This window comes from Kordia sp. E (assembly GCF_056033805.1).
In genome coordinates, this window is record NZ_JBRASR010000002.1 from 2075727 (window position 1) to 2191069 (window position 115343).

General features: G+C 32.8%; 104 protein-coding genes (1 of these 104 only partly in view). 44 read left to right on the top strand and 60 right to left on the bottom strand.

The window, feature by feature from the left end:
• The first annotated feature begins 56 nt into the window (after positions 1-56).
• The 4 genes from ACUUYC_RS12390 to ACUUYC_RS12405 all read left to right on the top strand — a co-directional run bounded on the left by ACUUYC_RS12390 (position 57) and on the right by ACUUYC_RS12405 (position 4302).
• The gene (locus tag ACUUYC_RS12390) at positions 57-1559 is read left to right on the top strand and encodes a ferritin-like domain-containing protein (protein ID WP_474266188.1); all 1503 of its coding nucleotides are present in this window, start codon (positions 57-59) and stop codon (positions 1557-1559) included.
• A 16-nt stretch (positions 1560-1575) separates the two neighbouring features.
• Positions 1576-2346 (top strand): hypothetical protein, encoded by a 771-nt coding sequence (locus tag ACUUYC_RS12395; RefSeq protein WP_474266189.1) that lies wholly within the window; start codon positions 1576-1578, stop codon positions 2344-2346.
• 187 nt (positions 2347-2533) lie between these two features.
• A complete protein-coding gene (gene bufB, locus ACUUYC_RS12400) occupies positions 2534-3466 on the top strand; it encodes an MNIO family bufferin maturase (RefSeq protein ID WP_474266190.1) in 933 nt (310 codons plus the stop codon).
• On the top strand, positions 3466-4302 hold the full coding sequence (locus ACUUYC_RS12405) for an HvfC/BufC family peptide modification chaperone (protein ID WP_474266191.1): 837 nt from the start codon (positions 3466-3468) through the stop codon (positions 4300-4302). The genes bufB and ACUUYC_RS12405 overlap by 1 nt, the downstream gene beginning before the upstream one ends.
• Before the next feature lie 97 nt (positions 4303-4399).
• Here ACUUYC_RS12405 and ACUUYC_RS12410 read toward each other — a convergent pair whose 3' ends face one another.
• Both ACUUYC_RS12410 and ACUUYC_RS12415 read right to left on the bottom strand, forming a co-directional pair.
• Positions 4400-4933, bottom strand: a complete 534-nt coding sequence (locus tag ACUUYC_RS12410) for a hypothetical protein (protein ID WP_474266192.1) — start codon at positions 4931-4933, stop codon at positions 4400-4402.
• Positions 4930-5844, bottom strand: a complete 915-nt coding sequence (locus tag ACUUYC_RS12415; RefSeq protein ID WP_474266193.1) for a hypothetical protein — start codon at positions 5842-5844, stop codon at positions 4930-4932. Before ACUUYC_RS12415 ends, ACUUYC_RS12410 begins: the two co-directional genes overlap by 4 nt.
• A 134-nt stretch (positions 5845-5978) precedes the next feature.
• Here ACUUYC_RS12415 and ACUUYC_RS12420 point away from each other — a divergent pair, with 134 nt between their 5' ends.
• The 5 genes from ACUUYC_RS12420 (at position 5979) to ACUUYC_RS12440 (ending at position 11153) form a co-directional block, all read left to right on the top strand.
• Entirely contained in the window at positions 5979-6896 is a 918-nt protein-coding gene (locus tag ACUUYC_RS12420) for a DUF4349 domain-containing protein (protein ID WP_474266194.1), read from the top strand.
• A 112-nt stretch (positions 6897-7008) separates the two neighbouring features.
• Positions 7009-7674, top strand: a complete 666-nt coding sequence (gene pncA, locus ACUUYC_RS12425) for a bifunctional nicotinamidase/pyrazinamidase (RefSeq protein WP_474266195.1) — start codon at positions 7009-7011, stop codon at positions 7672-7674.
• A gap of 162 nt (positions 7675-7836) precedes the next feature.
• Entirely contained in the window at positions 7837-8436 is a 600-nt protein-coding gene (locus tag ACUUYC_RS12430; protein WP_474266196.1) for a SprT-like domain-containing protein, read from the top strand.
• Positions 8437-8585: 149 nt separating this feature from the next.
• Positions 8586-9662 (top strand): mannose-1-phosphate guanylyltransferase, encoded by a 1077-nt coding sequence (locus ACUUYC_RS12435; RefSeq protein ID WP_474266197.1) that lies wholly within the window; start codon positions 8586-8588, stop codon positions 9660-9662.
• Between the two features lie 3 nt (positions 9663-9665).
• A complete protein-coding gene (locus ACUUYC_RS12440) occupies positions 9666-11153 on the top strand; it encodes a DUF389 domain-containing protein (RefSeq protein ID WP_474266198.1) in 1488 nt (495 codons plus the stop codon).
• A 101-nt stretch (positions 11154-11254) separates the two neighbouring features.
• On the opposite strand, the gene ACUUYC_RS12445 is transcribed toward ACUUYC_RS12440, so the two are convergent.
• On the bottom strand, positions 11255-11737 hold the full coding sequence (locus tag ACUUYC_RS12445) for a hypothetical protein (RefSeq protein WP_474266199.1): 483 nt from the start codon (positions 11735-11737) through the stop codon (positions 11255-11257).
• 156 nt (positions 11738-11893) lie between these two features.
• Here ACUUYC_RS12445 and ACUUYC_RS12450 point away from each other — a divergent pair, with 156 nt between their 5' ends.
• Positions 11894-12262, top strand: coding sequence for a hypothetical protein (locus tag ACUUYC_RS12450; protein WP_474266200.1), 369 nt, complete (start codon positions 11894-11896; stop codon positions 12260-12262).
• Between the two features lie 83 nt (positions 12263-12345).
• Here ACUUYC_RS12450 and ACUUYC_RS12455 read toward each other — a convergent pair whose 3' ends face one another.
• Positions 12346-13116 (bottom strand): ABC transporter ATP-binding protein, encoded by a 771-nt coding sequence (locus ACUUYC_RS12455; RefSeq protein WP_474266201.1) that lies wholly within the window; start codon positions 13114-13116, stop codon positions 12346-12348.
• Positions 13117-13854, bottom strand: coding sequence for an MlaE family ABC transporter permease (locus ACUUYC_RS12460; RefSeq protein WP_474266202.1), 738 nt, complete (start codon positions 13852-13854; stop codon positions 13117-13119). It abuts the gene before it with no gap.
• A 146-nt stretch (positions 13855-14000) separates the two neighbouring features.
• On the opposite strand from ACUUYC_RS12460, the gene pafA reads away from it, so the two are divergent.
• Positions 14001-15680, top strand: coding sequence for an alkaline phosphatase PafA (gene pafA / locus ACUUYC_RS12465; RefSeq protein ID WP_474266203.1), 1680 nt, complete (start codon positions 14001-14003; stop codon positions 15678-15680).
• Here pafA and ACUUYC_RS12470 read toward each other — a convergent pair.
• The 3 genes from ACUUYC_RS12470 to ACUUYC_RS12480 form a co-directional block, all read right to left on the bottom strand.
• Positions 15677-16426: a LytR/AlgR family response regulator transcription factor gene (locus ACUUYC_RS12470; RefSeq protein WP_474266204.1), complete on the bottom strand. Its 750-nt coding sequence runs from the start codon at positions 16424-16426 to the stop codon at positions 15677-15679. The genes pafA and ACUUYC_RS12470 overlap by 4 nt on opposite strands.
• 119 nt (positions 16427-16545) lie before the next feature.
• Positions 16546-17415 (bottom strand): glycosyltransferase family 2 protein, encoded by an 870-nt coding sequence (locus ACUUYC_RS12475; RefSeq protein WP_474266205.1) that lies wholly within the window; start codon positions 17413-17415, stop codon positions 16546-16548.
• A gap of 3 nt (positions 17416-17418) precedes the next feature.
• On the bottom strand, positions 17419-17946 hold the full coding sequence (locus ACUUYC_RS12480) for a class I SAM-dependent methyltransferase (RefSeq protein ID WP_474266206.1): 528 nt from the start codon (positions 17944-17946) through the stop codon (positions 17419-17421).
• A gap of 174 nt (positions 17947-18120) precedes the next feature.
• Between ACUUYC_RS12480 and ACUUYC_RS12485 the strand changes: the two genes are divergently transcribed.
• From ACUUYC_RS12485 to ACUUYC_RS12500, 4 genes are all read left to right on the top strand, one after another.
• Positions 18121-19617: an MATE family efflux transporter gene (locus ACUUYC_RS12485; protein ID WP_474266207.1), complete on the top strand. Its 1497-nt coding sequence runs from the start codon at positions 18121-18123 to the stop codon at positions 19615-19617.
• Between the two features lie 116 nt (positions 19618-19733).
• Positions 19734-20096 carry a DUF6249 domain-containing protein gene (locus ACUUYC_RS12490; protein WP_474266208.1) on the top strand — a complete coding sequence of 121 codons (363 nt, stop codon included), beginning with the start codon at positions 19734-19736 and terminating at the stop codon, positions 20094-20096.
• Between the two features lie 3 nt (positions 20097-20099).
• On the top strand, positions 20100-20669 hold the full coding sequence (locus ACUUYC_RS12495; RefSeq protein WP_474266209.1) for an RNA polymerase sigma factor: 570 nt from the start codon (positions 20100-20102) through the stop codon (positions 20667-20669).
• Complete coding sequence (locus ACUUYC_RS12500) at positions 20657-20992, top strand: hypothetical protein (RefSeq protein ID WP_474266210.1); 336 nt, start codon at positions 20657-20659, stop codon at positions 20990-20992. Before ACUUYC_RS12495 ends, ACUUYC_RS12500 begins: the two co-directional genes overlap by 13 nt.
• A 42-nt stretch (positions 20993-21034) precedes the next feature.
• On the opposite strand, the gene ACUUYC_RS12505 is transcribed toward ACUUYC_RS12500, so the two are convergent.
• The 8 genes from ACUUYC_RS12505 to gcvP all read right to left on the bottom strand — a co-directional run bounded on the left by ACUUYC_RS12505 (position 21035) and on the right by gcvP (position 30309).
• Positions 21035-21646, bottom strand: coding sequence for a hypothetical protein (locus tag ACUUYC_RS12505; protein ID WP_474266211.1), 612 nt, complete (start codon positions 21644-21646; stop codon positions 21035-21037).
• 11 nt (positions 21647-21657) lie between these two features.
• The gene (locus ACUUYC_RS12510; RefSeq protein WP_474266212.1) at positions 21658-22134 is read right to left on the bottom strand and encodes an RNA polymerase sigma factor; all 477 of its coding nucleotides are present in this window, start codon (positions 22132-22134) and stop codon (positions 21658-21660) included.
• Between the two features lie 170 nt (positions 22135-22304).
• A complete protein-coding gene (locus ACUUYC_RS12515) occupies positions 22305-23234 on the bottom strand; it encodes a hypothetical protein (RefSeq protein ID WP_474266213.1) in 930 nt (309 codons plus the stop codon).
• 123 nt (positions 23235-23357) lie between these two features.
• Entirely contained in the window at positions 23358-24446 is a 1089-nt protein-coding gene (locus tag ACUUYC_RS12520) for a serine hydrolase domain-containing protein (RefSeq protein ID WP_474266214.1), read from the bottom strand.
• A 68-nt stretch (positions 24447-24514) separates the two neighbouring features.
• Positions 24515-25306, bottom strand: a complete 792-nt coding sequence (locus tag ACUUYC_RS12525) for a LytTR family transcriptional regulator DNA-binding domain-containing protein (RefSeq protein WP_474266215.1) — start codon at positions 25304-25306, stop codon at positions 24515-24517.
• A gap of 83 nt (positions 25307-25389) precedes the next feature.
• Positions 25390-26181, bottom strand: a complete 792-nt coding sequence (gene proC, locus ACUUYC_RS12530) for a pyrroline-5-carboxylate reductase (RefSeq protein WP_474266217.1) — start codon at positions 26179-26181, stop codon at positions 25390-25392.
• A 2-nt stretch (positions 26182-26183) separates the two neighbouring features.
• Positions 26184-27242: a 3-oxoacyl-ACP synthase III family protein gene (locus ACUUYC_RS12535; RefSeq protein ID WP_474266218.1), complete on the bottom strand. Its 1059-nt coding sequence runs from the start codon at positions 27240-27242 to the stop codon at positions 26184-26186.
• A 220-nt stretch (positions 27243-27462) separates the two neighbouring features.
• Complete coding sequence (gcvP, locus tag ACUUYC_RS12540) at positions 27463-30309, bottom strand: aminomethyl-transferring glycine dehydrogenase (RefSeq protein WP_474266219.1); 2847 nt, start codon at positions 30307-30309, stop codon at positions 27463-27465.
• A gap of 152 nt (positions 30310-30461) precedes the next feature.
• Between gcvP and ACUUYC_RS12545 the strand changes: the two genes are divergently transcribed.
• Positions 30462-31310, top strand: a complete 849-nt coding sequence (locus ACUUYC_RS12545) for a UbiA prenyltransferase family protein (RefSeq protein ID WP_474266220.1) — start codon at positions 30462-30464, stop codon at positions 31308-31310.
• A gap of 1 nt (position 31311) precedes the next feature.
• Here ACUUYC_RS12545 and ACUUYC_RS12550 read toward each other — a convergent pair whose 3' ends face one another.
• The 13 genes from ACUUYC_RS12550 to ACUUYC_RS12610 all read right to left on the bottom strand — a co-directional run bounded on the left by ACUUYC_RS12550 (position 31312) and on the right by ACUUYC_RS12610 (position 41012).
• The gene (locus tag ACUUYC_RS12550) at positions 31312-31569 is read right to left on the bottom strand and encodes a hypothetical protein (RefSeq protein ID WP_474266222.1); all 258 of its coding nucleotides are present in this window, start codon (positions 31567-31569) and stop codon (positions 31312-31314) included.
• A gap of 10 nt (positions 31570-31579) precedes the next feature.
• Positions 31580-32134, bottom strand: coding sequence for a sigma-70 family RNA polymerase sigma factor (locus tag ACUUYC_RS12555; protein WP_474266223.1), 555 nt, complete (start codon positions 32132-32134; stop codon positions 31580-31582).
• A 76-nt stretch (positions 32135-32210) separates the two neighbouring features.
• Positions 32211-32675 carry an SRPBCC family protein gene (locus ACUUYC_RS12560; protein WP_474266224.1) on the bottom strand — a complete coding sequence of 155 codons (465 nt, stop codon included), beginning with the start codon at positions 32673-32675 and terminating at the stop codon, positions 32211-32213.
• A 35-nt stretch (positions 32676-32710) separates the two neighbouring features.
• A complete protein-coding gene (locus tag ACUUYC_RS12565) occupies positions 32711-33433 on the bottom strand; it encodes a YqjF family protein (RefSeq protein WP_474266225.1) in 723 nt (240 codons plus the stop codon).
• Between the two features lie 288 nt (positions 33434-33721).
• Positions 33722-34636 carry a TIGR01777 family oxidoreductase gene (locus ACUUYC_RS12570; RefSeq protein ID WP_474266226.1) on the bottom strand — a complete coding sequence of 305 codons (915 nt, stop codon included), beginning with the start codon at positions 34634-34636 and terminating at the stop codon, positions 33722-33724.
• Positions 34633-35598, bottom strand: coding sequence for an SRPBCC family protein (locus tag ACUUYC_RS12575; RefSeq protein WP_474266227.1), 966 nt, complete (start codon positions 35596-35598; stop codon positions 34633-34635). The genes ACUUYC_RS12570 and ACUUYC_RS12575 overlap by 4 nt, the downstream gene beginning before the upstream one ends.
• 11 nt (positions 35599-35609) lie before the next feature.
• Positions 35610-36017: a hypothetical protein gene (locus ACUUYC_RS12580; RefSeq protein WP_474266228.1), complete on the bottom strand. Its 408-nt coding sequence runs from the start codon at positions 36015-36017 to the stop codon at positions 35610-35612.
• Positions 36018-36024: 7 nt separating this feature from the next.
• Positions 36025-36378: a hypothetical protein gene (locus ACUUYC_RS12585; RefSeq protein WP_474266229.1), complete on the bottom strand. Its 354-nt coding sequence runs from the start codon at positions 36376-36378 to the stop codon at positions 36025-36027.
• A 4-nt stretch (positions 36379-36382) separates the two neighbouring features.
• Complete coding sequence (locus ACUUYC_RS12590) at positions 36383-37273, bottom strand: SAM-dependent methyltransferase (protein ID WP_474266231.1); 891 nt, start codon at positions 37271-37273, stop codon at positions 36383-36385.
• Between the two features lie 12 nt (positions 37274-37285).
• A complete protein-coding gene (locus tag ACUUYC_RS12595; protein WP_474266232.1) occupies positions 37286-37726 on the bottom strand; it encodes a hypothetical protein in 441 nt (146 codons plus the stop codon).
• Complete coding sequence (locus ACUUYC_RS12600) at positions 37723-38076, bottom strand: hypothetical protein (protein WP_474266233.1); 354 nt, start codon at positions 38074-38076, stop codon at positions 37723-37725. The genes ACUUYC_RS12595 and ACUUYC_RS12600 overlap by 4 nt, the downstream gene beginning before the upstream one ends.
• Positions 38077-38156: 80 nt before the next feature.
• Complete coding sequence (locus ACUUYC_RS12605; RefSeq protein WP_474266234.1) at positions 38157-38660, bottom strand: GbsR/MarR family transcriptional regulator; 504 nt, start codon at positions 38658-38660, stop codon at positions 38157-38159.
• A 318-nt stretch (positions 38661-38978) separates the two neighbouring features.
• Positions 38979-41012: a M3 family metallopeptidase gene (locus ACUUYC_RS12610; protein WP_474266235.1), complete on the bottom strand. Its 2034-nt coding sequence runs from the start codon at positions 41010-41012 to the stop codon at positions 38979-38981.
• Between the two features lie 166 nt (positions 41013-41178).
• Between ACUUYC_RS12610 and ACUUYC_RS12615 the strand changes: the two genes are divergently transcribed.
• Together ACUUYC_RS12615 and ACUUYC_RS12620 are read left to right on the top strand one after the other, a co-directional pair.
• Entirely contained in the window at positions 41179-43617 is a 2439-nt protein-coding gene (locus ACUUYC_RS12615) for a T9SS type A sorting domain-containing protein (RefSeq protein WP_474266236.1), read from the top strand.
• A gap of 90 nt (positions 43618-43707) precedes the next feature.
• The gene (locus tag ACUUYC_RS12620) at positions 43708-44514 is read left to right on the top strand and encodes a T9SS type A sorting domain-containing protein (RefSeq protein WP_474266238.1); all 807 of its coding nucleotides are present in this window, start codon (positions 43708-43710) and stop codon (positions 44512-44514) included.
• Positions 44515-45034: 520 nt separating this feature from the next.
• Here the strand turns inward: ACUUYC_RS12620 and purE are convergent.
• Both purE and ACUUYC_RS12630 read right to left on the bottom strand, forming a co-directional pair.
• A complete protein-coding gene (gene purE / locus ACUUYC_RS12625) occupies positions 45035-45520 on the bottom strand; it encodes a 5-(carboxyamino)imidazole ribonucleotide mutase (RefSeq protein ID WP_474266239.1) in 486 nt (161 codons plus the stop codon).
• Position 45521: 1 nt separating this feature from the next.
• Positions 45522-46676: a 5-(carboxyamino)imidazole ribonucleotide synthase gene (locus ACUUYC_RS12630; protein ID WP_474266240.1), complete on the bottom strand. Its 1155-nt coding sequence runs from the start codon at positions 46674-46676 to the stop codon at positions 45522-45524.
• A gap of 197 nt (positions 46677-46873) precedes the next feature.
• Here ACUUYC_RS12630 and ACUUYC_RS12635 point away from each other — a divergent pair, with 197 nt between their 5' ends.
• The 5 genes from ACUUYC_RS12635 (at position 46874) to ACUUYC_RS12655 (ending at position 51015) form a co-directional block, all read left to right on the top strand.
• Positions 46874-47980, top strand: coding sequence for an adenylate kinase (locus ACUUYC_RS12635; RefSeq protein ID WP_474266241.1), 1107 nt, complete (start codon positions 46874-46876; stop codon positions 47978-47980).
• Positions 47970-48776, top strand: coding sequence for a DUF3050 domain-containing protein (locus tag ACUUYC_RS12640; protein ID WP_474266242.1), 807 nt, complete (start codon positions 47970-47972; stop codon positions 48774-48776). The genes ACUUYC_RS12635 and ACUUYC_RS12640 overlap by 11 nt, the downstream gene beginning before the upstream one ends.
• A gap of 20 nt (positions 48777-48796) precedes the next feature.
• Positions 48797-49795 (top strand): GTPase ObgE, encoded by a 999-nt coding sequence (gene obgE, locus ACUUYC_RS12645; protein WP_474266243.1) that lies wholly within the window; start codon positions 48797-48799, stop codon positions 49793-49795.
• A gap of 69 nt (positions 49796-49864) precedes the next feature.
• On the top strand, positions 49865-50290 hold the full coding sequence (locus ACUUYC_RS12650) for a hypothetical protein (RefSeq protein WP_474266244.1): 426 nt from the start codon (positions 49865-49867) through the stop codon (positions 50288-50290).
• Positions 50291-50322: 32 nt separating this feature from the next.
• A complete protein-coding gene (locus ACUUYC_RS12655) occupies positions 50323-51015 on the top strand; it encodes a Type 1 glutamine amidotransferase-like domain-containing protein (protein ID WP_474266245.1) in 693 nt (230 codons plus the stop codon).
• A gap of 92 nt (positions 51016-51107) precedes the next feature.
• Here ACUUYC_RS12655 and ACUUYC_RS12660 read toward each other — a convergent pair whose 3' ends face one another.
• Complete coding sequence (locus ACUUYC_RS12660) at positions 51108-51785, bottom strand: carboxypeptidase-like regulatory domain-containing protein (RefSeq protein WP_474266246.1); 678 nt, start codon at positions 51783-51785, stop codon at positions 51108-51110.
• 23 nt (positions 51786-51808) lie between these two features.
• The gene (locus tag ACUUYC_RS12665) at positions 51809-52483 is read right to left on the bottom strand and encodes a carboxypeptidase-like regulatory domain-containing protein (protein ID WP_474266247.1); all 675 of its coding nucleotides are present in this window, start codon (positions 52481-52483) and stop codon (positions 51809-51811) included.
• A gap of 136 nt (positions 52484-52619) precedes the next feature.
• Between ACUUYC_RS12665 and ACUUYC_RS12670 the strand changes: the two genes are divergently transcribed.
• Positions 52620-53000: a hypothetical protein gene (locus ACUUYC_RS12670; RefSeq protein ID WP_474266248.1), complete on the top strand. Its 381-nt coding sequence runs from the start codon at positions 52620-52622 to the stop codon at positions 52998-53000.
• A 3-nt stretch (positions 53001-53003) separates the two neighbouring features.
• Positions 53004-53372 carry a VOC family protein gene (locus ACUUYC_RS12675; RefSeq protein WP_474266249.1) on the top strand — a complete coding sequence of 123 codons (369 nt, stop codon included), beginning with the start codon at positions 53004-53006 and terminating at the stop codon, positions 53370-53372.
• A gap of 131 nt (positions 53373-53503) precedes the next feature.
• On the opposite strand, the gene ACUUYC_RS12680 is transcribed toward ACUUYC_RS12675, so the two are convergent.
• A complete protein-coding gene (locus tag ACUUYC_RS12680) occupies positions 53504-60115 on the bottom strand; it encodes an alpha-2-macroglobulin family protein (RefSeq protein WP_474266250.1) in 6612 nt (2203 codons plus the stop codon).
• Between the two features lie 173 nt (positions 60116-60288).
• Here ACUUYC_RS12680 and ACUUYC_RS12685 point away from each other — a divergent pair, with 173 nt between their 5' ends.
• The 4 genes from ACUUYC_RS12685 to ACUUYC_RS12700 all read left to right on the top strand — a co-directional run bounded on the left by ACUUYC_RS12685 (position 60289) and on the right by ACUUYC_RS12700 (position 64267).
• Entirely contained in the window at positions 60289-61422 is a 1134-nt protein-coding gene (locus ACUUYC_RS12685) for a hypothetical protein (RefSeq protein WP_474266251.1), read from the top strand.
• Between the two features lie 98 nt (positions 61423-61520).
• Positions 61521-62288 carry a TlpA family protein disulfide reductase gene (locus ACUUYC_RS12690; RefSeq protein WP_474266252.1) on the top strand — a complete coding sequence of 256 codons (768 nt, stop codon included), beginning with the start codon at positions 61521-61523 and terminating at the stop codon, positions 62286-62288.
• Between the two features lie 157 nt (positions 62289-62445).
• The gene (locus tag ACUUYC_RS12695; protein WP_474266253.1) at positions 62446-63204 is read left to right on the top strand and encodes an isocitrate lyase/PEP mutase family protein; all 759 of its coding nucleotides are present in this window, start codon (positions 62446-62448) and stop codon (positions 63202-63204) included.
• Position 63205: 1 nt separating this feature from the next.
• Entirely contained in the window at positions 63206-64267 is a 1062-nt protein-coding gene (locus tag ACUUYC_RS12700; RefSeq protein ID WP_474266254.1) for a bifunctional transcriptional activator/DNA repair enzyme AdaA, read from the top strand.
• 113 nt (positions 64268-64380) lie between these two features.
• Here the strand turns inward: ACUUYC_RS12700 and ACUUYC_RS12705 are convergent, their stop codons facing one another.
• Positions 64381-64635: a hypothetical protein gene (locus tag ACUUYC_RS12705; protein WP_474266255.1), complete on the bottom strand. Its 255-nt coding sequence runs from the start codon at positions 64633-64635 to the stop codon at positions 64381-64383.
• A 294-nt stretch (positions 64636-64929) separates the two neighbouring features.
• On the opposite strand from ACUUYC_RS12705, the gene ACUUYC_RS12710 reads away from it, so the two are divergent.
• The gene (locus tag ACUUYC_RS12710) at positions 64930-65493 is read left to right on the top strand and encodes a TetR/AcrR family transcriptional regulator (RefSeq protein WP_474266256.1); all 564 of its coding nucleotides are present in this window, start codon (positions 64930-64932) and stop codon (positions 65491-65493) included.
• Positions 65494-65574: 81 nt separating this feature from the next.
• A complete protein-coding gene (locus ACUUYC_RS12715) occupies positions 65575-66123 on the top strand; it encodes a carboxymuconolactone decarboxylase family protein (protein WP_474266257.1) in 549 nt (182 codons plus the stop codon).
• Positions 66124-66196: 73 nt separating this feature from the next.
• On the opposite strand, the gene ACUUYC_RS12720 is transcribed toward ACUUYC_RS12715, so the two are convergent.
• Positions 66197-72289, bottom strand: coding sequence for an alpha-2-macroglobulin family protein (locus ACUUYC_RS12720; protein ID WP_474266258.1), 6093 nt, complete (start codon positions 72287-72289; stop codon positions 66197-66199).
• A 302-nt stretch (positions 72290-72591) separates the two neighbouring features.
• Here ACUUYC_RS12720 and ACUUYC_RS12725 point away from each other — a divergent pair, with 302 nt between their 5' ends.
• Positions 72592-73545 (top strand): tetratricopeptide repeat protein, encoded by a 954-nt coding sequence (locus ACUUYC_RS12725; RefSeq protein WP_474266259.1) that lies wholly within the window; start codon positions 72592-72594, stop codon positions 73543-73545.
• Between the two features lie 375 nt (positions 73546-73920).
• Here ACUUYC_RS12725 and ACUUYC_RS12730 read toward each other — a convergent pair whose 3' ends face one another.
• The 11 genes from ACUUYC_RS12730 to ACUUYC_RS12780 form a co-directional block, all read right to left on the bottom strand.
• Positions 73921-74280, bottom strand: a complete 360-nt coding sequence (locus ACUUYC_RS12730; RefSeq protein WP_474266260.1) for a hypothetical protein — start codon at positions 74278-74280, stop codon at positions 73921-73923.
• A 14-nt stretch (positions 74281-74294) separates the two neighbouring features.
• The gene (locus ACUUYC_RS12735) at positions 74295-75056 is read right to left on the bottom strand and encodes a cyclase family protein (protein ID WP_474266261.1); all 762 of its coding nucleotides are present in this window, start codon (positions 75054-75056) and stop codon (positions 74295-74297) included.
• Between the two features lie 25 nt (positions 75057-75081).
• A complete protein-coding gene (locus tag ACUUYC_RS12740; protein ID WP_474266262.1) occupies positions 75082-75843 on the bottom strand; it encodes an RDD family protein in 762 nt (253 codons plus the stop codon).
• A 31-nt stretch (positions 75844-75874) separates the two neighbouring features.
• Positions 75875-77212 carry a hypothetical protein gene (locus tag ACUUYC_RS12745; protein ID WP_474266263.1) on the bottom strand — a complete coding sequence of 446 codons (1338 nt, stop codon included), beginning with the start codon at positions 77210-77212 and terminating at the stop codon, positions 75875-75877.
• Positions 77213-77319: 107 nt separating this feature from the next.
• Positions 77320-79017 carry a phytoene desaturase family protein gene (locus tag ACUUYC_RS12750; RefSeq protein WP_474266264.1) on the bottom strand — a complete coding sequence of 566 codons (1698 nt, stop codon included), beginning with the start codon at positions 79015-79017 and terminating at the stop codon, positions 77320-77322.
• 221 nt (positions 79018-79238) lie between these two features.
• The gene (locus tag ACUUYC_RS12755; protein ID WP_474266265.1) at positions 79239-79655 is read right to left on the bottom strand and encodes an NUDIX hydrolase; all 417 of its coding nucleotides are present in this window, start codon (positions 79653-79655) and stop codon (positions 79239-79241) included.
• A 265-nt stretch (positions 79656-79920) separates the two neighbouring features.
• Positions 79921-81738, bottom strand: coding sequence for a glycoside hydrolase family 2 TIM barrel-domain containing protein (locus ACUUYC_RS12760; protein ID WP_474266266.1), 1818 nt, complete (start codon positions 81736-81738; stop codon positions 79921-79923).
• A 12-nt stretch (positions 81739-81750) separates the two neighbouring features.
• The gene (locus tag ACUUYC_RS12765) at positions 81751-82476 is read right to left on the bottom strand and encodes a hypothetical protein (protein WP_474266267.1); all 726 of its coding nucleotides are present in this window, start codon (positions 82474-82476) and stop codon (positions 81751-81753) included.
• Between the two features lie 17 nt (positions 82477-82493).
• Entirely contained in the window at positions 82494-83042 is a 549-nt protein-coding gene (locus ACUUYC_RS12770; protein WP_474266379.1) for a GNAT family N-acetyltransferase, read from the bottom strand.
• Positions 83043-83107: 65 nt separating this feature from the next.
• Positions 83108-83506, bottom strand: a complete 399-nt coding sequence (locus ACUUYC_RS12775; protein WP_474266268.1) for a hypothetical protein — start codon at positions 83504-83506, stop codon at positions 83108-83110.
• Positions 83507-83518: 12 nt separating this feature from the next.
• Positions 83519-84163: a hypothetical protein gene (locus ACUUYC_RS12780; protein WP_474266269.1), complete on the bottom strand. Its 645-nt coding sequence runs from the start codon at positions 84161-84163 to the stop codon at positions 83519-83521.
• A 116-nt stretch (positions 84164-84279) separates the two neighbouring features.
• On the opposite strand from ACUUYC_RS12780, the gene ACUUYC_RS12785 reads away from it, so the two are divergent.
• Together ACUUYC_RS12785 and ACUUYC_RS12790 are read left to right on the top strand one after the other, a co-directional pair.
• On the top strand, positions 84280-85635 hold the full coding sequence (locus ACUUYC_RS12785) for a UDP-N-acetylmuramate--L-alanine ligase (protein ID WP_474266270.1): 1356 nt from the start codon (positions 84280-84282) through the stop codon (positions 85633-85635).
• A 332-nt stretch (positions 85636-85967) separates the two neighbouring features.
• Positions 85968-86615 (top strand): hypothetical protein, encoded by a 648-nt coding sequence (locus ACUUYC_RS12790; RefSeq protein ID WP_474266271.1) that lies wholly within the window; start codon positions 85968-85970, stop codon positions 86613-86615.
• A gap of 43 nt (positions 86616-86658) precedes the next feature.
• Here ACUUYC_RS12790 and ACUUYC_RS12795 read toward each other — a convergent pair whose 3' ends face one another.
• A complete protein-coding gene (locus tag ACUUYC_RS12795; RefSeq protein ID WP_474266272.1) occupies positions 86659-87270 on the bottom strand; it encodes an FMN-binding negative transcriptional regulator in 612 nt (203 codons plus the stop codon).
• A 5-nt stretch (positions 87271-87275) separates the two neighbouring features.
• Positions 87276-87731 (bottom strand): DUF1569 domain-containing protein, encoded by a 456-nt coding sequence (locus ACUUYC_RS12800; RefSeq protein WP_474266273.1) that lies wholly within the window; start codon positions 87729-87731, stop codon positions 87276-87278.
• Between the two features lie 156 nt (positions 87732-87887).
• On the opposite strand from ACUUYC_RS12800, the gene radC reads away from it, so the two are divergent.
• The 6 genes from radC to ACUUYC_RS12830 all read left to right on the top strand — a co-directional run bounded on the left by radC (position 87888) and on the right by ACUUYC_RS12830 (position 93730).
• Positions 87888-88583: a RadC family protein gene (radC, locus tag ACUUYC_RS12805; protein ID WP_474266275.1), complete on the top strand. Its 696-nt coding sequence runs from the start codon at positions 87888-87890 to the stop codon at positions 88581-88583.
• A 163-nt stretch (positions 88584-88746) separates the two neighbouring features.
• Complete coding sequence (locus ACUUYC_RS12810; protein ID WP_474266276.1) at positions 88747-90042, top strand: polysaccharide deacetylase family protein; 1296 nt, start codon at positions 88747-88749, stop codon at positions 90040-90042.
• Entirely contained in the window at positions 90035-90718 is a 684-nt protein-coding gene (locus ACUUYC_RS12815; RefSeq protein WP_474266277.1) for a YjjG family noncanonical pyrimidine nucleotidase, read from the top strand. The genes ACUUYC_RS12810 and ACUUYC_RS12815 overlap by 8 nt, the downstream gene beginning before the upstream one ends.
• A gap of 140 nt (positions 90719-90858) precedes the next feature.
• Positions 90859-91413, top strand: coding sequence for a hypothetical protein (locus tag ACUUYC_RS12820; RefSeq protein WP_474266278.1), 555 nt, complete (start codon positions 90859-90861; stop codon positions 91411-91413).
• 35 nt (positions 91414-91448) lie between these two features.
• Positions 91449-92876, top strand: coding sequence for a DUF5723 family protein (locus ACUUYC_RS12825; RefSeq protein ID WP_474266279.1), 1428 nt, complete (start codon positions 91449-91451; stop codon positions 92874-92876).
• 53 nt (positions 92877-92929) lie between these two features.
• Positions 92930-93730 (top strand): hypothetical protein, encoded by an 801-nt coding sequence (locus ACUUYC_RS12830; RefSeq protein ID WP_474266281.1) that lies wholly within the window; start codon positions 92930-92932, stop codon positions 93728-93730.
• A gap of 180 nt (positions 93731-93910) precedes the next feature.
• On the opposite strand, the gene ACUUYC_RS12835 is transcribed toward ACUUYC_RS12830, so the two are convergent.
• On the bottom strand, positions 93911-95188 hold the full coding sequence (locus ACUUYC_RS12835; protein WP_474266282.1) for a replication-associated recombination protein A: 1278 nt from the start codon (positions 95186-95188) through the stop codon (positions 93911-93913).
• A 91-nt stretch (positions 95189-95279) separates the two neighbouring features.
• Between ACUUYC_RS12835 and ACUUYC_RS12840 the strand changes: the two genes are divergently transcribed.
• Positions 95280-96029 (top strand): rhomboid family intramembrane serine protease, encoded by a 750-nt coding sequence (locus tag ACUUYC_RS12840; protein ID WP_474266283.1) that lies wholly within the window; start codon positions 95280-95282, stop codon positions 96027-96029.
• Between the two features lie 6 nt (positions 96030-96035).
• Here the strand turns inward: ACUUYC_RS12840 and rlmB are convergent, their stop codons facing one another.
• From rlmB to ACUUYC_RS12890, 10 genes are all read right to left on the bottom strand, one after another.
• Positions 96036-96773, bottom strand: a complete 738-nt coding sequence (gene rlmB, locus ACUUYC_RS12845) for a 23S rRNA (guanosine(2251)-2'-O)-methyltransferase RlmB (protein WP_474266284.1) — start codon at positions 96771-96773, stop codon at positions 96036-96038.
• A gap of 72 nt (positions 96774-96845) precedes the next feature.
• The gene (locus ACUUYC_RS12850; RefSeq protein WP_474266285.1) at positions 96846-97691 is read right to left on the bottom strand and encodes a hypothetical protein; all 846 of its coding nucleotides are present in this window, start codon (positions 97689-97691) and stop codon (positions 96846-96848) included.
• Between the two features lie 12 nt (positions 97692-97703).
• Positions 97704-98543, bottom strand: coding sequence for a hypothetical protein (locus ACUUYC_RS12855; RefSeq protein ID WP_474266287.1), 840 nt, complete (start codon positions 98541-98543; stop codon positions 97704-97706).
• Between the two features lie 13 nt (positions 98544-98556).
• Positions 98557-99978, bottom strand: a complete 1422-nt coding sequence (locus ACUUYC_RS12860) for a RagB/SusD family nutrient uptake outer membrane protein (RefSeq protein ID WP_474266289.1) — start codon at positions 99976-99978, stop codon at positions 98557-98559.
• 11 nt (positions 99979-99989) lie between these two features.
• A complete protein-coding gene (locus ACUUYC_RS12865) occupies positions 99990-103040 on the bottom strand; it encodes a SusC/RagA family TonB-linked outer membrane protein (RefSeq protein ID WP_474266290.1) in 3051 nt (1016 codons plus the stop codon).
• 367 nt (positions 103041-103407) lie between these two features.
• Entirely contained in the window at positions 103408-104970 is a 1563-nt protein-coding gene (locus ACUUYC_RS12870) for an aryl-sulfate sulfotransferase (RefSeq protein ID WP_474266292.1), read from the bottom strand.
• A 204-nt stretch (positions 104971-105174) separates the two neighbouring features.
• On the bottom strand, positions 105175-106074 hold the full coding sequence (locus ACUUYC_RS12875) for a hypothetical protein (protein WP_474266293.1): 900 nt from the start codon (positions 106072-106074) through the stop codon (positions 105175-105177).
• Positions 106075-106085: 11 nt separating this feature from the next.
• Positions 106086-107771, bottom strand: a complete 1686-nt coding sequence (locus tag ACUUYC_RS12880) for a SusD/RagB family nutrient-binding outer membrane lipoprotein (protein ID WP_474266294.1) — start codon at positions 107769-107771, stop codon at positions 106086-106088.
• Positions 107772-107782: 11 nt separating this feature from the next.
• Entirely contained in the window at positions 107783-111025 is a 3243-nt protein-coding gene (locus ACUUYC_RS12885) for a SusC/RagA family TonB-linked outer membrane protein (RefSeq protein WP_474266295.1), read from the bottom strand.
• A 113-nt stretch (positions 111026-111138) separates the two neighbouring features.
• The gene (locus ACUUYC_RS12890; protein WP_474266297.1) at positions 111139-112764 is read right to left on the bottom strand and encodes a BamA/TamA family outer membrane protein; all 1626 of its coding nucleotides are present in this window, start codon (positions 112762-112764) and stop codon (positions 111139-111141) included.
• A 241-nt stretch (positions 112765-113005) separates the two neighbouring features.
• Between ACUUYC_RS12890 and rpsL the strand changes: the two genes are divergently transcribed.
• The 3 genes in view from rpsL to fusA are tightly spaced (at most 25 nt apart) and all read left to right on the top strand, a layout consistent with a single transcriptional unit that may run on beyond the window.
• A complete protein-coding gene (rpsL, locus tag ACUUYC_RS12895) occupies positions 113006-113380 on the top strand; it encodes a 30S ribosomal protein S12 (RefSeq protein ID WP_007094992.1) in 375 nt (124 codons plus the stop codon).
• A gap of 25 nt (positions 113381-113405) precedes the next feature.
• Positions 113406-113882 (top strand): 30S ribosomal protein S7, encoded by a 477-nt coding sequence (gene rpsG / locus ACUUYC_RS12900; protein ID WP_430412025.1) that lies wholly within the window; start codon positions 113406-113408, stop codon positions 113880-113882.
• Positions 113883-113902: 20 nt separating this feature from the next.
• A protein-coding gene (fusA, locus tag ACUUYC_RS12905) for an elongation factor G (protein WP_474266299.1) crosses the window boundary here: on the top strand, positions 113903-115343 show its 5' portion. It continues 692 nt past the right edge of the window; 1441 of the gene's 2133 nt are visible here — the first part of the coding sequence; its start codon is at positions 113903-113905; its stop codon lies off the right edge, out of view.

Genomic DNA, 115343 nt, shown 5'->3' on the forward strand with positions numbered 1-115343 from the left:
AAACAAAAGAGAATACCTACTTTTAAAATCACCATTAAAATAAAACTAACTACATTATGAATGGACTACTCTTCCAGTTGCCAAAAAAGGTAACAAAGTCAAATCTCAAGCAAGCAATGCAACAAGCTATTGAAATTGAGATTGCCACAATTCCTGTGTATCTATACACATATTATTCAATTAATAGAACTCCATCGCAGTCTGATGTAGAAGCACATATTCTTTCAGATATGAAAGCGACTCAAAAAGGTAAGAAAAAGAAAAAATCAGATGCTGAATTACAAGCAGTAGCAGCACAATTGGCATTAGATATTATGGTTTTTGCTAATAAAGCCGGTGGGTTAATCATGAGTGTGGCCGTAGAGGAAATGTTACACATGTCATTATCTTCAAATATTAAAAATGCTTTAAAACCACCGTATGGAGGTGTTCCTAGCTTAGTTGGAAAAACACCAAAAGTTTGGCCAGCGTATTTACCAGGACATGTTCCTGCATTTGAAATTAATAGAGGAAAACTTTCGTTAGAACAGTTACATGCGTTCTTGCTAATTGAAAGTCCATTACCTTTCAATGTTAATGAAGCAGAAAAAGGCAACGCGATTGAGTATACTACAATTGGTGAATACTATGATCTAATTATTAACTGTATTAAAACAGAATTGAAAGATTCAGATTTTAATGGAGATGCGCCACAACTACTTCCTGAAAAAGGATACTATGCACAAAATAATATTGATACTATATATTATGATGAAAATCACAAACCACAATTTCCTAATGCAGATGATAGTGGCGGATTGGTGCATGTAAAAGGTAAAAACTCTGCAATTCATGCAATGCATGAAATTATAGAACAAGGAGAAGGAGCTTCCGAAACAGTTGATATATTAGGAGATAAAATAAAAATAGTAGGAGATCACTTAACATCAACAGGAGAAGTAGTTTGTCCATTGTTTCCACTAGAAAGTGGAATGACTAATCCATTAGATTACGATGATAAAGACAAGAAAGAATTGTCACACTTTGATAAATTTTTAGAAGTATACTGTACGATTCAAAGAAAAACCCACGAATTGAATACATTTTTAGGAACGAAGGATTTCGATTTTACTAAATACTTTGTAAGAGATCTTCCTAAAAACCCAAGTACTTCTGACTATCCAACAGCCATTCAAGATGTTTCCAATCTTACGAATGCAATTTATACCTATATCTTTATAATGGCCGAAGCATGTTATAAAACTGCAGGACACAAACAATACGAAATCTTTATGTTTGGAATTCACAAATCTATGATTTGGTTACTAGACAACTTATGTGGAACGATGTCTAAGCTAAGTTATACAGCTAGTAGTGGAGAAAAACAAAGCGTAGCTGCTACACTTGAAGATTATGATTTTGAAGCATCATCAAGTCCAAAATCTCAAATTATAAAGTTAGCAGGAATTGCAATGGCTTCAAGTTCTATTGTATCTCAAACAATATTAGGTAGAATTAAAGATTTGCCAGATGTGCCACTAGAAGCATATCTAGTAGAGAACAATAAAGGTATTTTATAATTTAAAGGATAAAGACATGAAAGATTTTAAATATAGCGCAATAAATAGTTGCGGAGCAAATAGTTGTGGAAGTAGTGGTGGAAGCAGTAGCGGATCAAATAGCTGCAGCAGTGGCAGTAGTAGCGGAGCAAACAGTTGCAGTAGCGGCGGCGGATCTAATGGTTGTGGAAGTGGAGGAAGTACACCATCAAAACAAAAAGACATTGCAGTACCTTTAGAGTTACACGCTTGTATGGGATTAAATGCTTGTAAAGGTCATGATCGTTTTGGAACAAACGATTGTGCAGGTGCTGGATACTGTGCAACGGAAGTACATAGTTGTCACACTTTAAATAATTGTCGTGGTCAAGGTGGATGTGGATTGTATGGAGATACAGAAGAACAATGTCGACCAGGAGCAAACGATTGTTCATGGCAGGGAAGTTGCGGAACACCAATTCCTGCTGAACGTTTCATTACACAAGGAGCAAATAAAGGAAGAAGTGTATGGCAATTAGCACGTAAGCTCTTTGAAGAACGTATGGATAAATCACGCAGAACTGTAAGTGATGCACCTTTTCAATACGGACCGCCAGTAAAATGGTTAAAAGCTAATGGAAGAGGAGAATCTTGTGGAAGTAGTGGAGATAAATACTGTTCTTTTGGACAGAATGATCCAGCTACTAGCGCTAACGAGTTTTGTTTAGAAAGTAGTAAAGAATTAAAAAATACGATCGAAAACTGCGATTGTACTGAAGCGAAAGATAAGAAGAAGAAAAAGTCTAAAAAGAAAGCTTCTAAGAAGTAAATAGAAATATAAAGCGTCAGTTCGAGTGCTAAATCTATGATTTAGCGTATCGAGAACTACTTCGAATCATTACAGTTTCAGAGTACTTCTCGATACAAAAATTTATACTAAAATTTCACTCGAAGTGACGTTTAGAAGTTGAATAGTTTAGTTCAAGTCAACAAAAAGCCAACATCAAAAAGCATACATGAAACAAAAAGTACAACAATTGCCCGATTTAGGATTGGGTTTAGGCTTGCGTGGAGAACATTTTAATCATATTCTAGAACATTCTCCAAAAGTAGATTGGTTTGAAATTATCTCAGAAAACTTTATGGATTCTGGTGGAAGACCACGGTATATCTTAGATCAAATTGCAGAAAAGTATCCAATAGTAATGCATGGTGTTTCCATGTCTATAGGAAGTACTGATGATTTGAATTTTGACTATCTCAAACGATTAAAAAATCTATCGAAAGCAATCAATCCCAAATGGATAAGCGATCATTTGTGTTGGACAGGTGTTTTAAGTTTGAATTCTCACGATTTATTACCTGTAGCATTAAATGAAGAAAGTCTGAAGTTGATTACTACGAAAATAAAACAAGTTCAAGATTATCTGGAAAGACCATTAATTCTCGAAAATCCAAGTACATATCTAACGTTTCAACAATCAACAATTCCTGAATGGCAATTTTTAAAATACATGGTGGAAGAAACGAATTGTGGATTATTACTCGATGTAAATAACGTATATGTGTCTTCTTTCAATAATGAATTTGATCCTGTGGAATACATAGAAGGTTTGCCGCACGAAAGTATTGTGCAAATGCATTTAGCGGGACATCAACACAATGGTGATCATATAATTGACACACATGATAGTCCTGTTGTTGATCCAGTTTGGGAACTATTTAGTTTGGCTTGGGAACGTACAGGTGGAACGTCTACATTATTAGAATGGGACGGAAATATTCCAGCATTTGATGTCTGTCACGCAGAATTGTTAAAAGCGAAAAATTACATGAATGGTTTCAAACAACAATTTGTTACGGCTGAAACTACTCAGCAAGATAAAGAGACTGTTTCCAATCCGATTGATTTTATGGTAGCGAATGTGGCAAAAGATTTTGTAGAATAATGGAAATCAAAAGAGATACATCGCGAGAAGCGACACAAAAAAGTTTTGCGCAAATTCAACAATGGATGCAAGCACAATTGATAAATCCACAATTTCGAAATGATTATGAAGACTTTGTAAAATCGACTTCAAAACTCTCGGCAAAACAACATGTGCAAATCTATCAACGAAGTTATATTGCACGTTTGCGAGATTGTATGATTGCACAATTTCCTGCATTAAGTCATGCGTTAGGAAATCAACTATTTCTGCAATTTGCAGATTTATATCTACATCAGTATCCCTCCAAAAGTTATACACTAGCTGATTTAGGACAACATTTTGGAACATTTTTAGAAGAAACACGACCAGATAAAGATGCTGAGGTCAAAGAATCGTGGCCAGATTTTATGATTGAACTTGCAAATTTTGAATACTTAGTCAATATTATATTTGATGAAAAAGCAGATGAAACTCACGAGAAAGCAACTTTAAATACAAAAGAAGAAGACTTAAAACTAGTGCCAGTATTTCATTTATACAAGCATCAATTTCCAGTTAGTTTATATTACAAAGAAGTTGTGAATGATAGAAATCCTGAGTTGCCATTTGAGCAAAAAAGTCATTGTGTATTGTTACGCCAAAATTACAGATTGGGATTGTTTGAGTTGTCTCCTGTACAATATCATTTCTTAGCGAAACTGAAAGAGACAAAATCAATTGCTGAAACAAAACAGTTTTTTGTATCGCATCATAATGTTGATAAGGAAGAGTTTGAAAACTATTGGCAACAATGGAAAGCAAAATGGCTGGAAGAAGGTTTTTTCATTTCAACTGCGCTCCATGTGACAAATTAATGCGTCATGCTGAATTTTTGATCTGTCATTCCGCACTTGATGCGGAATCCACTTAGAAGTACTATGGATTCCTGCCTACGCAGGAATGACAAAAAGTCTAATCAATCTTCTCAAACGTAAACGATGTATTCATCTTTATTTGATTATCAATCACAATCATTGTACGTTTCATTACAACTAAAACACTATCTTTTTGTGCGTGTTTTGAATTGATAAATGTTGTATATGAAACCTTTTGTGTAGAAGTGCTATCACTGCGTTCACGCATGTTTCCTGAAAATAGAATATCTTTAATTTCGATACTTTTAATAGAATCCGATAGTGTAAAATGGAATTTGTCTGAATTTGCCAATTGCTCTTTAATAGCGTCTCGAAACTCAGGATGTTTGGCAGCTAAAATCGTTGCTTCGTAATTGGCTTGTAACTTTTCTTCAATCTCTAAATTCATATTATCCAAAGAAAAATCAACCTTAATATCATCTTTAGTTTTTAGATCGGCATCTTCTAACTGATCACTTCGTTCAACTTTAAAATCTTCAGATTCCATTGTAGGGATTGAATTTTTAGACTCATTATTTGCGCACGAAACACACAACAAGAAACACAGTATGTATACAATATTTTTCATCATTGAATCATAAATTTAAGTTTCACAATCTTATCATTCACATATGTTTTATCTAGAATTTGCATCTTTTTTAAGCTACTTGTCGGAATCGTTAATAAGTTAATGAATTCCTTTTTTGTATAGATTTCAATGCCAATATTATCTTTAAAAACTCTATAAATCTGAGCGTTATTCGTAATTAATTCCTGCAATTGTTCACGGCGTTTTTTCCAATCTTTTTTATTTCCATTTGCATAATACAACAACATTAATGCATAATCGTCTGTTTGCAATTGAACCGTTTTATGATTGCTAGAATTGATATGTCGCACAATCGTATCCGTTTTATGATAGGGTGATTTTACCACAAATTTCAATTCACTTTCAGGTGTTGTATATGTAAAACAACCTAAACTATCGGTTTTAAAATATAAGGATGATTCATTGTTCCGTAGTATTTCAATATCTAATGGAACCTTCGTAATAGCTTCACGCTGATCAGCATCTGTAAAACAAAATGAAAACGTATTTTCTTTTGAAAGTAAACTATAAAAAATAAGCAGTATGATAGGTGAAAACACAAGCAACCAAACAAGTCTTTGAGATGATTTTTTAGTAATTTTTTCTACTTCTTTTGATTGTTTACTCTCTGTCTGATGCTGTACAAAATCGTTCCAATTGTCAAAACCAACATATACGCTAAGTAAATTGAGCATATCTACTCTTGGCAATTTTTCGGCATCATTCTTAATATATGTGTAAAACCATTTTTCGCTAATACTGTCGTTGGTTTTACTGCGTACATCTTCTTGAAAATCTGTAATCGTGTTTCCTTTCCACTCACGAATATCACTAGAAGCTGCATGCGAAACCAGGAATGTGGTTGCAATTTGTTCTTTTAGTAATGAAAAATAATATGTTTTTTCTGTATTCAATTAAAATGTAAAATTCAGATAATCAGTTATTTGTATTTTGTAAATTAATTTACAAAGCCGTTACAAGTCATTTACAAAGCTTCACGGTGAAACTCCAATAGGTTTGTATTCGTAATCCTTAAAAATATAAAATTATGAATGTAATCACACTAAAACGAATCGTAAAATCATATTTATTACTATTTCTATTTTTGATCTCCATTTCTTGTAATACAAGTGAAGACTATAAAAAAGAATCAATTGCGCTTGAAAATGTAGATCTCAGAAATGACTATGATGTTGTAAATACGGCTGATGCAGATGATAAAGAAGATTTTAAAGTTGAAGCAGATAAGAGCAAAGGTTTAACATCATATAAACCAACTTCAATTGCTGAATCGAACATTCCAAAACATTTAAAAATCATTAAAACGGCAAGTACAAAATACAAAGTAAAGAATATTGAAAAAGCGCTGAGTGAAATTAAAGAAGTCATGTATTTAAATGGTGGTTACATTTCTGAATTGCGATACGATAAAAATTATCATGAAAAGCAAAACAGATTCACCATAAAAATTCCAAAAGAAAACTTTGACATCATGTTGGATGGTATTCAGAAGTTTGCCGAAGAAACTGATTATGTAAACATCTCTACAACGGATGTGACTGAGAAATACTTAGACGCACAAAGTCGTTTAGAAACGAAGTTAGAAGTAAAAGAACGTTTAGAAACTGTATTGCGTAAAAATGCAAAAACGGTAAAAGATATTTTGGCAACAGAAAATGAATTACGTGTCATTCAAGAAGAAATAGAAGCAGCGCAAGGAAAAATAAAATACATGAGTAATAGAGTTGCATTTAGTACAATTCAGGTTGAAATTTATGAAACTATTACATATAAAGAAGAGCCAGTAGCATACAAAAAGGGGTTTTTAGCAAAAGCAAAAGAAGGATTGGTAACAGGTTGGAACTTTATTCAAAATATTGCAATTGGAATCTTATACATTTGGCCAATCATCATACTGTTTGTATTGGGAATGATCTTTTACAAAAGATGGAGAAAAGCTAAATAAAATAGTAGTGAAACTATTATATTAAGAAGTAATGAGGTGTAAGAAATATTTTGATTATAGGTAGGATTTTTATAGATTTAACAATAACTAAATCTATATAAAATAAATAATCATGAAAGAAAAAACGGAAGCTGTAAATTATGAAAAAAGCGCTTTATTAGTAATTGATATGCAGTATGACTTTATGTTAGACGGTTCACTTGAAGTAGTAGACGCAAATGATCTTATAAAACCTATAAACGACCTTATGCAGCTTAATTGGAGTTTGGTTGTTGCGTCAAAAGATTGGCATCCAGCAAATCATATTTCATTTGCTTCTAATCATGAAGGATATAAACCTTACGATGAGATAATTTTAGACGATGGAACTCCTCAAACTTTATGGCCAGATCATTGTATTCAAAATAGTTCAGGTGCTGAAATTCATGCAGAAATGGATAGTAAGTCTATTGATAAAGTTGTACTCAAAGGACAAAATCCAAATGTAGACAGTTATTCAGCGTTTTTTGATAATAATCATCTTGAGCAAACAGAAATGGATGCTATTCTTAAAGAAAAAAATATTGAAGCCATTTATGTTGTTGGACTTGCGAGAGATTATTGTGTAAAATGGACTGCTTTGGATGGAAAAAAATTAGGATATGATTCCTACTTTGTATTCGATGCTACAAAACCAGTTGTTACAACTGAAGAAAGTAATAATGCTGTTAAAGAAGAACTAATAAATGCTGGAGTGAAAGTTATTAATAGCAACGATATAATTAGTGAGTCTTATTAAAAAAGTAAAGTCAATTTCTTTTACAAAAGATGGAGAAAAGCGAAGAAATAAAAGCATACAATTTATAAAATAGAGGTAACTGATAGTTTAGATTCCGTGAATTGTCAGTTGCTCTATTTGGTATTATTATCTCTTTTCAAAACAAATTGTTACTTTTGAATTGTGAAAAATATTCTAGCCAAATATATTCCCGAACGAGCCGTCGGACCTACTTTTGAACTAATTAAGCAGCATCAAGTACACTTAAAAATTGTGAATCAGCGTGTTACACGACATGGAGATTATCGCAGAATGCCTGATGGAAGACACATAATTACAGTAAATGCAGGTGAAAATAAGTATCGATTTTTTGTGACACTTATTCACGAAATTGCGCATTTAGTTGCATATGAGAAACATGGAAGGCTTATAAAACCACATGGAATAGAGTGGAAACGAACATTTCAGCAATTAATGTTGCCATTTATCAATCCGCAAATATTTCCAGTAAAAATATTGCCTATTGTGGCAAATCATTTCAAAAATCCAAAAGCAAGTAGTGATACAGATGCAAAATTCGCCTTAGCACTCAAACAATACGATCCAGAGAACGATAAAAACTATGTATTTGAAATTCCACATGGAAGCACATTCCGATTGCACAATGGAAAAATATTCAAACGTGGAAACAAACGTATCAAACGTTACGAATGCCAGGAAGTTGCTACAGGACGTATCTATTTATTCAATCCAAATGCAGAAGTAGAGTTGTTGCGGAGTTAAGTATTTAATATTTAAAATGTATTAAAACAGACTTAATAGGCCGTTCAGCGTTACGAAGTCGTTAATAATCTACACTTTTATTAGTTATTTCAGCAATCTGTATTATATTGCTTACATAACGGTAAACCTACCAAGAATAATTAATGACAATGAATACGAATTATTATGCAATTCTGATGGCTGGCGGTGTAGGATCGCGTTTTTGGCCTGTTAGTACTTCTAGTTTTCCCAAGCAGTTTCACGATATGTTAGGAACAGGCGAAACACTTATCCAAAAAACATTTAGCAGACTCAGTAAGTTAATTCCAAAAGAAAATATATACATTCTTACCAATGAAAAATACAACGATTTGGTATTGGAACAATTGCCAGATGCAACGCAAAAGCAAGTCGTTTTAGAACCTGCAATGCGAAACACAGCACCGTGTATTTTATATGCTTCGTTAAAAATTCAGAAGGAAAACCCAAATGCCGTTATGGTGGTTGCACCAAGTGATCATTGGATTGAAGATGAAAATGCATTCATTGACAACTTGCAAGCATCATTTGACAAGTGTGGAAAGGAAAATGTATTAATGACATTAGGAATTCAACCAACATTTGCAAATACAGGATACGGTTATATCAATTTTGAGAAACATGAAAATGCAATCAAAAAAGTACATCAATTTACGGAAAAACCAGATTATGAAACTGCTAAAAAATTCTTAGCTAGTGGAAATTATTTGTGGAATGCAGGAATTTTTATTTGGAGCGTAGAGACGATTGTTGCAGCTTTTGAAAACTTTCAACCAACATTATACGAGCTATTTGAACAAGGTTTAGCGGTTTATAATACAGACTTTGAAGACGATTTTATTCGTGATAATTACGGTAAAGCCGAAAATATCTCTATCGATTATGCCATTATGGAACATGCAACGGATGTATATGTATTGCCTGCAACATTTGACTGGAATGATTTAGGAACTTGGGGGAGTTTATATGATAAACTTGATAAAGAAGAAAACGGAAATGCAGTTGTAAATGCACAAACCGTTTTGCAAGATGCAAGTGGAAATATGATTCGTACTGCGGATAAAAAAGTCGTGGTAATTGATGGATTAAATGATTATATTGTCGTAGATAAAGAAGATGTATTGCTTATTTACCCTAAAGCAAAAGAGCAAGATATTAAGAAAGTATTACAGAAAGTCAAAGATAAATTTGGCGAAAATTACGGATAAAGTATGAGTACAGAAGGAGAAGAAAATAAGTTCAATTTTTCAGAAGACGAACCAAAAACAGCAGAAGAAACAACGCCGCCAACAGATGCAAAAGGTTTGTGGCAAGGTTTGAAAGTGTTTTTATATGAACTATTAGACATTCGTCATGATGTAGATAAAGATCAAACGATAGAAGATGTCAAAAAGGATGTTCCGTTAAAAGGCGCAACGGCTTGGATTTTAGTATGTTCTATATTTATAGCTTCGGTTGGATTAAATGCAAACTCAACAGCTGTTGTAATTGGAGCCATGTTAATCTCTCCATTAATGGGGCCGATTTTAGGAATGGGAATGTCCATTGCAATTAATGATATTGATACATTACGTAAATCACTGATCAATTTTGGTGTCATGGTTGTGCTAAGTGTATTAACGGCTTTTCTATTCTTTAAATTTTTTCCATTACAAACAGATTCTTCAGAATTATTAGCACGAACAAAACCTGATATTCGTGATGTATTAATTGCCTTTTTTGGAGGTTTGGCGTTAATCATAGCCCGAACCAAAAAAGGAACTATTGCTTCTGTAATCTTTGGAGTGGCAATTGCAACCGCTTTAATGCCGCCATTATGCACCGTAGGTTTTGGATTGGCAAAAGGAGGCGTAAAAGGTTGGGAATACGCAGGCGGCGCAATGTATTTATTCATAATCAATACTATTTTCATTGGATTGGCAACTTTCTTAGTCTTGAAACTGTTGCGTTTCCCAATGTTAAAGTATGCAAACTCTGCGAAGCGTAAACGTATTTCGCAATTGGCTTCCGTAGTTGCATTAGCGGTAATGATTCCTGCAGTTTGGACATTTTGGAATGTGCTTCAAAGTAGTAATGCTGAAAGGGATTATAATTTATTTGTAGATAAAATAGAAAAAAATCCAGAAGTTTGGCTGCAAAAAAGAAAAGAAGATTTAGATGTTACGAATAAAAAAATATTCCTCCATTTCAATGGAGAAGTTTCATCTGTATTAGAAGCTCAGTATAGAAGTGACCTCCAGAACTATGAAACTATTAAAGATTTTGAGTTAAAAGTTTTTGGTAATAAAAATAGAAGTGTAGATAAGATTTCAGATGCTTTAGATAGAGCTTATAAAGATTTGGATCAAAAAGAGTTAGTCATTCGAGGACTTGAAAATCAAATTACAGAATTGAAACAAGAAGTATCAAACTTAAATAGTCAATTAGAATCTAAAGCTTCACTCGAAAACGAAAGCTATGTTGCGTTTAGTAAAGTTGCGAGAGATGCAAAAATTAAATATGCAGACTTACGTCAATTTGGATTTGCAAAAATGTTGAATTCCAAAGATTTTATAAAAGTTGATACCATTCCAGTAGCCGCTGTAAAGTGGAATCCAGCATTAACGGATAGTGTGCAAACACTTCGAGAGAAAGAATTGGAAACATGGCTGCGACAAGAATTAACTTTAGATACGTTGATTATTGAACGTATTAAATGATAACATTATATAAGATATAAAAATAGCGAACCGAAGTTCGCTATTATAAAATTGTATTAAAAATTGGTGATAATTTAGAATTTACTAAGTAGTAAACGATATTAGTTTAAATTTTGGAAATTCCAACTTGTTGGGTTTGGCCAACAATTATAAGAAGTATTATTTACGATTCGCATTCGCCAATAAAAAGCGGTTCGTCCATTTAAATATTGACTGTTCACAAAAATATATTGATTACTAGCTGTAACAGGAGTAGAAATGATTTGTCCGTAAGGAGAAGGAACGATATCAATATATACTGTAGCATTATTTCCTGGGTTATTCAAAAAGGAAGTGTCAGGTGATAATGTTACCGCAGAATTATATTTCACTGTTTGTACATTTAACGTATACGTAATGCAGCCATTAAACGTTACTGGAACATTAGTTACGATTGCTCCTGGAGGAATATAAAATGATTTTTCAATTGTTGCATCTGCCTCAACAGTTTCTAAGGTATCTTCTTCAAATAGTATTTCATTATCTGAAGAGCAAGAGATAAAAAGTGTAAAACTGAGTAATAAAATAAAAGGAATCTTTTTCATAATCATAACTTTAGAGATTAATAATCTTAAAGATAAGTTGAATACTAGTCTTTTAGTTATGGGAAAGCCGTAGGAATTATAAAGCAATGAAGTAAAAACCAGTTAAATAAAAAAGTAAGATTATATTTCTAGTAATTTAAAATTTGATAAAAAAATATGTTTAATTGGTTTAAGAAAAAAGACAAAGGCAATGAGCCGTCTTCTCAAAATAGTCCTGATTTTAGTGTTATTGATAGCAATGAAAAAGCTATCGATTTATACAATAAAGGTGAATTGGTTAAAGTACATTTAATGCCGTTAGAATTTGGTGGAGAAGACAGTCCAATGAATACGTTGTATGCTCCTGAATTTGCACAACAATTCAAGCAACGATTTGATAAAATGATAGAAGGTTTATTGCATGAAGGGAAAAGTCTAAATTATTCCACAGAACCAGAATACAAAGGGAAAAGCTTTATTCCTTCAAAACTACTTATAAAAGTAACTGGCGATGTCAATTTTACAGAAACTATAAATATTTGGTAAGCTAAAAAGTATCAATAAATTATACAAAGCAAACTTCGGTTCGCTTTTTTTATGCAGAAAGTAATTTTGAGTTTGTGTAGAAACTATCCTTCTAATTCTTTCAAATATACTTCTCTTACTTTTTTAAACAGATCAGAAGAATATACAAAATCAGTAACGGATTCGTTGTCTGTTTTAAAGATCTCTTTATTGGTGCCTTCCCAAGCTTTGTGACCATTTTTTAAGAAAACAATCTTTTCACCAATTTCCATTACAGAGTTCATATCATGCGTGTTAATCACGGTAGTAATATTGTATTCGTCTGTAATTTCTTGAATTAAATTATCAATAACAATAGCCGTTTTTGGATCAAGTCCAGAATTGGGTTCGTCACAAAACAAATACTTAGGATTCATCACAATAGCACGCGCAATTGCAACACGTTTTTGCATTCCTCCAGATGTTTCTGCCGGAAACTTATGATGTGCATCAGTTAAGTTAACACGTTTTAAAGCTATATCTACACGGTCTTTCATTTCACTCAAAGCCTGATTGGAAAACATACGAAGTGGAAACATTACATTTTCTTCAACAGTCATTGAATCAAACAAAGCACTTCCTTGAAAAACCATTCCAATTTCAGTACGTAAATCTCTTTTCTCACTCGTAGAAAGTTCAGTATAAATTTTTCCATCAAATGAAATTGTACCTTCTTCAGGAGTAAATAAACCCAGTAATGATTTAAGGAAAACAGTTTTACCCGAACCACTTTGACCAATAATCAAATTTGTGATGCCTTTATCGAATGTTGTCGAAATTCCTTTTAAAATCTCAACACCATCAAACGACTTCTTTATGTTATTAACTTCAATCATTTATGTAAGTAATAATTGTGTGACGATATAATTCAATAAAATAATAACAACACTCGTCCATACAAACGAAGTTGTACTTGCTTTTCCAACTTCCAATGCGCCACCTTTCATATAATAACCATAAAAAGATGGAATCGTAGCTAATACAAAAGCAAACAGTAATGTTTTGCAAAAAGCATACGTTACGTGAAACGGATCAAACTCTATCTGTAATCCTTGTATAAAATCGGCACTACTAGAAAATCCCCCATAAATAGAAGCAACCCAACCACCAACAATTCCTAAAAACATAGAAATTGCAATTACAAAAGGATACAATGTCATTGCAACAACCTTTGGGAATACTAAATAGTTCAGTGAATTAACACCCATAACTTCCAACGCATCAATTTGCTCAGTAACACGCATGGTTCCGATACTCGACGTAATAAATGAACCTACTTTTCCTGCCATAATGATGGAAATAAATGTAGGAGCAAACTCTAAAATTACAGATTGTCGTGTAGCAAAACCAACTAAGTATTTTGGAATTAGCGGATTGTTGATGTTTAAAGCTGTCTGAATGGCAACAACACCACCGACAAAAAAGGAAATGAAACATACAATTCCCATAGAACCAATGATTAAATCATCAATCTCTTTAAAAATAAGATTTCTTAACATTGACCATTTGGTCATCTTGCTAAATACGCTTTTCAACATCAAAAAATAGCGTCCTATATTTTCTAGGTAAATCATGGGTTAAAAATACATTATTCGGGCAACCTAATAAAATAATTCAGGTATTTAATGTTTAGATAAAACTAATTGAAAGAAAACGATTATTTTTGGAACACTAAAAGCAATCATTCAGACTAAATTCAAACTAACGAGAACGCCTCATCATGAAAAGAATTATATATATAGGTATTTTATCCTTTTTCTTTATTCAATGTGTATCTGTTAACCAGAAAGTAAAAAACACAACGCCAAGTACAACAACCGAAACAAGTGCTACAAAAGCTCCAAAATTAGTCGTAGGAATTATTGTAGATCAAATGCGCTATGATTATTTAACGCAGTTTGAAAATAAATATAGTGAAGGCGGATTTAAACGTTTGATAAATGAAGGTTATAACTGTAAAAATAATCATTACAACTATATTCCAACGTATACAGGTCCTGGGCACGCTTCTGTATACACAGGAACTACGCCACAAAATCATGGGATTATAGCCAACGATTGGTATAATAAATTTGTAAAAGCCTCTGTGTATTGTGCTTTTGATGAAAATTATACTTCTGTTGGTGTAAATGATAAATACGAAGGCAAAATGTCACCGCACAGAATGCGAACTACAACTGTTTCTGACCAATTGCGTTTGGCAACACAGCAACGTGGAAAAGTTATTGGAGTTGCTATTAAAGATAGAGGCGCTGTTTTACCAGCCGGACATGCCGCTAATGGTGCATATTGGTTTTATGGAAAAGACAAAGGAAACTGGATTACAAGTACATATTATAGAAATGAATTACCAACTTGGGTAAAAGAATTTAATACTAGTGATACTGCAGAAAAGTATCTAACTACTTGGAATACGTTGTATGATATTAATACATACGCTGAAAGCGGACCAGATATAAATGAATTTGAAGCAACATTTAAAGGAAAAGCTACTGCAAGTTTTCCTTACGATTTGGCAGCATTAAAAGATGAAAATGGTGGTTTTGATATTTTAAAAAGTACTGCGTATGGAAATAGTTTGACAACTGATTTTGCTATTGCAGCCATAAAAGGGGAACAATTAGGAAAAGATACTACGCCAGATATGTTAGCATTGAGTTATTCTAGTACGGATTATGTTGGACATAAATTTGGTGTAAACTCTAAAGAAATTCAAGATACGTATTTACGATTAGATAAAGATATAGAACGTTTATTGGCTACGCTTGATGCAGAAGTTGGTAAAGGAAACTATACAGTCTTTTTAACGGCTGATCATGCGGCTGTACATGTGCCAACATATTTGCAAAGCATGAACATTCCGGCTGGATATTTTGAAAGATCAGTATTAAAAACACATTTGATAGCTTTCTTAAAAGATAAGTTCGGAAGCGAAAATTTAATTGAAAACATTTCAAACGGACAAATCTTTTTAAATTATAAAGAAATTAAACGTTTAGATATTTCGGCAACAGCCATAGAAAACGCTTTAAAAAGTGAATTGTTAGCCTACGATCAAATTTCAAAAGTATATACGCGTACTACATTAGTATCATCAGAGTTTACAACAGGAATTGCTGCAGCGATACAAAAAGGGTTTAACCAAAAACGATCAGGAGATGTGTGTTATGTATTAGAACCATCTACAATTTCATACGGAAGAACAGGTTCTACACACGGTTCAGGATTCAATTATGACACGCATGTTCCGTTGTTATTCTATGGAAATGGAATTCAACAAGGAGCTACTTTGCAACGTACTAAAATTACGGATATTGCGCCAACGATTTCAGCTATCTTGGGGATTTCATTCCCAAATGGAGCAACAGGAGATCCAATTGAAGCAGTATTAAAGAACTAGTTATTAACTTCTTGATACAATTTATACATTGAAATTACTTTCTTCTTATTTCTTACGGAAGTTAAAATTTCGGCTTCATTGCTCATGTATACAATTCCGTCTTTTGAAATACTTGTTACATGTCGCAAGTTAATCAATGTTGATCGGTGTGCTCTGTAAAAAGCATCATCTTCGATAAGATCTTCTATACGTTTTAAGTTCTTAGATGCTAAGTATTTTTTACCATTAATTGTATGAACAAAAGTATAATTTCCAGAAGCTTCGCAATGAACAATGTCCTTTAATTTGATATGAATATATTCATCTTTAACCATGACACAGATTACCTGATTCTTCGTCTTAATTTGACTTCTAAAAGCCATATATTTTTGCACATCGAATGAAGTTCGTTTTACAAAATACATATCCAACACTTTTTTCAATTCATGTTCTTGAATTGGTTTGTTGAGGTAATAAAAAGCAAAATAATCCATGGCACGCTCTTTATAATCTAAAAAACCTGTGGTAAAAATTATTTCGAAAGCCATTTCTTGTTTAAGTTTATCAAGTACTTCAAAACCGCTCCCATCCTGCAATTGAATATCTAAAAATACAATGTCTGGTGTATTTTTTTTAATCATCGCCACTGCGGCGTCAACATTGGATGCTGATGCGAGAACTTGAATGCTGGAATGATTTTTTGTGAGAATAGACAAAAGATATTCCATTGAAGATTTTTCATCTTCTACAATAACTGCGGTAATCATATGAACATTTTTTTTACTTGATATAGGGAAATGAAGGATAATATTGACAGCAAAATACGGTTAATTTATGGAAGATCGTAATTTTTGTAAAAAATAAACAAAGACATTCGCTAATTTTCTTACTGTCTAAATAAGAATAACTTTTTCAGCTTAGCTAGCATTTGTGTTTTTCTGTATGAACGAATAAAATGTGCTTGTTTGGAAGTAACCATTTTAGGGATTGCTGCTTTTTTTGCGGCAAAAAAACCTTTCATATATCCTGAAAAGACTGCAAAACTTTTCTTTTTTAAAGCGATTTTAGTAGCCGAAATTAATGAAATCCAAAATCCGTAACCTAATTTATAGAATACTTCACCATGTTTGCGATGCACTTTTTGTTTGTAAGCGTTCCCAGTAGGCTTTAAATGTTTTACATGTAATGATTGATTAACATGTACTTTCCAATTATAAAAACGAGCTAATAATACATCGGCTGTGTCCCAACCTAATGATTTTTGCAATCCGCCAATTTCCTCAAAACACGCTTTTCTATAAGCTTTAAATGGTCCACGTACATGATTTTTATCTGCAATTGTTTCATAAATCCAGTTGCCATTTTTTTCAATAAATGCAAGTCCGCCAGCAATTCCAATCTTTGGATCATCTTTAAAATGATTTCCGATAGTTTCAAAATAGTTATTTGGTAAAATAATATCTGCATCAAGTTTTACAATAATATCAAAATCATTATCTAAGGTTTCAAAACCTTTGTAGAATGCATTAATTACTTTACTGCCAGGCAAATGTTCGTCGGTAGCATTTGTATTTACTTTTGTGATAAACGAATGCTTTTCAATAAACTGATTAATAATAATTTCGGTATCATCAGAAGAATTATCATTTACAACCACAACTTTTGCCGGAAGCTTTGTTTGTGATACAATGGAAGTCAACGTAGCTTTTATATGTGCTGCTTCATTGTGTGCCGGAATGACAATATACGTTTTCATACACTATGCTTTGCGTTCTGCATACACAGCGTAATAACGCGGGATTAAGTGACGTAAAATTGGACGTGGTGCAATTGGTGGACGTGAAGGATTTGTCCATTTCTTTGTTTTAATAATATCCCAACCAGCTTTTTCTAATAGCCAATCAAACTGCCAATCTTCAAATTCATGGTAATGTCTGTCCCAAGGATCAGTTTTACTTCTGTACGCAGTAGCAAACCACAATCGCAATGGAACTGTAACTACAATTTTCTTTGCTTTGATTTCTTTTAAAACATTAAAAGGCGCTACCAAATGTTCAAAAATTTCAAAAGCAGTAACCACTTCAGCATCACTTTCTTGTACGGAAGAAAAATCTACATCTAAATCTTCTCCTTCTGTATTTTCTACAATGTATCCTTCTTTCGCCATAATTTCAGAAAAAGGATTTGGAACGCCTAAGTCTAAAATCTTAGCACCTTCAGGAATGACTTCTTTTAAAAAATCAAGCGTATAGCGATAGCGTTTATGTGGATAAAATTTACTGTACATTTAATGTGTCTTGGTATATACAAATATATGCAAAAGAGTTGTTAGACTTGCGTAGATCGGTTAAATTTTAAATACTTTAACCAAAAGTTAAACATTTAATTCTTGAATCTTTTCATCATTTAAACCAACAATACAGACATTTATGTAAATTTGTGTTGATAAGAATCTCTACGATTGGAAAAACAACAAAAGGAAGTATCATCGCAAGCGCTCAAATTTAGCATTATCAATTACATTGGTGCTGCAATTGGAATTGTGTCTACACTTTTTATTTATCCAAATGACAAAGAATTTTTAGGAATCATTCGGTACATCTTTGATGGTGCACAAATTCTCATGGCGTTTTTTGTATTTGGAACTTCGCAATCGCTGGTCAATTATTTTCCACGTTTTAAAGATATAGCTGAAAAACGAAACATATTTTTCTCCAGTACATTGTTGATTGTCGTTATCAATAGTGTTCTGTTTTCAATTGTTTTCTTGCTCTTAGCAAATTCGTTTTCAAGTATATTGCCAGATTTTCATGCGTTTGATTATATAGAATATTCTATTGTAGTTGGTTTTGCTTTCGCGATTATGGATGTAAGTAAACGACAAGCATCAAATTATAAGAAAATAGCGATTCCTACAGTATTAGAACGCTTTTCTTTAAAAGTATTCTTCCCAACAATATTTTTACTCTTACTAGCAGGAATTATTACTGTTGAAACAGGAAAAATAATTTATGTACTTTGTTTTGTAGCACTCTTTATGATTGCATTATTGTATGTGAAAAAAGTCGCGAATATTCAATTCAATTTTTCTTATAAGAAAGTATTTGATAGTTCGTTTCGAAAGGAATATATAAAATATAGCATGTTTGCTTTTCTAAGTATTTTAGGCTCGTTACTGGCGTTTAAAATAGACGGAATTATGGTGCCAAATTTGATAGAATCAGATGCCATGACTGCAAACGGAACGTATAGTATTGGTGTGGTTTTGGCAGCTACATTGGCAATTCCGGCAATTGGTTTGTATACCATTTACAGTCCAATTATTAGAGAATATATCGCAAAAGATGATATTATTTCATTAGGAAAAAAGTACAAAGAAATTTCCATGTTGTTATTTGCGCTTGGCGGATTTTTGCTGAGTTGTATATTTCTAGGTGTGGATGATTTATTTTCAATTTTACCAACGCGTGAAAACTTACTTGATACAATTCCTGTGATTTTAATTTTGAGTTTTAATGTGGTAATTGATATGAGTACTTCGTTTAATTCGCACATATTATTGTATTCAAAATACTATCGTTTCAACATGGTTGCGATTGCGATTTTAGTCGTGCTAAATATTTCTCTGAATATTTACTTTATCAAATATCTGAACTTAGGAATTGAAGGCGCAGCGTATGCAACGTTGATTTCTATGACATTATACAATAGTGTGAAGCTGATTTTTATCTATTCAAAATATAAAATTCAACCATTCACAAAAAAACATGGTATACTATTAGTAGCGTTTTTAGGAAGTGTAACGGTATTGCACAACGTTCCTACAACCAACAATGTGATTGTAGATATTATTCTAAAAGTAGGAACATGCATGCTCGTGAATGGATTTGTAATTTATAAACTTCGTATGATTCCAATGTTAAACGATTGGATTTCTAGTAAAATAGGAGTGAAGTAATCGTTTAGTTTCTTGATGTAAACGACTCTTTAGACAATCATTTTTCTTAAATTGAATTGTAGACGTAACCTTTTTCGTCTGTAAAGTATCTTATCTATGTAACTTAAAAATATAATATGATGACAGAAATAGGAATACGAATGGATAACTTAGTTGTTATTTTAGCAATGGGGCTTATTATTATCATTTATTTGGCTTGGATGGTAAGATATAAAGCAAAAGCAAAAGAACGTTTGTTGATTATTGAAAAAAATTACGATGTAGATAAACTGATGGAGAAGAAAAAAAGCGGTTTTAACTTTCTGAAAACAGGTATTATTCTTTTGACTACTTCTATTGGTGCTGTTATTGGTTTTTCGATATTGGTGAATTTTTCTTTAGGTTTAAATAAAGGGCTCATCCTTTTTATATCCATATTCATGTTTGCGGGCATTGGAATGATCATAGCAAGCAAAGTAGACAAATCTAAAACAGAATAGTATATGGATGACATCTACATACAAAAAGTACTAGATGGTAACCAAGATGCGTTTCGTTTCTTAATTAAGAAATACAAAAATCTATCGTATTCGTATGCAATGTCCGTTGTGAAAGACGAATTTATCGCCCAAGAAGTTTTGCAGACTTCATTTATTAAAGCATATACAAAACTTTATACCTTTAAAAGAAATGCGAAATTTAGTACTTGGCTTTATAGGATTGTTGTCAATGAAGCTTTTAAAGTTTTAAACAAACGTAAAAAGGACTTTTTAGTGTATGAAGAAATGATAGTGCATGACCAAACTGAAGCTGATGAAATGCTTTCAAAAACGGATGTAGACTATCAGAAATACTACATTAATGAAGCACTAAAAAAGTTAGGAGCAAAGGAAAGTTTAGGACTACGTTTATTCTATTTAGAGGAACACAGTATTAAAGAAATTGAGGACATTACAGGTTGGAACAAAACCAATATTAAAGTATTACTACATCGTGGAAGAAATAATATGAAGAAAATATTAACGATGCATTATAAAGATAACGAACAAACATTTGACCAATGGATGAATTAGAAAAGAACGATGCTTTTGCGGATTTGATGACGAAAAGTAAGCTAGAAATGCCTTTTTCTGATTTTGAAGATTCAATAATGCACCTTATTGAAGAAAAGGCAGCTAAAAAAAGTAAGATCATGAAAGAGCTTAAGCTTTCAAGGGTTTTCTTTATTATCGGATCTATATTTGGTTTTGTAATAGCGATACTGTTATCGCAACTAAAAGAACCGCTTCTTGGAGTCGATCAAAACATAATTGCGCTGAGCTTTCAAATAGTATTTGCTACATTATTTTTTACGCAAGTGGAATCGTTTTTAAAACTCAAGCAGCGCAACGAATAACAGTATTCTAAAAAAATAGAGTCTATAATTTTGCAAGATGATTTACGCTTCAAATGCTATTATTTCTTTTAAGAATAGTTGAACTCTCTTTATTTTTTTATCGTAAAGGTTCTTGTTTATCCAGAACATTCCAATTAGTCCAAAGCCAATAATAAAAATAATTTCAAATATAAAAAAAGGTATATCTGCATATAAGTCTCGTTGTTGTATAGATTTGAATATTATAGGTAAAGCCGAAATGATGAAAATTGGAAATAGTATTAATTCACGTTTTCGAAATTTTAAAATTAGAAGAGATATAGCAGAAATCTCTTTTTGAATTTCAATAATAGTCAAATTTATAAAATCAACTTTAGAAATTTTAATAGTTTTTACAATAGATAAATAAAAGTAGAAAGCTGCTATTATTACGGCTATAAACCCTGGAATACTAAATTTGAGTTCATTGATGTAAATAATTGAACATATTAAAACAAGGAATGCTGTTATAGCGATGACGATTACGTTTGCTATTTCATGCATAAGAGGTTTAGATAATTCGCGTTTAGATTTGTTTAAATTTCTTTTTGTTAACTCATCTAAGTTTACTGTTATGCTAGACTTAAGTATGTTGTCATTGTTTGTCCAATTTGTTTTTAAATCATCTAATTCCATAACTCTGTAGATTAGTTAAACTGTTCTTTAAGTTTTATTTTTATTCGACTTATTTTGGTTGCGACATTTGTTTTTGAAAGCCCTATGATTTCAGAAATTTCATTATACGTATACTTGTCTAGATATAGCAGAATAATGGCTTTTTCGATATAATTTAATTTTTCTATAAATTCATATAAAAGTTTAATCTTTTCATCAAGTTCTATATCATATTCAGGAAAAGTTAAGACTGATTTTTCAACAATAGAAGCTCTTTTTTTCTCAACTAAGCTTTTCCTGTAATGCGAAATTGCGGTATTTAATGCGATTTTATATATCCAAGTAGAAATTTGAACACTTCCATTATATTTTTTAAACGAATTCCATAATTGAATCAGAATCTCCTGTTCTAAATCTTTACGATCGTTTAGATTACAATAAGAATTGCAAACTTTGAAAATTAAGCCTTTATGATTTTCAATTATAGATATAAACTTTTTTTCATCCATTAATAACTCAGTTCTTTATATCATTATTCGCAGAAATAAATAAAAATCACAGTTTTTTTGGATATTATTTTTTGCTAATGTGTTTGTTAAAGTTACTTTTTGCAAAAAATTAAAGCCTATATAGTAGATTCAAATTGACCAGCATTATAGTTACTAGTCGTAATCTTTCTTTATAAAGAAGTTCGATATCTCATCATTATTTTATGAGAATTACTACTTTTTTGATGATAATACATCTTGCTTTTATCTAAAGTCAACGTAGGCGCTTCAACCAAATTTGCAATACTTTCAGAAAATAGAACGCTTGGAGTTGAAAATTCTGCTGACGAATTACTTCTAACAGCAACGCATATTTCAAAAGTTGTACTTGGTGTAATTTGACCTTTTAAATAACGTGTGAAATACAATTCTAAATTATCACTACTTATACATGGCGCGTAATAAATATAATTTGCATCATTAATGTTTTGTAAGATGGCTGCTGAATTTGGAAGTGTATTAAATGTGGAAGCATTACTTTTTTGTGCAATTCCAAGTATTGTTTCGCAAGGACCTTGACAAGTTGCATTATCAAACCGTGCATTATTGAAGTACAAAAACTGTCCGTCCAAGCTTATTCCATGATCCATTACAAGCCAGCCAGGAGTATTCATATTAAAATTTCCTTGTACTCGTCCAATATTGCTAACGGTTCCTGCATTAAAAGTGCCATGAAAAAGATTATTCAATTCAGCAGGATAATTTCGAGTTGATGTCCAGTAAAAATTTCCGCTACTATCCATATCAGCAACTGCATCTAAATGTGGGCTTGTTGTTTGGTTTACACCTAATAACTCTCCTACATAATTAAACGTTGAATCATTCACCTTAGTTGCATAATAAAGTTTTGTATTAATGCCGTCATTCAAATTATTAAAGAACAGATAATTTCCATCAGGAGATATAAACGGTTCCATAGCATCAAACGATAAACCATTAATAGTTACTTCGATTTCAACACCAAATGAAGGATATGTCGTAACATTATGAATGTCATTGTCATTTGATGAACAAGATAGTAGTACGAATGATATGCATATAATTTTAAAAAGAGTTTTCATGGATCATTCTTTATGTTATAGCAATATATATGATTAACTGTGTTGACTTGAACTAAGTTAATAAAAGAAAATGAACTACAGGGAAATCTTATAGGTTTTTAGGACATATAGAATCTATACGAATTATTTGTTTTTTGAGGCATTCAACGATAATTTTAATAATTCATTGGCTACTGGATCAACACTAGATTGCGCTCTTGATGTATTCGCTAAAATGATGCTAACTGATTTTTTGCTAGGAACAATAAAAAGAAATGAAGTACTTCCTGTTTGCCCTCCTGGATGTCCAATAATAGCGCCTTCATTAGGTTTTTTTGCATACAAGAACCATCCAAAACCATACGCATTATTTTCTTTTTCCAAACTGTGATGTTGGCGCATAAGATTTAATGTGCTTTCTTTTACGAAAACATTATTCAATACTCCATTTCCGAACTTTAACATGTCTTCTGCAGTTGTATAAAATCCTCCAGCTGGAATTCTATTACTCAAATTATTTTCTTTGGCCTTTTTAGCTTTCCCTTTTCCATTATTACGAGAATACAACTCCGATTTGTTTTCCATTTTCACGCCAAATTTATCAACGCCAGTTTTCGTCATTCCAGCTTTATCCCAAATATTTTTTTGCATATATGCTTCAAAAGTAAGCCCTGAAACACGTTCAATAATAACTCCTAAAACTGTATAGCCATAGGTTGTATAACTGTATTGAGTGCCAGGTTCAAATAACAATGCTCTGTCTTTAAATAAAGATAACGCATCATAAAGTGTTGGATAGTTTTTTGTTGTATTAGATTCTCTTCCGTCTTTATAACCTGCAATTCCTGATGTGTGCGATAATAGATGTCTTGCGGTAATTTGAGTTTTTGAATGTTTAGGATAATCCGGAATATACGTTTGTATTGGCACATCTAAGTCTAATGAACCTTGCTCTACCAATTGCATAACGGCTAATGCAGTCATTGGTTTTGCAATAGAACCCATTCGTAGTTGGGTTTCTGTTGTAAATTGTTGTTTAGCTTTTTTATTTGCATATCCAGCCGCACTTATTGCTATCGTTTTACCGTCAACACTGTAAGCAGCTACAACGCCCATTACCTTTTTTTCTGAAACTATTTTGTCTAATAATACACTTACTTCTTTATGTTTGTCTTGTGAAATTCCTATAAAGGATACTAAAAAAGTAACTGTTAAGATTATATATTTTTTCATTGTTTATGTATTTATGAAGTTTTTGTTGGTTTCAAAAATAGAAATGAAAATTATTGTAAGCCCCTATTTTATTGCGATTGTGGCGAATCTGTCGTTTTAAGGGATGAATGATTCAAGGCTAATACGTCCTTTTTGTAATTTTTAGAAACAGGAACTTCTATTCCAGTCAATAAAATTCTAGCCGAATCTTTCCATTCTTTAAAATGAATTGGATTTATTAAATGCGAACGATGCACTCTCATTAATTCGGGTAGTTGTAGTTCAATATTTTTTAAAGTAGTTCTTAGTAGCTTTTTATTCAATACATCATTTATTAAATAACTTACTTCTACATAATTATCCGCGCTTGAAATACAAATTAATTCTGGACTTTCTATTTGAAGGATATCTAACTTATTATCACCTTTTAAAACTATCTTTTTTGAATCAAGATGAATATCCTTTTTGTTTAAAAACCATTTTGCAAAAATAATTATCGGCAATAGTATAAAGAAAATTGGATAGTAAACTTCGAGTGTAAATTTTGTAAAAGAATATTCACCATTAACGATGCTAGATTTATAATATATATAACTACCAACTAGCACTAGAATATTAAATAGAATTATATGAAGTACTTCAAATAAAAGGAACTGTTTGCGCATTTTTTTAGTAGCCCAAATTTGAAATGGAATTAATACAATGTATCCCAAAAATGAAATGATACCATACATTGGCATTATTTGTAATCGTATAGTAAAAGGAAGTTCTGCAATATCAAAAGGAGCAATTATAATTAGAAAAATAGAAATCCAAACAGCAATTATAAGTGCAGTTAAAAAGTGATATATATATGTTTTATTTAATTTTAATAAGGACATTGAAATCTATTAGTGCTACTCAAATGAATAGTAGTGTATTTTGTGCAACTAATTTAGCAAATACAAACCAAATAGAAAGTAGTCTATTTCTGAATTGTTTCAATAGATGTTATAATTCCTTTAATGAGGGAAGAACTAAACCCTTGATGCTCCATTTCGTTCAATCCGGCAATAGTACAACCTTTTGGTGTGGTTACTTTGTCGATTTCTTCTTCAGGATGATTGCCATTTTGAAGTAATAATTCGCTAGCTCCTTTTACGGTTTGTGAAGCAATTTTTGTGGCAGTTTTGGCATCAAATCCAATTTCAATTCCACCTTGAATCATAGCTCTGATAAAACGCAATGCATAGGCAATTCCACAAGCACCTAAAACAGTTGCAGCGTCCATTAAACCTTCATCAATTTCTATAGTTTCACCAAGTGCGTCAAAAATGAATTTGGTTTTAGATATGTTTTCTGCGGAAGCATTTTTAGAAGCTAAACAAGTCATTGATTGACTAATAGCAGCTGCTGTATTTGGCATAGCGCGAATAACCTGAATATTTGAAGCTAAACAATTAGAAAGTTGTGCTAGTGAAAAATCACTAATCACAGAAATTACTAAATGATCAGGTGTAATATGTGAAGCTAATTCTTTTAGAACGCTTTCAATACGATATGGTTTTAGGGCGAAAATTAAGATTTTTGATTGTTGTACAGCTTCTATATTGTCAGAAGTTGTACGTATGTTTTGCGCTTTTAAATCATCTAAAAGAGTAACTTTTGTACGTGTTACATAAATTTGCTGAGGATTATAATTGTTTTTCAATAATCCTTGTGCAATAGATCTTCCTAAATTTCCGCCACCAATAATGGCAATCGTATCTTGATTCATGTTTAATATTTATACACAATTGCATTGATGTTCATTCCGGCACCAACACTAGCAAACATAATAATATCGCCTTTATTTATTTCTTGATTCTCTACTTGTCCTTTCGTTACCATATCAAATAAAGTTGGAATTGTAGCAACCGAACTGTTTCCTAAATCATGGATTGTCATTGGCATAATACCTTCAGGAACTTCCTTGTCGTACAATCCGTAAAAACGTTCTACGATGGCTTCGTCCATTTTTTCATTTGCTTGATGAATAAAGATTTTCTTCAAACTTTCAATAGGAATATTACTTTTGTCCAAACATGCTTTCATAGCAGATGGAACATGTGTTAAAGCAAATTCATATATTTTTCGACCATACATTTTAATGTAACGTGTGTCTTCATCTAATGCAGTATTATATGATTTTCCAAAGAATAAATAATGCGCTTCGTCATACGTATACGATGCAGATTCATGTGAAATAATGCCGCTATCGTCATTAGAAACTTCAATAACAGTTGCGCCAGCACCATCAGAGTAGATCATAGAGTCACGATCATGTTTGTCAACAACTCTTGATAATGTTTCAGAACCAATGACTAAACATTTTTTAGCAATTCCTGCCTTTATAAATGCATACCCTTGTATCATGCCTTCAAGCCAACCTGGACAACCAAATACAACATCATAGGCTACACATTTTGGATTTTTAATTCGTAAACTATGTTTTACTCTACTTGCTAAACTTGGAACTGCATCACTTTGAATTGAGCCTTTTTTAACATCACCAAAGTTCTGTGCAAAAATGATGTAGTCTAATTCTTCAGGATCAATTTTAGCATTCGCAATAGCTTTTTCAGCAGCAAAGAAACCTAAGTCTGAAGAGCTATGTTGTTTTTCAGCATATCTGCGTTCATCAATTCCAGTAATGGACTTGAATTTTTTTATAATAATATTCGTATTCTGTTTAAAAGGGCTACCATCGTCATTTAGGAATTCATGCTGGAGGAAATCTTCATTTGTTTCAACTTCAGAGGGAATATAGCATCCTGTCCCAGTTATTTTGACATTCATACCAATATCAGTTTTTAAGATTTAAGACAACTAAATTAATCATTATAATGTGTGATTATTTGAGATAAGAAGCGGAAATTTTAATTTTTGCGGATAATTCACTCATATGTTAAGGTTTTGAATAATTATCAGAAAAACCCTCAAATAATGATAATAATGCAAAAAAAAGATAAGGGGAAATGAAAAAAGGAGCGTTCAATAAAACGCTCCTTAGTTATTCTTATGCTTCTGCGTACGCTTCAATTGGCGCACATGTACAGATTAAGTTTCTATCTCCATAGGCATCATCAACTCTACGAACTGATGGCCAGAATTTATTTTCCGCTACATATGGTAATGGAAATGCAGCTTTTTGACGTGAATATGGAAGGTTCCATTCTTCAGCTGTTAGCATACCTAAAGTGTGTGGTGCATTTTTCATCACGTTATTTGTATCATCAGCTTCTGCTTCTGAAATTTCACTGCGAATTGCTAACATAGCATCACAGAAAGTGTCTAATTCTGACAGACTTTCACTTTCCGTTGGTTCAATCATAATTGTTCCACCAACTGGAAACGATACTGTCGGTGCATGGAATCCATAATCCATTAAACGCTTTGCAATATCTGTTACTTCAATTCCATGTTGTTTATATGGTCTACAATCAATGATCATTTCGTGTGCACATCTTCCACGTTCGTTTGTGTATAGAATAGCATATTCGTCCTCTAAACGTGCTTTGATATAGTTTGCATTTAAGATAGCATATTCTGTGGCTTCTGTTAATCCTTTTGAACCTAACATTGCAATGTATCCATAAGAGATTAAACATACTAATGAACTTCCCCATGGTGCAGAAGAAATTGCTGTAATTGCTTTTTCTCCACCAGTTTTAATAATTGGATTGCTTGGTAAGAAAGGAACTAAGTGTGCAGCAGCACATATTGGTCCAACTCCTGGTCCACCACCACCATGTGGAATTGCAAATGTTTTGTGTAGGTTTAGGTGACAAACATCTGCGCCAATTGTTGCAGGATTTGTCAATCCAACTTGTGCATTCATGTTTGCACCATCCATATATACTTGTCCACCATTGTCGTGGATGATTTGTGTAATTTCTTTAATTGTAGATTCAAAAACTCCGTGTGTTGATGGATATGTAACCATTAACGCAGCTAAATTATCTTTATGCTTTAGTGCTTTTTCACGTAAATCTTCTACATCAATGTTTCCATCTTCTGTTGTTTTGGTTACAACAACTTTCATTCCTGCCATTACTGCACTTGCCGGATTTGTTCCGTGTGCTGAAGCTGGAATTAAACAGATATTTCTGTGTGTATCTCCATTTGATTCATGATACGCTCTAATAACCATTAATCCTGCAAATTCTCCTTGTGCTCCAGAGTTTGGTTGCAATGAAGTTCCTGCGAATCCTGTAATTACATTTAATTGATGCTCTAATTCTTTTAATAGAATTTGATATCCTTCTGCTTGTTCAACAGGGACAAATGGATGAATGTTATTCCATTGTGCCGAACTTAACGATAACATTTCCGCTGCAGCGTTTAATTTCATCGTACATGAACCTAACGCAATCATTGAATGATTTAAGGATAAATCTTTACGCTCTAGTTTTTTGATATAACGCATCATTTTTGTTTCAGAATGATAACTATTAAAAACAGGTTCTTCTAAGAAAGTAGTTTTTCTAGCAACTGATGTTTCTATTTTAGAGACATTTGTTTTTTCTATTGCTATTGTTTCTTTTGAAGCAACAGCAGCAAAAATAAATGCAATATCATTTAAGTCACGAGCAGTTGTAGCTTCATTGATAGAAATTCCAACTGTATTTTCATCAATATATAAGAAATTTACTTCGTTTTGTTCTGCGATTTCTCTAACTGTTGAAGCATTAGCTTTGATTACAATTGTATCAAAATACGCTGTATTTGTTTGTTGAAAACCTAGCTTTTCTAGCGTATTTGCTAAATCAACTGTATTTTCATGTACTTTATTTGCAATATATTTTAAACCATTTGGACCGTGATATACAGCGTACATTCCAGCCATGACAGCTAGTAATACTTGTGCCGTACAAATGTTAGAAGTTGCTTTGTCTCTTTTAATATGTTGTTCACGTGTTTGAAGCGCCATACGCAATGCACGATTACCATCTGTATCTTTGGTTACACCAATAATACGACCTGGAATGTGGCGTTTGTATTCTTCTTTTGTAGCAAAGAATGCTGCGTGTGGTCCACCATATCCTAATGGAATTCCGAAACGTTGCGTAGTTCCAACAACTACATCAACTCCGAAATTACCTGGAGATTCTAGTAATACTAAGCTTAAAATATCTGCAGCAACAGCAACTTTAATCTCGTTTTCGTTTGCTTTTTCAGTAAATGCTCTGTAATCAAAGATTTGTCCGTGCTTTCCAGGATATTGTAATAAAGCTCCAAAATACTCAGTAGAGAAATCGAATTCCTTATGATCTCCAAAAACTAATTCAATTCCAATTGGAATCGCTCTTGTTTTTAACAACGAAATTGTTTGTGGTAATACTTCGTTTGAGACAAAGAATTTTGAAACACCAGCTTTCTTTTGCGCTCTTGATCGAACTGCAAATAACATTCCCATTGCTTCAGCAGCAGCTGTACTTTCATCTAATAGAGAAGCATTTGCTATTTCCATTCCTGTTAAGTCAGTTACTACTGTTTGGAAATTTAATAAAGCTTCCAGTCTTCCTTGTGCAATTTCAGCTTGATATGGCGTATATGCTGTATACCAACCTGGGTTTTCAAAAATATTGCGTTGTATTACTGCTGGCGTTACAGGTTCGTGATATCCCAATCCAATATATGATTTGAATATTTTGTTGTGTCCTGCAAGGTTTTGCATATGTGACAAAAATTCGTTTTCGCTTAAACCAGCTGGAAGATCCAACGGTGCGTTTAATCGAATTCCGCTAGGAATAGTTTCGTCTATAAGTTGTTCTAGAGAATCAACTCCGATGGTTTTTAACATGTAAGGAACATCTTTTGCGCGTGTTCCATTGTGTCTTAATGAGAAAGAATCCGTATTCATCGACTTTGTATTTTCTTTTATATAGTTGTGTGTTTTTTTTGCTATGCAAAAGTACGATTAAATAATTATATCTTTTAGTTTTATTCTGTAGCGAATATGGAAAGTTTTTAACGAAAAATATAGGTTATGAACAGTTTCGTTATTTTTGTGTGATGAATGTTTTAAAGAAACTTTTCAATTTTTATTTAGATAGTAGTATTCATATAGGTTTAAGTGTGTATGCATTGACATATAGTACACTGATATTATTTCAATTACCTTATGATGAAGCTGTATTGTATTTCACATTTTATAGTACAATTGTTACATATAATTTTATAAAATATGGAAGTTCAGCCAAACGTTATTTTTTTGTAAAAACTAGTTATAAAAAAGGAATTCAAGTATTGAGTTTTATTTGCTTTGGGTTGACATTATTTTATGCGTATCATTTAAAATTTGACACATTGCTTTGGGCAATTGGATTGAGTGTTTTATCATCATTATATATTATTCCATTTTTACCCAAACAGAAAAATTTTAGGGACTTGCCTGGACTCAAAATTTTGATTGTTGGTTTGTGTTGGGCAGGTGTTACGGTAATATTACCTTTAGTAAATACTAGCGCTTATGACTCATATGAATTAATACATGTGATTCTTCTTAGGTTTGACGAATCGACAATTTTATTTTTGATACAGCGTGTATTGTTAATTTTGATTTTGATGATTCCTTTTGAGATTAGTGATTTAAAGTTTGATGCATCAGGTTTAGGAACGATGCCACAACGAATTGGAGTTGGAAAGACAAAATTGATTGCTTATGGCTGGATTTTACTTTTTATAGCTATTGAATTCTGGCAAACAGCAATATATTCAACAGTATTTTTTAGTACTATTGGACTGAGCATTTTATTAGCAATAGTAGTTTGGCAAGCAAGCATAAAAAAATCGAAATACTTTACATCTTTTTGGGTAGAAAGTATTCCGATTGTATGGTTTTTAGCACTACTTTTTTTGTAGCCTAATATTTGCTTATTTCTTCTTGCAGTTTGCGTTGCATTTCTGCTTTCTTGTCGTTTTCGATGGCTTCAATCTTAGATTTTTGCATCAATTTTGTTAACTTGTTGTTATTGCCTGAATAGGCTCTAGTGATACGACACCAAGATAATCTAACGTTTAGTTTTACTTTTTCCCAAAAACTAGCTTCTCCATATTGTGTCTTATCACAGATATGTTTTGCTTCTTCGCAGGATATAAAAAATTTATTCTTTGTACTCATTTAATTCGATTTAATACCAGTTCTGTTCGAGGCACCCAGAAAGCGCGGTACGTGCTCTGTGAATGATAACCCAAAGGTTAGACGCAGTTATATTTAGATCATTACAAATAGTTTCAGTATCGTATCCTAAAATGGTTTTCATTTTAAAGATAGTGGCTTGTTTTTCAGGAAGTTTATCTAAACAATCTTCGATGGCAAGTCCAAGTTCTTCATTCTGAATTTGATCTTCCGCGTTTTTGTCATAGTTGTCCGCAACGCGTTCTTCTAGCCAATCTCCTTCAGATTCGGAATCAGAATTGTAATTGATTCTTACTTCGGCTTGTCCTTTTTTAGAATTTATTTTACGATAATAATCAATGATTTTTCGTTTCAAAATAGAAATTAGCCACGTTCGTTCGGAAGCTTCTCCTTTAAAATTAGCCATTGATTTTAATCCCGCAAAAAATGTCTCTTGGACTAAGTCTTGGGCAGTTTCTCTATCTTTTACTCTTACAATAGTATAATTGTAAAGGTAATCAGCATAGAGCGTAATCCAGGTATTAGGATCAAGTTTGTGATTTGGCATTGATGGTCTAAATTATTTCTTCAAAAGTAAACGATAATTGTCGAAATAAAAAATTATTAGAAAGTAAGGGAAATACTCAATTTGTTAAATTTAACAATTCAGCGCGTTGTTTGAGATGTTGATTCCTTTCAAGTAGAAATTTTTTCATGTATGATTTTAGAAATAAGTAGTCAAAACATTTTCCGAAAACACCATACGGAACTTCATATTTTAGTACGTCAATCATGAGTGTTTGGTTGTCAACTTCTTTAAAAGTATGCGCATGATGAAAACTTTTAAATGTACCTTTTGTCATTTCATCTACAAAATACGTTGGAGATTCGAACGCAGAAATAAGACTCGTATGTGTTAGATAAAAACCAAAATGTTTAGCGTGCCACGTAACCGTTTCTCCCAATTTTATTTTTCCTGAAGTTCTTCCCGCAATTGCTTTTTCACGTGTGTGATTGGCGGAAGCTTCATGCTCTGATATATCTCTGGAAAGATCAAATACGAGTTGAATCGGTGCGTTAATTTGTGTTTCTATGTGGATTGTGGTCATTCTACTTGATTAAAAGTGCTACTATTTGAGTTAGATTATTTTTTTAGTAATGATAAATTTTTCTTTGGTTCAACAGTAATTGCAGAACCTTCCATTAAAAATACAGAATCTGGTTTTTGTGTGGTAAGATGTGCAAACTTTTTTCCGTAATTCAATTCAAAATCTACATTTACAGTATATTCATTAACCTTGTAATACAACCATTTTGGATGCGTTACTTCATATTCAAAGGTTTTGTTTTCGTTGTATTTGGTATAGCCAAAATAATGTTCTGAGATGAATTCAATTTCTGACTCTTCAGGAAACGATATAGGATTGTTGCTCGCTTTTACAGCAATAGATTGTGTTGTTTCTCTATTTTTCCAAGTGTATGAAATGTCAATTGTTTTTGGTGTAATATTCCATTTGTGAGACATTGGTCGTGTACTATAATGTTCATGATAAACCGTATTTGCTACAAAACTCAACAAGCGTTTCGGAACAATTTCTTGAATAAAAACAACACCTCTTTTCCAAATGTCTCCGTCTTTTCGTTTTACGTAAAATCGCAAATTAACTTCTTCAAATGTGTGTAAGCCTAGCATTTTACAACCTAATACTTTAGTATTCTTAAACATGAAACCAATTACACTCACAAAACATTTTCCGTTATAACTATCTAAAAGTGTTCCTTTTGGGACATATTTTTGTAATAATTCTGGGTCAACTGTGTAATTTATAAAAACTAGTTTTCGCCATTCGGCTGTTAAAAAACTCATATAATAGTTTATTTTAAAATCTGATTAAATAGAATACATTCTGCATGGTTGTTTTCAACTATTTAGTTACGTTCATTTTTGTCTTGACACAAAAACGAACCAAAAAAGTCAAGACGATCTATAGGAAATTGCTACGCAACATTCGCTCATGCGTTTCATGCTTAAAGCTACGCTTTGCAATTCCACTTTTCACTCACTATTTCTTAAGATCGTCATTTGAGAAGCATTCAATAATTCAGAGTTATTCTTTAATAATTAGTAATAGAAAATAATATTTAATACTGACTTTTATCGGGATATAATTTCTTTTATCGCAGTTTCTGCTGTTGGATAATTAAACTGAAAACCAGCTGTCACTAATTTTTCAGGAATTACATACCTACTTTTTAATAATAGTTCCGCTTCCGTTTTTATGATTCTAGCGCCAAAACGGAGTAACCATTTTGGTTGTGGTATTCCAAACGGAATTTTTAATACATGTCTTAGCGTTTGCATAAAACTTTTGTTTTCCAATGGATTTGGCGATGTAATATTAAAAATTCCTTCTTTGCTTTTCGTTAATAGAAAATCTACAGCGCGACAGAAATCGTGTTCATGAATCCAGCTTACTTTTTGGTTTCCATTTCCTTGCGTTCCTCCAAGTCCAACTTTCGTTAGATTTTTTAATGGAATAAAAGCGCCACCATTTTTTCCTAGAACAATAGACGTTCGCAAAGCAATTTTTTGTGTTCTTGGTATTTTGATGTTATAAAATGTTTCTTCCCATGATTTGGCAACATTCATAGAGAAATCGTCACCAATAACACCTGTTGCTTCTGTCATTTTTGTATCTAACGAATGCTCATAAATTGTTGCAGTAGAAGAGTTCATCCAAACTTTTGGCGGCACTACACATGCTTGAATCGCTTTTCCTAATACTTCCGTAGATTCAATACGTGAATTTAGAATTTCAGCTTTGTTTTTTTCGTTGTAACGACAATCAACTGATTTCCCCGTAAGATTGATCAATGCTTCAATTCCTTCCAATTCTGTCAACCAAATATCGAGCGTTTTTGCGTTCCATTTAACATACCGAAGCATGTCGTTTCCTGTTTCTTTGACAGTTCGCGAAAGCACAACTATTTCATAATTTTTAGGAAGATAGAAATCAATGAGTGCTTTTCCAAGAAATCCACTTCCGCCTGCGATGACTATTTTTTTCATACTTCTGATTTTTGAGTTGTTTCACATGTTACTTTTATGTGGTTTAATACACGATGATGAATTTTTTGAACGATGTATTTACTCCAAATTTTCCAATAGATTTCAGGTTGAATTTTATTGTAATACCAAGTTGTTCCTTCTACAAGTGTTTTTCCATCTGCCAATTTTGTAAGCTTGAATTGCCCTTTTTTAGACACAAAATATTCATGTAAATGTGCTGGGTTAATGTCATACATACTCATTTCTTTCATAGGAACTGGTTGTTCTTTTACAGAGAAAGCTAATAAATTTGGTTCATTCCAAGCGGTTATTGGTTCTACAAAACTTCCCGTAGAGAAGTTACAATACCGAATAGCGCCAACTCCTTTTCCTTCAATTTTTGCATTTATTGGATAGGCAATTCCTGTTTTGAAAAGAAATTCCGTTGGTGCTTCCATTTCAGGAAATTCAATTACTTGTTTCCATACTTCTTCAATTGGTGCATCAATTATAATGCTTGATTGAATAGGAAACACTGTTGGTTCTACATCTGTATGATTTTCAAAAGCTAGTAATGATGGAACTACGATAATGTATAATACAATCATTTTGATGCCTGAAGCTTTTTTGTGTTGAATTTTGTAGCCAACAAACGCACCTAAAATCACAAATGGAATTGCCATTGGCGCTGCCATAATGATACAAATGATACCTTCAATCGCGAATAGCAATAAAAATAAAGCACATACAAAGAATACGAGTAATGAGTTTTTAAAAGCGCTTGCAAAAGTAACGTGCCCATAATAACTTAGGATTAAAGTAGTTGTTACACCTGAAAAGAACGGAATTAGCGCAAAAACTGTCCAGCCATAATCATTAAATATATCAACGCCTATGTATACAAATAGTGTTGAAAGCATTGCTGTTACTAAGCATGCAAAAGCAAAAGTGAGGTATTTGTTTTTCTTTAAAACTGTTTTCATGCCGTTACTTTTTAATTGAACTTCGTAAATTCTTCTGTTGCAAGTTGTTTTGTAGATTGTCTAGCTTTTTTTCTTCCTCTCAAAAATAGAAATAGATTTAAGAATAACATTAAACCTAAGTATATGGAGAAGCTTCCTATTTTTAATCCCATAATCTCGATTAATCGTTGATTACTAATTGTGTATGTTGAATTGTAGAATGATATTTTCATGATGATTAATGCCCAACCAATATTCACCAAATAGAAACCAACTTCAAATAATTTATTCGTTGCTATTGCAATATTTTCTTGACCTTTAAAGATATCAATCATAAAGCTTTTTCCGCTTTCAAATAATTTTTTTGACACAAATATGGTCAATCCAATGACAATTGGAAGATAGATAAAGTACGCGATAATGATTTTTGATGTTTCCATAATAGTATTAGTTTATTGTTTGTTTTTTTCGATTTAAAAATTTGATCCAAAAGATGTTGTTATAATGCATAAGCGCGAGCAATAAAATTGTTTTTCCCAATACGTCAGAAAGTGTATTTACCATTTCATAACTAGTTTCTACAGTATCCCAAAACGCAATGGTAATTGTGGCTGCGCCCAAATTGATTAGGTAATAACCTATCAGTAATATTTTGTTTATATTTTCGGCAGTTTCAGTGTCATTACTTAAAATGCTATACAAGAATACTTCTCCGTTTTTGTAGAGTACCCAACCTACTTTTACCGTAATAAAAAAGATAATTGGAATGTATATTATATAACTAATAATGTTGAAATTCATGCTGTTATTTTTTAGCCGTGATGATGTAATATCCAAAGTTTGTTAAGCTTAAGCTTGATAACAAAGCGAAAAACGAACCTTTTAAGTTTTTTATACTTTCTGGTTTTAAGGGTTCTTTTTTGAATAGCTTTTTTAAAATAAAAGCACTAATCGTAAATGGTACGTGCAATACAGAAGGCGCAACTCTGTACCAAATGTTTTCTACTTTTACATCTTTAAAACCAATGCTTTCTAAATCAGATTTTACTTGGTTTACATTACCTAAACTTTCCAAACTCCATGAGTCACATAAACCTTTGTAGGTATATTTTGCTAACGGATTCATTTCGTCAACATTTTTTTTAGTAAAGGCATCTGCAATTACAAATGTTGAATCAGGTTTCATAATTCGGTAGGTTTCTTCTAAAGCATGTTTGCTACAACCTGAATGACATAGACTTTCAATTGCCATTGCACCATCAAAAGAATTTTCTTTAAAAAATGTATTGCGGTAATCTCTATTTAAGATCGTTCCGCGTTCTGTATGGAGCATTTCATTTCCTTTTTCAACCTGAAAAGGAGAAATTGTAAAACCTGTCACCGCAAGGTTTGGATAGTTTGAAATTCCATAGCGAATAGAAGCGCCCATTCCACAACCTAAATCTACAATGTGCTTTTTTTTGTCAACAATATTTAAACGTTTAAAAACTTCTTTATTCATTCTATTTAGCATCGTATCACGCTTGAATGGATTTGTTCTGAAAAGATCAAAATAACCGAAGTGCATATTTAAATCATGACTCCAAAAACGATAATCTTCAGTTGCTTCATTGTAAAAATCAATTACTTGTTCTTTATTAGAGGATGATGTTTGAAATTCCTTTTTTAAATAGGAGAGAAGACATAGATTTTTCATGATTGTGAGATTTTAATTGAAATAAATTCCAATGAGGTTATACGTAAATAGTAAAGTGTAAACTGTTGCAAATAGTACAAATAGTGTATTCATGCAATATGAACCGATTTTAAAAATTGGTTGCTGAGGAATTGTATACATAGGATAATATGCAATTTGAGTAGCAACTTTTCCAACCCAATACATTCCTATCAATCCAGTAATTGCTAATGCTAAATGTGTTTGATTTTTTAGATCGTTCGTTAATAGAATCGCAATCAAACCAAAAGAAAAATTTAATCCTTGAATATATCTTCCGTACGTTTTTGCAATTTCTTGATTTAGCGGTTTTAACTTTTTTACATCTGTATACCAATCAAATACTCGATGACGTATATATGGATAAATAAGTGCTGTAAATATTTGACCAATTCCGCCAAGGATTATTAGCCAATTAGGAATAAAATCAATCATAATACTTGTTTTTGAAGTTTATAAAGGATGTACGTAAAATAAGTAGCGATTGTCATAGGAATGAAAATACTAATGAGTATGCTGAGTTCTGTGATGTATTTTGAAGGTACATAATCATTATTTTTAATAAATAAAATGAACACAAAATAGACGATTAAGGTAGTTCCATAAATGTTTAAATGATCTTTTACTTTTCTAGAAAACTTATCATAATTAGATAGGAGGATTAAGAAAAATAGAATCTGAGAAAACCCAAGAAGAATTTGCATATACAATCCGTAAATAATGGTTAGATATCCTATAAGTGTTAATCCGTATATGATGCCGTTGATGTTTTGAATAAATTTCATAACTATTATATATTTTAAACTTTCAGTAATTTGTGAAACATATATTGAAATAAAAAAGGAAAATGAATTCCTTTCGTATCTTATTTTAAGAGCTTCATGAATGTTTTTGTCAGCCAATTCGACTCTTGATTTACGACTCGATTCATTATTGAATCGGCGGTTGATGCTAATTCGTGAAGCGCTTTTGTTTGCTTTATGAACTCTGCCGTTTTAGCTGAACCATCATTTTCAATAGTACTAACTTCTTTCAATACTTTTAATGTTGGTTGAATTTCTCTTCTACTACGTTCACGCGCAACTTGTTTTGCAAGCTCATTAATGTCTTTCTCTGATGTGAAGTACTCTTTTCGTTCACCAGCTTTTGAGGTTTTGTATACAATTCCCCAATCAATCAATTGACGTAAATTCATACTTGTATTACCTCTTGAAATGTGTAACTCTTCCATGACATCTTCCATTGATATTGGTTCAGGAGAAATTAAAAGTAACGCATGTATTTGCGCCATTGCTTTGTTAATTCCCCACAGGTTTCCTAATGATCCCCATGTTTGTATAAACTTATCTTTTGCTTCTTTGTATTTCATGAGACAAATATATAATAATTTTTAAACTTTCAATAATTTTTGAAAGTTTATTTTTATTTTGTTTGAAATTAGTACAAAGAAAAAGTTCGTTTCAATAGTAATTTCACTATTTGAAACGAACTTAAGTTATCTTTTGTATTTAGTATTGTTTGGTGTTTTAAAGTATTTCTCGATACAATTTTCTATCGAAAATCACTCGAAAAGACGATTTAGTATTTAATTTCCATCTAACATCTAACATCTAACATCTAACATCTAACATCTAACATCTAACATCTAACATCTAACATCTAACATCTAACATCTAACATCTAACATCTAACCAACCAATAAACCTGCACGTTTTAGTAAGGCATCTGGTTTTGGAGCTTCTCCACGGAAACGTTTGTATAAAGTCATTGGATGTTCTGTTCCTCCTTTTGATAATACATGAGTTGCAAACTTTGAAGCAATTTCTTTACTGAAAATTCCATTCTCTTTAAAGTACTCAAAAGCATCAGCATCTAAGACTTCGGCCCATTTATAACTATAATACCCAGAAGAATATCCGCCTTGAAATATGTGTGAAAAAGCAGTACTCATTGCTGTTTTAGAATTTTTTGGAAACAATCGAGTGTCTTCAAAAGCTGCGCTTTCATGTGTTTTTAAATCTGTAATTGTTGTCGGATTAATTCCATGCCAACTCATATCGAGCAATCCAAAACTCAATTGACGTAGTGTCGCCATTCCTTCTAAAAAGGTTGCAGAAGCTTTTATTTTTTCAATAAATTCCATTGGAATCACTTCGTCAGTTTCATAATGTCTGGCAAAAATTGCCAATGCATCTGCTTCATAACACCAGTTTTCTAATACTTGACTTGGCAATTCAACAAAATCCCAAAATACAGAAGTTCCACTTAAACTTGGATATGTTGTATCTGCTAACATTCCATGCAATGCATGACCAAATTCATGGAATAAGGTTGTAACTTCATTAAACGTCAATAAAGAAGGTTTTGAAGCTGTTGGTTTTGTAAAATTACACACAATAGAAACATGCGGACGTTCTACAGTTCCATCTTTTCGTTGTTGCGATTTATAAGACGTCATCCAGGCACCATTTCGTTTTCCTTTTCTCGGATGAAAATCTGCATAAAATACAGACACAAAATTGTTGTTTCCATCATAGACTTCGTATGTTTTAACATCTTCATGATATACATCAATATCAGAAACTTGCTCAAAACGTAAATCAAATAGTTTATTTGCAACGGTAAAAGCGCCATCAATTATATTTTCAAGCTTAAAATATGGTTTAAGCTTTTCATCATCCAAATTGAATAATTCTTGCTTCAATTTTTCAGAATAATAAGAACTATCCCAGCTTTGAAGTTCTTCAATTCCATCTAGCTTTTTAGCAAAGTCTGACAATTGTTTAAACTCGCGTTTTGCAGCTGGTTTAGCTTTTTTTAGTAATTCATTTAAGAAAGAAATTACTTTTTCTGGCGTTTCAGCCATGCGTTCTTCTAACACAAAATGTGCATGCGTTTGGTAACCTAATAAATTAGCACGTTCATGACGTAATTTTGCAATTTCCAGTACATTTTTCTGATTGTCTAACTCGTCATTCTTAAAACATTTAGAACCAAAAGCAGTTGCCATTTGTTGGCGCAATGCTCTATTATCTGCATACTTCATAAAAGGAATATAACTTGGATAATCGAGTGTAAAAATCCAACCTTCTTTGTTTTCGTTTTGAGCAATTGCTTTTGCAGCTTCTAAAGCACCATTAGGAATTCCAGAAACATCTTTTTCATCTGTTAAATGTAGTTGAAACTTATTGGTTTCTGCAAGTACATTTTCTCCAAAAGTCAAGCTTAATTTCGAAAGTTTTCTGTCAATTTCACGAAGTTGTTCTTTCTTATCTTCTGGTAAATTAGCTCCGTTTCTAGAGAAACTTTTAAACTTCTTATCAAGTAAGGTTTCCTGTTCTGTAGTTAACTCTAAATCTTCTTTCTGATCATACACATATTTTACTCTTTTAAACAGCGCTTCATTTAGTGTAATGTCATTTGAAAACTCAGTCAATTTCGGAGAGATTTCCTGTGCTAACTTTTGAATTGTTTCATTTGTTTCTGCCGAATTCAAATTAAAAAACACACTTGTAATTCTATCCAGTTGTTGTCCCGAATACTCTAACTTTTCAATCGTATTTTCAAAAGTAGGACTATTTTCATCACTTGTTATGTGATTAATTTCCTCTTTTGAACGTGCAATTTCTGCTTCAATGGCAGGTATATAGTCGTTTGTATTAATTTTAGAAAAAGGAGCAGTTGTGTATTTTGTAGTAAATTTTGTATTTAGTAAGTTCATTTAATCGGTATATTTGCGCTGTTTGTCGAAATTGAATTTTTATGTTTGTAAGAAAAGGTTATTTTCATGTAAGTATTATAAATTTATATCAACAAACTCTACATACCTACTTAATAAAAATCAAAGATAGAGAATTTGCGTATATAATATCAAAATTGCCCTGATTATGAAAAAATTACAAATACTATTCTTTTTATTACTGACTACATCTTTTATACAAGCTCAACCTCCGTCGGATGGTTACTATTTAGATGGTGTAGATGATTATATTAGATTAAGTGATTCTGACAATATTAACACAACAACTGTTAACGATAGAACAATTGAAGGCTATTTTAAAGTGGACGATGCTACAAGCAGACAAGTTATCTACAAAGAAGGTGGTGGTTCTCGTGGTATAGTTATGTATGTGGAAAACGATTATGTAGTAGTTGGTGGATATAATAGAGCAAATGATTACACTCCACGTTGGGAGGGAACTTATTTTCGAGAACCTATTAGTGATGATACGTGGTATCATATAGCATTAGTATTTGATAATGTTTCAACACCTGTTAATGACCCAATAGCTGCTTCAGATAATACAAATTTGAAATGGTATTTAGATGGAACGTTAATGGACTCTAGAGCTGGTTTTGAAATTAGAAATCATTCAGGAAATATAAACTTAGGACGATCTGATTCTAACGTACGTTATCCAAACTGTGGAACATGGACGTCGGGCGGTAGTTCTGAATATTGTTTCAATAATAATAATCAATCTAATTCTAATAATTACTTTGCTGGTAATATTTGGGGATTTAGAGTTTGGGATGATGTACGTACAGCAACCGAAATAGATGACAATAAAGATGTTTTAATTACAACAGTTGGTACAAATAATTTAGTTGCTGCTTTAGATGGAGATACGATAACTTATTTAGACGACGATGATGCTGTAGTAACAGATTCTGGAAGTAATAAAACGGTAATCACATGGTCAGCTACAGCTTCAACAACAAGTTGGACAACAGGAAGCAATTGGGTTGGAGGAACTGCACCAGACGGAGCGAAGTTAGAATCTGTAATAATTCAGAGTTCTACAAACTATCCTGTATTAACGGCACATACCGAAGTTGGTGAACTTACAGTAAATGCAACAGCTTCCATAACAATAAATGCAGGAGCTACATTAGATGTTTATTATGATTTAACTAATGATGGAACTGTTACTATAGAAGATGATGGAGCTTTGTTATCTCGCAAAAACATTGCTGTTAAGGGAAGCGGAAGCTATACTGTAAAGCGTGATTCACCAAATTATACAAATAGATACTTTTATTCATATTGGTCAACGCCTATTGACGAGAGTAATAGTACAATTGCTACTATTTTTCCAAGTGTAGGAGGATATAATTATTTCTGGAATGCTTCTGCAACAAGCGCAGCATGGAGTAATAGCCATACAGATATGGAAGTAGGAAGAGGATATGCATTTAGAGCAAACCATTATAATGTAGAAACTGCAACCTTTACAGGAACAGTAAATAATGGAGATATTGTTGAAAATGTATATTACACGGTTGATCCAGGTTCTGGAGAATCTGGGTATAATATTATCGGTAATCCATATCCATCAGCAATTGATTGGGAAACTTTTCAAAGTGATAACTCAGATGAAATTCAAGGAACTGTATATTATTGGAGACAAACTGAAGCTCCAATAGGAGATAATTTAGCATCAGACTATATAGAATATAATAGTACTGGTTCTAATCCTTTAGGAGCTGCCGATGGAAATATTGGAACAGCACAAGGATTTGCAGTACAAGCAAAAAGTGGTACTAGCGGATCAGTTACGTTTAAAAATTCACACAGAGTTATAGCAAATAACACACAATTTTTCAGACCTAACTCAACAGGTGCGTTTACTCCTGAAACTTCAAATACGAGCAATAGTCAAACAGATGGAAGATTGTCATTACGTATGTCTGGTAATGGAGTGTATGCAACACAACTAATTGGGTTTATTCCACAAGGAACAGTAAATTATGAAGAACAATATGATGGCCCGTTTATCAATGAAGGTTCTAGTTTGGAATTCTATTCTTATATAAATACGGATAAAATGTCAATTCAGGCATTACCTGAACTATCTAATACTAATTATGAAATTCCTTTAGGATATCAAGTGTTGTCAAGCGCAACGTATACAATAGAAATTGATGCAGAATACTTAAATCCTGCCTTTGATATTATTTTAGAAGACAGATATGAAGGGATTTTTACAGACTTAAGACAAACTACGTATTCTTTTACTACCGCACCAACAGAAGAGAATGATCGTTTCTTCTTAAATGTTCAAAGTAGAAATACCTTAAGTGTGGAGGATGTTGAAGCAGTTGAAACGCAAACAAATGTATTATTCAAAGGTGAAGAATTACAAATTATTACAAATCGTACTGATTTTAAAACAATCACTTTATATGATATCTCTGGAAAGCAAATCATTCAACGTGCGTATACGGATACGTTAGCAATTCCGCAATTGTCAAGAGGTATTTACATTGTAAAGTTAACTACTGAAAACGGTATAACCGTCGCAAAGAAAATTTTAAAGTCTTAAATAAGAAATAATTAGCATTGTAAGTAAATAATATTTTGTTATCATTGTATTGGTTTAGTTATCAGAAAAACTACCTAATCTCCCATAGCCATGAAAACAAAACTATTATTGGTGCTCTTATGTATGAGTATTTCAATTCTATCCTTTGGACAAGATTGCAATAACTTTTGGAAAAAAAGTAATTGGAAACATATTGATACTACAAACAATCAATTACCAAACTCAGAAGACGACCAAACTGACGGACGAATATCATTACGATTAGCAGGAAATGGTTCATTCATGACTATTCTTTTAGGATTCATTCCTGAAGGAACAAATGACTATGATGACGGATTTGATGGGAATTTCATAAATGATGGAGCAGTAATAGAATTCTACTCGTTTATGGGATCAACACGACTTTCAATTCAAGCATTACCAGAATTAACAAATACAGATGTAGAAGTTCCGTTAGGATATGAACTTACAGCAAATGAAACATATACACTATCAATAGATGCAGAATTTCTAGATCCTAGTTTTGATATCATTTTAGAAGATAGATACGAAGGATTATTTACCGATTTACGCCAAACAAGTTATTCATTTGCTGGAATTGTTGGCGAATTCAATGATCGTTTCTTTCTAAAATTAGATCGCCGTGGTTCATTAAGTATAGAAGACATTCAAAAAGAAGACACAAATATACATGCATACTTTGCAAGTAATATGCTTACCATTCACACAAAACTAACAAATATTGAAACGTTAGAACTTTTCAATATCTCAGGAAAACGTATGCTTACTACTGACTTTACAAACAAAGTTGAGGTAAACAGTTTAGTACGTGGAATTTACATTTTGCGATGTACAGATGCTTTAGGAGCAACAATTATCAAAAAAATTGTAAAATAAATATACTTCAGAATTCATTTTGCCTATTATTCGTGTATTTCATCGATTCTAGATAGAAACATATTTCACTATTGTTCAAACTACTAGATAATTAAGAGTTTTGCACTGTTGATTTAGTAGAGATAATTTTTTGATGATTATAAAATATATGTAACCTACTTGAAGCATGATACAATGTTGATAGCCCTATTAACTGTATGTAATTAAAATGGATTGGTTGATGTAAACCCTCTAAACGAATGTTTAGAGGGTTTTTTACTATTTAGTATGAAGTATAAATAAGCATTTTATTGATAGAAATACCTTTCAGCGAATAGTTGATGCATTTAAACGAGAAAACGAATTTAAAGTAGTTTCAAAAGTGCGAATAATGATGAATACAATACTTTTGATTCATCATTACAGACTTATTTATCCAAACATGTTTTGGGGTAAAAAAAATGATTAATAATATGGTAGGTTAGTTTTATTTTTAATGATCTGTATGATACAAAAAAGCCGCTTGTAAAAGCGGCTTTTTCTATTTTGAGATTTCCTTAGCGGAATTAATAACTTTCTGTTTTAATCCTTCTTTATATACCATAATCTTATCGAGTACACACTTATCAGAAGTTCCAATAATTTGTGCTGCTAATATTCCAGCGTTTTTTGCGCCATCTAACGCAACAGTTGCTACAGGAACGCCACCAGGCATTTGTAAAATTGACAATACAGAATCCCAGCCATCAATCGAATTCCTAGACTTTACAGGAACACCAATAATTGGTAATGGAGACAAAGATGCTACCATTCCTGGCAAATGTGCCGCGCCGCCAGCGCCAGCAATAATAACGCTAATGCCACGTGTATGTGCGTTTTTTCCATAATCAAATAACTTCTCAGGAGTTCTGTGTGCAGAAACAATATCTACTTCAATTTCAATATCAAAACCCTTCAAAATATCGATTGCTTCTTGCATTACAGGAAGATCACTTGTACTTCCCATAATAATTCCCACTTTTGCCATATTACTTACTAATTACGTTGATTGTTTGTTTTACTGCTGCAGCTACTTTTCTAGCTTCTGCGATATCTTCATTCACAATAGTTACATGTCCCATTTTACGAAAAGGACGTGTTTGTTTCTTCCCATAAATATGAGGTGTTACACCTTCCATCTGCATAATTTTTTCAATATTCTCATACACAACATCACCAGTATGATTCTCAGCGCCAACTAAATTTACCATAATTCCGGCAACTTTACTAGCTGTATTTCCTAAAGGTAAATCTAAAATTGCGCGAATATGTTGTTCAAATTGATCTGTATAACTTGCTTCAATACTATAATGTCCACTATTATGTGGTCTTGGTGCAACTTCATTTACAATAATATCATCATTTTGTGTCTGAAATAATTCCACGGCTAAAATTCCTGTATGTGCTAATGCTTCCGAAACTTGTAATGCTACTTTTTTCGCTTTCGCTAGAATATCTTCAGAAACTCTTGCTGGACAAATTACATATTCAACCTGATTGGCTTCTGGATGAAACTCCATTTCTACAACTGGATACGTTTTCACTTCACCTGAAACATTTCGGGCAACAATAACCGCGAGTTCATTCTTAAAATCAATCAACTCTTCACACATACACTCTACATTTGGCAAACTTTCCAAATCAGCTAATGTGCGAACTACTTTTACACCAGTTCCATCATAACCAAACTGTGTACTTTTCCAAACAAACGGAATTGAAATCACTTCATTTTCTACACCATGCATCAATTCTTCCAATGACATATAAATAGAAAAAGGAGCAGTCGGAATTTGATGTTTCTGATAAAAAAGCTTCTGAATTCCTTTATTCTGAATTATTTTAAGTGTTTTAGAAGATGGATATACATGTACGCCTTCTTCTTCCAATTTTTCTAACGCATCAACATTTACATGTTCAATTTCAAAGGTTAGTACATCTACATTCTTTCCAAAATTATAAACCGTATCAAAATCCATCAAATCACCTTGATGAAAATCATTACAAGCTATCTTACAAGGCGCTTCTGCACTTGGATCTAACACTTTCGTGAAAATATCAAACTTGCGAGTTGTATAAAGTAGCATTTTGCCTAACTGGCCACCACCGAGAATTCCTAGCTTAAAATTGGAGGAAAAATAATTCATGTATTTCAGATTTTAAACAAAAGTACAAATCTAAAACGGTAAAAGTAAACTCGTAAAACGTTATTCATAAATCAATTTGTATCTTTGCACCTTTCAAAATGATAAAGCATCATTATTTAGAAGACATTAACGGATAAAATTCTACTTTTTAGACATCATCAAAAAAAGTAATTTTATCAAAAAAGTGCTTAGAAAACGTGATTAAACTACACGATAAATATTTCAAGAAATTCATCACTGAAGCTCAAATTCAGGAAGCTGTCGCTAGAATGGCCGCAGAAATGGCAAATGACCTCAAAGGTGAGCAACCAATTTTCATCGGAATCTTGAACGGCGTATTTATGTTTTTCTCAGATTTCATGAAGGCATATCCATTTCCATGTGAAATGAGCTTCATCAAACTAGCTTCCTATCATGGAACTTCTTCTACAGGTGACATCAAAGAACTCATTGGCTTATCTCAAGACATTGAAGGAAGAACAGTTGTTGTATTAGAAGATATTATTGATACAGGAAACACCTTAGAAGAATTACACAAAATATTCAAAGCAAAAAAAGTAAAAGAGTTCAAAATTGGAACCTTATTCTTTAAGCCTGAAGCATACAAAAAACAACACAAAATAGATTATATCGGAATGGAAATTCCCAACGAATTCATTGTAGGCTACGGATTGGACTATGACGAATTGGGAAGAAACTTACCCGAAGTTTATCAACTACACACACACAACATGATTAATTTAATTTTATTCGGAAAACCCGGAGCTGGAAAAGGAACACAAGCAAACTTCTTAAAAGAAAAGTACAACTTAGTACACATTTCTACAGGAGATGTTTTTAGATACAACATTAAAAACGAAACAGAATTAGGAACTTTAGCCAAGTCGTATATGGACAAAGGAGATTTAGTTCCTGATGCAGTAACTATTAATCTGTTGCAAGCAGAAGTTGAGAAAAACCCTGAAGCAAAAGGTTTTATATTTGATGGTTTTCCAAGAACAACGGCGCAATCGGAAGCATTAGATGCTTTTTTAGCAACAAAAGAATGGACAATTTCTGCTACAATTGCATTAGAAGCTGATGATGAAATCTTAATTCAACGTTTATTAGAACGTGGAAAAGATAGCGGGCGAGTAGATGATCAGGATGAAGATAAAATTAGAAATCGTTTTGACGAATACAATCAAAAAACAGCTCCATTAATTAATTATTACAAAGCGCAAAACAAATTTTATAGCGTAAATGGTATTGGAACTATTGAAGAAATTACAGTACGTTTAAGTGCAGTTATTGATGATTTATAATAAAGAAATATACATACAAAAACTCACAGAAGAATTAGCGCCACTACAACAACAAATAGTGGCACATTCTTTATATAACAAAGTGGATTCTGTACATGCGTTGAACACATTTATGGAATATCATGTGTTTGCTGTATTTGATTTTATGTCATTATTAAAAGCATTACAAATACACTTAACACAAACAAATGTACCTTGGATTCCGAAAGGAAATCCTGTCACAAGACGATTTATCAACGAAATTGTTTTTGGCGAAGAAAGCGATATTGACAAAGATGGGAAACCATTAAGTCATTACGAAATGTATGTAGAAGCTATGGAAGCTTCTGATGCAAATACAAAAATGATTTCAGAATGTATTGCATATATTTCAAAAGGTAAAAGTATCGCTGAAAGTTTGATCGCGGTAAACGCACCAAAAGAAGTACAAGATTTTGTAAACTTTACATTTGCTGTAATTGCTACAAAAGAAGTACACAAAATTGCTGCGGTATTTACGTTTGGAAGAGAAGATTTAATTCCAAATATGTTTTTGGAAATGGTCAAAGGAATTGATCAACATACTATTGATGTAAATTTAGAAAAGTTCATCTATTATTTAGAAAGACATATTGAACTTGATGGAGATGAACATGGACCATTAGCTTTACAGATGATACAAGAATTGTGTGGTACTGACGCTCAGAAATGGGAAGATTGTATCATGGTAAGCAAACAAGCGTTACAACACAGAATTGCACTTTGGACAGCAATTGAAGACAAAATAGAAGTATTTTCGCAACATGAACTCGTGTAGCGAACTAAAATAATGATACAATGACAGATGGAAATTTTGTAGACTATGTAAAAATGCACATAACTTCTGGAAACGGAGGAAAAGGATCTATGCATTTATTACGTGAAAAATACAACGCTAAAGGTGGACCAGATGGCGGCGATGGTGGACGTGGTGGACATATTATTCTCCGAGGGAATCAAAATCTTTGGACTTTATACCACTTTAAACTAAAAAGGCATCACAAAGCTGAACATGGAAGTCATGGTAGTGGAAATAGGAGTACAGGTGCTGACGGACAAGATGTATATTTAGATGTTCCATTAGGAACTGTGATACGTGATACAGAAACAAATAACATACTTTTTGAAATCACAGAACACGGCGAAGAATGCATTATTGCTGAAGGTGGAAAAGGTGGACGTGGAAACTGGCATTTCAAATCGCCTACGAATCAAACACCACGATATGCACAACCTGGAATTCCTGGTGAAGAAAAAGATGTTTTATTAGAATTAAAAGTCTTAGCAGATGTTGGTTTGGTAGGATTCCCAAATGCTGGAAAATCTACGTTACTTTCAGTGATCACTTCGGCAAAACCGAAAATTGGAGATTACGAATTTACAACGTTAAAGCCTAATTTAGGAATTGTAGAATATAGAGATTACAAATCGTTTGTAATGGCAGACATTCCTGGAATCATTGAAGGTGCTTCCGAAGGAAAAGGTTTAGGACATTACTTCTTAAGACATATTGAGCGTAACTCAACGTTATTGTTCTTAATTCCTGCGGATAGTGCAGATATTTCTAAAGAATATGACATCCTACTCAACGAATTAAAGAAATACAACCCTGAAATGCTCGATAAAGAACGTTTCATTGCGATTTCAAAGTCAGACATGTTAGACGAGGAACTCATGGAAGAAATGAGCGCAGAACTCAAACGAGACTTACCTATTCCGTTTATGTTTATCTCTTCCGTTGCCCAACAAGGTATTATGGAACTCAAGGATAAACTCTGGGAAATGTTAAACAAATAATAAGAAGCGACTTTAGAGTCGCTTTTTTTGTATCTTTTTTTCAGAAATAACATTATATCATCAATCAAAATGAAAAAGATACTTTTTGTAGTTTTTATAATTTTTACACAACTTTCGTTTGCACAAGACAACGAACGAATTTCTACTGTTGATTTTGTTCAAATTGTAGATGGAAACAAAGCCGAAACCATGTATTACTATCAGTATAACTGGAAAGTGTTGCGTCAAATGGCGATTAAGAAAAACTATATTGCTTCTTTTGAAATCATGGAAACTCCATACTCAGAAGATGCGCCTTTTCACTTGATGTTGATTACTACGTATGCAAACAAAGCACAATACGAACAACGGGAACAACATTTTCAAGAACTCATCAAAACCAAAGGAAAGCTCGAATTACTAAACGATAAAAAGCCTGGTGAATTCCGAAAGAACTTATTTCATAAAGAAAATGTGATGCATCAGCCAAAAGAAATCTTTATAAAGAAGAGTTAAAAAAGTAATTATATAATAACTAACCCAAAACCATGAACCCAACACAAACACTATTCGTTTACGGCGGACAAGTCAATCGAGAATTTGTAAAATATACAGCGAAACTCACAGGAAAGAAGAAACCAAAAATTTGTTTTTTACCAACGGCAACAGGTGACGCACTTTGGTACATAAATTATTGGTATGAGTTATGTCACGATTTAGACGTAGAACCGCATGTATTAAAAGTTTGGATTAGTACCAGTTCACAAGATTGGGCTTTTGAAGACTATTTGATGGAAATGGACGCAATTATTGTTGGTGGCGGAAATACCTTAAATTTAATGACGCTATTAAAAGCGCATGAAATTGACTCAGCATTTAAAAAAGCCTACGACAAAGGAATTGTATTAGCTGGCGGAAGCGCAGGTTCAATATGCTGGTTTAATGGTGGATTTTCAGATTCTCGACCTAAAGAACTTACGTTTGTAGCAGGTTTCAACTTTTTACCATTTAGTAACTGTCCACATTACCATTCGGATCCATCGCGTCGTCCGTTATTTCATCATAATATTGCCAACGAAATTTTAACTGATGGTTATGCATGTGATGATTTATCAGGCATTGTATTTGAAAACGGGAAACCTGTCAAAGCCATGTCTATAGATGAAGAAAACCATTCGTATTATGTGTATAAAAAAGGTGATCAGGTTATAGAAGAACGCTTGGAATCGGAGCTTGTGTAACTGCTTTTTGTCATTCCGCACCTGATGCGGAATCCACTTTTATACTATAATGGATTCCTGCCTACGCAGGAATGACACGTGATAAAATCGTGTCAACTACGAATCGCTTTTTTCGTTTCTAACAATTTTCCATCAGCAATAGTGCGAATCAAATAGATTCCTTTTGGTTGTTTTGACATGTCAATCTGTGGGATTTTTGAAAGTTTAGAATAGCTTGAAGTTTGAATCAATTGACCATTCATGTTGAATACTTCAATAGTAATAGTTGTGTATGTTTTATCTAGCTGTAGCTGAAATAATCCATTTGCAGAAGGATTTGGGAACAATGAAGTTAAACTTTTATCTGTAGTAATTCTCTCGAATGCTGAACTTTTTTCTTGAGTAATTGTATAGCCTATACAACTCCCACAGTTACGACATATAGAATAATTGCGTCTAGTTTTACTCTTATATCCAACAATAACGGCAGCATCTAGTGCTTCTATTTGAGGTTCTAAAATAATAGCAGCATTCTTGTGTTTTCCAGCAAAAATTTCCTGTGTTTCAAAACCTAAATATGAAATTTCTAAAACAGCAGTTGCGTTAACATCAATTGAAAACTGTCCTTTTTTATTAGTCACAACTCCTTTTTTGGTGTTTTTTATAATCACATTCGCATTTGGAATTATATTTTTATATTCATCGTACACAGTTCCTGTAACTGTATGTTTCTGCGAAAAACAGCAAATTGAAAGGCTTAAAAATAGGATAAAGAGTAAAGTTGATTTCATTTGGTATTAGTTTATGTTAGAATTTAACTACGAATCGCTTTCTTCGTTTTCAATAACTTTCCATCAGCAATGGTACGAATCAAATAGATTCCTTTTGGTTGTTTTGACATATCAATCTGTGGAATTTTTGACAGTTTAGAATAACTTGAAGTTTGAATCAATTGACCATTCATGTTAAATACTTCAATTTGAATAGTTGTGTATGTTTTATCAAGCTGTAGCTGAAATAATCCGTTTGCAGAAGGATTTGGAAACAAAGCAGTACTTGTTGATTCTTTACTACTGTCATCTTTATGAGCTACTTCTTCTTCTGAAAGCCCACAAAGAATGCGTGTCCACAATTCACAAGTGATTGTTTTACAAATTGAATGCGATGAATACGCAACGACAGTAACTGTTTCTAATGTATCAAAATTTTCTTCTAGCGTAATTTGAATTTCTCTTTCTTTTCCAACGATAATCTCTTGTGTTTTAAAACCCAGATATGAAATCTCTAAAACAGTTGTTGGTTTTACGTCAAGCGTAAATTGTCCTTTTTGACCTGTAATTTTTCCTGTAGTCGTATTTTTTACAATCACGTTTGCGTCTGCAAGTACATTTTTTTCAGTATCGTATACAATTCCTGAAATGGTATTGGTTTGTGCTAAACACAAAAAAGAAAAACTAAAGAATAAAGAAAATAGTACTATTGATTTCATAGTTTATTAATTTGTCATTCCGGTGAAGACAGGAATCTATTTTTTGTTTGATTTGTATTCAAATCTATAGTATCTTGAAGAACGATAAAATGAGGAATGCGTAAACTGCCTTTTTCATTGAGTAAACTTCATTTTTATGCAACCAATCTTACAAGCGGAAACGACTACACTTGACATTATTTGGGATGAATCGTGTGGAATTATTGAGCAAATAAAAAGTAGTAAAGCACTTGAAGGAATTGCAACACATATTCAAGGTGAAGTGTTTTTTTATCAATATGAATTGAATATTACATTTAACGGAGAACAACGTGAAGTTTTTGATGTTGGAGATGTTGTCTATTGGAAATCGCAAACTGACGAAACTAAGTTTGGTATTTTATTTATGTATGGAAATACAACGTATGGCGATGGAACAAAACCAAGAACGTCAAGTCCCGGAATTAAAATTGGGCATATTACACAGTATGAGGCAATTCGTTTGATTGAAACAGGAGAGAAATTAAAACTTGGGTAACTTATGAAAAACTATAATGTAAAATCAATTAGAGCGTTTATCGGCGCTAAAGATTATGAAACTTCTCGAAACTTTTATCGTGATTTAGGTTTTGAAGAAATGGTAATACCTTCAAATATGTCTTATTTCCATATGGGAGATTTTGGTTTTTACTTGCAAGATGCATACGTGAAAGATTGGGTTGATAATACAATGATTTTCATGGAAGTTGAAAATTTAAATCAACAATTAGAAAAAATCAAATCTTTAGAACTTGATAAAAAATATGAAAATGTTCGTGTTTCTGACATGACATACAATCCTTGGGGAAATGTGTTTTTCGTCCACGATCCATCAGGAATTTTATGGCAGATTGGAGAATTTACTTCTTAGAACCTTCTTTTGTTGATAGGAAGGTGATTCAAATAAACAGTTTCGTATAGGATCAAATTAGATCTCGATACTAATTTGTTTCACAAATTCACTCGATCTGACGTAGTATTTTAGATTACCCAACAACCCAACTATTTCACTTTAATCCGAACACCTTTTGTATGACTTCTAAATTCAGGAGCATACATGCTTTCGATCGTTGTAATTCCGTTTGAAAAATCGCCCATATTGTTTACACGAACTTCATATTCTACAGTAAAAATACCTTTCGGAATTTTGTCAAAAAAGAAGTTTGTACTTGCGTCACGCGTACTTTGATAATAACCAACACCATTTTGCCATGTATATTCTGAGATTACTTTTACAGGTTCTAAACCAGCCGCACGCATGTCTTTTAAGTGAATAAATTCAATGTCTTTTTTGTTTTTAATGGTGAGTCGTACGGTAATTAAATCACCAATTTTTAACGAACTTTTCGCTACAGGAGTTAAAACTTTTCCAGTGTTATGTTTACTTATGTACAATTCCTTAGTTACTTGTAATGAAGCTTCATCGTTTTGGATTACATTTTCTAACTCCTCAAAATATTGCCAATACACGCCGCCATAACCTACACTTTTACTTTTGTTTTTGACTTTTATCGTTGCTTTATCAGGCGTAATTTCAGTTGTATTCCATGAAGTTTTAAAATAACCTGTACCAGCTTCTTTTTCGTTTTCAGCAAGCTTTTTTGTTTTTATTTTCTCCGATCCAATTGTGAAAACTGTATTGTCTTTGATAGAAACGAACTTTTTCGGATTCAATAGTAATGCATAAATCGCTTTTGTTGTTGCTTTCGTTGTTGCCCATTGCGATGTTTGTTTTTGTTGCAATAACCACAATTGTAACTCTTCCACAATAGTGTCATCATTCATGATTTCTGAAAAAGCTTCAATTAGTAACGCTTGTACTTCAACAGCATTTGTATTGTAAAAACGCTTCTTCGTAAGTTCCTTCCAATACATTCCATTTTCATCAGATTCAACCGCAGTTTCTGCTAATGAAGTCATAATCTTTTTAGCAACTTTTGTATTTCCAAAACGATGTAATATCATTGCTAACGTTGCTTTTTCTTCAATGGATAACGTGAGCCAATCATTTTCCAAACCTTTGCGATAGAAATCAATACCTTTTTGAACCTCTTTTGTAGGTTTGAATTGCTTCATAAATGCACTTCGTGTATATAAATACTGTACTTGACTTCTATAGTTTGTAATTGCTGGATTTTTAGAATGATTAACATACCTTTCTAAAAACTGTTTATCTATATATTTGACGGCATATTCAATTGTTATGTCTAAATCGTCATTGTCAGAAACAGCAATACCTAAATTTTGTAAATGCGCATACGAATTTAAAATGTGAAGCGTGATATACATGTTTTCGTTTCCACCTGCAAACCAAGGAAATCCTCCAGAGTCTCCTTGTAAATTATCTAGTTTTGTAATTAACTCTAGTAATTGACTTTCGAGCGTATTAGTGTCGAATAGTTGTAATAAACGTTGTTTTTTTTCTGTTTCCGAAGCTGCATCACGAACCCAAGGTGTTTCTTGAATTAATAATGTTTTTAATTCCGAATTCTTTTCTAAATCTGATAGTAAAGCGCCATTTTCTTTCCAAGAATCAAATACTTCTTTTATTTCGGGAGAATTTTTTAGAATATGTGTCACCAATATATTTGCATACAAACGCGCAAATGTTTGTTCGGCACATTCATACGGATATTCTAATAAGTATGGCAATGATTGAATCGCGTTCCATGTCGGATTTGATGTGTATTCTAGCGTTAATTTGTGTTGTTTCAAGCTTGTGCTTTTGTTGTTAGCAAGTTTGCTAAACGTAATTGTTTTTTCTTCACCAGCTTTTACCCAAATTGGTTTTGCTTCGGTAATTAGAATACTATTTTTTAATACTGGCAACGCACTTTCTTCTCCATCTGAAAATTTTCCCGCTTTAGCGATTACTTTATATTGAATTGCATCCAAACCTTCAGGAATGTATAATTTCCATGAAACTATTGCATTTCCTTTTGCATCTATCGTGAATGCTTTGTTTTTATCTTCTAAATGAATTTGATCGTCTACAGTTTCCATTGTTAACGCATTAAACAATCGGAGAGAAGCAATTCCTTTGCTTTTTTCGTTGTTTAAGTTGACTACTTTTGTTGAGATGACAATCGTATCTTTTTCACGTAAAAAGCGTGGCATATTTGGGACAACCATCAACTCTTTTTGTGTCACAGCTGTTTTTTCAATCATTCCATACGATCCATCTTTTTGATGCGCTAAGAGTTGAAGCTTCCAACGAGTTAATGCCTCTGGTGTGTCAAATTCAATGGCTACATTTCCTTCAGAATCGGTTCGTAAGTGTGGATAAAAGAATGCAGTTTCGTCTAGCTTTTTTCGAGTTTCTACCGTATTTATATCTTCTTCTGTAATTCCGACAATAACATCCAAGCCATCAATTTTTTCTTTACGTGTTCCGTATTTTGTCGTAATTATAATCACACCATTTGCAGCGCTATTTCCATATAATGCAGTACCTGAACCATCTTTGAGAATATTTATACTTGTAATATTATCTTGATTAAAATTTTTGAAGGCATTTTCATCTACAGGAACGCCATCAATAATGAATAATGGTTCTTTGTTCCCTTGAACAGAGTTTCTGCCTCTTAATAAAATAGTTCCACTAGTTCCTACTTGTCCTGAATTAGTTTGAATGTTTAAACCAGCTGCTTGTCCTTGTAATATTTGTTCTATGGATGCAGTTGGTACTTGGTTGATAGATTTTCCATTTACAGTTACAATAGAAGAGGTTATATTAGACTTGCGTTTAATTCCATAAGCTGTTATAACAACTGCTCCTAGCGAATTATCGCTTTGTAACATCACATTAATATTTCCTTTATTACCTACTAAAACTTCTTCCGTTGTAAAACCAACATAACTAACTTCTAGAATATCATTTGGACTAGCGTGTATGGTAAACAATCCGTCAAAATCAGTAGTAATTCCAATTTCGGTTCCTTTAATTTTTACAGTTGCACCAGGCAATGGAAGTCCAGTATCATCCGTAATAAAACCTCCAATGTTTCCAGTTTTTATTCCAACTCTTTTCTTTTTCTCAATTAACCGTTTTAGATATAATCCATTTTTGTATTTGTACATATTAAAATCGAGTCCAAACCAATCAAATTGTAATGCTGGTCCAAAATTGGGCATGGTACGTACAATATATTCGTTGTATAGAAAACGTGAATTTGATGTTTTAAAACTATTTGTATTAAAACGAGGCGTATTGTAATAGTTACGACTAATACGATTCATTCTTGGATTCCATTCATGCATGGCAAATTGGTCCAATGATTCGTCATACATGGAAGCTAATACTTCCGTAGGATTTATTTTTAGTGTAGGATCTAGGATATTAAATCGCCATGTTTCTTTTTGTCCAGGCAGTAATTTATTTCGAAAACTAAGCGTTTCGATATTTAGTAATTTGTTTGCTAAGTTGAGCGTAACATCAAAACTGTTTTCATCAAAACTATTGAACTTAGTATACTGCATTCTGATAGTAATTTCGTCTCTATACGTTGGTTGTATAGGAATACGAACAACCTTTGAACCTTTGTCAATATTGGTAATGATATTGTACACTAATTTTTCTTTATAAAAAGCTTGTACATATACAGGAAGCACATCGTTTTTGATTGCAGTAACAAGTTTTAATTCAACAAAACCATCTTGTGTAAAAGCACTGTTTAAAACTGTAGATCTAAAAATTTTATTGTCAGCCAAATATTGGTCTTCCGTATTTGTTAGTGTAATTGTCTTTTTAGAAAATATAGAATCTCTTTGTTCGTTGATTCCATAGCTTTCAATTACATATTTTCCAGATTTCCATGTGTCTACATCTACAGAAACTGATTTTTCATTCATTGTGTTGAACGTCAGATGTGCAACTTGCAATCCTTTTTTCCAATACCGTTCATGCGATTCACTCTTGTCATATTGTTCATGTGGAAATTGTGCAATAAATGCTGCTTTCGGAATAAGCTGCGTACTTGGTAAGCTCCAAGGGCGTTTACGCAACACGCGATTTGGACTTTTTAGTTTGTATATTTTTACTTCACCTGAAGCAAAGACAGGAACATCATTTAAATCGTTCGCAATGATATTGGTTTTTAGTGGCGTTTTTACATCGTGATTATTTGGAACAATGATGTCAAATAGAAAATTTTTAGGTCCAACTTTAATGGTTTTCTCCGTTGTTTGTATTTCACCATTGATATCAATAACTTCAATGTTTACAGTATATGAATACGATTTTAAATCTTCTCTTTCAACAGTAGTATTTTCTACTGTCTTAAATGGAATGGTAAATTTTCCTTTTTTGCCTGTCTTCGTTGTTGCTGCAAATATTTCATCAGTTTGATTGTAATACCCATACTTATTTCTTTGTTCGTACAAGATATTTGTATTGCGTTTTATGGTGTAATTTACCGTAGCGTCCGAAACATAACTTCCTAACAACGCTTTTGCAGTTCCTTTAATTTGGACAGAATCGTTGAATGTAACATGATCTTTAAATTCATCTAATGTAAGTTCAAAACGCGGACGTTTGTATTCTTCTACTTGAAACTCATGCTCTATTGACTCAAAATTATCTACAAAATCCCAAAAAGGATGTTCATCTTCTTCATAATCTTCATCTTCGTCAGTTACAATCAAATATTCTCCTGTTTCCGCATTTTTCGGCAAACGGAACGAATCGCTAAACGTACCAAATTCATTTGTTTTGAGTCGAAATGTTTTTAGCTCATTATCGGGAGATTCAATCGTAACCGTGCAATACACATTCGGAACTACCGAACTTTCACCATTTTTTTGCTGTAGCAAAATTCCTTTAAAATAAATGGTTTGTCCAGGTCTGTAAATACTTCTATCCATAAATACAAACGGACGTGCATTCCATCTGCTATCTGTCTTTTTTTTATGTGCGTTACCTAAATAATTATTTTTGGTGTACAAAGTGTCGTTTTCAAAACTCACATATTCTGTAATCCTACGTTTTCCATCACGTTTACGGATTGTTGCATTTCCCATATGATCTGTAAACAATCGTTGATTAATGATTTTTTTATCATCAAATACGGTAATTTTTGCATTGTGAATAGGAATTCCTGTTTCTCGATTTACAACTGTGTACATCGTTTCCGTATTCAAATTTGTTGTAAATACAGTAAGATTTGTTTTTTTAATGGTTGTGTATGTGAGTACTTTTGAATCTTTATCGTTGCTGTTTTTATCACTTAACGTGATAAGATAATCTCCTTTTGAAAGTTTTGGAACACTAATTTCAATAGTGTAATTGTAAAAATCTTGAGGAATTTTATGTGCGTAGTTTTTTTGTAAAATAGGATGTATATTCTTTATATAATTTGCAATAATAGAATCATGCTTATGAGAACGTACACCTTTTAAAAATGTTTTTGGAATGCGATATGCTTTTAGAAAAAGTGTGTCAATATTTTTGAAATGAACGTTTGCTAATGAAGGTTTATTAGGAACACTATACGATTCCATTTTTAGAGTAATTGTTTTCTTTTCAATATTTTTCTTTAAAATTTTGCACTTCAGCGCACCTTCAGAATTAGGATATTCTGCAATCGTTTGCTGTACAAGTGTATGCGCTCTTTTTCGATACTCCTTATAATTAGGATACGTATCTTTCATGAATTCAGTTGAAATTATGTTGCAGAAATTCGCAATTTCATATTGAATCAACGCTGTTTGTGGATTTCCTTCAAAACGATTTGCAAATTGTTCAAGTGCTTTTAAATAGATTGGTGGAGCAATATTTCCAGAGTGCCATTTTGCAAATTCTAAACGTGCTAGCACAACAGGTATATATGCTTTTATATTGTTTTGATGTAATTTCTCAAGCTTTTGAAAGAGTTGAAAACCACTTGTGACATAGTTGTTTTGAGAAGCTATTTTACTAAAATCATACTGTAAAAATGAACTATCAACCTCAAAAATTGGTGCTTCATTCGCTTTTATATACTTTCTTGAATACGAATACAATGCTTTATTATTATAAAACGATAGTGCACTTTGTGTTAAAACATCATACAATGTTGGTCGTTGTGCTCTTTTAGTCGTTATACCTTTTAAAAATAGAGCGTAATCTTCTGAAGAAAGTTTTTGTAACGCTTCTTCTTGTTTAATGGAACTCTGAAATCGTTGATGAATTTCTGAAATAAATGTTTTGGTGTCCCAAACGCGATAATCACTTGGAAGACTATCATTTATAGGAGCTGATCGCGATTGAATTTTATATCGATGTTTCTTATAATATTGAAATAAAAAATCGGCATATATGTTTTCAAGAATTGCATTTGTGGGAAACGATTGTTGTACTATTTCTGTTTCCAAACGTTCAAAAACTAATTGTTCAGCTTCTTCGTCTAATACCAATGAAAATTTAGAGCTATAGATAAAACTCTTTACAAGTTGTGCAGTGTTTTGCTCCTTATCCGCCTTTTTATATATTTTTAGAACAACCTTATTTGCAGATTTTACACGACCATCTAACTCATAATTTTCTACTTTTTTCCATTGTTTGTCATAGTTGTATTGTGCAATGCCAATTTGAAAGCAAAAAAATGTAAAAACGCCAATCAAGTAAAAAGTTCTCATAATATGTAATGCTAGTTTTATAAGACAAAGAACTTGAAGTATATAAAATGTTGCAACAAGGAATTAGGCAACGTGTATTTTCAATTAGGGAAATACGAATTGAAATAGTTCAACGTTTTAAAGATATTAGAAAACTATTTTCTTTTCTGTATCTTAGTTTTCAATATTATCTTATGAAAAAAACAATCTTTAGTTTGCTGTGTTTTTATTTCGCTTTCGCGAATGTACATGCACAAGAATTTCCAAAACCAACATTGCAATCACCTGAAAATAATTTTTACACATGTTTAGACAATGAAAAGATTTCTGATCCATCAAAATATAATGGAAAAGTAAAAAAAGTGATCCGAACATTTAGAGAGTACGAAAATGGCGTAGATGTACTGACGTTGGAAAAAACTATGATGTTTGTGAATACAAAGGGAGAATTTGAAAAAACGGTAAAACGGACATATTCATTTGGAATAGAAGATTCAAAACATGAAATAAATCATTTAAAATCGCCAAAAGCTACTATTGAAACAAAAGGGAATAAAACCATAAAAGTCATCAAAAATGAACTAAATAACGATTTAGGATATGAATATGAAGAAAAAGGTGATGATAAGTATGTATATGAAAATGATCTATTGGTAGCATTTTTCAATAATAATGACAGTATTTCGTATGTATACGATGTAAAAGATCGGTTGGTTGAAATAAAAATGTTTGAAAGTTTAGTTGCCGAAGAATACAACGAAGACGATGAATCAACAACAATTTGGCGAAGCGATTTTGAAGACAAAGCATTGCAAAAAATCACATATAAAAATGGACGCGTAAAAAGTAAAGTATTCTATGATAAATTTGGCGAAGTCATTGATATTTACACAACAAATTACACCTATTTGGAAGATGGTAGCATAGAGAAGTTTCAAACTGTTTACAAGCGTTATTTATACGATTATTATGATAATTCTATTCCGATAGATACACAAAAATATACTGATTTTCCTGAAGTAGAATCTATGAATAGCATACAAACAGGAACATTTCAATATTCAAAAACAAAGAAAATTAGTGCTTTTAATATAGTGAATGGAGATGAAAAAGAAACCTATACAATTGTGTTTGATAAAAATGATCAGTTACACCTAGTCACAGGATTTTTGCAGTTTTATGGTAAAGGTGAACTACAAAAACTAGAAGTTGGATACGAGTATGTATATGATGAAAAAGGAAATCCAAAAAGCATTACATCCTATTATTATAATGGTGGAGAAAAAATGATTCACAAGGAAACCATTTTTGAAATTGAATATTATTAGAAAAAACTGACAATACACAATTAACAGTAGTTAACGTTCATTAACACGGAATGTTTCAATTATAGATATCTTTGGGACTTTCTTAAAAATAAATAGCTATGAAAATTACAAGAATGATCATTATTGCATTATTATTTTTTAGTGTAAATACTCTTTTTGCACAGACAAAAACATCGCAAGAACATTTAAAAGGATTGACAAAAGGTTCGTCAGCGGAATTAGCAAAAAAGAAAATTTCATTTGATGGCGAAACAATTCCTGTATACAATCTTGAAGGAAAACGTATTCGCGGACAGGAAATGATGAAAGCTATGATGTCTGGAAAATATGTGCCAGATTTCTACTTAGATAAACAAAAAGAAATCAAAGTCATTTCACTTCGTTTGGCAACAGAAGAAGAGCAAAAGCAAATGAAAAATGCGCAACAAAGAAGGACAAAAAAGGGTAAGCTTGTTGGGAAGAAAGCGGCTGATTTTACAGTAACTGCAATTGATGGAACTGAGTATGCGTTATCAGAACTCAAAGGGAAAACTGTCGTACTAAATTTTTGGTTTGTAGAATGCAAACCGTGTGTAATGGAAATTCCTGAACTCAACGAACTTGTTGAAAAATATAGGGACAATAAAAATGTCGTTTTCTTAGGATTAGCAACGAATAAAAAAGCACAACTGGAAACGTTTTTAAATAAACAGGCATTTGAATATAATATTGTTCCAGAAACTATGAGTATTGCCAAATCTTACGGTGTAACAGGATATCCTACACATATTGTAATTGGTAAAAAAGGAAAAATAACTTTTGAAACTAGCGGATTGAGTCCAGTAACGGTTCACAATTTAGAAGAAGCTATAAAGAAATCCCTATAAATAACTCAGTACACTATAAAATGCTTAAAAAGTCTCTTTCTTGAAAGGGACTTTTTTTTGTTAAATATGGCATACATTCAGAAAGAAAAAATACATGTCCAATTTTCGGTTGCTGTCCAAATTAAATCTTGAGTTCTTTGTGTAAAACAAAGTAAAGATGGAATTTAAAGACTTACACAATCAAGAAATACCTTTAGTAATACATAATGTTTGGGATGTACCAAGTACAAAAGTTGCTGAAAAACTAAACGCAAAAGCCATTGGAACATCAAGTTGGGCAATTGCTTCACTTTTAGGATATAATGATGGTGAAGAAATCAGTTTTTCAGAATTAGAATATATAGTAACACGAATTGCTACAAACACAAAACTTCCAGTAACCGTAGACTTAGAAGCTGGCTATAGTAGAAATCCTTTAGAAATAGTAGCGCATATTAAAAAACTGAACAACGTAGGTGTTGTCGGAATCAATATAGAAGACAGTATTGTTGTAGCTGGAAAAAGAAAGTTGCTTGACGCGAATGTATTTTTAAAAACACTAGCTGAAATCACAAATCAACTTCAAAAAGAGAACATTGAAGTATTTATCAATGTCCGTACAGATACTTTTCTTCTAAATGTTTCCAATGTGTTGGAAGAAACAAAGACGCGAATGCAATTGTATGAAAAAGCAGGCGCTTCCGGAATATTTATTCCTTGTATAGAAAAAGAAGCAGACATCAAAGAAGTTGTAGAAGCGACACGATTACCAATTAATGTATTGTGTATGCCAAAACTCCCAAATTTTAATATATTGAAGCAACTTGGCGTGAAACGAATAAGTATGGGGAATTTTCTATTTGATAACATGTATAATCAGTATGAAGGAATGACCAAAGAAATCGTGAAAAACCAATCATTCAATTCAATCTTTTAGGATGTTAATTACCGAAACTAAAAAAATACAAGAATACTATCAAGCACTTATAGAACGAAAAGAAAACTTTGTTGGAATCTTTTTTGTAGGTGTAAAAACAACATCTATATTTTGTATTGCAACTTGTAGAGCCCGAAAACCCAAACTTAAAAATGTAGAGTTTTACACATCTTTCAAAGAAGCGTTGGACAATGGATATCGTCCGTGTAAAATATGTAAACCGACAGAAAACGCAAATGAAGCACCTGAAGAAATTGAAACGGCTATTCAACTCGTAAAAGAAAATCCGAAAGAAAAAATTACAGATGATCAATTGCGTCAATGCGATATCAGTCCTGAAAAGGTGAGAAGATGGTTTAAGAAAAACTATGGAATGACGTTTCAAGCTTATCAACGTATGTATCGTATTAACAATGCTTTTTTAGAATTAAAAAAAGGAAAAAACACAACACATGCAGCTTTTGATACTGGTTACGAATCGCTAAGTGGATTTGGCTATACATATAAAAAACTCATTGGAAAATCGCCACAAAATAGTATCAATAAAACCATTATTCTTATTCATCGATTTACAACGCCTTTAGGTCCTATGTTTGTCTGTGCAACAGACAAAGGCGTTTGTTTGTTAGAATTTGTAGACAAAGAACTATTGGAAACAGAATTCAAAGACTTGCAACGTTTACTCAACGCAAACATTATCATTGGAGAAAATGAACACATTCAACAAGCAAAAAAAGAACTTACGGAATACTTTGAAGGTAAACGAACAAACTTTAGCATACCACTAGAAATGCCAGGAACTGATTTTCAAAATCAAACTTGGAAAGCATTACAAACAATTGCATATGGACAAACAGTTTCATATCAACAACAAGCTCAAAAAATTAACAACCCAAAAGCTGTACGCGCTGTAGCCAAAGCCAATGGATGTAATAGAATTTCAATTATTATTCCTTGTCATAGAGTTATAGGAAAAAATGGCAAGCTTACAGGTTATAGCGGCGGAATAGAACGCAAACGTTGGTTATTGGAACATGAAGCTACATTTGTAGATAAACTGTAAAACAGTATATAGTTAACGAGTCTATTTGTGTCTTCTTTTACAGATTCGTCAAAAATAAAGCCATTCCTACATGTATAGAAACGGCTTTGTTTTCTCAAAAAAGGGTGTGTTTTTTATTGTACATTCCATTGAAGTTTAGCTTGTTTACTATTGACTCTATATTGTAATTGTAAATTGTTAATTTCTATAAGAACTGGTGTTTGTCCTGGTTGCAAAGGAATTGAAGGTCGTTGTCCGTTAACACCATAAAATGCTTGTGCGTCTCCTTCTGGTATAAAAGTGATGACAGCCTGAGAAGGATAGTTATTTGGTTTAACTTGTGCTTCTCCATTAGTACCTGGATCTAAAATTAAAGTTGAAATAGTCATAATAAATTGTTTTTAAAAATGATTAATAGATATGGTTTGTTTGATAAGGTAAAATTGTAACTTTATTAAGTCTTGTGTAAGCGTAATTTCTCTCAAAGTTGAATTCGGGTAATTCAGTATGGAAGTATAGGTACTTATACTTGAATTGTTTAGGAAAAGAACTTTTTATCTGTTAATTATTTAGTAGGTTAAAAATGTCTAAATTCAAGCGATACTTTTATTTAAAAATTAAAATAATGTTAAAATGCTTTTTATTTCTAACCGATTGTTTAGTTTTGTAATGAGATTATAGTAATGGCTAGACAAAAAAAATACAAAGAAGAAGAAGTTATTGAAAAAGCGATGTGGCTATTTTGGCGTAATGGTTATGAAAATACATCTATGCAAATGCTAGAAAAAGAAATGGAAATTAATAAGTTTTCTATTTATGCAAGCTTTGGAAGCAAGCATGGACTTTTTCTGGAAAGTCTGAAAAGTTATAAAAGTAAAGTCAATCGTGTTTTTGAAAAACTGAAAAACTCATCAAAAGGAATTGATGCCATCAAAGATTTTTTCTATGACTCTGTAAGTGTATGTTATGAAACTGGAAATCATAAAGGATGTTTAATTACCAATACATATAACGAATTTAATGATCATAAAGATACTGCAATTAATGAACAGATGACAGCTTTCATGGACGAGCTTAAAGGTATATTTATAGAAAAAATAAGCAGTAACGCAAACAAAGATGTTGAAACTATACAAAAACAAGCTAACTTTTTATTACTTGCCAAACATGGTTTGGCAGCAGCTTCACGTGTAAACAATCCTAAAGAGATAGAAGATTATATTGAAATGATATTCAAAGTCATCTAACTATTTTTTTGAAACAAAACTAACCGATCGGTTAGTTTTAAACTATATAAAAAATAAATACTAATTTAAATATATAAAATCATGAGTATATTAAAAATTCATACCCTTGAAACAGCTCCAGAAGCAAGTAAATCTTCATTAGAAGGTTCTATAAAAGAATATGGAATGTTACCAAACCTACATGGTGTGTTAGCTGAATCACCAAGTTTGTTAGAAGCGTATAAAACGTTGCACAACTTATTTCAAAACTCATCTTTTGATAATGAAGAATTAACTGTCGTTTGGCAAACAATCAACGTAGAGCATGAATGTCACTATTGTGTGCCAGCACATACTGCCATTGCGCATATGATGAAAGTTGATCCTGCAATTACGGAAGCGTTGAGAAATAATGAAGCATTTTCAAATGAAAAATTGCAAACATTACATGATACAACATTGATTATAACTAGAAATAGAGGAAGTATTACTGATGCTGAACTAGAAAAGTTTTATGCGGCTGGTTATAAACAACGTCATGTATTAGAAATCATATTAGGATTGTCACAAAAAGTGATTAGTAATTATACAAACCGTATTGCAAATACACCTATAGACCAACCTTTTGAAAAATTTGCTTGGGCTAAATAAATGTGTAAAAAAGAATAGCGACTTGTAAAATTTTACAAGTCGCTATTCTTTTTATTAATATAATATAAAGTAATCAATCTACCTTAATTCTTACACCTTCACTATGACTGCTAAATTCAGGTGCGTACATACTTTGAATAGTTGTAATTCCGTTTGAAAATTCTCCAGTATTATTTACACGTAAATCATATTCAAATACAAAAACACCTTTTGGTAAATAGTCAAAAAAGAAATTAGTACTTGCATCTTTGGTACTTTCATAATATCCCAAACCATCTTGCCATTTGTACTGAGACAATACGTTGATTGGCTCTAAACCAGCGGCGCGCATATCTTTCATATGTACAAATTCCATGACTCTATCATTTCGTAATTCTATGCGAACTCTAACTAAATCACCTAATTCAAGCTTGCTGTTTTCGTCAATTTCAGTTAAGATTTCTCCAGCATCTCCATAGGTGCGTTTGAATAATTTTTTCTTCAGTTTTAAGGACGTTTCAGCCGTTGTAATTTTATCCAAATCTTCAAAATATTGCCAGTACAATCCGCCCCAAGCGATTCCGTCACCTTTTTTGGTTAAGGTTACTTTTGCCATTTCTGGTGTTACTTCGTTTCCATTCCAAGAGGTCTTAAAATAACCTGTACCAGCTTCTACTTTTACACCTTCTAAAGTAGTTGGTGAAATTGCCTGATTTCCAATAGTTACATCCACCATATCCGTTACCGAAAGCCAATCACTTCCTTGTAATAATAGCGCATACACAGCGTCAGAAGTCGCTTTTGTAGTAGACCAACGATTGGTTTGTTTGTTCTTTAACAACCAAATTTTTAAATTATCAATGGTAGTAACATCTTTAGAAATTTCTGAAAAAGCTTCAATCATTAATGCTTGTGTTTCAATTGGTGCTTGATACCAATGCCAAGAAGCCGTGTTTGATTTCCAATACATTCCCAATTCTTCACTTGTAATACTGTTTTCTTGTAACGAACGTAAAATTGTATTGGCAGTTTTCGGATTGTTCATTCTGTGTGAAACTAATGCCATCAATCCTTTAGAATATAAACTACGTTTTAACCAATATTTGGTAATTTGTCCCTTATAATAATCCATGATTTTTGTTACTTCCTTAGAAGGCGAAATATCTGGAAAGAAACTACGCATATACAAATAATGCAATTGTGAATATGATAAATGATCTTTAGATAAATCTGCCTTTTTATCGTATTTACGAATATCATTATACTCATTAATAAATTCTTGATCCAAATACACAATTGCTTTTTCAATCATATCAAATGCTTTGTCAGACATAATACTTACACCAAGCTTGTCTAAATGACCAAATCCTGTAATAATATGTTGTGTAATAAATCGATTGTCACGTCCGCCTGTAAACCATGGAAAACCACCAGATGACGATTGCATTTGGAGCAACTTTTCTATCGTGCGCGATTCTTCATTTGTCATACGATTTAAATCGAATAACAATGCAATTCGTTTCTTCTGCTCACTTTCTGATTGTGCATCACGAACCCAAGGAGTTTCTTGAATCAATAATGATTTTAACTCCTGATTCTTCTCTAAATTGCTCAACAATGCGTCCGAAGATTTCCATTGATTAAACACAGCCTGAATTCTAGGATTACTATTCGCAATATGACTCGCCAACGCGTTTGCATAATAACGTGAAAACGTTTGTTCTGCACATTCATACGGATATTCCATTAAATATGGCAACGCTTGTACGGCATACCAAGCAGGATTAGAAGTTACTTCCAAACTCAGTTTGTGATGTTGTAATGTATTAGAGTTTGTCGTAGCAAGTTTATCGAGTGTAAATGTTTTTGTTTCGTTGGAACGAATCCACATTGGTAAAGTTTCTGTCACCAACATTCTATTCGATAATACAGGCAATGCGCCTTGTTCTCCGTCACTAAAATCACCAGCTTTTGCAGTAATCGTATACTGAACAGCCTGCACCGTTTTTGGAATATATAATGTCCAAGAAACTTGTGTATTTCCATTCGCATCAACCGTAAATGATTGCTTTGGATTTCCGGTGCGTGGAAATAATGCTGGCTTGATGTCATTTCCTGTAATTGGATCTACCAATTGTAAAGAAGCTTCACCAGTTAAACTCTTTTCAGAAAGATTCGATATTTTACTACTAATAACAATTTTATCGCCTTCACGTAAAAAGCGTGGTATATTTGGCAAAACCATCAATTCTTTTTGTGTCACAGTTGTTAAGGTTTTCGTTGCCGAATGTAACTCTTTCGTATGTGCTAACAATTGCAGTTTCCATTTTGTCAATGCTTCTGGCGTTGTAAAACTAAACGAAACATTTCCGTCTTTGTCTGTTTGTAATTGTGGAAAGAAAAAAGCAGTTTCTTGTAAATTTTTTCTAGGCACAATGGTTTCTGCGTTTTCTTCAAATAATTCATACATTTTAGCTGAAGCAGGATCTCCATCTCTGTAATTTTGATTACCATTTTTATCAAAATCTGATCTTCCAAGTCCGTCATTATCTGAGGCAAAAGCTACATCCTCAACAACTTCTTCGGCATCATTATATTCTAGACTCATCGCATTATTAAACCCTCTTGATTCTACTCTTTGACTGCTTCTTAATACATTTTTTCTGAGGTAACGATTTCTAGAATTCTGCATTCTAAAACCAAACCAATTGAGTTTATCATATGATTGCGTATCATAGTATTCCTTTTTTTGATCATGATATTTTTTAAACTGAGAAATTCCAAAACTTTGTCCACCATTAATAGCTATATTACTATAGTATTTTGGTTGTTGTAATGGTGAAAATTGCCATTGATGCGATTTAAATTCATCCAAGGAAGCATCATACATACTAGTGAGTAATTCTGAAGCTACTTTTTCGCCTTTTGGACCTTTGATACGGAAACTCCATGTTTCTTGCTGTCCTGGTTTTAGTTTGTCTCTGAATGTTGCGGTTTCAATTTGCAATTCTGATGGTGGATACGCTACAGATACAGGAACTTTCTGCTGTGCTAAACTGTTGTAAATTGTTGCTGAACAATGAATTGTAAAACCACCTTCATCAGTTTTTAAGACAGGAATTTCCAATTGTTGCTTTCCTTTTTCTAAAGAAATAATATACGTATTGATGATATTATGTTCTTTTTCCACATCAACAGTTACAGTCACGTTTTTAGAAGCAGAAGCCAATGTTAGGATAACCGTTTCATTTGGCAAATACGATTCTTTATTTATTGATACATTTAGCAATTCGTTATCTGCCGTAATTGTATCATCTTCATTCCAAACATCCGTATATGCAATATCTTTAATTGCCATGCCATTGCTATCGGTTGTGTGAAGTTCAACTACATATTTCCCAGATTCCCAACGCTTTATTTTACCAAGTTCAAGGATGGAATCAGTTTTAGTATCAAACGATTTGTTCAATACTTGTTTGCCTTTTTTCCATTTCTTATAATCTGTTTCTTCACGTGTGTATGCATCATGTGGAAACATCTCTTTGAATTCTTTTTCAGAAATCATTTTATAATCAGTAACAGGCCAAGGTCGCTTACGTAATACACGATCTGGTGCTTGTAATTTATAGATAGAAACTGTTCCTTTTGCAGAAACTTTTTCATCATTTAAATTTTTGGTGCTAATTTCTAGCGTGTGATCTCGTTTTGTAGCATCGAGTTTATTATCAATAGTTATATCAGCAATTAAGGAATGATAACCCACATGAATTGTGGTTTGAGTACTTCTAGTTTCTCCATTAATATCTGTAATATCTACCGAAACTTCATAATCAAAAACGGGTAATAATGTTTTATCTGCAGTAAGATCTGGAATTGCTTTAAACGAAATTTCAAAGTTTCCTGAAGCATCTGTTGTTGTTTCTCCTGTTGTAATTTGTTGTGATTTGGTTTTTATATATGGACGTCTCCAAAATGCCCAAACAGGATAGCGTGGCGTACGTTTTACGACATAGCTTACTTTAGCTTCCGAAATAACACTACCTGCAAATGCTTTTGCATTTCCTTTCGCAATTACAGTATCATTTACAGCATAGCTTCCTTTTACAGGAAGAAATGTTGCTTCAAATTTTGGACGTTTGTATTCTTCTACAGAGAAAAAAGTTCTGCCTACATTTCCAAACCCTTCTACATCAGCTTGCAACGAAAAGTTTCCAGTGAGCCCTGAATTTGGTATAATGAATTCACCTTTAATTGAACCATATTCATTGGTTACAAATGTTTGTTCGGAAACTTCCTGGTAATTTGCATCACGCAATGTTACCGTTACTTTTTTATTTTGAAATACAGTACTTTTTTCAGCTTCAGTTTTCACCAAAATACCTTTAAAAAACGTTGTTTGTGAAGGTCTGTATATACTTCTATCTGTAAAGAAGAACAAATTTACTTTAGGACCAGTACTCTTAACGCCTCTACTTTTATAGACATAGTAATCGCCAAAATAAGCTGCTTCTGTTTCGTTTTTCACATGTAAATGTACATTTCGCAAACTATATTCATTGTCAAAAACAATACTACCGGTTGCGTCCGTAGTCATTGTTTTTGTATGTTCTTTTCTAGTACGTTGTTCAGAATAACTAAATTTTATTTTTTGATTTACAATTGGTTTTCCTGTATTTCTATCCGTTAGTTGAAAGATGGAATTTTTTGGAGAATTTTTATGAATCAAAGCCATATTTGTCACTTGTACAACACCAAAAGCATAAAAACTTTCTTGTAAATTAGATGTTGGAGAAGCAACAAGGATATGATAACCGTTGGTAAGGTTTGGAACAATTACTTCTGTTTTATGTGATTGATAATCGTTTTCAGTAGGTAATTTTACATTCCATTGTTGTTGTGACGCAATATTTTTAATGAACTCGAATTGACTTTCTTTTTGATATAATTTTGAAAATTTAGTGTATTCTTCCAGTGAAATTGATTTTGAATGTAAGTACAAATTATCAGTGTTTTTGTACATAACCAATAATTTAGAGGCTTGCGCAATAGGAAGATAATTTTCGGTTTGCAAACTTAAACTTGGCTGTTCAATTCCTTGTTTAATGATTTTACATTTTTTTGCAGCAATACTTTTCGGAAATTTGGCAATAACTTCATCACATAATTGTATTGCTTTTTTATAACTCCATTGAAGTTCTGGTTTCTTTATAGGATCATAATGAAAACCTTGTCTTTGAAGTAAAACGACAGTTTCAGCATCATACATTCCTGAATATGGATGTGATGCATATGTAGTTTTTTCATTCTGAAATGCTTCAATTAATCGTTCTTCCAGATCTTCAAAAGTGGCTTTTTGTTTTACAAAGTATAAACGTTCAATATTTACATTTATTAATGCTTCAGGTGATTTATCTCTTAAATGAAACTTGATTAAATCTTGATAAATTTTCAGTGCTTTTGCTTCTAACGAAAGTGAATCCTGTGTCGTTACATCAAGCTTCGTAAAAAGAGTTGCATCGCACAAATATTCTGGATTATCAATTTTAAAAGAATAAGCAGGTTGGGTAATATTATTTTCACTTGATTTATAGAAATTTAACGCATTGTGAGCCAAGAAATCATATATAGTAGGACGGTAAATTTTTGAACCTTTTTCTTTGTTAAGAATTACATCAAACTTAGTTAAATCGAGTTGTTGTAATTGCTTCGAATTTTCAAGTGAAGCATCAAATTGTATATGTATTTCTCTGAAAATTGTTTTTAAATCCCAAGTTCTAAAATCACTTGCGTCTACTTTTTCAGAAGTTTCAGTTCTATTTTGAAATTGGTATCGATTGTTTGAATAGTATTGCCAATAAATATTTCCAAGAATACTTTGTAAAATATTTTTTGTCGGATATGATTGTGATGCAATTTCGGCATTGAGTTCATTTACAATGATCAATTGTGCATCTTCTTCTAGCGTAAATTGATAGCTCGATTTTTTTAGAAATGTTTTGATGATTTGCGGATTATTTCCATCGCGTTTTGCACGTTTTGAAATTTCGGAAACTTTCTCAAATGCAGATTTAGTCAAGCCTTTCTTTTCTAGAGCTTCCACTTCTTTCCACAAGCTGGAATATTCTTGTTGAGCATTTGAAAATTGACTAAATAATACAATCATAAATATGGTAAGGATATTTTTCATTCTGTTAAAATTAGATCACACTATAGAACGTGGTTTGCAATTGTATTGGTATACAACCATTCATGTATCTTTTACGTATGTAAAGTAAGAATTTTAAAAACAATACGTTCTAGCTAATGATTATTATTTTTGTAAATAACAAAGAGCATTCCAAAAATAACACTTGTACTACTTAATGTTATACAATATGGTGTTTGTGATCAAAGATTTCGTACATCAAACAAAAAAACAGTTTATATAAACAGATGAAATACTATCTTTGGTACAATAACTGCTAGTTGTAAAAGAAATAAAAAATACGAATGAAGCACTATTTTCTCCTCTTTTTGTGTATTCCGATGTCTTTATGGAGTCAAACTCCGTCGGAAACTGTTACTTCACTATTTTCTCAGAAACAGTATACAAAAGCGATTACTATTATACAATCAGAATTAGAAAAATCACCAAATGATAAACAGTTTATTGAATTTTTGGGTGATGCATACGGTTATCAAGAAAAATGGGATGAAGCTATTGAGAGTTATGAAAAACTTGTAGAAATGGACGATTCTAATGCCAATTATCATTATAAATATGGTGGAGCAATGGGCATGAAAGCATTAAATGTAAATAAATTTAGAGCGTTGAGTTTGATAGGAGATATTAAACGATCGTTTAAAAAAGCAGCCGAACTCGATCCAAATCATATTGATACACGTTGGGCATTGGTAGAATTGTACATGCAATTGCCTGGAATAATTGGAGGAAGCAAACGGACTTCAATGAAGTATGCAAATCAACTTGAAAATTTATCCAAAGTAGATGGTTATTTGGCCAAAGGATATATTTACGAATATGACGATGAACCTGAATTGGCTGAGAAATATTATAAAATGGCAATTGATATAGGAGGTTCATTAACTTGTTATAAAAAGCTGACGGATTTATACGAAAAGGAAAAACAACCCGCAAAAGCCATTGCAAATATTGAAAAAGCTCAGGAAAAGCACCAGCGAAATGCATTGCATTATCAAATAGGGAAAGTAGCTGCTGAGTACAATTTGGCGCTTGATAAAGGTGAAAAATGCTTATATACTTATATTGAAAATTATACGGCAAAAGATGGTGTTCCGAAATCGTGGGCATATTTTCGTTTGGCACAAATTTTTAAGCACAAACGGAATAAACAAGAAGCGTTAAAGTGGATTGATAAAGCGTTGGCTGAAAAAGAATTGAAACCTTTTAAAAAGGAAAAACAAGCAATCTTGAGCTTGTAATTTATTCTGTTTACAGAGTTCTTTAAGAACGTTGCATAATTTTAAGATTTAATAAAAGACAATAGATCTAATGTCAACAGTGTTTCTTTTTTTACACTTTTTGATGCTATAACTTCGTGTCATTATTAATTTTTAAAACCATAATTATTATGAACAATTTACAGCATTTAGAACTTAGTCAAGAACAAGCAGGAAGTATTACGGGTGGTATTTTTATTGCTGATCTTGCGATCTTATGATTTTTAAAGCGAACTTCGGTTCGCTTTTCTTTTTCTTATTTTTTGGAATATCATTCACAAGTGTTTTGGAGTTCCATAAACTTACTTGTGTTTCTACTCCAAATTTAGATAAAGTTAGTGTAGCACAATGACTTCATCAATAACTTTTTACAGCTTCATGAAACCATTTATGATTACAATGTCTGCATTGTCTAGCTTTAGGAGTTCTTGTAAGTTTATCGCATTTTGGACAAAAGTTTAATAATTCAGGATGTTCTTTTAACATTCGATTCGCAATTGCATTATGAAGATTATCTAATCCTAGTGCAACAAAATTATTTATAGCTTCGTTTTCAAATCCATATCGTGATTCCCATTTCTCTGTGTCCTTTGCCATTTTTCTCATTGTTTCTTCTCGATGTTTTGTCAGCGAGAATCTTCTTAAGGCAATTTTTTCATGTGCTAACATCCAATTGTAACAGTTCGAAAGGAAGTAGTTTTTTATTTCAGTATCCATACTACTAATGTCTTTTATTCTAGCATCGCCACAACTCTCGCTGGAGCGGCAGAAGCACCCACAATTTTTAATGGAAATACCGCAATTTTAAAACCTGAGTAGGGAAGTGCATCTAAATTGACCAATTGTTCCATATGGCAATATTCTTTGCGTTGACCGACTAAATGTGCTTCCCAAAACAATTCTGAATTTCCAGTTTCTTTGGCTTTTTTCAACATATGCGGTAATGGTAAATCCCAGCCCCAAGAATCAATTCCCATGACCTTGATTCCTTTATCAATCAACCATTCGGTGGCTTCGGCGCTCATGCCTGTGCCAATCTTATGAAAATCTTTTGTGCCATTAAATTTGTCTCTTCCGGTTTTAATCAAAACAATCATTTTGGGTTCAATCGTTAAGTTGTTTTCGGTTAGAAATGTTGTAATATCTTCCACAGTAATCGCATCGAAATCCGCTTTGTGTTTCATGTCAATCACAATTCCATCACCATAACACCAATCGAGTGGAACCTCATCAATTGTTTTTGCTTTTTCACCATTTACAGTAGGTGAGTAGTGCCAAGGCGCGTCAATGTGTGTGGTTGAGTGTACACCCATTTTCTGAATCGTATCATCTGCCCAACCTGTAAATCCTTTTGGAAATAGTTTAAACGGTAATCCTAATACACGAATTAACCATTTGGCTTTTCGATGTGGTTTGTGCTTGATTTTTACTTTCATAAACCAAGGATCGTTTTTGTTGTATTGAATTGGTTTTGATAAATCGATTATTTTCATGATTTGGCAGGTTTTTGGTTCGTTTTTATTTACTCAATTCTACTAGTTTCCATTCTCCATTTGGTCTTTTACTTAGATAAGCAGTAAGATTTATATTTTTTTCGTTTCCGAGCACTTTTATTTCTAACTGTGCTTGTCCATGTCCATTTGTAATGTGGATGTTTCCAGTTGGCATCATTCCAAAACCTTTTATTCCACCAGTGATAGCAATGACTTCTTGATTTTGTTCAATTTCAGCAGTCGCTACTTTATATGCATCTGAACTTTTTAGTATGGAACTGACTAACATAATAGTAGATAAGAAAAAGATGATTCCAACTCCTATTATAGTTGAAATTCGAGGTAGTTTGGTTGGTTTATTTGGGTTTTGAACAACAATAGTTTTTGCAATGGTATCTCCAAGTCTTTTTTTCTCATTACTAGAAGCGAGAATTATAAATTCAATTGGCCAAATTAAGATGAATAAGTTTCGAATCAATAATCTTCCAAATGAAGGTGTTTCAGTAGGATTGTTTTCATCAACGACCATAATTCCCATAACCCATTTGCCAATGCTAATTCCTTTGATAGCATCTTTAGCAAAGTATATAAGGAAACCAAAAAGCATTACATATAGCATATTACTTAGTGATTCCCCAAAGTTGTTTGAGTCTATGAAGTCAGTTCCTAGAAATGAAAACATTAGAAAAACCATTAAAAACGACATTGTAAAATGATCAATGATAAATGCTGCAATTCGTCTTTTTCTACTTGCTAAAGTATATTTTGTTCTTAAATCGATATTCATTATATGATTCGTTTTTTAGAAATAAGATGTATTAATCTGTTTTTACTTTTATTCCCGAAATCAAATAATCAGGATTATCGGTTCCGAAAGTTAAAAATAAATACAAATAATTGTCGTGAAATATTGGAGAAATAAAACCACCTAAATGATCAGCTGTCCATTCGTATTCGGGATATTTGTGATGAATGGTCATTGGATTTACAATTAATGGACTACGTTTATCGTGAATCCACTCCTTGTTTTCAAACTTTAATAAACCATATTCTCGATTAAAAGAAGTTAAGTATTCTGATGGTAATTCTTCGCTGCCCAACAAAATATACAATTCAGAATTGAACGTTACATAGCTTGCATCATCTGCTTTTCCGCGAAGATAACCTGTTTCATTTTTTGCCTTTTGAATAAGTGTTGAAGAAAGAATTCCTTTGTTTTTATTAAATGCTTTTAGAATGTTCTCTGTTGTAATTTCATGAATTTCAGATTCAATAAAACGCTTGCTTCTTCGGTGAAATAATACTCTAAAAATACCTTTGTGCTTTGTAATTGCCATCGGAAAACTATTCTGATCTTCACCATGCCATTCTGGTATTTGAATTTCTTTTGGAGCTTGAATTATTTCTAACTTTTTGTTCAGAATCATGTATGCAGATGTATACTTTCCGTTTGGTTGTTCAACGCCCAATAAAACTAGAAAAGTACCGTCTTTTAGTTCTAACGGATTTCCTGTGCTAAATACATTTCCTGTTTTTTTTGCGAATGGAATTTGAGAAGTATCCAATATTTTTTGATCATGGAATGCCCAATTTTCCATGTCGGAACTTGTTGCATGATAGATAGCTCTTGTTGAATGTGCACCAAATATGACAGGCGTTAATAATACATAGTCGTTTTTGCCTCTTTTGATGATTCCGCCAGCTTGTATATAGTTGATCTGCTCATCTTGTATATATGTCGGATAGTCTTCAAATAATGGTTTATTTTGAATGATTTCATAGTTGATAAATGGATTGAAAAACTCTAAGGTTTCACCTTCATCCATATTAAAAACGCCTGCGTAAGTTTCGCCAAGCGTAATCCAACCAGAATTTACATCTATACTTTTAATTTCCACAATTGTAGATGCTTCTTCACTTTGTGTAATAAACCACGATTGATTCCCTGTCGCTTTTATCAGTAAATTTTCAAGTTGTGTGTAATTGGTTTTAATACGATTGTTCGCTTCATCAATCGCAATCACACGAATTGGATTTGCACGCGCAATATTACTTTCTGTATCTGAGATTAGACAGTTTTCAAATATAGCATTCAAATCTTGCGCTTGAAGCGACACGTTGAAAATAATACATAAGAATACCAAAAGTTTCTTCATAGCGTATGCAAAAGTATGCTTTTGAGAAAGGTAGGGAAATTTTTAGATGAAGCAAAAACTAGTTCAAGTTTGTATACAGTTTTTACAATAAAAAATTAAAAGCAGTATCACACTTTTTTTACTTTCGATTTAGCTTTTTTGATTGCTATTTTTTTAGACATCCAATCAGGATAATCTGTATCGTGCTCTGCTTCAAAAACCCTTAAATATTGATCGTCTGATGGTTTTAGTAAATCATCTTGATGACAGCCTAATATAGCTGCAGCTGTTTGTACGCCTGAGTAACTAGCGCCAACAACACCATGTGACACGATACTTGCGCCACATAGATACAAGTTTTCTATTTCACTTTTAGGTTTGTAAGAAAAAGGACCAATGTGTCTTAAACTCTTTTCAGTACCATAAACATTACCGCGTGTAGAATTAATAAAGTGTTTGTTGGTTAATGGTGTGCCTAGTTCTTTTTGCACAATATGGTTTGAAATCCCAGGAATTACTTTTTCTAAAGTGATAAAAAACTTAGCGATTAATTGTTCTTTAAATTTTAAATAAGACGCCGAGCGTTCTATGTTTTCACCCTTAAAATCCTCAAAAGCGTCATAATTAATATAGGTAATGGCTTCTAGAGTATGATGTTTTCCATCATAACTACTAGGGTCTTTCAGTGTTGTACAACTAATAAACATACCTGGAAATTCTTTGTCTTCTAAAAGATTTTCCTTCTGCATATCAGTATACAAATCATCCATATCTTTATTCGGCATATGCCAAATATTTCCAGAATCAATACCCAATTTTGTAACATCCATGTCTACTGTTAGAAATAGCATGAGCGATGTGCAAGAATATTTAGTTTTACTGAGTTTTTTATTTAGCTTGTTGCTTAAATTTTCTTCGCCTATTAACTTTTGATATGTGATTCCAGGATCTGCATTAGATATTACACGATTCGCAAATACTTGTTCGCCATTTGCTAACTCAACACCAATTGCTTTTTTTCTTTTTCCTGTGTCATCTAACAGAATACGTTTTACCGAAGTACTAGTTTTTATGATACCATTCTTTGCTTTTATGGCATTTGTCATTGCTTTTACAATAGCGCCACCGCCACCCATTGGATAAAAACCTCCAGTATGATAATGGTGCATAATTGCTGCGTGAAATATAAAACTAGCTTTTGCAGGAGCTAAACCATGATCTCCAAATTGAATGCATAAAATACGTTGTAGTAATGGATCTTTAATATACCAACCCAACACACGCTTTAAACTAAATGGTGAATATTTCCCCATATGTTTTGTTTTAAAGGGAATTGTAAGTTGTTGCCATAAACCTCGAACTTTAGCGATTAAACCTATTTGTCTACCAACATTATTAACCAGTTCTAAATATTTAATAATATTCTTTTTTTCGTGAGGGAAGCGCTGTATTAATCGATTTTCAAATGTTTTAAAATCTGCGGGATAGTTAAAACGTTCTTCTCCTATCCAGCAATGTTCAAATGCGTCTGGGTTTTGACGATAAAATACAATGTCGTTGGCAATGCCTAAACCTTTGTAGAGTTCACTAGTAGATAAACCATCTCCAACCATGCCTACATAATGCACACCAGGCGTAAAACGATCGCCATTGAGATAAAAACTATGACACCAACCACCAGGAACGTCATGTTGCTCTAAAACTAATACCTTTTGTCCGGCTTTAGATAAGCATATTGCTGCGGCTAAACCTCCAACTCCAGAACCAATAATGACAGTGTCAAATGTTTTGTTATGTAAAGATTTGGGTTGTTTGTTTGTCGGCATTTAGCAACTATTTTGGTAATGCAATATAATTCTTATTATTGAACTTATTTTGACTTTTACTATTTCCTGGAAATTATTTTGTGCTTGTAATGATATATTGAAAACGATAAAGAAAAAGAGAAGTCTTTTCATCATCAGAAAGGTAGGGGGATTTTGGATGAAGGGAAAACGAAGGTTGATTCACAGTTTGTTTTACCTGTTAACTTCTTTATTGAATACGTTCAGCGATCAGCTTTAGTAAAAAAAGTTTCTCGTTCAATAGACATTCCTTTTTTGTTACTTGTAGCGATTGTCTTTTTATTATGTTTGATAGCTTCATGAATATTAATCCATATAGCTTTCATACCATTCTTTTTTTCATAAGACTCCAAATTTGAAGCGCCCAATTCGTTATCAACATCACATGTATAACAATAAGAAATCATATGTTGAATATCATAATCTGGTTTGTGCCAAGGTCTGTATTCTTCATAAGCGCCAAAGGGCTTAATGTTTCTAATAGCTTTGGCTCCAGTTTCTTCACTAAGTTCTCGGATCATTCCTTCAATTTTATCTTCGCCCAAGTCTAATCCTCCGCCAGGAAGACTGTAATCTTCATATCTTTCAGTATAAAGTAGTAAAATAGTATCATCTTGCATTGCGATACTTCTAGTGGAAAGTCTTGTGAAAATAGATTTATTCTCTAGAGTTTTTACTTCAGGATGATAATGGGTTTTTAAATTTTGCATTTAGAAAGTCTAATCGTTAAAATGATTCACAACATTTTTGTGCGAAATGAGCGTGCAAAAATACATTTACTTTTTGAATTAGCATAGTGTGGAATTTGGATGTGTACTATTACTTTTTGTATCTGAAATGATGAAGAGAAACAATTGCAATTTTTTCATGGGGTTACTTTAAACACTACTCAAAAACTACCTCATCAATATAAATGGTTTGTGAAATACCAAAGCTTGAAGAAAAGAGTACCAAGCCAGAACGAATGCAGCTTAAGTCCATACGTTTTACTTTCAAGGTATATTTTTTCCACTCATCTGTAAGTTTAATTTCTTTGTATTTTTTTGCAGTATCAGGAAATGGTTTGTCCGTATCAATTAATCCAAAACCAATTTTTGCAGTCACACCATCGATATCAGCTTTTGCCCAAAACGAAAATTTCTTTGCATTTAGAATTTCATAACCGCCTAAATTATCGCCCCAATCATTTTTTGGATCTACAAAAGCAACTCCATACCAACCGCTATTTTCTTTATAATCTATTTTAATAGCATGTGTCCCTGAATGTACTTCTTCTGTGTTTTTTGTATCAACAGATATGGCTTGGTAATTTCCCATATAACCAGTTGGTATATATGGCAATTCGTTTCCGTCTTTGTAGACATAAAATGGAAGCTTGGTTTTGGCAACTAAGTATTTTTTATTCTTGGCTTCTTTATCTGTAGTAGTAATTCCTGTGGAAGCAATTCCGACATTGTTAAAAGTATCTTGAGCATTTACATATACTTTGATTGCACCATGTTCTTTTGGTACTTGAATTTCAAAGCCATCTGCTAAGGAACCTCTAAAGTTTAGTTCATTGATTTGACTTTTACGTTTACGGCTTCCTGTACGTTGATTGTAATAAAAACGTATGTCTAGATCTTCATTTTCTTTATCAGACACTTCTAAAGTTACAGGAATCCATGTGTCGCTTTGTAGTATTGTTTCTGGCAATTGAAATGTGTTGATTTCAGGAATTGCATTTGTAGGCTCTTGTCCTGTATATGCTTTTCGAATTGCCCAATACGTTGGACGAAACAAACCTCTGTGATGTGAAAATAACCAAGGTGACATAAAGTCGTTTCCATTCGAATAATGAAATACATACACACCTAAACAATTTGGTTTACTTTTTATCCAATCGTGATAACCGTTTGTAATGGTATTGTATTTCTCTTTGTCAGAAGGTTCAACTTTGATTCCGTTTTGTATGTTTTTAATATCCCATTCACCTGTAACATTAAATTCAGTAATTACGTATGGTTTGTCAATATTTCGTTTTTTTAATTCGTCTGCAAGAAAATTTGCGCCAGCGCCATAACTATTCAAGCCATAAATATCTAGCGAAGGCACATATTTCTGCCACCAATCCAATCCAAAATTCCAAGCTTCTGTGGAGCTTATAGGATGATTTTGATCTATCTTTTTAATGTTACTACATATACGTTCTAGGAGTTTGGAATAGGCTTCTTTTTCGGCATCTGTTTCCATGTTGAGGTAGACTTCATTTCCAATTCCCCAAGTTAAAACCGCGGGATGATCTTTGTGCTTTGTTACAACTTCTAGTGCATTGTCGTACATCACTTTCATACCTTGTGTATCTTCTAGATAATTGAAAGTGTCATCATCTTCCATACCTGGTCGTCCGTGTCGCATCCAGATTCCAATCATGATTTTTATATCATGTTTTTGTGCTGCATCTAATAGTTTTGAAGTATTTTTTCCTGTTGCCCATGTTCTGATGGTATTCACGCCAAGTGATTGTAAATCTTTAAAATACGTATCATAATTTGCCACATCATCTTCATGTCCAAACGTAACACCTTTTACATCAAATGGTTTTCCGTTTACATGTAATTTCCAGATGGAATCGGTTTTAACTAAGGTAGTTTGTGCGTTTATATAATAACAAAGAAAACAGGTAAGAAGTGTAATGACTATCGTGAAGTTTTTCGTTTTCATATATAAGCTATTTTATAGTTCCCCAATTAATGTAAAATACATTTTTCCAAGTATCAAAAATAGGATTAGTAAGATAGGCCACATTCTTTTCTTGGTTTTATTATCTATATGTTTACTTTTTCGAATTATATAAAAGGTGTAGACTGTAAGTAAAATTAACATTGGACCTGTTATTCCCACAATTATTTTATTTGTTGATATATAGAAACAAGCTATTACACCAATTATTAAAATAGCAAGGAGAATATGTTTATAATTTAAAGTGAATGAAGTTTCGCTAGCATCAATAGCAGGTTGAATTTGTGCTAATATTTGTTCAAGCTTTTCTGGATTATTTATTTGTAAAGGAACATCTATAATATTCTCATCAGAGTTTCCAACAATCATAACTATTCTTTCAGAATTTTTAATAATAGATTTTATCTCATTACGAGAGATTGAAATAGTTGGTGTATTATGTCGTTCTCTAATAATTTCAGTTGAGGTTATGGTAAGTTTGTAACTTTTATGCAAGATTTTTTGTCTTTTTATACCTTTAAGTAATCCGAAGGTTATTGCTACGATAACGATCGGAACTAGTAATAACAATGTATTGATGTCTTCTGATTCTCTATTCTGATTATAGTGACTAATTAAGATTCCTACTATTACTATAACTAACAATGGAATACTTATGATAAGTGTCTTTTTTTTTATCTCATCAAATCCATTTTCCTTTATTTGAAATTCTTCGTGCATTTTTCTTTGTAATTATGTTATGAAGCTAAAACATCTGATTTCAATTTACTATACACTTCTAAATCATAATAGACATCATCTTTAATCCATTCGCCTTGTCGTTCAATGCCTTCAAACGTGAATCCGAGTCTTTTGGGAACGCCGCTACTTGGAGCATTGCCAACAGCACACTTGATTTCAATTCTATTGAAATTTAGTTTGTTAAAAATAAAATCACACAGTTTTACTACAGATTTTGTAATGATACCTTGTCCTTGATGTTCTTTAGAAAGCCAATAACCAATTTCTGTTTTCTTGTTGAGTTTGTCCGTATTTTTATTTCCAATGATACCAATAAGAATATCATTTTTCCGAATGGAGAATGTAAATTCTAATCGTTCTATTGGAGTATGTAGAACAGCATCCACAAATTGTTCACTGTCTGCAAGTTCTTTGGTAAGTGGAACAAATGGCAACCATTTGCCTAAGTACGCTCTTTGACTATCAATAATATTGAAGATAGCAGGAGCGTCTGTACGTTCCAGTTTTTTTAATGTAATGTTATCATCAATTTTGATAGTAATTATTTTTTAAAATTAGTGTTTTGTATAAATAGGTTGTACTAAGTTAGTGAAGATAATTTGAATATATTTTAGTTTCCTTCTTCTAATCGCTTTTTGTGGTTTTTTGCTTTTATAAGAAAATATATTCCAACGATAATTCCAAAAGCACCTAGAAAAGTAAAAAAAGAGAATATAGCTCCAAGACATATAGTAACAATTCCAAGTATAACATCAGTTTTTGCTCTTTTGAGTTTTTTTGTAATTCTTTCCTTCTTTTCTGAAATATATTCGGAAGTTATACTGTTCCAATAGCATTTTACACAGCGTCCATTTTCAAACTTGTGGAAACAACGTGGATAATCGTATAACTTATGTGCACAATCGGGACAAAGCGCTTTCATTTTTGAAGTAGTAGTAAAGTATTCACTTTTACATTCTATACAGTTATTGATTTCTTTGTCCATTTGTGTAGCGTTAGTCCTTTCCATTATAAGAAAGTCTTATTTTTTTAATAGGTTTACTAATTTTTCAATTCGTGCTGTAAACTTTTTGTTAAATTGTACAATTGCTGTTTTCGATTTCGCAAGTTCTTTTAGTGTATTTCCAATTGACACAAGTTTCTCCATATTGCTATCTTCATTAGGAGACCATACTTTACCTGATTTCATTCCATAATGACTAACTGAAAAATAGTAATCTGTACCATCGGTTCCTCCGATTATTTTTTTAGGAAACTTAGCTTGTAAGACAGCTGTTTGAAATAGTGATTTTATCAAATCGACAGAAGCTTTATCAATTTCCTTTATATAGGTTTCTACTTTTACATTTTTTCTGTCTTTACTGTACCAAATAGATTCTTTACAAATATGATATTTGAGGTAATATTTTTTCTTTTCATCATCATATTCTATAACTAGTACATTTTCAGGTGTAAATGACGGCATTACTTGGTAACGAATTTCAGGATAATTAGATAATCCTTTAAAAAGTACTTTTCGAACCGTTGAATAATATTCAAATTGAAAATCAAAGATATCATAAATGCTTTGTACAGGTTCTAAATTATTTTGAGCAGTCACATTAAAATTACTTAAAAGACAGAATAAGTATACTATAATGGAAAACGATATAGTTGGAAGTTTCATAAAGTATGTTTGTTTTATTGCTTACTAAATTAGTTTTTCTTTTAATAAAAACTCTTAAGAGATTTCTAAAAAACCAAAAAACCCTTTTATCTTTACACTTTAGAATTCTACAACTCATGCGAATACATTTTATAGCAATTGGTGGAAGCGCCATGCACAACTTAGCACTAGCATTACACGCGAAAGGATACCAAATTACAGGAAGTGATGATGTTATTTTTGAACCGTCAAAAGGACGTTTAGAAGCAAAAGGTTTACTGCCAGAAACATTTGGTTGGTTTCCTGAAAAAATCTCTACAGATTTAGATGCTATCATTTTAGGAATGCACGCAAAACCCGATAATCCTGAGTTGCTAAAAGCACAGGAATTAGGCGTAACAATTTATTCGTATCCAGAGTTTTTATACGAACAATCAAAATATAAAACACGTGTAGTTATTGGTGGAAGTCACGGAAAAACGACAATTACGTCTATGATTTTGCATGTATTAAACTATCATGATATTGCAGTTGATTATATGGTTGGTGCGCAATTGGAAGGTTTTGATACGATGGTACATCTCACAGAAGAAAATGATTTTATCATTCTTGAAGGAGACGAATATTTATCATCTCCGATTGATCGTCGTCCAAAGTTTCACTTATATCAACCAAATATTGCATTGTTAAGTGGAATTGCTTGGGATCATATCAATGTATTTCCAACGTATTCAACCTATGTAGAACAGTTTCAAATCTTTGTAGATTCAATCACTAGAGGCGGAAGTATTAATTACAATGAAGAAGATGCAGAGGTTGTACGTGTAGTAGAAGCTTCTGAGAATCCAATTCGTAAATTAAGCTACAAAACGCCAAATTATACTATTGAAAATGGTGAAACTTTATTAGAAACACCTGATGGTTTGATGCCAATTGAAATTTTTGGAAAACATAACTTAAACAATCTGGCTGGAGCCAAATGGATTTGCCAACATATTGGCGTTGATGAAGAAGATTTCTACGAAGCTATTTCAACTTTTAAAGGTGCAAGTAAGCGTTTGGAAAAGATTGCAGAGCACAATTCTACAGTAGTGTACAAAGATTTTGCACATTCGCCAAGTAAAGTAAAAGCAACAACACAAGCTGTAAAAGAACAATATGCAGACAGAATTGTGTTGGCATGTTTAGAATTGCATACCTATAGTAGTTTGAATGCAGAATTTTTAAAAGAATACAAAGGTGCGTTAGCTGCAGCTGACAAAGCTGTCGTTTTCTATTCGCCGCATGCAGTTCAAATAAAACAATTAGATGAGGTTTCAGAAGTGCAAATTGCAACAGCTTTTGAACGCGATGATTTAATTATTTACACAGACCCAGCAGCATTTAAAGAATATTTATTCAGTCAAAATTTAGAGAATACGGCTTTGTTATTAATGAGTTCAGGGAATTATGGCGGATTAGATTTTGCAGCATTCAAACAACACATACACTAAAACCATAAAAACATACGTTGTAACTATAACGAACAATTAAAACCGATCATACTATATCTCATCATTACTTTTTCAACAATCAATTTAAAAAATAGTTATGAGAAAATCCTTTTTATTAGTGTGTGTAGCCCTCTTTTGTATATCCTGTTATGTAGATAAAGACCGAACATCTTAGTTGTGTTTGGGGAACTGTGAGGTAAATTTTGAAGCATTTTTGTAACGGATACACTAAAACGTAAAAAGTTGCGTTTTGGAAACAGACCGAACCAATCAAAACCGACATTCTATAGATTCATAATTACTTTTTTACCAATCGAATAAATCAACTAATTATGAAAAAAACTATTTTACTAGCCTCACTAGTAGTATTCTTATTTTGTGTCTCTTGTTCAAGTGACGACAACACCATTCCACAACCAGAAGAAAATTTTTATGCTTTAACCGTTGGAAACTCTTGGGTTTATGAACATTATCGAAGGGAAAACATAATGTCAGAAGTATTTAATGATACAGGTGTTGTTGATTCTGTAACAATAGTTAACACAGAACAAATCAATGGGAATTCCTTTTTTAAGTTTAGAATCCGTACTTCTGGAAACGAATCAAATGCTGCTTTATGTGCTCCAAATGGAGAGCGCTTTGCGTATTTTAGGGATTCTATAGGTTTCCTCATTAATGAATTTGGGAAAGTTGAATTTTCAAGAGAAGATGATCAAGAATTTCTGGTACGAGAAGATTCTTTTTTCAAACTATATACAGCACGTGGAGAAGGCAATGAAATGATCTCAACAACTGCGGGCGATTTCGATTGTGGTTGGATGAAAATTTATGCAAGACAAGCTGTAAGTTTAGAGCAATTTCCAGCACTTGATAAAAATTATTATGCAGAAGGAATTGGGAAAATATTCAATACCTGTTCCTTCGCAACTGAAGATATTCATAGAATGGAAAGACGTTTAGTATCCTATAATGTGCAATAGTTTAGAGTTTGGTATAACTAGTATGCCGCTAGTTATTTAAGTGTTATCTATCTAAAATGCCATTAACGAAAGCCGTAATATCATTGCGGCTTTTTTGTATAAGTTCTTCTTTTGCCAAGTTGGTGTCTTTGCGTATTTTATCTTGCGAAAGCTTAAATTTCCCTTCCCAGCTTGTAATTTCCAACTTTACGCCTACAATATAATCGGCAAGTGCTTGCGCTCTCGGATTATTTACATCTAACACATATGGATTTTCAGAAGGTTCTAAAAAAGAAGTCATACGCGCTATAGAAGCAATAACATCATCATTTTTTGGAATTCGTGTGGCTTTCGCCAAAATATGTACTTTGACATAATTCCATGTCGGAAACTGTGTCGTACTGTATACGTTGGGAGAAATATAGCAATTGGGTCCGTGAAATATCGCTTGCGCGGGAATGTTATCTTGCAACAATTCAGTATGCGGATTAAACTTGTCAATATGTGCTATTAACGCGCCAAATTCGCCATCAGTAGCATCATACATTAAAGGCATGTGTGTTGTGAAAATTTCACTGTCTTTAGCCGAAATCAATGTAGCCAATGGATACTGTTTGATCGTTTCTACAATATTACTAAACTTTGTTTCTTGATGATGTTTTGGAGGATAGTTCATAGTTTTTATGCGCCAAATTGATTTAAATGATGATCTAAATGTTTGTATTGCATTTGTCCCCATTGTTCATGTGTAAACTTCCCAAACATTGGATGTGCTGGCCATTCTTTAGTCTCTTTATATTGATGGAATTCTGAAACCAAATCAACTAATTTTGACTTTTCTACATCAATATCCTTATCACTAGTTATGACAAAACCAGGTGCTGTAGGTAAGTTTTTATTCCAAGGTTTATCATTATACATAAAAGGCTTGTAAATTTTAAAAACCAATCGTTTCATAAATCCAGGTTTCTTTCCACTTAGTGTACGTTTTTCCATTGCAATTTCTAAAGGCATTTGGCAATGTGTACACATTTGACCTACGTCCATTTTTCCCCAAGAAGCTGTTGAAGTTGCTGTTAATGTTTCAATTCTAGCTTGAATTTCGGTGTGTGTAGCTTCGTCAAAAAGTGATTTCATAAACTATAAATTAAGAGTATTTAAAAGTACGGTAATCATTGCAAAAAAGCGAACATATTTTATCAAAATTAACGCTTATACAATTCTTCGCACGCTTACGAACTATTCTTAGTTTCCTTTATAGAAAAAAAGTAGTTTTAAGAAAATAGCAATAAAATGGAAGACAAACATTTGCAATCTATTAAATATTGGTCAGAAGATGATAGGCCTCGCGAAAAACTAGCGTTAAAAGGAAAAACTGCTATGAGTGACGCTGAATTACTCGCAATTTTAATTCGATTGGGAAGCAAAGACGAAAGTGCCGTTTCACTTTCCAAACGTATTTTAGCTTCCATTGGTGGAAATTTGAATGAACTTGCTAAACTATCAGAAGATCAACTTAAAAAGTTTAAAGGTGTTGGTTTAGTGAAAGCAATTACAATTATTGCTGCGCTAGAATTAGGCAAAAGAAGACAAATAGAAGCAAAGGTTTCACTTAAAAAAATTACATCGAGTAGAATGGTTTTTGAAATTATGCATCCGATTATTGGAGAATTGCCACATGAAGAATTCTGGATTATCTATTTGAATAATTCAAACAAAGTATTAAAAAAATTACGCTTAAGTAAAGGTGGTATTACAGGAACATTGGTTGACATTCGTTTGGTGTTAAAAACGGCATTAGAAGTTGGCGCTGTTGCTATTATTTTGGCGCACAATCATCCGTCAGGAACATTAAAACCTAGTGCGGCAGACAAAGCGATTACAAAAAAACTCAAATTAGGTGCAGAAAATATTGATATAAAAGTATTAGATCATTTAATTATCACAGAAAAAGAGTATTTTAGTTTCGCTGATGAAAACTTACTCTAAGAACTCGTTTAATCTATTAGAATTTAAGCGAAAATTAGAAAATTTCAGTTCTGATGAAGATTTTTTGAATTTCATAGCAGCGCTACGAAATGAAAAAAAGTAGAATATAGGAGTGGAAATAGCAATTTTTTTAGCAAATTAAAAAAGTTTAAATGAGTTCTACATGCTGCTAGTATATACACAAAAAATTACACCAAGATTACGGTATACATTCAAACATCTTATTACGCGCATTTTAGGAATTCCTGTTGATTTTACAACAAAGATTGAAACGTTTATTGCGCACAATGAAGTGAAAATGTCATACGCAAAGCAACCGCTTGGAGATGAATTTTTTGTGCGTAGTCATGATTTATTGTTTGAACAAGGCGTTGGAGAAGTGGAATTTAAAGTATTAGAATGGGAAGATGTTCCTTGTTTTTTTATGGCAGGCGAAAAAAGTACCATTCCATATGATATATTTGCTGCAAGTTTCTATTTGTTAAGTAGATATGAAGAATATTTGCCGTATGTAAAAGATGAACACGGACGTTACAGGGCAACAGAAAGTCTAGCGTTTAAAAACAATTTCTTAACGGTGCCTGTAGTTGATATTTGGTGTCAGAAATTCAAGAGAATTTTAGAAGAGAATTTTGAAACCTTTACTGCAACTGATTACGAACAACGTTCATTTTCATACATGCCTGTGATTAATATCCCAATTGCGTATGCGTATAAAAAACGTGGAATGATTAGAACGTTTGGTGGTTATTTTACAGATATATTTCGATTGCGTTTTTCTCGATTCTTAGAGCGATCTGCAGTTTTGATAGGAATGCGAGAAGATCCATATGATAACTTTGAAGAATTCATCAAACTGCATAAAGAGCATAAAACCTTTGCACACTATTTTTTCCAAATTGGCGATTATTCAACGTACGATCATAATATTTCAGTCTATAAAAATGTATTTATCAGATTGATCAAAAATGTGTCTGACTATAGTAAAGTTGGATTGCTAGCTTCATATGATTCTTTGACAGATATTGAAAAATTAAAGATTGAGAAAAAACGATTAAACAGTATTATCAATCGTCCTATGAAACGTGCACGACAGCATTATAACATGTTGAGTTTGCCAAAATTCTATAGGAATCTAATTGACTTAGAGTTTACAGAAGACTATTCCATGGGTTATCATGACACACTAGGGTTTAGAGCCGGAACATGCAGTCCGTTTTACTTCTATGACATTGGAATGGAAATACAAACACCATTAAAAGTACATCCGTTTTGTATGGCATATTTAGGAAAGTTAGATACCATATTGCCAAGCGATGAAATCATGGAAATGGCATCAGAAATACAGAAAGTTAACGGTACTTTTATAGCTATATTTCACAATGTAGTATTGTCTGAAAATAATCAGGCATGGAAAGAATTATACATCAATTTATTAAAAGCGTACAACAATGCATAATGTCACAGATATCTTCTTTGATTTAGATCACACACTTTGGGATTTTGAGAAAAATTCAGCTTTGACCTTCAAAAAAATACTAGCAGAGAGTGCTGTTCCTGTAGATTTTGATCGTTTTTTAGAAATCTATGTGCCAATTAATTTAGAATTTTGGAGATTATTTCGAGAAGAGAAAATTTCCAAATCAGAGTTGCGTTACCAGCGCTTGTCAAAAACGTTTACACAATTAGAAGTTGCCGTTTCTGACGAAATGATTGATCATTTATCTGAACAGTACATTAAATATTTATCAACGTACAATCATTTATTTGAATACACAGAAGAACTGCTGGAAAAGCTTCAGAAAAACTATAGACTTCACATTATTACAAATGGTTTTAGAGAAGTACAACATAAAAAAATAAAGGCTTCAGGTATTTATGATTATTTTGAACATATTATTGATTCTGAAAGTGTAGATGTGAAAAAGCCAAATCCGAAAATATTTAATCATGCATTAGAATTGGCAAATGTAGCGCCAGAAAATTCAGTAATGATAGGTGATAGCTTTGAAGCAGATATTCAAGGTGCAATGGCGTTAAATATGCAAGTTATTCATGTCGATTTTGACAAAAAACACAATCATACATTATGTCCAATTGTGCGTCATTTAAATGAAATTGAAGAGATACTGTAATAAAAGTATCAAAGCGTCGTTTTTTTAATAGGTTGGTTGTTATACATAAGGTAACACCTTTTTACTTATTATCTTTATACAGAAAAACGATATAACTTTATTAGGAATACTGGCTAATCATCTTAAAAATTGATTCTTAAATGTTAAAACAAATCTTTCCCATATTACTTTTATTATTAATCACTTCTTGTGTAAAAGATGTGGATTTTGAACAAGCGGAAGATTTGTCAATTACACCTGTTTTAGAGGCAAGTTTACTATTTTTCGATTTTGCAGCTCCAGAATTTCAGGAACCTACCGGAACGGCATTAGTTATAGAACAAGACGCATTGGAACTCGATATTTTTAATGATGAGTTTTTACGAGATAATTTAGTTAGAGCAGAATTCTTTTTTGAAGTAACGAACTCAATTGATCGTACTTTTCGTGCAGACATTATTATGTTTGATGCAGATGGAAATGTCACCAATTCATTTGATATTTCGATTGCTGCAGGTGGAATGACCGAACAAATGGAAACGCATACGGAAGTCTTTGAAGGAGCAACTTTAGATCAATTGAAAAATACGACAAGTATGCAGTTCATTTTAACTATGTTTCCAAGTCTTACAGGCGATCCATTAGATGCTACAAGTACAGGAAACATAAAAATGCGCTCAAAGGCAACACTCTTTTTTGAAATCGATACAGAATAATTAATAGTGATTCCCAATTTTCTCAGGAAATAAATATGAAAAAAATCAGTGTCATACTATTCCTTTTCTCTTGTTTTGCCTATGCGCAGAACAAGCAATTGCTATATAATTTTACGGACATTCCACAATCATTATTGTCAAATCCTGGTGCAGAAGTAAATTATAAATGGCATGTTGGAATTCCGCTATTATCACACTTTCATCTAAGTGCTGGTGCATCAGGAACTTCTGCATATGATCTTTTTGTAGATGATGGTGTTGATTTTAATGAAAAACTAAGACGTGTTGTATACAGCATGGATCGAAATGATTTTTTTACCATCAATCAACAACTAGAAATATTTAGTGGCGGATTTGCCATTGGACCATCGTATGAAAAGAATAAATACCTCTCATTTGGATTGTATCAAGAACTGGATATAAACATATACTTTCCTAAAGATTATGCTGTATTGGCGTATGAAGGAAATCGAGATAACATTGGACGCGTATTTGATTTAGGAGATTTAAATGCTAAAGGAGAACTGATTTCTGTATTGCATGTAGGTTTAACGACAAAATTGAATAAAAAATGGACCTATGGTTTTCGTGGAAAAATATATTCTAGTTTATTAAACTTTAAGTCAACCAACAACAATGGTTCATTTGTAACTAGAGAAGGAACGGACAACTTTTACGAACATACATTTGATTTAGATTTGGAGTATCAAACTTCTGGATTTGCTTCGTTAGTTGATTTGGATAATGACGGTCAAAACGATTGGAATAAAAAAGCTATCAAAGAACTTCGGAAACGTGTACTTTTTGGTGGAAACTTAGGACTGGGCTTTGATGTAGGTTTTACGTATCATCCAAAAGAACAATGGACAGTTACGGGAAGTATTCAAGATATTGGATTTATACATCATGCTAAAGATGTAGAAACGTATACACTAAAAGGTGCATATACATTTGAAGGTGTCAATCCATTATTTCCTAATAACGGATCAGGTCAGACTGCTGATGAATATTGGGAAGAGATTTCAGATACTTTTGAAGATTTATTTGAGTTGGATACCATTACTAAAAAATATACATCTTGGCGTTCGCCGAAATTAAACGGTTCTGTTTCGTATAAATACGGCAAAAAAGTATTGAAAGAATGTAATTGCACAGCTGACGATGGTGATTATTTAAATGAAGTTGGATTTCAGGTGTATGCAATTGGAAGATCAAGAAGACCACAAACGGCCTTAACAGCCTTTTATAAGCGTCGATTATTTAGTTTTTTGAATGGAAAAATTACGTATACGGCTGATAGTTTCTCGAAAACAAATATTGGTTTGGGAATATCTTCACATATCGGAAATGTGAACTTTTACATACTGGCAGATAATCTTCTGGAATATCAAAATCTAGCAAAAGCGAACTATGCTTCTGTGCAACTTGGATTTAATTATATTTTTCCTATGTCTAAAAAGTAACGGATTACAATAAAATCCTTATTTTGGACGCTTAAATACACAATACTATTATTATGAAACGTTTTCTGGCAAGTATTATATTTTTATTCATTGTAACTTCTGGTTTTTCACAAGAATTAGATGGTTACAAATATGTAATAGTTCCGTATGAGTTTGAATTCTTGAAAAAGCACGACCAATATCGTGTAAATTCATTAGTACGTTTCTTGTTTAAAAAAGAAGGATTTCAAGTATTATACAATTCTGAAACGTTTCCACAAGATTTGGCAGATGACAGATGTATGGCATTATATGCAGATATTAGTGATGATTCAGGGATGTTTGTGACGAAAACAAAAATTGTTTTAAAAGATTGTTCTAATAAAGTTATTTTGGAAACTCAGCAAGGAACTTCCAGGATTAAAGCATATGAAAAGGCATATAATGAAAGTCTTCGAAATTCTTTTGCTTCTGTAAAAGCACAAAATTATTCGTACAAACCTGCTAAGCGTAAAAAAGTTGTGATGCCGCCAAAGCCAGTTGTAGTAGAAACTGTTCCGGAAAAAGTAAAAGAAGTGAAAGAAGAAGTTGCTCCAGCAAAAGAAATGGTTACTATTAAAGAAGTAAAGCCTGTAGCTGTAGAACCTGTATTAAAAGTAAAAACTGGAGTATTGTATGCGCAACCTTTGGAAAACGGTTTTCAATTAGTTGATAGTACGCCAAAAGTGATTATGGTTCTTTTAAAAACGGGTGTTTCTAATGTATATCTTGTAAAAGGAAGAGACGCAATTGTGTACAAAGAAAGCGGTAAATGGATGTTGTCTAAAGTCACAATGTCAGGAAATCAAGTTTCTCCATTGAATGTGAAGTTCTAGCTTTGTTTTTGGAATTGCGTTTTTAGGATTATTTCTTGATACAATTTTCTGTTGAAAATCACTCGAAATGACATTAGATTTATTTTTACCTAATACCTAATACCTAATACCTAATACCTAATACCTAATACCTAATACCTAATACCTAATACCTAATACCTAATACCTAATACCTAATACCTAATATTCATATTTATCTTTCCAGCGATTTTTTAAGAAATCACGAAGGCTTTTTTCACGTGGATTGCTTCCAGGATTGTAGATTTTAGTGTTTGAAATTTCATCAGGTAAGTATTCTTGTGCTACGAAATTATTGTTGAAATCATGCGAATATTTATAGTCTTCACCATATCCTAAATCTTTCATTAGTTTGGTTGGCGCATTTCGTAAATGTAATGGAATTGGCAAATCGCCAGTTTCTCGTACAATAGCTTGTGCTTTTTTAATTGCCATATAAGAGGCGTTACTTTTTGCAGAAGTAGCCAAGTATACAGCACATTGACTCAAAATAATACGCGCTTCAGGATATCCGATAATAGAAACTGCTTGAAATGTGTTCGTAGCAATTACTAATGCTGTCGGATTGGCAATTCCGATATCTTCACTTGCCGAAATTAACATTCGTCGTGCAATGAATTTTACATCTTCGCCGCCTTCAATCATTCTGGCTAACCAATATACAGCACCATTTGGATCGCTTCCACGTATCGATTTAATAAAAGCAGAAATAATGTCGTAATGTTGTTCACCAGTTTTGTCATACAAAACCGTGTTTTTTTGTACACGACTTAAAACTAATTCATCCGTAATGACAACTTCGTCAGTTTCTTCAGAATTAATAATAAGTTCAAAAATATTCAATAATTTACGTCCGTCTCCGCCAGATAGTTTTAGCAAAGCTTCCGTTTCTTTGAGCGTAATTTTCTTCTCTGAAAGTTGTGCATCTTCAACAATGGCACGTTTTAGTAACCGTTCTAAATCTTCTTTTCCAAACGGATTTAAAATGTATACTTGACAACGCGACAGTAATGCAGGAATAACTTCAAAGCTTGGATTTTCAGTCGTTGCACCAATTAAAGTGACCCAACCTTTTTCGACAGCGCCAAGCAATGAGTCTTGTTGTGACTTGCTAAATCGATGAATTTCATCAATAAATAATATTGGATTTTTAGTTGTGAACAAACCACCATCTTGTTTTGCACGTTGAATGACTTCACGCACATCTTTTACTCCGGAACTAATCGCGCTAAGCGTATAAAAAGGGCGATCGGAAGTTGTAGCAATAATATTTGCCAACGTAGTTTTTCCCGTTCCTGGTGGTCCCCAAAGTAGGAGTGAAGGAATAATACCTTGTTTTATTTGGCGTGTTAGGATACCAGTTTCCCCCACAAGATGTTCTTGACTTATGTAGTCTTCCAGTGTTTTTGGGCGAATGCGTTCTGCTAATGGTTCATTCATGGGTTAAAAATAAGATATTCGTAAGTAAGTGACAATTTTTCATGCGAATTCATCTTGGCTAATTTTTTGACTACTTGATTTAAAATTCTATATGAAAACCAAACAACAACATCCTTTTGTATTTACGCCAGAAGTAGTTTTACTGCCTTTTCTGTTTGTACTCGTCATTTGGTTTGTGTTTTGGTCAGAAGTGCGTTTTGGATTTCGATTTAATAATTATGGAGTATATCCACGAACTTTTAAAGGTATACGTGGTATTTTATTGAGTCCTTTTATTCACGGAAGCATGCGACATTTATGGAATAATACAATTCCATTATTTTTACTGAGTGCTGCGGTTATTTACTTTTACAGGTCGCAGCGTTGGACAATTTTTATTATAGGAGTGCTAGGTTCCGGATTAATTACTTGGGTTATTGGAAGAGAAGCCAATCATATTGGTGCAAGTGGGTTTATATACGTTTTAATGAGCTTTATATTTTTTAAAGGAGTTATTACGAAGTATTATCGTTTTGTAGCGCTTTCGCTGATTATTATGTTTTTATATGGTGGAATGTTGTGGTATTTATTTCCGATAGAAAAACATATTTCTTGGGAAGGTCACGTTGGTGGATTTGTTACAGGATTTCTCTTAGCTGTATTTCTGCCTGTTGTGTATACTAAAAATACGTACGAGTGGGAAAAAGAAGAGTTTGTCCCAGAAGATGATCCTTTTATGAAACATTTTGACGAGAACGGAAACTTCATTGAAACTTTGCCCGATGAAGTAGAAGAGGAGTTGCCCAAAATAAAGGTGAATTACATTTATGTGGAGAACTCTAAAAAAGACGAAGAAGAATAAATCACTTTATTGACGTTGTCTCACAATTTCATACAAAAAGGCTCCACAAGCAACAGAAACATTTAAAGAAGCGATTTCACCTAGTATTGGCAATTTAGCTTGATGATCTACAATTTTTAAGATAGATGGAGAAACACCTTTACCTTCTGATCCCATAACAATGGCAACAGGAACAGTAAAATCAACATCATATAATGTGTTTTCAGTTTTTTCAGTTGCAGCTACAATTTGAACACCTGAACTTTGTAAATGATAGATAGCATCTTTAACATGATCTACTTTACAGATTGGCATTTTAAAAATGGCTCCAGCAGATGTTTTTACAGCATCAGCATTTACAGGTGCACCACCTTTTTTCTGAACAATAATTCCATCAACACCTGTACATTCGGCAGTTCTAATAATTGCTCCAAAATTACGTACGTCACTTAGTTGATCTAAAATTAAAAATTTTGGAACACGTCCAGATTCAATAACATTTAGTACTAATGTATCAAGGTCATGAAATTCTACAGGAGAAACTAGTGCAATTACACCTTGATGATTTTTTTTGGTAAGTCTATTTAGCTTTTCTGGTGGAACAAACGAAGTACTGATTGCGTTTGCTCGTAAAAGTTGGTCTAATTCACCAAATAGATCACCTCTAAGACCTTTTTGAATAAAAACTTTATCAATAGTGCTTCCAGAGTTTATAGCTTCTATAATGGCTCTAATACCAAATATTTGAGTGTTGTTATTTTGCATGGGACAAATATAAAATAAAAAACCACCCAATTGGGTGGTTTTTTGTATATGTATGATAATATAATATTATTTCTACAATGGTGTGTAAACTGAAACACCGTTTTCTCCGTATCCTTCACAGAACCAAGAGATAGTTACAACTCCAGTAGCGATATCAACTTCGTTAACACCTCCACTTAATGGAATACAAGCTCCCCATGGGTCACCTTGGTCAGACCATTGGATTTTGTTACAAGAATTTCCGAATGTTACGTCGAAACTTGTTGCTCCAGTTCCATAAGCAGTTGTGTAAGGACCTCCATTATAAAGACCTCCTGAGAAATCTTGGATAAAGAAAGTTCCGTCACCGTTATCAACGATTTCAGTAACTTCAGTATTTGGGTTGAAGCTAGGTAAGAAATCATGGAATCCGTAGTTAGTTGTTACACTATACATTCCACCTAAGTCTAATGTAAGGTCACATACTAAGTTTACAGTATGAGAAGTGATAGAAGAACCATCAGCTAATCCAATTCCAATACCTCTAGTAGCAGTTTGTAAAACGATATCAAAAGTGATATCAGAAGATACTAATGCAGTAGCAGCAGTTGGAGTTACATTTAAGTCAATTAAAGCTGTATTAGAGTCAGCAGCAATTCTTACACTACCACTAGCACTAACAGCATCACTTGCTGAACCTACAACATCTACAAGAGTGTAAGTTATATCTAAATTGCTCTTGTTAATAGGAGCAGTAAAGTTTACTGGTATAGTAATAAGAGTCAAATCGTTATCTACAGACTGAGTTGTAGATGCGCTTGGAAACTCTATCCACCCTGATTCAGTATCAACAGAAAATCTACCATCATCATCTTTTGCACAGCTATATGCAAGTACCAAAACTAATGGTAAGATGAAAGCTTTTAATATTTTTTTCATAACTATGGTTGTTTATATTTTAGTTAAAGTATAAGTAGTTGTAGCTACAGAACCACAGATTTCTTCTGTATCCTCTGCAAATATCAATGTTATTGATGTATCATCACCAACTGTATAAGTTCCATTAGATGGACCAGGACCAAAAGCAATAGATCCACCACAACCAACTCCTGATGCTTGACCAGCAACAAGACCGTTAGATACAGTTTCTCCACATACTAAGTTGAAAGAGAAATCAGTTGGAGGGTTAGAGAATCCAAAACTTGGGTAACATTTAGCATTAAATGTTCTTTCAGTAGATGAAGAACCAACTACTAATTCAACAGAAATTCCAGTTCCTAAGGCAGGAGCAAATCCTGCAGCTCCGATACCACCAGATACGAAATCTAATGTGTACATACCAGAAGCAAATGTACTAGGAATTGGGCAAATTTCAACAATAGAAACAGTGTGAGAAGTTGAACTTCCAACAATTCCAGCTGAATCATCGATATTTAATATTAACGTTTTAGCGTCTGTTGTTAATCCAACATCGATACCAGTTACTGTAAAAGTACCAAAGTATTCGTTTGCAGGAATAGTAACAGTAGAACTAAAAGAATACATAGCAGCATCTGCAGTTGAAGCAGGGTCTGCACTTAAAGTTACACTTCTATCTGAAGTTGATAGTGTACTAACACCAACTGTTAATTGAACAGTGTTAGAGTCATTAATTTCAACTTCTAACGCAGAAGATGTCCCGTCGAAGAACGCTAACGTCTGTCCATTGACACCGTCATAAATTACTTCTTCAAAATCACCACATGATACTAAGAAAGCACATGCGATAAACAATTTTATAAAATTTTTCATTTTTTCTTAAGTATTAATTATATCCTGGAGTTTGAGTCATATTAGCATTACCATCTAATTCAGCAGCTGGTACAGGAAGTGTAAATCTATGGTCGTTAGCAGCAAGGTCACAATTAGATGTTCCACTTGTTCCTCCACAGTCTTCTAAAGCTTGAGATCTTACGATTCCAGAACCTGTAATATCACGAGTTCTTTTCAAGTCAATAAAACGGTGTCCTTCAAAACATAATTCTAATCTTCTTTCGAATAAGATATCTGTAATTGCTTCGTTGATGTTAGCATAAGAAGGAAGTGGAGCAGTTGTTCCAGTTCTAGCACTTCTTAATGTTTGAATCATCGTTGCAGCTCCTGAGAAATCAGTACTTCTAGCTTTAGCTTCAGCATTGATTAATACCATTTCAGAAGCACGGAAAACTTTGATATCATTTAAATATCTGTTTCCTCCAGATCCTGGGTATTTGTTAACACGCTCTTGAGTATCAGCAGCAAAATTTGCGTCAAGGTTTGTCCAAGTAGTAGTGTTACGAACATCTCCAGCAGGAATGATACTTACTAATTCATTAGAAACTTCAATAAAAGAACCTCCTGAGTTTGTAAACATCCAGTTTCCACCAGCTAAAGGATCTCCAACAACTCTATCAGCTTTGAAAATAACTTCTGTGTTATCTTCATCATCAAACATAGATACATACTGTGCTTGATTTGCTAATGGGTATTGACCAATTAACTGTTGAGATAATGTCATTGCTGTTGAATTGTCTCCTTCATATAAAGCCATTCTAGCTCTTACAGAAGTAATGAAACCTCTTGTAACTCTAGTAACGTCTGTTAATGAAGCATCAATAAATCCTTCAGCAGTAGTTAAATCAGATTTGATTCCAGTTAAAACTTCTCCAACAGTATTTCTAGTTGGTTGTTCGAAGATAACTACATAATCAATGTAAGGTACTGATTCAGTTGCAGCATTATAATCTTGAGAATAGAAAGCAGCCAAATCTAAGTGAGCTAATGCTCTGAAGGCGTAACATTCTCCTAAGATATTATTATAAGTTGCTTGTTCAGCAGCATCTTGTGGAGTAATTCCACCTGCAGCAGCAATAATACGGTTTAAACTATTAATAAACGCGTAGTTTCCTGTCCAGATTTGAGTAGCTCTAAATGTGTTAGCTGTAAGAATGAAGTTGTGCTCATTAATACGCTGTCCACCATTATCTTGTCCAACTTTAGTATCATCTGTTAAAATAGATGAGAAATCAAGGTTAGCTTCTGGTGTATAGTTAGCCAATGCTCCATTCATACCGATTACTAAATCGTTGACAGAGGTAAAGGCATTTTCTTCAGGAATCGTGTTCTCTGGTAAAATATCTAATGCATCGTTACACGAATATGTGAATGCGAGCAATAGAATTAATATTGATAAATTTATTTTTTTCATTTTCTTTTTTTTTAAAAGTTAACATCTAATCCTACTGTCCATGTTTTAGGTGTTGGGAATTCAAAGAAAGTCGAGTTAATGTTTGATTCAGGATCAAATCCTCTCCACTTAGACCAAGTTAAAAGGTTTTGTGCTTGAACATACATTCTTATACTTGAAAATAAATTTGTTTTCCCTAAAATGTCCTTATCTAATGTATATGCAAGAGTAACATTTCTTAAACGTAAGAAAGACGCATCCTCGATATAACGATCAGTTAATAAAAGTCTAGTAGAACCAAAAGCAGAAGATGGGATATCTGTGATATCTCCTGGCTGTTGCCATTCTCTTAAGATTGAAGTAGACTGATTAGAGATAGTTACTAATGTAGGATCCTCAACTACTGCTAAACTACCGTTGTATCTATACTGATCGATAGCATATGTAAATAAAGCATTTAAAGTGAATCCTTTGTACTGGATATTAGTTCCGAAACCTCCAACAAATTTTGGATCTTGAGTTTTGTCAAGAATTACACGGTCATCAGCTGAATATGTATCAGTAATGTTTCCATCGGTATCATAGTATAATGGAGAACCGTTAGCTGGATTAACTCCTGCCCAACGAACTGCATAGAAAGAACCAAATGGGTCACCTTCAGATAAAGCTGTACGTGTAGTTTCAATTAATCCATCACCTACTAATTTAGTGATTTCGTTTTTGTTGTATGCAATGTTTCCATTTACAGACCAGTTAAGTCCTTTTCTATCATCACTTCTAATGATATCATAGCTTAATGATAATTCAACTCCAGTATTCGTCATCTGTCCAACGTTCGCACTAAGGTTGTTAAAACCAGAGATTGTAGAAATTGGTCTGTTTAAGAATAAATCATCTGTAGTTGTTTTGTATAAATCAATAGTACCACTTAATCTGTTTTTCAACATTGCGAAGTCAATACCAACATTTGCTTTAATACTAGTTTCCCATTTTAAATCAGGGTTTCCTAATTGAGTAATCCAATAACCATTAGTTCCTTGGTATCCTTGTCCAGATCCGTTATAGTTTCCACCAGTATTTGTTGTTCCAACTAAGTTGAAAGCTCCAAATCGTGTACCTACTCTATCGTTACCTGAAGTTCCGTAACTACCTCTTAACTTTAATTCATTGATGAATTCAACATCTTCCATGAATTTCTCTTTGTGAATGTTCCATCTACCAGCTACAGACCAGAATGTACCCCATCTGTTAGTTTTACTAAATCTAGAAGAAGCATCACGTCTAATAGAAGCTTGAAGACCATATTTATCATCATAGTCATACTTAGCAACTCCAAAGTAAGAGAATAAACCTCCATTTGTATTTGTAGAGAAAGCAGTTGGAATATAGTTGTAAAGGTCATTGTTTGCACCTTCTGTTGTATTTCCTGCTGTGAAACCAGCTCCAACACCAGGTAACTTAGGGTCTAAACCGAAAGCTTCAAATCCGTAAGTGTCAAAGTGTTGCTTAACATATTCAGTAAAAGCAGAAACTTCTATACTGTGTACATCGCTAAATGTATTCTTGTAAGTAACAAAAGAGTTTGTATTGAATGTTACGTTTCTTTCAAATCTTTCAGCGTGAGCACCTTTAATAAGTGCAGCTGTAGGATTGTTTGTATCATTGTTTAAACCTCTTAAACTTCCAGGTGCAGTAATTGCAAGTCTATTAAATTGCTCAAAATCCATACCAATAGAACTTCCTACAGTTACATTTTTAGCAACTTCTAGTGTAGCTCCAATTTTACCAACAATTTTTAATTCGTCTTCAACAAATGTATTTAAAGTTGCAGTGTTCAATGCAACAATTGGTGAGTTCGCAAATCCTGTAGTTCCATTTCCAGTTAAATCAAGTGATCCATCTGCATTGTAAGGATTTAATGCAGGACTACCAATGTATGCATTAATGAAAGGGTTGTTTAATGAACCTGAACCAGGGTTAGCTGGACTATCATTAACACTATAACCCATCGTTAAGTTAGTTGTTAAATTGAACTTATTATTTGAAGAAGATACATTCGTGTTATTTCTTAAAGTAAAACGCTTTAAGTTACTACGTAATGTAATACCTTCTTGCTCAAAATACGCTAAAGATGTATAACTAGTTGTATTTTCTCCACCAGTAGTTACATTAACTTCGTGAGATAATGTAGAACCAGTTCTTAATAATATATCTTCCCATTTTGTATTTGTCTGAGCAGATAATGCAGCAATTTGAGTATCAGAGAAGTTGTTTAAACCTCTTTGTCTCTGGTACGTTAAATACTGACTAGAGTTCATTAACTCAAAGTTAGGATCAATAGCACTTGATTGTCCGTAAAGAGTTCTGTACTGAATACGAGTACCAGAATTCTTTTTACCTATTTTAGTAGTAACGATGATTACACCATTTGCAGCTCTGTTTCCATAAAGTGCAGATGCAGATGCATCTTTCAATACAGATACACTCTGAATGTCATTCGCGTTAATACTTCTAAAGTTATCTTCATTTACAGGAACTCCATCAATAATGAATAACGGCTCTTGGTTTCCATTAATAGAGTTTCTACCTCTTAATAGAATGGTACCACTATCTCCAGGCTGACCTGAACTAGTTTGGATGTTTAAACCTGCTGCCTGTCCTTGTAAGATGTTATCTATAGAAGCAACCGGAACTTGCTCTATTGATTCAGATTTCACTACAGAAATTGCAGATGCTACGTTTGATCTTTTTTCAGACCCGTACGCAACGACTACTACCTCTCCTAATGTATTGTCTGATTCTAATTGTACGTCTAATGTACTTCCTGCTACTTTAATTTCTTTTGCTTTGTACCCTATATAACTGATGATAAGCGTTTGCCCGTTGTCAGCTTTAATAGAATATTTACCATCAAAATCAGTAGTTATACCTTTAGATGTACCTTTGATTGATACAGTTGCTCCTGGTAATGGTAAACCGGTGTCATCGGTTACTGTTCCAGAGACAGTCTGTTGTTGTGCAAACAGAATCTGCACAAATAACGCTAGGAATAGCGTTAGAATTCCACTAAACTTTGTTCTCATTTTTTTAATTTATTTGAATTAGCTATCGCCAAAAATCCTAATTTTATGTTAATAATCCAATTTTTTTCTCTTAAAAATCATTTTAAATAATAAGTTTTTTAGAAAAAGATGACTTATTAGAAGGAGGAAAACCCTGTTACAGTCTTAGAAATGAAGGGGCTGCGACCCTAAAATGCATGTTATTTTCATAATTGCATAGTTTTGTTAAATATCTTAACGAACTGATAAAATACTCTGTATTAAGGAGATATTTTAGGGTTTTTAGTGAGTATCTAATGCAAATTTCACTTTAAAACACTGTGAAAGTAGTCATGTGTTTTAAAGTGAAATTTTATGATACCATTGACGCCTGTTTTGAAGTCAATTATTATTGTTTTAAAATCTTTGTAGTCGATACTTTTTGATTTGTGTAAATTTTTAAGATATACATACCAGTTTTCTCACTAGACAGATCAATTGTATTTTTGTCAGAAGTTAGAATTAGTGCTCCTAGTAAATTATAAACTTCTACTTTGTCAATGTTAGCATTGTTTATAGTAAGTATATTCTTTACGGGATTTGGCGTTACTGAAAAAGATAGATTGTTAACTTCATCGATGTTTAAAAGTGTACATCCTGTTAAATCTGGATTTAGTTCTACAGGTGCGCCAGGTGTTAAATCTCTGTTGGTGAATGCAGAATAATCACTAGCGTAGCGCAAAACTCTAAATGTTAGGTTTGGAGATGCAGTTGAATCATCGCCTTGAGAGAGAATTCCTGTTGGAGTAACTGGATTTATATATTCCCAAACAACTTCTTCTGTTGATGTAATTTCAAAAAAGCGTCCATCATCTCCGTCACAAATTAGGGTATTTCCGTTAGGAAGTCTTTGTGCACTTGATAGAATTCGAGAGTAAAATTCAGTTTCTACAGGGTCTTTATAGGTGTAATCTGTGCTTGTGGGACCGTATGCAGTTCCGGGAACATAAGTATATACACCTTCTGAGTCTTCAGGAGGAGTTATGATATCAATTTGAGAAACACTAGGAATACGAGTAAAACCATTATTGAATAGAATAATTTTTCGAGCATCTTGCAGTCCATCAGCAATGAAATGTGGGTAATGTTGACCAAATAATTTTTGGTCAGCCGCAACTCCTCTTTTGTAAGCTTGTGGATTTCCCCAGCGATATAAAAAATCTCCGCCTTTGTTTCTAGTTCCTCCAGAGCTTGTAGCGGCTTGAGCTGTAGTTGTACTATGATCAATGATATAAATTTCACTTAAAAGCCTTGAGCTTATTACAATTTGATCTAACCTTTCATCATACTGTATAGAGTTGAAATGTAGCCAATTTGCATTTCCTGCGGAATTACCTAAAAAGTTTATATCAAGTAATTGAGGGTTGTCTTCAACAACACCAAAGTTATCTTTTGCTGCGTCAACATCTTGAATAAGGTGGTCTTTTACGTTCCATTCCCAAACAATATTTGCACTATTTGTTCCTACAGGTTGTAGCTCTAGTATTTGCTCATTGAATAGTTTTCCTTGTGTAAGATTACTAAGATCTCGTCCTGCTTGAACTGCTTCTGCTTGTGTCATAGTGTCTACGGCAAGCATTAATATATTTCCATTTGGCATGGGAAATACATCATGATGTTGTGAAACAGTAGTAGATGAATAGGTGTATTCCCAAAGTAAATTACTATCCCAATCGTATAATTCCACTTTCCCTCCAACGCCTCCGAAGTTCACATCTGCATTTGTAATTCTTCCTGCGCGAAGTAAATTTCCGTTTTCTAAAAGATATACTGCATTTCCTGGGGCAACTGTACTTGTCCATTGATTTACGACTTCTCCGCAGTTATTTATTAGGTATGTTTCAGTATGTCCTGCAGGTGCGTATAATGTATACCCATCAAAAGTTCCTTGATTATTAACAATGGTTCCCACTGATATTTGTGATTTTACACAGAAAGTAGTTAGTAAAGTGAGATATAATAAGATACAATTTTTCATAGCAATTTATAATTGTGAAATCTTAATTGATTTTCAGAGGCGAAAAGTAAAGAATATTGAACTAAAAAAAAACTGCCCATGAATAAAATTCATGAGCAGCTCTTATTTGTAATTGATTTTACAAGAAAATCAATCTATCTATTCATTACATAAGTTTAATGCAATTGGTCCTGCTGCAGTTCCTGCAGTTCCTGCAGCTACAAGGTTTCCACTTGGTGCATAGATTTCAAATGAAATTTCACCGTAGTTATCTCCTGGGAAAAACCAATCTGCAGATACAGTTCCTACTGGAATTGTAATCGAATCAGTTCCATCATTAGACTCATCAATACAAGCAAATGTATTTGGCTCATATGGAGTACATAAACCAACTTCAAATACAGTACCATCATCTAGTGTTATAGTGATAGGAGCAGAACTATTACCAATAGTTTGCCATCCATCTCCATAAGAATCGTGCATGTCAATTACCCATACACCTGGAGGTGGTGGAGCAAGACAAACAACTGTTGATGAGAATGTATGATCAGCTGATTGATTGTCAAAGTTTGAACTTACATCCGAAAATGTACCTTGAGCATTTGTAACGGCTAATCTGTAGTTAAAAGTGTCTCCTCCTTCTAAGCTAGATGCATTGATACCTAAAGCAGAAATAATATCAGCTCCAGAAAAAGCGATGTTTACTTCTGGGTATTGTGCATCTGAAGCAGATGTGAAGCTTGATGAATCTGAAGTGTATAATAATGCTTCTGCAGCATTAATACTTTCACCATCTAAGCTAACATAAACTTCAACTTTGGTAACATCAGTTCCTCCTGCTGGAGAAATTATCTGATAATCTTTGGAAAAACTTGAACTAGCAGGGTCTAATTTGTTAACATTTGTAGAACCATTTGTAGTTATTTCTGAGGCGAAAGGCACTCCAGTATTGATTAATTCTTTAAAATCAATAGGTAATGTCTCGTCATCAGAACAGCTACTAAACGCTATAGCCATAGCGCCAAGTACTAAGAACGATTTTAATAATTTATTTTTCATAATTTATTTTTTTATTGAATAAATCCTGCAGGATTATTATCCCAGAACACTTGCTCTGATAATCCAGGTTTTTGAGTGATATTAATGTTTCTATCAACTGTGTTGTTTGGATATAAGAATGATCTTGGGAATCCACCAGTTCCTAACAATGTAGGTTGTAAATTAGTAGGTGCTCCAGTTCTTCTGTATAAGTTATATCCTTCAACTCCATTTCCGTACATAGCTAACCAGTATTCTTTACCAATAATAGCCATTCTTTCAGTATCGTTAGTTGCAGCCATGTATGAAGCCATTAGGTCCACTACATAATTATCGATGTCTGTAGCATCAGATGTATTTGTAAAATCTCCTGGGTTTGGTAAAAATCCAATTACTGTATTCATTGAAGATCTAACACCTTGCTCAAGCATAGCAGCTGCATCATCAGCAGTTCCTAAGTATAAAGCAGCTTCAGCTCTCATAAAATATACGAAAGAATCCATCATGATTGGCCAAATTCCTGCACCAGCAAGTCCTTGTCCACTTCTAACTCTAGCAGCATCATTGTCATCAAAACGTCCTCCAGCAGGATATACTCCAAATGTTGTTCTTTTTGTGTTATCAGGTGGAATACCATCATTTTCAGCGTGATCTCTTCCCCAGTATCCATCTCCTCTTCCAAATAAAGAACAGAATGGTAATGGAACAGCTTGCATAGCATCAATTGCTGCATAAGTAGCTGGTCTTGGATCATTCCAACAGTCAATTTCATTGTCTAATGTAGCTGGATCCGTTGGGAACGCATTTGCTTGTCTGTACGTATAGTATCTTAAACGAGGATCATCTGAACCTTTTTCTAAAGTTAATGCCCACATTAAGTAGTTTGGAATATATTCACCAGTGTTTGCAGCTTCATATTCTTCTACATAGTAAGGGTGCTTACTTTGTGGATTTAATGAAGTTCCAGAAACCCATCTGAAATCATCAGCACTTGTCGTGATGAAGTCCCCAGAAGTTAATATAGCGTTAATTCCTGCAGTTGAACCAGCTGGATCAATAAGTCTTTTATTTAAAAAGTACTTAAGTTTAAGTGTATTTAAAAACTTTGTCCATTTTGCCATTGAGTTACTACTATCTTCTCCATAAAATAAATCATTAAAAGAAGGTGTGTTTCCGTCAATGTTAGCAAAATCAGCTAATGCTAAGTCTAATTCAGCGAAAGCTGCATCGTATACATCAGATCCTGGGTCTACAGTTGGGAAAACTACTCCAGAATCACCTTGTAAGGCTTCTGAATAAGGAACATCTCCAAAGTAATCAACAAGTGTCATTAATGTGTATGCTTTAATAATTCTAGCTACACCAATATGACGATGACTACCACTATTAGTAGCAATAGGAATTAATGCTTGAACTTCGTTTAAAACATCAGCATATCCAATACGCCAGATTCCTCCGATGTTAGCATTAGAGTTATTAAAGTTAACCTCGTATGTGTCAAACATGTACTCTAAACGTACAGTTTCTGCTCCTGCTTCTGTTGCTTCTGCAAAGAAAGCTGATAAATTGAATTGAATAAGGTTTAAACTTCCGTCTTCATTCAATGTTTCAGGTGAAGGAACATTTGGGTCTACTAGTATATCTAATTCTGTTGTTTCACAAGAGAATACAAGTATTAGTGCTAGCAACCAAAATAATTTGTTATTTTTTATTTTCATTGTCATTTTTTTTAGAATGTTACTTTTATACTCATACCGTATCTTCTAGAATTCCAAGAAGTTAAGTAGTCAAATCCTTGAGAGTTACCAACTCCTAAACTGTTAAGTTCTGGATCGTAATTTACGCTATCAGGTGTGTTAAATGCTTTTACCCATAAGTTTTGACCTGAAACTGTTAATGATACATTTCCGAAAGGAGTTCTATCTAACCATTCTTTTGGAAGTCTGTAGCTAATAGATGCTTCTCTTAATCTAATGTGTGTTGCATCATAAATTAATAGTTCATCAGTACCGAAACCAATATTGTTGAAATATGCTTCAGTTGATGTTACTTGAATATCATTAGGTTGTCCTGTAGATTGACGAACACCAGGTAATACAATACTTTGAGTTCTGTCGAAGTCAGTATCTTCTACTAATCCTCTACCTACTAATGCTCCTACTGTAGTAGCATAGATGTCACCACCTTTTTGGTATTCCCATTGCATGTTAAATGATAAGTTCTTCCAAGTTAATCCTGTGTTTACAGTTGTAAACCAGTCTGGGTTTGGATCTCCAATGATACCATTTGTAGGATCTTGAATCCAGTATCCGTTTTCATCAACTAAACGGTTACCAGCGTCATCTCTTAATACTCTACTACCAACAATAACACCTAATGGTTGATCGTTGATCGCTGCATTGGCAGGCGTTGCAAAGATACCTCCGTAAAGAATTTGTTCTCCATCATCTAAACCTCTTACAACACTTTCGTTTTGTGTGAAACTACCAGAAAGCATAAACTCGAAGTCTTCTGTTTTTACAGGAATAATGCTATAAGAAACTTCAAATCCTTCGTTAACTACATTACCAATGTTGGTAAATGTACTTGTGTATCCTGTTTCAGGAGCTAAAGGTCTTTGAATAATTTGATCTTCTGTATCTCTGTTATAGTAGTTGAATTCTAATGAAACTCTATTGTTTAAGAATTTAGCTTCAACACCAAATTCAATTTCTTTAGATAATTCAGGTTTTAAAGCAGGGTTTGGTAAGAAGTTTGGAATACCTGTTGTTACAGTTCCGTTTCCACCAGCTGTTTGGAAAATATTAGGTACTAACGAAATAACACTTCTTGTGTTATATGGTCCAGGGAATCCTGGAGAAGTTCCGTATGCAGCTCTAAATTTTAAGAAGTTTAATCCTCCTTCAGATCTAAGACTTGGAAATGCTGAAGTTGGAATGAAAGCTAAACTTACACCAGGAGAGAATTGTGATCTATTTTCCTGTTCAAGAGTAGAGTTCCATTCGTTTCTTATTGTTGCTGTTAAATATAAATAGTTTTTGAACGATAAAGTTCCAGAACCATATAGTGCAACGTTATTTTGATCACTAGCAGTTTGGTATGTAAGGTTGTTATCAGCAAATACAGTACCTTCAATAATAGTACTAGAGTTACTAAAGTTTAAGTGATTCCATAAACCAAATACAATCTGATCTCTACTTTCAGATCCATCACGTTCAAAAACTTGACGCTTAGATGTTCCACCAATAGTAGCTTGAATTCCAAAGTCTTCATTGATTTCTTTATCAATAGAAGCTAATAATGAATGATCCCAAATAGTGAATCTTTCAGAAGTAGTCTGTAAGTATCCATTAGGATGAAGACCATCATTAGAACCTTTATTAATTACACGTCTTGAACGTGTGTTTTGACTATCAAGACCTAATCTATAGCTAAGTGTTAACCAGTCTGTAGCTTCATATGAAGTAATGAAGTTAGCAAATACACGGTCAGTACTATTTTTATCTTGTGTGTTGTTTAGTACCCAAGCTGGGTTTGTACGGTCATTTCCACCTCTATACCAAACACTTTCTCCAGTTACAGGATGTTGAGATGGTAAGTTGATGTCTACACTTCGTGGTAAGTAAAGAATGTTCCAGATAGAAGCAATACCTCCAGTTCCAGCAGTAGATGATGTTACATCACTACCAGTAGATGCATCCGTAAAAGGACTTCTAATGTCAGTTTTTGCTAAACTTATTTTACCAGAAATTTTAAAGTTGTTAGACATGTTAAAGCTTCCTCCAATAGAGAAGTTATCTCTTCGTAAGCTGTTGTTTGGAATAAATGATTGATCATCCACATGTGCATAAGAAGCGTTAAAACTTCCTTTGTCTGAGAATGCTCCAGCAATGTTTACAGAAGTACTACTAATTGTACCTGTCTTAAAAAAGTCTTCTTGACTATTATAAGGTCTGTATGCAACAGTTGGAGTATCTAATTCAGGTCTATTAGGGAATAAAACAGATGGCTCAACACCAAAGTTATTCATAATAGATGTTCTGAATGCATTGTCAATAGTATCTTGACTATCAAAACGTGCTCCCCAGTTACTAAAGAATGCTCCATAAACGTTTTGGAAACCATTACCCCAAGTATCTTGGTAGTCTGGTAAAACAATACTATTAAAGAAAACAGATTGATTTACAGTAACTTCCATTTTTTTGTTTGCATTTTTTCCAGATTTAGTAGTAATTAAAATTACTCCATTTCGTCCTTCACCTCCATAAAGTACTGTAGCACTTAAACCTTTTAAGATACTTACACTCTCAATGTTGTTAGGATCGATATCGGCAAATCTACTACTTACGTTACCAGATTGGAAATCAGCTGAACTTGCAGATTGGTTTGCACCTCCCGATGATCCATCAAATGGAACACCATCTACAATAAATAAAGGTTGGTTTCCACCTGTAATAGAAGATTGTCCTCTAATAATGATGTTAGAACCACTACCAGAAACACCTCCAGAACCAGTAATTCTTACCCCAGAAGCCTTACCACGTAATATCTTACCGATATCCGTATCTGCTTTCTGTTCTAAGTCTTTACTGCCTACAGTAGTTACTGCGTATCCTAAGGCTTTTTTCTCTTTCTTAATACCTTGTGCAGTAATAATCACCTCTTCAAGCTGATTATCTGAAGGATCTAAAGAAATATCGATTTTGTTAGAAGCTCCGACAACAACTTCTTTTTTTGCATAACCAACGTAGCTATATACAAGAGTTTGTCCTTTACTAGCTTTGATATTGTAAATTCCATCAAAATTAGTAGAGACTCCTGTATTAGTTCCTTTGATTACTACACTAGCTCCCGGTAGCGGAAGGCCAGATTCGTCGGAAACAGTTCCAGAGACTGTTTGTTCTTGTGCAAGCGCTAGCTGCACCATTAACGCTAATAACAGCGTTAATATTCCATTAAACTTTGTTCTCATTGTGTTAATTATTTGAATTAGCTATTCCAAAAATCCTAATAATATGTTAATATTCCTATTTTTTTTAAGAAAAAAGTGACCATAAATCAAGAAAAAATATGTTTAAGTCTTTGTTAAAAGGAAGTAGACAGACTTATATGAACCTTAGATTCAGATAGTTTAATGCTAGAATTGTTAGTTTTTCCAACAGCATAATTAATTTTTAAAAGCCCTGATTTTGATCGAATTCCCAATCCGAAGCCGAAACCATATAGTTTTGCAGTTGTATTGGTTAAGTCGTCTTGAAAGTAGGTGAAGTCTATGATGGAATGAACATAGGAGTTTTGAGATAATATATACCTGTATTCAGTATTAATAGTGCTGTAAAGTGTAGCTTCTAAACTGTTTTCATTAAAACCTCTAATAGATTGAATTCCTCCAAAACGCAATTTTTCATTTGTAAGATATGTGTCGGAAAATAGTGCTTCTGAAGTGTTGTTAATATATATAAAGTTACGATTGTTAAGTTCCCATAAATAATTCCCTGTAAATGAAACTTTACTTTGTTCGTTTTTCTCTGAATCATTTTTTCTATTTCCTAACTGACCTTCTATGCTTACAATTGTTTTGTTGGGGAAAATGCTATAACTGTTATTTCGTTTATTATAGGTGTAGCCTAAAGTGGTAAAAAAGCTTTTGAAATCGTCAATTGCTGTATTTGAATTATCGTCTAAAAGATTGTTTGATTCAGTTTGTTGTATCCCTAAATGGACTTTATTGTTTTGGTTGATCTGATAAAAAGTCTTAAAAGTGGTATTTACTGTGGTAAATAAGGAATCGCGTTTAAAAATGTCTAACGCGGCATTTATACCAATTGGCGAATTAAAAATATATGGAATACTTAAATCGGCTAAAAACTTTGTTTGCTTATTCCCGTCATTCTTCCATAAAATATTAAACTCTTCTCCAGAGTTTAGGTTATTAATCAATTTTAAATCAAGATATCCGTTTAGTTTTAAATTTCCAGTGTCTTCATCTGAGTTAAATCCTATAAAACCATCAAAAAAATTACTCTTTACTTTTTCGATGTATATATATAAGGTAGTAGAATCTTTTGTAAACAATAATTCAGGGTCTTTCAATTGTCTTGCGAATCGCAGTTGATCAATCCTTTTTGTTTGTGTCGTGATTTCTTCTTTATTGAAAACTTTTGATGAAAGCCTTAGATAATTTTTTACATATGATTTCGGGAATTTTTCATACCCTTTAATAATGATCTTATCTAATCGTCTTTTATCAATGACTACAATATCCAAATCTGCAATGACAATATCTTTTTGTTTAATGATATTTTTAAGTTGAACTTCTGCAAAAGGATTCCCAGTATTTTGAAAATCTTCAACCAAAGCTTCTAAAAAAGGAGTTAAATTTTCGGGTGCGATGTTGAAGTGTGAATCTGTGAAATTTAAACTGAATGCACTTAATAAGTCTAAATTTATTTTTTCTTTATCGTAATTGACCTTAAGGGAAGTGTATTTTGAGTTTAGGTGAAAAGCGCTCTGATATGTGGAATCATTAATTTTTTCTAACTCAGAATAAGAAGCGTCAAAATATCCAATAGTAAAAAATACTTTTTGAAGCGAATTAAGTTCGTCTACAATAGATTTTATATTTTTGTGCGATTTTTTATAATTAGTTCCGTCTATAATAATCTGTTCGTCATCAGTACTTCCTTTTACGTTTAATGTTTGACTATTCATAAATGAAAAACAAAAAAGTAAAAGAAACAAATGGAAAATATGTAGTGATGTTTTTTTCAAATTAAAATTGAATGCGAATGTTGTCAAAGTAACGTAAAAAAACAGGAATTAATGTGTGTGAAAGCTTTAAAAAATTAATCTTATTGAAAATTAAGTCGTTAAGATTTGAATAATTGGAAATAATACTTACCTTTGCCGCCCTCTAAAGAGGGTTTTAACATCAAAATATATTTAATAATAGATGCCAACAATTTCACAATTAGTAAGAAAAGGAAGAGCCAAAATAACTAAGAAGAGTAAATCGGCTGCTTTAGATTCTTGTCCTCAGAGACGTGGAGTTTGTACACGTGTTTACACGACAACGCCAAAAAAACCGAATTCAGCAATGCGTAAAGTTGCAAGGGTTCGTTTGACAAATGGTAATGAAGTAAATGCATACATTCCAGGAGAAGGACACAATCTACAAGAGCACTCGATAGTATTAGTTAGAGGTGGAAGGGTAAAAGATTTGCCAGGAGTTAGATATCATATCGTTCGTGGAGCTTTAGACACCGCAGGTGTTGAAGGTAGAACGCAACGTAGATCTAAGTATGGTGCAAAACGCCCAAAGAAGTAATTTAAAACTTTTAATGTAAAGACACATGAGAAAAAGTAAGGCGAAAAAGAGACCTCTTTTACCAGATCCAAAATTTAATGACCAATTAGTTACACGTTTCGTGAATAACTTAATGTGGGATGGTAAAAAGTCAGTAGCATTCAAAATTTTCTACGATGCAATTGCTATTGTAGATGAAAAGAAAACAGACGAAGAAAAATCAGCTTTAGAAATTTGGAAAGAAGCATTATCTAATGTAATGCCGCATGTAGAAGTTCGCTCTCGTAGAGTAGGTGGAGCTACATTCCAAATTCCAATGCAGATTAGACCAGATAGAAAAGTATCTATTGCAATGAAGTGGTTAATTAGCTATTCTCGTAAAAGAAACGAGAAGTCAATGGCTTTGAAGTTAGCTTCAGAAGTATTAGCAGCTGCCAAAGAAGAAGGTGCAGCAGTTAAAAAGAGAGTAGATACACATAAAATGGCTGAGGCTAACAAAGCATTCTCACATTTTAGATTTTAATTCATTACATATATTAAGAAATGGCTAGAGATTTAAAATTCACAAGAAATATAGGTATTGCTGCGCATATTGATGCTGGTAAAACTACTACGACTGAGCGTGTATTATATTATACAGGTGTAAGTCATAAAATTGGAGAAGTACATGATGGTGCTGCGACAATGGACTGGATGGAGCAAGAGCAAGAACGTGGTATTACTATTACGTCTGCTGCAACAACATGTACATGGCAGTTTCCAACTGAAAATGGTGAGCCTACAGCAGATGCTAAAGGATACCATTTTAATATTATTGATACTCCTGGTCACGTTGATTTTACGGTTGAAGTAAACCGTTCATTACGTGTATTAGATGGTTTAGTATTCTTGTTTAGTGCAGTTGATGGTGTTGAGCCGCAATCTGAAACTAACTGGAGACTTGCTGATAACTACAAAGTGCCAAGAATTGGATTCGTAAATAAAATGGATCGTCAAGGTTCTGACTTTATGATGGTTTGTTCTCAGGTTAAAGAGATGTTAGGTTCAAATGCTGTGCCTATCGTTCTTAACATTGGAGACGAAGAAGATTTCAAAGGTATTGTTGATTTAGTAAAAAACAGAGCTATCGTATGGCATGATAAAACTCAAGGGGCAACTTTTGATGTTATTGATATTCCAGAAGATATGAAAGAGGAAGCTCGTAAATATCGTGCACTTTTAATTGAAGAAGTTGCAAGTTATGATGAGGATCTTTTAGAGAAATTCATGGAAGATGAGGATTCTATTACTGAAGAAGAAGTGCATAATGCATTGAGAGCTGCGGTAATGGATATGGCTATCATTCCAATGATTTGTGGTTCTGCTTTTAAAAATAAAGGTGTACAGTTCTTATTAGATGCTGTGTGTCGTTACTTGCCTTCTCCTTTAGATAAAGAAGGTATTGTTGGGATGAATCCTGATACAGAAAAAGAAGAATTACGTAAGCCAGATGTTAAGGAACCGTTTGCGGCATTAGCATTTAAAATTGCTACAGATCCTTTCGTAGGTCGTTTAGCATTCTTTAGAGCTTATTCTGGTCGTTTAGACGCAGGTTCTTATGTATTGAATAATCGTTCTGGTAAAAAAGAACGTATCTCTCGTATTTATCAAATGCATGCTAACAAGCAAAACTCAATCGATTATATCGAGGCAGGAGATATTGGAGCGGCTGTAGGTTTTAAGAGTATTAAGACTGGTGATACACTTTCTGATGAAAAGAATCCAATTATTTTGGAATCTATGGATTTTCCAGATCCAGTAATTGGTATCGCGGTTGAGCCTAAGACGAAAGCGGATGTTGATAAGTTAGGAATGGCTTTAGGTAAATTAGCTGAAGAAGATCCTACTTTTCAAGTTAAAACTGATGAGGCTTCTGGTCAAACAATTATATCTGGAATGGGTGAGCTTCACTTAGATATTATTGTAGATCGTTTAAGACGTGAGT

Coding starts and splice junctions, on each gene's coding strand:
- ACUUYC_RS12395 (WP_474266189.1), top strand. CDS start 1,576: ATGAAAGATTTTAAATATAGCGCAATAAATAGTTGCGGAGCAAATAGT.
- ACUUYC_RS12740 (WP_474266262.1), bottom strand. CDS start 75,843: ATGAATATCGATTTAAGAACAAAATATACTTTAGCAAGTAGAAAAAGA.
- proC (WP_474266217.1), bottom strand. CDS start 26,181: ATGAATCAAGATACGATTGCCATTATTGGTGGCGGAAATTTAGGAAGA.
- ACUUYC_RS12750 (WP_474266264.1), bottom strand. CDS start 79,017: ATGCCGACAAACAAACAACCCAAATCTTTACATAACAAAACATTTGAC.
- gcvP (WP_474266219.1), bottom strand. CDS start 30,309: ATGAATACGGATTCTTTCTCATTAAGACACAATGGAACACGCGCAAAA.
- ACUUYC_RS12580 (WP_474266228.1), bottom strand. CDS start 36,017: ATGGAAACATCAAAAATCATTATCGCGTACTTTATCTATCTTCCAATT.
- ACUUYC_RS12825 (WP_474266279.1), top strand. CDS start 91,449: ATGAAAAAAATCAGTGTCATACTATTCCTTTTCTCTTGTTTTGCCTAT.
- ACUUYC_RS12420 (WP_474266194.1), top strand. CDS start 5,979: ATGAATGTAATCACACTAAAACGAATCGTAAAATCATATTTATTACTA.
- ACUUYC_RS12500 (WP_474266210.1), top strand. CDS start 20,657: ATGGATGAATTAGAAAAGAACGATGCTTTTGCGGATTTGATGACGAAA.
- ACUUYC_RS12610 (WP_474266235.1), bottom strand. CDS start 41,012: ATGAACTTACTAAATACAAAATTTACTACAAAATACACAACTGCTCCT.
- ACUUYC_RS12495 (WP_474266209.1), top strand. CDS start 20,100: ATGGATGACATCTACATACAAAAAGTACTAGATGGTAACCAAGATGCG.
- ACUUYC_RS12820 (WP_474266278.1), top strand. CDS start 90,859: ATGTTAAAACAAATCTTTCCCATATTACTTTTATTATTAATCACTTCT.
- ACUUYC_RS12595 (WP_474266232.1), bottom strand. CDS start 37,726: ATGATTGATTTTATTCCTAATTGGCTAATAATCCTTGGCGGAATTGGT.
- ACUUYC_RS12700 (WP_474266254.1), top strand. CDS start 63,206: ATGTTAATTACCGAAACTAAAAAAATACAAGAATACTATCAAGCACTT.
- ACUUYC_RS12715 (WP_474266257.1), top strand. CDS start 65,575: ATGAGTATATTAAAAATTCATACCCTTGAAACAGCTCCAGAAGCAAGT.
- ACUUYC_RS12800 (WP_474266273.1), bottom strand. CDS start 87,731: ATGAAATCACTTTTTGACGAAGCTACACACACCGAAATTCAAGCTAGA.
- ACUUYC_RS12850 (WP_474266285.1), bottom strand. CDS start 97,691: ATGAAAAAAATATTAAAAGCTTTCATCTTACCATTAGTTTTGGTACTT.
- obgE (WP_474266243.1), top strand. CDS start 48,797: ATGACAGATGGAAATTTTGTAGACTATGTAAAAATGCACATAACTTCT.
- ACUUYC_RS12490 (WP_474266208.1), top strand. CDS start 19,734: ATGATGACAGAAATAGGAATACGAATGGATAACTTAGTTGTTATTTTA.
- ACUUYC_RS12685 (WP_474266251.1), top strand. CDS start 60,289: ATGAAAAAAACAATCTTTAGTTTGCTGTGTTTTTATTTCGCTTTCGCG.
- ACUUYC_RS12815 (WP_474266277.1), top strand. CDS start 90,035: ATGCATAATGTCACAGATATCTTCTTTGATTTAGATCACACACTTTGG.
- ACUUYC_RS12690 (WP_474266252.1), top strand. CDS start 61,521: ATGAAAATTACAAGAATGATCATTATTGCATTATTATTTTTTAGTGTA.
- ACUUYC_RS12855 (WP_474266287.1), bottom strand. CDS start 98,543: ATGAAAAATTTTATAAAATTGTTTATCGCATGTGCTTTCTTAGTATCA.
- ACUUYC_RS12640 (WP_474266242.1), top strand. CDS start 47,970: ATGATTTATAATAAAGAAATATACATACAAAAACTCACAGAAGAATTA.
- ACUUYC_RS12860 (WP_474266289.1), bottom strand. CDS start 99,978: ATGAAAAAAATAAATTTATCAATATTAATTCTATTGCTCGCATTCACA.
- ACUUYC_RS12705 (WP_474266255.1), bottom strand. CDS start 64,635: ATGACTATTTCAACTTTAATTTTAGATCCAGGTACTAATGGAGAAGCA.
- purE (WP_474266239.1), bottom strand. CDS start 45,520: ATGGCAAAAGTGGGAATTATTATGGGAAGTACAAGTGATCTTCCTGTA.
- ACUUYC_RS12660 (WP_474266246.1), bottom strand. CDS start 51,785: ATGAAATCAACTTTACTCTTTATCCTATTTTTAAGCCTTTCAATTTGC.
- pncA (WP_474266195.1), top strand. CDS start 7,009: ATGAAAGAAAAAACGGAAGCTGTAAATTATGAAAAAAGCGCTTTATTA.
- ACUUYC_RS12675 (WP_474266249.1), top strand. CDS start 53,004: ATGAAAAACTATAATGTAAAATCAATTAGAGCGTTTATCGGCGCTAAA.
- ACUUYC_RS12470 (WP_474266204.1), bottom strand. CDS start 16,426: ATGATTACCGCAGTTATTGTAGAAGATGAAAAATCTTCAATGGAATAT.
- ACUUYC_RS12410 (WP_474266192.1), bottom strand. CDS start 4,933: ATGATGAAAAATATTGTATACATACTGTGTTTCTTGTTGTGTGTTTCG.
- ACUUYC_RS12555 (WP_474266223.1), bottom strand. CDS start 32,134: ATGCCAAATCACAAACTTGATCCTAATACCTGGATTACGCTCTATGCT.
- ACUUYC_RS12515 (WP_474266213.1), bottom strand. CDS start 23,234: ATGAAAACTCTTTTTAAAATTATATGCATATCATTCGTACTACTATCT.
- ACUUYC_RS12755 (WP_474266265.1), bottom strand. CDS start 79,655: ATGCAAGATGATACTATTTTACTACTTTATACTGAAAGATATGAAGAT.
- ACUUYC_RS12785 (WP_474266270.1), top strand. CDS start 84,280: ATGCGAATACATTTTATAGCAATTGGTGGAAGCGCCATGCACAACTTA.
- pafA (WP_474266203.1), top strand. CDS start 14,001: ATGAAAAGAATTATATATATAGGTATTTTATCCTTTTTCTTTATTCAA.
- ACUUYC_RS12480 (WP_474266206.1), bottom strand. CDS start 17,946: ATGTACAGTAAATTTTATCCACATAAACGCTATCGCTATACGCTTGAT.
- ACUUYC_RS12840 (WP_474266283.1), top strand. CDS start 95,280: ATGAAAACCAAACAACAACATCCTTTTGTATTTACGCCAGAAGTAGTT.
- ACUUYC_RS12790 (WP_474266271.1), top strand. CDS start 85,968: ATGAAAAAAACTATTTTACTAGCCTCACTAGTAGTATTCTTATTTTGT.
- ACUUYC_RS12510 (WP_474266212.1), bottom strand. CDS start 22,134: ATGGATGAAAAAAAGTTTATATCTATAATTGAAAATCATAAAGGCTTA.
- ACUUYC_RS12565 (WP_474266225.1), bottom strand. CDS start 33,433: ATGAGTTTTTTAACAGCCGAATGGCGAAAACTAGTTTTTATAAATTAC.
- ACUUYC_RS12710 (WP_474266256.1), top strand. CDS start 64,930: ATGGCTAGACAAAAAAAATACAAAGAAGAAGAAGTTATTGAAAAAGCG.
- ACUUYC_RS12545 (WP_474266220.1), top strand. CDS start 30,462: ATGAATGTTTTAAAGAAACTTTTCAATTTTTATTTAGATAGTAGTATT.
- ACUUYC_RS12680 (WP_474266250.1), bottom strand. CDS start 60,115: ATGAGAACTTTTTACTTGATTGGCGTTTTTACATTTTTTTGCTTTCAA.
- ACUUYC_RS12765 (WP_474266267.1), bottom strand. CDS start 82,476: ATGCACGAAGAATTTCAAATAAAGGAAAATGGATTTGATGAGATAAAA.
- ACUUYC_RS12525 (WP_474266215.1), bottom strand. CDS start 25,306: ATGTCCTTATTAAAATTAAATAAAACATATATATATCACTTTTTAACT.
- ACUUYC_RS12865 (WP_474266290.1), bottom strand. CDS start 103,040: ATGAGAACAAAGTTTAGTGGAATTCTAACGCTATTCCTAGCGTTATTT.
- ACUUYC_RS12460 (WP_474266202.1), bottom strand. CDS start 13,854: ATGATTTACCTAGAAAATATAGGACGCTATTTTTTGATGTTGAAAAGC.
- ACUUYC_RS12875 (WP_474266293.1), bottom strand. CDS start 106,074: ATGAAAAATAAATTATTAAAATCGTTCTTAGTACTTGGCGCTATGGCT.
- ACUUYC_RS12720 (WP_474266258.1), bottom strand. CDS start 72,289: ATGAAAAATATCCTTACCATATTTATGATTGTATTATTTAGTCAATTT.
- ACUUYC_RS12445 (WP_474266199.1), bottom strand. CDS start 11,737: ATGAAAAAGATTCCTTTTATTTTATTACTCAGTTTTACACTTTTTATC.
- ACUUYC_RS12780 (WP_474266269.1), bottom strand. CDS start 84,163: ATGAAACTTCCAACTATATCGTTTTCCATTATAGTATACTTATTCTGT.
- ACUUYC_RS12475 (WP_474266205.1), bottom strand. CDS start 17,415: ATGAAAACGTATATTGTCATTCCGGCACACAATGAAGCAGCACATATA.
- ACUUYC_RS12745 (WP_474266263.1), bottom strand. CDS start 77,212: ATGAAGAAACTTTTGGTATTCTTATGTATTATTTTCAACGTGTCGCTT.
- ACUUYC_RS12505 (WP_474266211.1), bottom strand. CDS start 21,646: ATGGAATTAGATGATTTAAAAACAAATTGGACAAACAATGACAACATA.
- ACUUYC_RS12520 (WP_474266214.1), bottom strand. CDS start 24,446: ATGAAAAAATATATAATCTTAACAGTTACTTTTTTAGTATCCTTTATA.
- ACUUYC_RS12630 (WP_474266240.1), bottom strand. CDS start 46,676: ATGAATTATTTTTCCTCCAATTTTAAGCTAGGAATTCTCGGTGGTGGC.
- rpsG (WP_430412025.1), top strand. CDS start 113,406: ATGAGAAAAAGTAAGGCGAAAAAGAGACCTCTTTTACCAGATCCAAAA.
- ACUUYC_RS12575 (WP_474266227.1), bottom strand. CDS start 35,598: ATGAAAACAGTTTTAAAGAAAAACAAATACCTCACTTTTGCTTTTGCA.
- ACUUYC_RS12405 (WP_474266191.1), top strand. CDS start 3,466: ATGGAAATCAAAAGAGATACATCGCGAGAAGCGACACAAAAAAGTTTT.
- ACUUYC_RS12440 (WP_474266198.1), top strand. CDS start 9,666: ATGAGTACAGAAGGAGAAGAAAATAAGTTCAATTTTTCAGAAGACGAA.
- ACUUYC_RS12835 (WP_474266282.1), bottom strand. CDS start 95,188: ATGAATGAACCATTAGCAGAACGCATTCGCCCAAAAACACTGGAAGAC.
- ACUUYC_RS12880 (WP_474266294.1), bottom strand. CDS start 107,771: ATGAAAATAAAAAATAACAAATTATTTTGGTTGCTAGCACTAATACTT.
- ACUUYC_RS12585 (WP_474266229.1), bottom strand. CDS start 36,378: ATGAATTTCAACATTATTAGTTATATAATATACATTCCAATTATCTTT.
- ACUUYC_RS12615 (WP_474266236.1), top strand. CDS start 41,179: ATGAAAAAATTACAAATACTATTCTTTTTATTACTGACTACATCTTTT.
- ACUUYC_RS12725 (WP_474266259.1), top strand. CDS start 72,592: ATGAAGCACTATTTTCTCCTCTTTTTGTGTATTCCGATGTCTTTATGG.
- ACUUYC_RS12885 (WP_474266295.1), bottom strand. CDS start 111,025: ATGAGAACAAAGTTTAATGGAATATTAACGCTGTTATTAGCGTTAATG.
- ACUUYC_RS12695 (WP_474266253.1), top strand. CDS start 62,446: ATGGAATTTAAAGACTTACACAATCAAGAAATACCTTTAGTAATACAT.
- ACUUYC_RS12605 (WP_474266234.1), bottom strand. CDS start 38,660: ATGAAATACAAAGAAGCAAAAGATAAGTTTATACAAACATGGGGATCA.
- ACUUYC_RS12600 (WP_474266233.1), bottom strand. CDS start 38,076: ATGAAATTTATTCAAAACATCAACGGCATCATATACGGATTAACACTT.
- radC (WP_474266275.1), top strand. CDS start 87,888: ATGGAAGACAAACATTTGCAATCTATTAAATATTGGTCAGAAGATGAT.
- ACUUYC_RS12775 (WP_474266268.1), bottom strand. CDS start 83,506: ATGGAAAGGACTAACGCTACACAAATGGACAAAGAAATCAATAACTGT.
- ACUUYC_RS12455 (WP_474266201.1), bottom strand. CDS start 13,116: ATGATTGAAGTTAATAACATAAAGAAGTCGTTTGATGGTGTTGAGATT.
- ACUUYC_RS12795 (WP_474266272.1), bottom strand. CDS start 87,270: ATGAACTATCCTCCAAAACATCATCAAGAAACAAAGTTTAGTAATATT.
- ACUUYC_RS12390 (WP_474266188.1), top strand. CDS start 57: ATGAATGGACTACTCTTCCAGTTGCCAAAAAAGGTAACAAAGTCAAAT.
- ACUUYC_RS12890 (WP_474266297.1), bottom strand. CDS start 112,764: ATGAATAGTCAAACATTAAACGTAAAAGGAAGTACTGATGACGAACAG.
- ACUUYC_RS12655 (WP_474266245.1), top strand. CDS start 50,323: ATGAACCCAACACAAACACTATTCGTTTACGGCGGACAAGTCAATCGA.
- ACUUYC_RS12570 (WP_474266226.1), bottom strand. CDS start 34,636: ATGAAAAAAATAGTCATCGCAGGCGGAAGTGGATTTCTTGGAAAAGCA.
- ACUUYC_RS12665 (WP_474266247.1), bottom strand. CDS start 52,483: ATGAAATCAATAGTACTATTTTCTTTATTCTTTAGTTTTTCTTTTTTG.
- ACUUYC_RS12535 (WP_474266218.1), bottom strand. CDS start 27,242: ATGAATGTCAAAATAACTGGGACAGGATGCTATATTCCCTCTGAAGTT.
- ACUUYC_RS12730 (WP_474266260.1), bottom strand. CDS start 74,280: ATGGATACTGAAATAAAAAACTACTTCCTTTCGAACTGTTACAATTGG.
- ACUUYC_RS12620 (WP_474266238.1), top strand. CDS start 43,708: ATGAAAACAAAACTATTATTGGTGCTCTTATGTATGAGTATTTCAATT.
- ACUUYC_RS12830 (WP_474266281.1), top strand. CDS start 92,930: ATGAAACGTTTTCTGGCAAGTATTATATTTTTATTCATTGTAACTTCT.
- ACUUYC_RS12650 (WP_474266244.1), top strand. CDS start 49,865: ATGAAAAAGATACTTTTTGTAGTTTTTATAATTTTTACACAACTTTCG.
- ACUUYC_RS12435 (WP_474266197.1), top strand. CDS start 8,586: ATGAATACGAATTATTATGCAATTCTGATGGCTGGCGGTGTAGGATCG.
- ACUUYC_RS12760 (WP_474266266.1), bottom strand. CDS start 81,738: ATGAAAACGAAAAACTTCACGATAGTCATTACACTTCTTACCTGTTTT.
- ACUUYC_RS12550 (WP_474266222.1), bottom strand. CDS start 31,569: ATGAGTACAAAGAATAAATTTTTTATATCCTGCGAAGAAGCAAAACAT.
- ACUUYC_RS12735 (WP_474266261.1), bottom strand. CDS start 75,056: ATGAAAATAATCGATTTATCAAAACCAATTCAATACAACAAAAACGAT.
- ACUUYC_RS12670 (WP_474266248.1), top strand. CDS start 52,620: ATGCAACCAATCTTACAAGCGGAAACGACTACACTTGACATTATTTGG.
- bufB (WP_474266190.1), top strand. CDS start 2,534: ATGAAACAAAAAGTACAACAATTGCCCGATTTAGGATTGGGTTTAGGC.
- rpsL (WP_007094992.1), top strand. CDS start 113,006: ATGCCAACAATTTCACAATTAGTAAGAAAAGGAAGAGCCAAAATAACT.
- ACUUYC_RS12560 (WP_474266224.1), bottom strand. CDS start 32,675: ATGACCACAATCCACATAGAAACACAAATTAACGCACCGATTCAACTC.
- ACUUYC_RS12590 (WP_474266231.1), bottom strand. CDS start 37,273: ATGAAAAATCTATGTCTTCTCTCCTATTTAAAAAAGGAATTTCAAACA.
- ACUUYC_RS12810 (WP_474266276.1), top strand. CDS start 88,747: ATGCTGCTAGTATATACACAAAAAATTACACCAAGATTACGGTATACA.
- rlmB (WP_474266284.1), bottom strand. CDS start 96,773: ATGCAAAATAACAACACTCAAATATTTGGTATTAGAGCCATTATAGAA.
- ACUUYC_RS12450 (WP_474266200.1), top strand. CDS start 11,894: ATGTTTAATTGGTTTAAGAAAAAAGACAAAGGCAATGAGCCGTCTTCT.